The 113,317-nt window shown below is 72.2% G+C and carries 100 protein-coding genes and 1 pseudogene (1 of these 101 running past the window's edge); 43 read left to right on the top strand and 58 right to left on the bottom strand.

Annotated features, from left to right (window positions below; translation table 11 throughout):
• The 4 genes from JK364_RS16150 to JK364_RS16135 form a co-directional block, all read left to right on the top strand.
• On the top strand, nucleotides 1-830 hold the 3' portion of the coding sequence (locus JK364_RS16150) for a tetratricopeptide repeat protein (RefSeq protein WP_201851762.1). It extends 1,606 nt beyond the left edge of the window; 830 of the gene's 2,436 nt are visible here — the last part of the coding sequence; the start codon falls outside the window, past its left edge; its stop codon occupies nucleotides 828-830.
• A gap of 150 nt (nucleotides 831-980) precedes the next feature.
• Nucleotides 981-3,914, top strand: a complete 2,934-nt coding sequence (afsR, locus tag JK364_RS16145; RefSeq protein WP_201851761.1) for an SARP-family global regulator AfsR — start codon at nucleotides 981-983, stop codon at nucleotides 3,912-3,914.
• Between the two features lie 382 nt (nucleotides 3,915-4,296).
• On the top strand, nucleotides 4,297-4,551 hold the full coding sequence (locus tag JK364_RS16140) for a hypothetical protein (protein WP_230992001.1): 255 nt from the start codon (nucleotides 4,297-4,299) through the stop codon (nucleotides 4,549-4,551).
• 237 nt (nucleotides 4,552-4,788) lie between these two features.
• Nucleotides 4,789-4,965, top strand: coding sequence for a hypothetical protein (locus JK364_RS16135; RefSeq protein WP_201851760.1), 177 nt, complete (start codon nucleotides 4,789-4,791; stop codon nucleotides 4,963-4,965).
• Between the two features lie 177 nt (nucleotides 4,966-5,142).
• On the opposite strand, the gene JK364_RS16130 is transcribed toward JK364_RS16135, so the two are convergent.
• Nucleotides 5,143-6,753: a FadD3 family acyl-CoA ligase gene (locus JK364_RS16130; RefSeq protein ID WP_201851759.1), complete on the bottom strand. Its 1,611-nt coding sequence runs from the start codon at nucleotides 6,751-6,753 to the stop codon at nucleotides 5,143-5,145.
• Nucleotides 6,754-6,869: 116 nt separating this feature from the next.
• Here JK364_RS16130 and JK364_RS16125 point away from each other — a divergent pair, with 116 nt between their 5' ends.
• Genes JK364_RS16125 through JK364_RS16115 form a run of 3 tightly spaced genes read left to right on the top strand, consistent with a single transcriptional unit; the run spans nucleotide 6,870 to nucleotide 9,294 of the window.
• Nucleotides 6,870-8,036, top strand: a complete 1,167-nt coding sequence (locus JK364_RS16125) for a lipid-transfer protein (protein WP_201851758.1) — start codon at nucleotides 6,870-6,872, stop codon at nucleotides 8,034-8,036.
• Between the two features lie 8 nt (nucleotides 8,037-8,044).
• Nucleotides 8,045-8,530, top strand: coding sequence for a Zn-ribbon domain-containing OB-fold protein (locus JK364_RS16120; protein ID WP_201851757.1), 486 nt, complete (start codon nucleotides 8,045-8,047; stop codon nucleotides 8,528-8,530).
• Entirely contained in the window at nucleotides 8,527-9,294 is a 768-nt protein-coding gene (locus JK364_RS16115; protein WP_201851756.1) for an enoyl-CoA hydratase/isomerase family protein, read from the top strand. Before JK364_RS16120 ends, JK364_RS16115 begins: the two co-directional genes overlap by 4 nt.
• Before the next feature lie 33 nt (nucleotides 9,295-9,327).
• Here the strand turns inward: JK364_RS16115 and JK364_RS16110 are convergent, their stop codons facing one another.
• The 4 genes from JK364_RS16110 to JK364_RS16095 form a co-directional block, all read right to left on the bottom strand.
• Entirely contained in the window at nucleotides 9,328-9,888 is a 561-nt protein-coding gene (locus tag JK364_RS16110; RefSeq protein WP_230992000.1) for a PT domain-containing protein, read from the bottom strand.
• Nucleotides 9,889-10,022: 134 nt separating this feature from the next.
• The gene (locus JK364_RS16105) at nucleotides 10,023-10,592 is read right to left on the bottom strand and encodes a hypothetical protein (protein ID WP_201851754.1); all 570 of its coding nucleotides are present in this window, start codon (nucleotides 10,590-10,592) and stop codon (nucleotides 10,023-10,025) included.
• Between the two features lie 238 nt (nucleotides 10,593-10,830).
• Nucleotides 10,831-13,533: an outer membrane protein assembly factor BamB family protein gene (locus JK364_RS16100; protein ID WP_201851753.1), complete on the bottom strand. Its 2,703-nt coding sequence runs from the start codon at nucleotides 13,531-13,533 to the stop codon at nucleotides 10,831-10,833.
• A gap of 230 nt (nucleotides 13,534-13,763) precedes the next feature.
• Nucleotides 13,764-14,693: a VOC family protein gene (locus tag JK364_RS16095; RefSeq protein ID WP_201851752.1), complete on the bottom strand. Its 930-nt coding sequence runs from the start codon at nucleotides 14,691-14,693 to the stop codon at nucleotides 13,764-13,766.
• Nucleotides 14,694-15,106: 413 nt separating this feature from the next.
• Here JK364_RS16095 and JK364_RS16090 point away from each other — a divergent pair, with 413 nt between their 5' ends.
• Nucleotides 15,107-15,754: a TetR family transcriptional regulator gene (locus JK364_RS16090; RefSeq protein WP_201851751.1), complete on the top strand. Its 648-nt coding sequence runs from the start codon at nucleotides 15,107-15,109 to the stop codon at nucleotides 15,752-15,754.
• A 276-nt stretch (nucleotides 15,755-16,030) separates the two neighbouring features.
• Here JK364_RS16090 and JK364_RS16085 read toward each other — a convergent pair whose 3' ends face one another.
• Entirely contained in the window at nucleotides 16,031-16,513 is a 483-nt protein-coding gene (locus JK364_RS16085) for a nitroreductase family deazaflavin-dependent oxidoreductase (protein WP_201851750.1), read from the bottom strand.
• Nucleotides 16,513-17,901, bottom strand: a complete 1,389-nt coding sequence (locus JK364_RS16080) for an acyl-CoA dehydrogenase family protein (protein WP_201851749.1) — start codon at nucleotides 17,899-17,901, stop codon at nucleotides 16,513-16,515. Before JK364_RS16080 ends, JK364_RS16085 begins: the two co-directional genes overlap by 1 nt.
• A gap of 191 nt (nucleotides 17,902-18,092) precedes the next feature.
• On the opposite strand from JK364_RS16080, the gene JK364_RS57000 reads away from it, so the two are divergent.
• The 3 genes from JK364_RS57000 to JK364_RS16070 all read left to right on the top strand — a co-directional run bounded on the left by JK364_RS57000 (nucleotide 18,093) and on the right by JK364_RS16070 (nucleotide 20,354).
• The gene (locus tag JK364_RS57000) at nucleotides 18,093-18,221 is read left to right on the top strand and encodes a hypothetical protein (protein WP_269146248.1); all 129 of its coding nucleotides are present in this window, start codon (nucleotides 18,093-18,095) and stop codon (nucleotides 18,219-18,221) included.
• Between the two features lie 198 nt (nucleotides 18,222-18,419).
• On the top strand, nucleotides 18,420-19,598 hold the full coding sequence (locus tag JK364_RS16075; RefSeq protein ID WP_201851748.1) for a thiolase C-terminal domain-containing protein: 1,179 nt from the start codon (nucleotides 18,420-18,422) through the stop codon (nucleotides 19,596-19,598).
• A gap of 69 nt (nucleotides 19,599-19,667) precedes the next feature.
• Nucleotides 19,668-20,354 (top strand): pyridoxine/pyridoxamine 5'-phosphate oxidase, encoded by a 687-nt coding sequence (locus tag JK364_RS16070; protein ID WP_201851747.1) that lies wholly within the window; start codon nucleotides 19,668-19,670, stop codon nucleotides 20,352-20,354.
• Between the two features lie 188 nt (nucleotides 20,355-20,542).
• Here the strand turns inward: JK364_RS16070 and JK364_RS16065 are convergent, their stop codons facing one another.
• Together JK364_RS16065 and JK364_RS16060 are read right to left on the bottom strand one after the other, a co-directional pair.
• Nucleotides 20,543-21,013, bottom strand: a complete 471-nt coding sequence (locus tag JK364_RS16065; protein WP_201851746.1) for a Zn-ribbon domain-containing OB-fold protein — start codon at nucleotides 21,011-21,013, stop codon at nucleotides 20,543-20,545.
• Complete coding sequence (locus tag JK364_RS16060) at nucleotides 20,995-21,447, bottom strand: DoxX family membrane protein (protein WP_201851745.1); 453 nt, start codon at nucleotides 21,445-21,447, stop codon at nucleotides 20,995-20,997. The genes JK364_RS16065 and JK364_RS16060 overlap by 19 nt, the downstream gene beginning before the upstream one ends.
• 241 nt (nucleotides 21,448-21,688) lie before the next feature.
• On the opposite strand from JK364_RS16060, the gene JK364_RS16055 reads away from it, so the two are divergent.
• From JK364_RS16055 to JK364_RS16040, 4 genes are all read left to right on the top strand, one after another.
• Complete coding sequence (locus tag JK364_RS16055; protein ID WP_201851744.1) at nucleotides 21,689-22,843, top strand: flavin-containing monooxygenase; 1,155 nt, start codon at nucleotides 21,689-21,691, stop codon at nucleotides 22,841-22,843.
• Between the two features lie 230 nt (nucleotides 22,844-23,073).
• Entirely contained in the window at nucleotides 23,074-25,323 is a 2,250-nt protein-coding gene (locus tag JK364_RS16050; RefSeq protein WP_201851743.1) for an acetate--CoA ligase family protein, read from the top strand.
• 16 nt (nucleotides 25,324-25,339) lie between these two features.
• Nucleotides 25,340-26,155, top strand: coding sequence for an enoyl-CoA hydratase/isomerase family protein (locus tag JK364_RS16045; RefSeq protein WP_201851742.1), 816 nt, complete (start codon nucleotides 25,340-25,342; stop codon nucleotides 26,153-26,155).
• Nucleotides 26,156-26,296: 141 nt separating this feature from the next.
• Nucleotides 26,297-26,932, top strand: a complete 636-nt coding sequence (locus tag JK364_RS16040; RefSeq protein ID WP_230991998.1) for a flavin reductase family protein — start codon at nucleotides 26,297-26,299, stop codon at nucleotides 26,930-26,932.
• Between the two features lie 212 nt (nucleotides 26,933-27,144).
• Here the strand turns inward: JK364_RS16040 and JK364_RS16035 are convergent, their stop codons facing one another.
• Nucleotides 27,145-28,533 carry an MFS transporter gene (locus JK364_RS16035; RefSeq protein ID WP_201851741.1) on the bottom strand — a complete coding sequence of 463 codons (1,389 nt, stop codon included), beginning with the start codon at nucleotides 28,531-28,533 and terminating at the stop codon, nucleotides 27,145-27,147.
• Between the two features lie 117 nt (nucleotides 28,534-28,650).
• Here JK364_RS16035 and JK364_RS16030 point away from each other — a divergent pair, with 117 nt between their 5' ends.
• The gene (locus tag JK364_RS16030; protein ID WP_201851895.1) at nucleotides 28,651-29,670 is read left to right on the top strand and encodes a GlxA family transcriptional regulator; all 1,020 of its coding nucleotides are present in this window, start codon (nucleotides 28,651-28,653) and stop codon (nucleotides 29,668-29,670) included.
• A 56-nt stretch (nucleotides 29,671-29,726) separates the two neighbouring features.
• On the opposite strand, the gene JK364_RS16025 is transcribed toward JK364_RS16030, so the two are convergent.
• The 11 genes from JK364_RS16025 to JK364_RS15975 form a co-directional block, all read right to left on the bottom strand.
• Nucleotides 29,727-30,362, bottom strand: a complete 636-nt coding sequence (locus JK364_RS16025) for a 2'-5' RNA ligase family protein (RefSeq protein WP_201851740.1) — start codon at nucleotides 30,360-30,362, stop codon at nucleotides 29,727-29,729.
• A complete protein-coding gene (locus JK364_RS16020) occupies nucleotides 30,362-31,744 on the bottom strand; it encodes an ABC transporter substrate-binding protein (RefSeq protein ID WP_201851739.1) in 1,383 nt (460 codons plus the stop codon). Before JK364_RS16020 ends, JK364_RS16025 begins: the two co-directional genes overlap by 1 nt.
• A 61-nt stretch (nucleotides 31,745-31,805) precedes the next feature.
• Nucleotides 31,806-32,696, bottom strand: coding sequence for a carbohydrate ABC transporter permease (locus JK364_RS16015; protein WP_201851738.1), 891 nt, complete (start codon nucleotides 32,694-32,696; stop codon nucleotides 31,806-31,808).
• Entirely contained in the window at nucleotides 32,693-33,601 is a 909-nt protein-coding gene (locus JK364_RS16010; protein WP_201851737.1) for a carbohydrate ABC transporter permease, read from the bottom strand. Before JK364_RS16010 ends, JK364_RS16015 begins: the two co-directional genes overlap by 4 nt.
• A gap of 169 nt (nucleotides 33,602-33,770) precedes the next feature.
• Complete coding sequence (locus JK364_RS16005) at nucleotides 33,771-34,430, bottom strand: 2'-5' RNA ligase family protein (protein ID WP_201851736.1); 660 nt, start codon at nucleotides 34,428-34,430, stop codon at nucleotides 33,771-33,773.
• Between the two features lie 55 nt (nucleotides 34,431-34,485).
• Nucleotides 34,486-35,523, bottom strand: a complete 1,038-nt coding sequence (locus JK364_RS16000; protein WP_201851735.1) for a LacI family DNA-binding transcriptional regulator — start codon at nucleotides 35,521-35,523, stop codon at nucleotides 34,486-34,488.
• Nucleotides 35,520-36,182: an HAD family hydrolase gene (locus JK364_RS15995; protein WP_201851734.1), complete on the bottom strand. Its 663-nt coding sequence runs from the start codon at nucleotides 36,180-36,182 to the stop codon at nucleotides 35,520-35,522. Before JK364_RS15995 ends, JK364_RS16000 begins: the two co-directional genes overlap by 4 nt.
• A 187-nt stretch (nucleotides 36,183-36,369) precedes the next feature.
• Complete coding sequence (locus JK364_RS15990) at nucleotides 36,370-37,419, bottom strand: Zn-dependent alcohol dehydrogenase (protein WP_201851733.1); 1,050 nt, start codon at nucleotides 37,417-37,419, stop codon at nucleotides 36,370-36,372.
• A gap of 21 nt (nucleotides 37,420-37,440) precedes the next feature.
• On the bottom strand, nucleotides 37,441-38,907 hold the full coding sequence (locus tag JK364_RS15985) for an aldehyde dehydrogenase family protein (RefSeq protein WP_201851732.1): 1,467 nt from the start codon (nucleotides 38,905-38,907) through the stop codon (nucleotides 37,441-37,443).
• Entirely contained in the window at nucleotides 38,904-40,313 is a 1,410-nt protein-coding gene (locus JK364_RS15980; RefSeq protein ID WP_201851731.1) for an acyl-CoA dehydrogenase family protein, read from the bottom strand. Before JK364_RS15980 ends, JK364_RS15985 begins: the two co-directional genes overlap by 4 nt.
• A gap of 58 nt (nucleotides 40,314-40,371) precedes the next feature.
• Nucleotides 40,372-41,283, bottom strand: coding sequence for an SDR family NAD(P)-dependent oxidoreductase (locus tag JK364_RS15975; protein WP_201851730.1), 912 nt, complete (start codon nucleotides 41,281-41,283; stop codon nucleotides 40,372-40,374).
• 110 nt (nucleotides 41,284-41,393) lie between these two features.
• Between JK364_RS15975 and JK364_RS15970 the strand changes: the two genes are divergently transcribed.
• A complete protein-coding gene (locus JK364_RS15970) occupies nucleotides 41,394-42,320 on the top strand; it encodes a cyclase family protein (RefSeq protein ID WP_201851729.1) in 927 nt (308 codons plus the stop codon).
• A 272-nt stretch (nucleotides 42,321-42,592) separates the two neighbouring features.
• On the opposite strand, the gene JK364_RS15965 is transcribed toward JK364_RS15970, so the two are convergent.
• From JK364_RS15965 to JK364_RS15955, 3 genes are all read right to left on the bottom strand, one after another.
• Nucleotides 42,593-43,153 (bottom strand): ATP-binding protein, encoded by a 561-nt coding sequence (locus JK364_RS15965; protein ID WP_201851728.1) that lies wholly within the window; start codon nucleotides 43,151-43,153, stop codon nucleotides 42,593-42,595.
• 471 nt (nucleotides 43,154-43,624) lie between these two features.
• Nucleotides 43,625-44,677 carry an acyl-CoA dehydrogenase family protein gene (locus JK364_RS15960; protein ID WP_201851727.1) on the bottom strand — a complete coding sequence of 351 codons (1,053 nt, stop codon included), beginning with the start codon at nucleotides 44,675-44,677 and terminating at the stop codon, nucleotides 43,625-43,627.
• Between the two features lie 7 nt (nucleotides 44,678-44,684).
• The gene (locus JK364_RS15955) at nucleotides 44,685-45,848 is read right to left on the bottom strand and encodes an acyl-CoA dehydrogenase family protein (protein ID WP_201851726.1); all 1,164 of its coding nucleotides are present in this window, start codon (nucleotides 45,846-45,848) and stop codon (nucleotides 44,685-44,687) included.
• Between the two features lie 147 nt (nucleotides 45,849-45,995).
• Here JK364_RS15955 and JK364_RS15950 point away from each other — a divergent pair, with 147 nt between their 5' ends.
• Nucleotides 45,996-47,543 (top strand): AMP-binding protein, encoded by a 1,548-nt coding sequence (locus JK364_RS15950; RefSeq protein WP_201851725.1) that lies wholly within the window; start codon nucleotides 45,996-45,998, stop codon nucleotides 47,541-47,543.
• A 156-nt stretch (nucleotides 47,544-47,699) separates the two neighbouring features.
• On the opposite strand, the gene JK364_RS15945 is transcribed toward JK364_RS15950, so the two are convergent.
• Together JK364_RS15945 and JK364_RS15940 are read right to left on the bottom strand one after the other, a co-directional pair.
• Nucleotides 47,700-50,744, bottom strand: coding sequence for a serine/threonine kinase C-terminal domain-containing protein (locus JK364_RS15945; RefSeq protein WP_201851724.1), 3,045 nt, complete (start codon nucleotides 50,742-50,744; stop codon nucleotides 47,700-47,702).
• 157 nt (nucleotides 50,745-50,901) lie between these two features.
• Nucleotides 50,902-52,929 (bottom strand): serine/threonine-protein kinase, encoded by a 2,028-nt coding sequence (locus tag JK364_RS15940; RefSeq protein WP_201851723.1) that lies wholly within the window; start codon nucleotides 52,927-52,929, stop codon nucleotides 50,902-50,904.
• Between the two features lie 200 nt (nucleotides 52,930-53,129).
• On the opposite strand from JK364_RS15940, the gene JK364_RS15935 reads away from it, so the two are divergent.
• A complete protein-coding gene (locus tag JK364_RS15935; RefSeq protein WP_230991997.1) occupies nucleotides 53,130-54,293 on the top strand; it encodes a serine hydrolase domain-containing protein in 1,164 nt (387 codons plus the stop codon).
• Between the two features lie 35 nt (nucleotides 54,294-54,328).
• Here JK364_RS15935 and JK364_RS15930 read toward each other — a convergent pair whose 3' ends face one another.
• Nucleotides 54,329-56,035, bottom strand: coding sequence for a glycerol-3-phosphate dehydrogenase/oxidase (locus JK364_RS15930; protein WP_201851721.1), 1,707 nt, complete (start codon nucleotides 56,033-56,035; stop codon nucleotides 54,329-54,331).
• 197 nt (nucleotides 56,036-56,232) lie between these two features.
• On the opposite strand from JK364_RS15930, the gene JK364_RS15925 reads away from it, so the two are divergent.
• Nucleotides 56,233-57,504 (top strand): nucleotide sugar dehydrogenase, encoded by a 1,272-nt coding sequence (locus tag JK364_RS15925; protein WP_201851720.1) that lies wholly within the window; start codon nucleotides 56,233-56,235, stop codon nucleotides 57,502-57,504.
• Between the two features lie 137 nt (nucleotides 57,505-57,641).
• On the opposite strand, the gene JK364_RS15920 is transcribed toward JK364_RS15925, so the two are convergent.
• The gene (locus JK364_RS15920) at nucleotides 57,642-60,125 is read right to left on the bottom strand and encodes a DUF6049 family protein (RefSeq protein WP_230992047.1); all 2,484 of its coding nucleotides are present in this window, start codon (nucleotides 60,123-60,125) and stop codon (nucleotides 57,642-57,644) included.
• A 363-nt stretch (nucleotides 60,126-60,488) separates the two neighbouring features.
• Nucleotides 60,489-61,646 carry a rod shape-determining protein gene (locus JK364_RS15915; RefSeq protein WP_201851718.1) on the bottom strand — a complete coding sequence of 386 codons (1,158 nt, stop codon included), beginning with the start codon at nucleotides 61,644-61,646 and terminating at the stop codon, nucleotides 60,489-60,491.
• An 89-nt stretch (nucleotides 61,647-61,735) separates the two neighbouring features.
• Here JK364_RS15915 and JK364_RS15910 point away from each other — a divergent pair, with 89 nt between their 5' ends.
• Nucleotides 61,736-62,179, top strand: coding sequence for a hypothetical protein (locus JK364_RS15910; RefSeq protein WP_201851717.1), 444 nt, complete (start codon nucleotides 61,736-61,738; stop codon nucleotides 62,177-62,179).
• 210 nt (nucleotides 62,180-62,389) lie between these two features.
• Nucleotides 62,390-63,079, top strand: coding sequence for a hypothetical protein (locus tag JK364_RS15905; protein WP_138914359.1), 690 nt, complete (start codon nucleotides 62,390-62,392; stop codon nucleotides 63,077-63,079).
• Nucleotides 63,080-63,211: 132 nt separating this feature from the next.
• On the opposite strand, the gene JK364_RS15900 is transcribed toward JK364_RS15905, so the two are convergent.
• The 4 genes from JK364_RS15900 to JK364_RS15885 form a co-directional block, all read right to left on the bottom strand.
• A complete protein-coding gene (locus JK364_RS15900; protein ID WP_037953000.1) occupies nucleotides 63,212-64,339 on the bottom strand; it encodes a GuaB3 family IMP dehydrogenase-related protein in 1,128 nt (375 codons plus the stop codon).
• Between the two features lie 125 nt (nucleotides 64,340-64,464).
• Entirely contained in the window at nucleotides 64,465-65,967 is a 1,503-nt protein-coding gene (guaB, locus tag JK364_RS15895) for an IMP dehydrogenase (protein ID WP_201851716.1), read from the bottom strand.
• A gap of 184 nt (nucleotides 65,968-66,151) precedes the next feature.
• Complete coding sequence (locus JK364_RS15890) at nucleotides 66,152-66,763, bottom strand: sigma-70 family RNA polymerase sigma factor (protein ID WP_201851715.1); 612 nt, start codon at nucleotides 66,761-66,763, stop codon at nucleotides 66,152-66,154.
• Nucleotides 66,764-67,053: 290 nt separating this feature from the next.
• Nucleotides 67,054-67,665, bottom strand: a complete 612-nt coding sequence (locus tag JK364_RS15885; RefSeq protein ID WP_003948568.1) for a response regulator transcription factor — start codon at nucleotides 67,663-67,665, stop codon at nucleotides 67,054-67,056.
• Between the two features lie 408 nt (nucleotides 67,666-68,073).
• Here JK364_RS15885 and JK364_RS15880 point away from each other — a divergent pair, with 408 nt between their 5' ends.
• Nucleotides 68,074-68,388 carry a WhiB family transcriptional regulator gene (locus tag JK364_RS15880; protein WP_037952995.1) on the top strand — a complete coding sequence of 105 codons (315 nt, stop codon included), beginning with the start codon at nucleotides 68,074-68,076 and terminating at the stop codon, nucleotides 68,386-68,388.
• 119 nt (nucleotides 68,389-68,507) lie between these two features.
• On the opposite strand, the gene JK364_RS15875 is transcribed toward JK364_RS15880, so the two are convergent.
• Nucleotides 68,508-69,428 (bottom strand): LysR family transcriptional regulator, encoded by a 921-nt coding sequence (locus tag JK364_RS15875; RefSeq protein WP_201851714.1) that lies wholly within the window; start codon nucleotides 69,426-69,428, stop codon nucleotides 68,508-68,510.
• 79 nt (nucleotides 69,429-69,507) lie between these two features.
• Here JK364_RS15875 and JK364_RS15870 point away from each other — a divergent pair, with 79 nt between their 5' ends.
• Both JK364_RS15870 and JK364_RS15865 read left to right on the top strand, forming a co-directional pair.
• Nucleotides 69,508-70,194 carry an MOSC domain-containing protein gene (locus tag JK364_RS15870; protein ID WP_201851713.1) on the top strand — a complete coding sequence of 229 codons (687 nt, stop codon included), beginning with the start codon at nucleotides 69,508-69,510 and terminating at the stop codon, nucleotides 70,192-70,194.
• 97 nt (nucleotides 70,195-70,291) lie between these two features.
• The gene (locus tag JK364_RS15865; RefSeq protein WP_201851712.1) at nucleotides 70,292-71,065 is read left to right on the top strand and encodes an SDR family NAD(P)-dependent oxidoreductase; all 774 of its coding nucleotides are present in this window, start codon (nucleotides 70,292-70,294) and stop codon (nucleotides 71,063-71,065) included.
• Between the two features lie 93 nt (nucleotides 71,066-71,158).
• Here the strand turns inward: JK364_RS15865 and groL are convergent, their stop codons facing one another.
• From groL to JK364_RS15850, 3 genes are all read right to left on the bottom strand, one after another.
• Nucleotides 71,159-72,784 carry a chaperonin GroEL gene (groL, locus tag JK364_RS15860; protein ID WP_201851711.1) on the bottom strand — a complete coding sequence of 542 codons (1,626 nt, stop codon included), beginning with the start codon at nucleotides 72,782-72,784 and terminating at the stop codon, nucleotides 71,159-71,161.
• A 94-nt stretch (nucleotides 72,785-72,878) separates the two neighbouring features.
• Complete coding sequence (gene groES, locus JK364_RS15855; protein ID WP_014054228.1) at nucleotides 72,879-73,187, bottom strand: co-chaperone GroES; 309 nt, start codon at nucleotides 73,185-73,187, stop codon at nucleotides 72,879-72,881.
• Nucleotides 73,188-73,464: 277 nt separating this feature from the next.
• Entirely contained in the window at nucleotides 73,465-74,544 is a 1,080-nt protein-coding gene (locus JK364_RS15850) for a polysaccharide deacetylase family protein (protein ID WP_230991996.1), read from the bottom strand.
• A 77-nt stretch (nucleotides 74,545-74,621) separates the two neighbouring features.
• On the opposite strand from JK364_RS15850, the gene JK364_RS15845 reads away from it, so the two are divergent.
• Both JK364_RS15845 and JK364_RS15840 read left to right on the top strand, forming a co-directional pair.
• Nucleotides 74,622-75,824: a class I SAM-dependent methyltransferase gene (locus JK364_RS15845; protein ID WP_201851709.1), complete on the top strand. Its 1,203-nt coding sequence runs from the start codon at nucleotides 74,622-74,624 to the stop codon at nucleotides 75,822-75,824.
• Nucleotides 75,825-75,954: 130 nt separating this feature from the next.
• A complete protein-coding gene (locus tag JK364_RS15840) occupies nucleotides 75,955-77,583 on the top strand; it encodes an acyltransferase (protein WP_201851708.1) in 1,629 nt (542 codons plus the stop codon).
• Between the two features lie 43 nt (nucleotides 77,584-77,626).
• Here the strand turns inward: JK364_RS15840 and JK364_RS15835 are convergent, their stop codons facing one another.
• Entirely contained in the window at nucleotides 77,627-78,094 is a 468-nt protein-coding gene (locus JK364_RS15835; RefSeq protein WP_201851707.1) for an ATP-binding protein, read from the bottom strand.
• Between the two features lie 158 nt (nucleotides 78,095-78,252).
• Here JK364_RS15835 and JK364_RS15830 point away from each other — a divergent pair, with 158 nt between their 5' ends.
• From JK364_RS15830 to JK364_RS15815, 4 genes are all read left to right on the top strand, one after another.
• Complete coding sequence (locus JK364_RS15830) at nucleotides 78,253-79,104, top strand: helix-turn-helix domain-containing protein (protein WP_201851706.1); 852 nt, start codon at nucleotides 78,253-78,255, stop codon at nucleotides 79,102-79,104.
• A gap of 10 nt (nucleotides 79,105-79,114) precedes the next feature.
• A complete protein-coding gene (locus JK364_RS15825; protein ID WP_201851705.1) occupies nucleotides 79,115-79,327 on the top strand; it encodes a DUF397 domain-containing protein in 213 nt (70 codons plus the stop codon).
• A 109-nt stretch (nucleotides 79,328-79,436) separates the two neighbouring features.
• Nucleotides 79,437-80,258 carry an arylamine N-acetyltransferase family protein gene (locus JK364_RS15820; protein WP_201851894.1) on the top strand — a complete coding sequence of 274 codons (822 nt, stop codon included), beginning with the start codon at nucleotides 79,437-79,439 and terminating at the stop codon, nucleotides 80,256-80,258.
• A gap of 100 nt (nucleotides 80,259-80,358) precedes the next feature.
• Complete coding sequence (locus JK364_RS15815; RefSeq protein WP_201851704.1) at nucleotides 80,359-80,691, top strand: hypothetical protein; 333 nt, start codon at nucleotides 80,359-80,361, stop codon at nucleotides 80,689-80,691.
• On the opposite strand, the gene JK364_RS15810 is transcribed toward JK364_RS15815, so the two are convergent.
• Nucleotides 80,649-81,407, bottom strand: coding sequence for a hypothetical protein (locus JK364_RS15810; RefSeq protein WP_230991994.1), 759 nt, complete (start codon nucleotides 81,405-81,407; stop codon nucleotides 80,649-80,651). The two genes, JK364_RS15815 and JK364_RS15810, sit on opposite strands and share 43 nt — an antisense overlap.
• 206 nt (nucleotides 81,408-81,613) lie before the next feature.
• Between JK364_RS15810 and JK364_RS15805 the strand changes: the two genes are divergently transcribed.
• Nucleotides 81,614-82,471, top strand: coding sequence for a polysaccharide deacetylase family protein (locus tag JK364_RS15805; protein WP_201851703.1), 858 nt, complete (start codon nucleotides 81,614-81,616; stop codon nucleotides 82,469-82,471).
• 2 nt (nucleotides 82,472-82,473) lie between these two features.
• Here JK364_RS15805 and JK364_RS15800 read toward each other — a convergent pair whose 3' ends face one another.
• Both JK364_RS15800 and JK364_RS15795 read right to left on the bottom strand, forming a co-directional pair.
• Nucleotides 82,474-83,661 carry a sensor histidine kinase gene (locus tag JK364_RS15800; RefSeq protein ID WP_201851702.1) on the bottom strand — a complete coding sequence of 396 codons (1,188 nt, stop codon included), beginning with the start codon at nucleotides 83,659-83,661 and terminating at the stop codon, nucleotides 82,474-82,476.
• A 17-nt stretch (nucleotides 83,662-83,678) separates the two neighbouring features.
• Entirely contained in the window at nucleotides 83,679-84,467 is a 789-nt protein-coding gene (locus tag JK364_RS15795) for a response regulator transcription factor (protein WP_201851701.1), read from the bottom strand.
• A 207-nt stretch (nucleotides 84,468-84,674) separates the two neighbouring features.
• Between JK364_RS15795 and JK364_RS15790 the strand changes: the two genes are divergently transcribed.
• The 4 genes from JK364_RS15790 (at nucleotide 84,675) to JK364_RS15775 (ending at nucleotide 88,352) form a co-directional block, all read left to right on the top strand.
• A complete protein-coding gene (locus tag JK364_RS15790; protein ID WP_201851700.1) occupies nucleotides 84,675-85,229 on the top strand; it encodes a hypothetical protein in 555 nt (184 codons plus the stop codon).
• A complete protein-coding gene (locus tag JK364_RS15785; RefSeq protein ID WP_201851699.1) occupies nucleotides 85,226-86,290 on the top strand; it encodes a peptidoglycan-binding protein in 1,065 nt (354 codons plus the stop codon). Before JK364_RS15790 ends, JK364_RS15785 begins: the two co-directional genes overlap by 4 nt.
• A gap of 98 nt (nucleotides 86,291-86,388) precedes the next feature.
• Nucleotides 86,389-87,150 carry an ABC transporter ATP-binding protein gene (locus JK364_RS15780; protein ID WP_201851891.1) on the top strand — a complete coding sequence of 254 codons (762 nt, stop codon included), beginning with the start codon at nucleotides 86,389-86,391 and terminating at the stop codon, nucleotides 87,148-87,150.
• A gap of 62 nt (nucleotides 87,151-87,212) precedes the next feature.
• Nucleotides 87,213-88,352 carry an ABC transporter permease gene (locus JK364_RS15775; RefSeq protein ID WP_201851892.1) on the top strand — a complete coding sequence of 380 codons (1,140 nt, stop codon included), beginning with the start codon at nucleotides 87,213-87,215 and terminating at the stop codon, nucleotides 88,350-88,352.
• A gap of 32 nt (nucleotides 88,353-88,384) precedes the next feature.
• On the opposite strand, the gene JK364_RS15770 is transcribed toward JK364_RS15775, so the two are convergent.
• Nucleotides 88,385-89,272, bottom strand: coding sequence for an alpha/beta fold hydrolase (locus tag JK364_RS15770; RefSeq protein WP_201851698.1), 888 nt, complete (start codon nucleotides 89,270-89,272; stop codon nucleotides 88,385-88,387).
• 123 nt (nucleotides 89,273-89,395) lie between these two features.
• On the opposite strand from JK364_RS15770, the gene JK364_RS15765 reads away from it, so the two are divergent.
• Nucleotides 89,396-91,588, top strand: a complete 2,193-nt coding sequence (locus tag JK364_RS15765; protein ID WP_201851697.1) for an AfsR/SARP family transcriptional regulator — start codon at nucleotides 89,396-89,398, stop codon at nucleotides 91,586-91,588.
• A gap of 465 nt (nucleotides 91,589-92,053) precedes the next feature.
• On the opposite strand, the gene JK364_RS15760 is transcribed toward JK364_RS15765, so the two are convergent.
• From JK364_RS15760 to tsaB, 4 genes and pseudogenes are all read right to left on the bottom strand, one after another.
• Complete coding sequence (locus tag JK364_RS15760) at nucleotides 92,054-92,317, bottom strand: hypothetical protein (protein ID WP_201851696.1); 264 nt, start codon at nucleotides 92,315-92,317, stop codon at nucleotides 92,054-92,056.
• Complete coding sequence (tsaD, locus tag JK364_RS15755; protein WP_201851695.1) at nucleotides 92,314-93,414, bottom strand: tRNA (adenosine(37)-N6)-threonylcarbamoyltransferase complex transferase subunit TsaD; 1,101 nt, start codon at nucleotides 93,412-93,414, stop codon at nucleotides 92,314-92,316. The genes JK364_RS15760 and tsaD overlap by 4 nt, the downstream gene beginning before the upstream one ends.
• 202 nt (nucleotides 93,415-93,616) lie before the next feature.
• A pseudogene (gene rimI, locus JK364_RS15750) lies at nucleotides 93,617-94,063 on the bottom strand (ribosomal protein S18-alanine N-acetyltransferase); the annotation flags it as partial.
• Between the two features lie 38 nt (nucleotides 94,064-94,101).
• Nucleotides 94,102-94,770: a tRNA (adenosine(37)-N6)-threonylcarbamoyltransferase complex dimerization subunit type 1 TsaB gene (tsaB, locus tag JK364_RS15745; protein WP_201851694.1), complete on the bottom strand. Its 669-nt coding sequence runs from the start codon at nucleotides 94,768-94,770 to the stop codon at nucleotides 94,102-94,104.
• A 193-nt stretch (nucleotides 94,771-94,963) separates the two neighbouring features.
• On the opposite strand from tsaB, the gene JK364_RS15740 reads away from it, so the two are divergent.
• Nucleotides 94,964-95,503 (top strand): hypothetical protein, encoded by a 540-nt coding sequence (locus JK364_RS15740; protein WP_307841296.1) that lies wholly within the window; start codon nucleotides 94,964-94,966, stop codon nucleotides 95,501-95,503.
• A gap of 92 nt (nucleotides 95,504-95,595) precedes the next feature.
• On the opposite strand, the gene JK364_RS15735 is transcribed toward JK364_RS15740, so the two are convergent.
• From JK364_RS15735 to alr, 4 genes are all read right to left on the bottom strand, one after another.
• On the bottom strand, nucleotides 95,596-95,796 hold the full coding sequence (locus JK364_RS15735; RefSeq protein WP_201851692.1) for a hypothetical protein: 201 nt from the start codon (nucleotides 95,794-95,796) through the stop codon (nucleotides 95,596-95,598).
• A gap of 245 nt (nucleotides 95,797-96,041) precedes the next feature.
• Complete coding sequence (tsaE, locus tag JK364_RS15730; protein WP_201851691.1) at nucleotides 96,042-96,560, bottom strand: tRNA (adenosine(37)-N6)-threonylcarbamoyltransferase complex ATPase subunit type 1 TsaE; 519 nt, start codon at nucleotides 96,558-96,560, stop codon at nucleotides 96,042-96,044.
• Between the two features lie 103 nt (nucleotides 96,561-96,663).
• Complete coding sequence (locus JK364_RS15725; protein ID WP_201851690.1) at nucleotides 96,664-97,887, bottom strand: alpha/beta fold hydrolase; 1,224 nt, start codon at nucleotides 97,885-97,887, stop codon at nucleotides 96,664-96,666.
• A 2-nt stretch (nucleotides 97,888-97,889) separates the two neighbouring features.
• Nucleotides 97,890-99,044, bottom strand: a complete 1,155-nt coding sequence (gene alr / locus JK364_RS15720) for an alanine racemase (RefSeq protein ID WP_201851689.1) — start codon at nucleotides 99,042-99,044, stop codon at nucleotides 97,890-97,892.
• A gap of 106 nt (nucleotides 99,045-99,150) precedes the next feature.
• On the opposite strand from alr, the gene JK364_RS15715 reads away from it, so the two are divergent.
• Entirely contained in the window at nucleotides 99,151-100,719 is a 1,569-nt protein-coding gene (locus JK364_RS15715) for an NAD(P)H-hydrate dehydratase (RefSeq protein ID WP_201851688.1), read from the top strand.
• 235 nt (nucleotides 100,720-100,954) lie between these two features.
• Nucleotides 100,955-101,320 carry a hypothetical protein gene (locus JK364_RS15710; protein WP_201851687.1) on the top strand — a complete coding sequence of 122 codons (366 nt, stop codon included), beginning with the start codon at nucleotides 100,955-100,957 and terminating at the stop codon, nucleotides 101,318-101,320.
• Nucleotides 101,321-101,540: 220 nt separating this feature from the next.
• Here JK364_RS15710 and JK364_RS15705 read toward each other — a convergent pair whose 3' ends face one another.
• The 4 genes from JK364_RS15705 to glmS form a co-directional block, all read right to left on the bottom strand.
• Nucleotides 101,541-102,437 carry an MBL fold metallo-hydrolase gene (locus tag JK364_RS15705; protein WP_201851890.1) on the bottom strand — a complete coding sequence of 299 codons (897 nt, stop codon included), beginning with the start codon at nucleotides 102,435-102,437 and terminating at the stop codon, nucleotides 101,541-101,543.
• A 297-nt stretch (nucleotides 102,438-102,734) separates the two neighbouring features.
• Nucleotides 102,735-103,619: a helix-turn-helix domain-containing protein gene (locus JK364_RS15700; protein ID WP_201851686.1), complete on the bottom strand. Its 885-nt coding sequence runs from the start codon at nucleotides 103,617-103,619 to the stop codon at nucleotides 102,735-102,737.
• Nucleotides 103,620-103,938: 319 nt separating this feature from the next.
• Entirely contained in the window at nucleotides 103,939-104,307 is a 369-nt protein-coding gene (locus tag JK364_RS15695; RefSeq protein ID WP_201851685.1) for a holo-ACP synthase, read from the bottom strand.
• Nucleotides 104,308-104,341: 34 nt separating this feature from the next.
• Nucleotides 104,342-106,189, bottom strand: coding sequence for a glutamine--fructose-6-phosphate transaminase (isomerizing) (glmS, locus tag JK364_RS15690; RefSeq protein WP_201851684.1), 1,848 nt, complete (start codon nucleotides 106,187-106,189; stop codon nucleotides 104,342-104,344).
• 128 nt (nucleotides 106,190-106,317) lie between these two features.
• Here glmS and coaA point away from each other — a divergent pair, with 128 nt between their 5' ends.
• Both coaA and JK364_RS15680 read left to right on the top strand, forming a co-directional pair.
• Nucleotides 106,318-107,295: a type I pantothenate kinase gene (gene coaA / locus JK364_RS15685; protein WP_372461951.1), complete on the top strand. Its 978-nt coding sequence runs from the start codon at nucleotides 106,318-106,320 to the stop codon at nucleotides 107,293-107,295.
• A gap of 13 nt (nucleotides 107,296-107,308) precedes the next feature.
• Nucleotides 107,309-108,229, top strand: coding sequence for a DUF389 domain-containing protein (locus tag JK364_RS15680; protein ID WP_201851682.1), 921 nt, complete (start codon nucleotides 107,309-107,311; stop codon nucleotides 108,227-108,229).
• Nucleotides 108,230-108,404: 175 nt separating this feature from the next.
• Here the strand turns inward: JK364_RS15680 and glmM are convergent, their stop codons facing one another.
• From glmM to rplM, 3 genes are all read right to left on the bottom strand, one after another.
• Nucleotides 108,405-109,763, bottom strand: a complete 1,359-nt coding sequence (gene glmM / locus JK364_RS15675; RefSeq protein ID WP_201851681.1) for a phosphoglucosamine mutase — start codon at nucleotides 109,761-109,763, stop codon at nucleotides 108,405-108,407.
• A gap of 140 nt (nucleotides 109,764-109,903) precedes the next feature.
• On the bottom strand, nucleotides 109,904-110,407 hold the full coding sequence (gene rpsI / locus JK364_RS15670) for a 30S ribosomal protein S9 (protein ID WP_037952927.1): 504 nt from the start codon (nucleotides 110,405-110,407) through the stop codon (nucleotides 109,904-109,906).
• Between the two features lie 41 nt (nucleotides 110,408-110,448).
• Complete coding sequence (rplM, locus tag JK364_RS15665; RefSeq protein ID WP_044571628.1) at nucleotides 110,449-110,892, bottom strand: 50S ribosomal protein L13; 444 nt, start codon at nucleotides 110,890-110,892, stop codon at nucleotides 110,449-110,451.
• A gap of 460 nt (nucleotides 110,893-111,352) precedes the next feature.
• Between rplM and JK364_RS15660 the strand changes: the two genes are divergently transcribed.
• Nucleotides 111,353-112,216 (top strand): hypothetical protein, encoded by an 864-nt coding sequence (locus JK364_RS15660; RefSeq protein ID WP_201851680.1) that lies wholly within the window; start codon nucleotides 111,353-111,355, stop codon nucleotides 112,214-112,216.
• A 16-nt stretch (nucleotides 112,217-112,232) separates the two neighbouring features.
• Here JK364_RS15660 and JK364_RS15655 read toward each other — a convergent pair whose 3' ends face one another.
• A complete protein-coding gene (locus JK364_RS15655; RefSeq protein ID WP_201851679.1) occupies nucleotides 112,233-113,024 on the bottom strand; it encodes a hypothetical protein in 792 nt (263 codons plus the stop codon).
• Nucleotides 113,025-113,317: the final 293 nt, after the last annotated feature.

The following is a 113,317-nucleotide window of genomic DNA, read 5'->3' as shown; positions in this document are numbered from 1 at the left end:
ACGTGCGCACCGAGGCCCGGGCACGGGCCACCCTCGGGAACCTGTACTACTTCACCGGCCGGTTCGAGCACGCCGAGCGGGAGCTGGAGCGGGCGCTGGACCTGGCCGCCAGGGATCCGATGCTCGCCAGCCGCGTTCCCAACCGGCTCGGCAGCATCGTCCTGGACCAGGGCCGCAAGGAGGAGGCCGAGGCGTACTTCAACCGGGCGCTCGACGCCTTCCGCGCCGACGCCAACGAGGCCGGTGAGGCCAGCGCCCTGTCCAACCTCGCCCGCGTCCACATCGACAAGGGCCGCGCCCAGGCCGGGGTGGAGCTGGCCGAGCAGGCGCTCGAGATCTACCAGCGGCTGGGCGCCTCGCTGCGCCTGGCCAACGGACAGTACACACTCGGGATAGCGCTGACCCGTACGGGCCGGCTGGACGAGGCCCTGGCCCATCTGACCCAGGCCCTGGGCATATTCCGGGACACCCGCCAGCAGCTGTGGGAGGGAATGGCCCATTTCCGGCTTGCCGAAACCCATCTGGCCGCAGGCCGTCCGGCCCGGGCCGCATGGCACGCCGAACGGTCGCTGGCCATGCAGGGCCTGTGCGGCGAATGGCGCCGCGGGTCGCTGCTGACGGTCCTGGGCAAGGCGCTGTCCGCGGTCGGCCAGACCGATCGGGCCAAGGAGTGCTGGCAGGAGGCGCTGGCCATCTACCAGCGCCTGGGGTCGCCGGAGCGCGAGGAGGTGAGCGCGCTGATGGGGGCCTCGTCGATCTCGTCGGCCGCGCCGCCCCACGGCGCCGCCCGCCTCCACTCGGACCCTCCCGGGGGTATGACGGCCCATTGACCGCCGTCCCTACTAATCTGACGGTGTGCCAGCCATATGAAGTCGGACAACTCTGGCGGGCCTTGTGGAGACCGCTGGCCCCTACTGACGTAACCGCCGCCGACAAGGCAAACTGACCCGTGCGACTGGGAAGCACAGGCAGGGGGAGACATGGCCCGCGACAAGGAGCAGGCGCAGCGGCAGCACATGCGCTTCACCGTGCTCGGACCGGTCCGGGCGTGGCGGAGCGAACAGCAGCTCAGCACCGGCTCACCGCAACAACGAGCGCTGCTGGCAGCGCTGTTGCTGCGGGGCGGAAGAACCGCGACGGCCCCGGAGCTGATCGACGCCCTCTGGGGAGACGACCCCCCGGACGCGGCGATCGCCGCGCTGCGCACGTACGCCTCCCGGCTGCGCAAGGCCTTCGGGCCCGACTCCGAGGTGCTGGCCAGCGAGTCGGGCGGGTACGCGATCCGCGTCGGTCTCGGCGCCCTGGACGTCGACGTGGTCGAGCAGCTGGCCACCGAGGCGGAGAAGGCCCAGCACTCGGGGGACCGGCTGCGGGCGCGCGAGCTGTTCGGCAAGGCGCTGGACCTGTGGGACGGCGAGCCGCTGGCCCAGGTGCCGGGGCCGTACGCCGAGACGCAGCGGGTGCGGCTGACCGAGCGGCATCTGTCCCTGGTCGAGGCGCGCCTGGACCTCGACCTGGAACTCGGCCACCACGCGGAGGCCGTCTCCGAGCTGACCGCCCTGACCGCCGCCCATCCACTGCGGGAGCGGCTGCGCGAACTGCTGATGCTGGCCCTCTACCGCAGCGGACGGCAGGCCGAGGCGCTCGCCGTCTACACCGACACCCGCCGGCTGCTCGCCGAGGAGCTGGGCGTGGACCCCTGCGCGGAGCTCTCCGAGCTCCAGCAGCGCATCCTCCAGGCCGATGCCGAGCTCGCCGCGCCGAGCGCCGCCGCGGAGCAGGCCCCGGCCGGGCCGGTCTTCGTGCGGCCCGCGCAGCTCCCGGCCTCGGTCTCGGACTTCACGGGCCGAGTGGCGTTCGTGAAGGAGCTGGGCGACCACCTGGCCACCGCCGAAGGGCATGTCATGGCCGTGTCAGCGGTCGCGGGGATCGGCGGAGTCGGCAAGACGACCCTCGCCGTCCACGTGGCGCACACCGCGCGCCACCACTTCCCGGACGGCCAGCTCTACGTGGACCTCCAGGGCGCGGGCCCGGCCCCGGCCGAGCCGGAGGCGGTCCTCGGATCCTTCCTGCGGGCCCTCGGCACACCGGACACCAGCATCCCCGACGGCGTCGAGGAGCGCGCCGCCCTCTACCGCTCCACGCTGGACGGCCGCCGCGTGCTGACGCTGCTGGACAACGCGCGGGACGCGGCCCAGGTGCGTCCCCTGCTGCCCGGTACGGAGGGCTGCGCCGCCCTGGTCACCAGCCGGATCCGGATGGTCGACCTGGAGAGCGCCCACCTGGTCGACCTGGATGTGATGAGCCCGGAGGAGGCCCTCGCCCTCTTCACGCGGATAGTGGGCGAGGAGCGGGTCGTCAGCGAGCGCGACGCGGCCATGGACGTCGTCGCGGCGTGCGGCTTCCTGCCGCTCGCCATCCGCATCGCCGCCTCCCGCCTCGCCGCCCGCCGCACCTGGACCGTGTCCGTCCTCGCCCGCAAGCTGGCCGACGAGCGGCGGCGCCTGGACGAGCTGCGCGTGGGCGATCTGGCGGTCAAGGCCACCTTCGAGCTGGGGTACGGCCAGCTCGAGCCCCAGCAGGCACGGGCGTTCCGGCTGCTGGGCCTCGCCGAGGGGCCCGACATCTCGCTGGCGGCGGCCGCGGCCGTCCTCGACCTCGATGTCGACCGCGCCGAGGACCTCCTGGAATCCCTGGTCGACACCAGCCTGCTGGAGTCCGCCGCCCCCGGCCGCTACCGCTTCCACGACCTCGTGCGCCTCTTCGCGCGCGCCTGCGCCGAGCGCGATGAGCAGCCGCCCTCCGAGCGGGACGTGGCGATGTCCCGCCTCCTGGACTTCTACCTGGCGACGGCCGCCGAGGTGTACGGGCTCGAGCGGCCCGGCGACCGGCTGGTGGACCACCTGGAGACGACGCGCTACCCCGGCCTGGCCTTCCCGGACCGCGAGGCCGCGCTGGACTGGCTCTTCGCCGAGTCCGACCCGCTGCTCGCCTGCGCCCAGCAGTCGGCCGCCCGCCCGGACACGCTGCGCCGCGCCGCGGACCTCCTGATGGCGGCGGTCGACCTGGCCGAGTCCGGGGCCAATTCGCGCCAGTACGAGATCACCGCGGTCGCCATCAGCGACGCGGCGCAGGTGCAGGACGACGCCCACGCGGAGGGCCGCGCCCGCACCTTCCTCGCCCATGTGCGCAGCCTGGCGGGCCGTTACGACCAGGCCGACGACGAGGCCCGCCGGGCCGCGGCACTGGGGCTGGCCGCCGACGACCCGGTCCCCGCCTGCCGCGCGCTGAACCAGCGCGGCATCATCGCGCTCGTCCAGCAGCGGCTCAACGAGGCGGAGACCCACCTCCTCCAGGCCATCACCGCCTTCCGCAAGGACCGCAACGCGCCGGGCGAGGCCAGCGCCCTGTGCAATCTGTCGCGCGTCCACCTGGAGCTGGCCCGGGTGGCGAGCGCCGTCGAACTGGCCCGGCAGGGCGTCAAGATCTACGAGGACCTGGGGCGCACCCTGCGCCTGGCCAACGGCAAGTACGCGCTCGGCCTGGTCCTGACCCGGGCGGGACGCCCGGACGAGGCGCTCGCGCACCTGACGGACGCGCTGTCCCTGTTCCACGAGAGCCGGCAGCCCCTGTGGGAGGGGATGACCCACCAGCGCATCGCGGAGGCCCACCTCACGGTGAACCGGCCGGCGCAGGCCGCCTCGCACGCCGAACAGGCCCTCGCCCTGCGCGGCATCGGCGGCGAATGGCGGCGGGCGATCGTGCTGACCGTGCTGGGCAAGGCGCTCATCGCGATCGGCCAGACCGGCCGCGCCGAAGCCTGCTGGCGCGAGGCGCTGTCCATCCACGAGCAGTTGGGCGCCGCCGAGGCGGACGAGGTGCGCGGGCTCCTGGAGCCCGCGGCGGCCGCGTAACGGGCCCACGGCCGCGTAAGGGCCACGGCCGCGCAAGGGCCGCAGGCGCGTAAGGCCCGCGGCCGCGCAACGGGCGGCTCGGGCGGCGGTATCGGGCCGCGCTATCGGGCGGCTCGGGCGGCGGTGTCGGGGGGCGCTGCGGCGGCCGCGCAACCGGCGGCGCGATCGCGTAAGGCCCTGCGACACCGCGTTCATCAATCGTTTATCGCCGACGGTCAGTCTTGAAGCAGTCGATCCGTCCCCGCGGGGGGCAGACGGGTCGGTTGTCGGGTCTCACCACTAGCGTGAGCAGCCCTGAGATGCCCGTCCGGCGACCCACGGGGGAGTCGCCGGGCGGGCGTCGCCACACAACCTGCCGCCCTATCCCATGGAGCTGATCCGTATGACCCAGGACAAGAAGCCAGAGTCCGACGCCTACCGGCCGCTCGACGAGCACGCGCCCGTGCCGCCGCGGCTCACCACGCAGGACGAGCACGCCCCTGTGCCGCCGCAGCTCTCCACCCAGGACGAGCACGCGCCGACACCCAAGCCCCTGACCGCCAAGGACGAGCACGCGCCCGTGCCGCCGCAGCTCTCCACCCAGGACGAGCACGCACCGGCACCCAAGCCCCTGACCGCCAAGAACAAGACGGCGTAACAGGTAGGCAGCAGGCAGGCGGGAGCAACACACAGGGCCCACGGGGCACTTCGCAGGGATCGGTCCGTCGGTGGCACGGAGGGGGTGCCATCGACGCCGATCCCTGCTGTCGCGTGGGTCGCCATGACGAGGTATTTCCTCAAGTCGAACCCATTTTCGGTGAGAATGGCTTACAAACGGGCACTTCATCATTAGATTTCTTTTTGGATAGCAATCTTGCTTCTCATGGAGAGTCATATGACCAGAACAAAGAAGATCCTCGTCGTGTTCGCCATCGCAACGGCCGCCGCCCTCAGCGCCTCGGCCCCGGCCCTCGCCGACGAGCACATGCCGGCGCCCGGCCAGTCCGTAACGGCCGAGCAGGGGGGTCTGTTGAGCGTGCAGGACGAGCACATGCCTGTCGCCCCCCGGTGAGCGGTGAGGGGCCGGGCCGGAGCGCTCGGCCCCTCGGCCTTGCCGCTCCCGGGACAGCGGGCCCTGGGGCCACCAGGTCCCCAGGTCCATAGGCCCCCAGGCCCCTAGGACACTAGGCCACCAGGGCCCTAGGCCAGCAGGGCCCTTGGACCACTAGGCCCCCAGGCCACTAGGTCCCTAGGACAGTGACCGCCCCGCCCGCAGCTTCGCCTTGAGGACCTTGCCGCTGGCGTTGCGCGGCAGTTCGGCGAGGAACTCCACCTGCCGGGGCACCTTGTAGTTGGCCATCTCGCGGCGCGACCAGGCGATCAGGTCGTCCGCCGTCAGCGTCGAGTCCGGGCGGCGGACCGCGTACGCCTTGGCCACCTCGCCCAGGCGCGGATCGGGGATGCCGATCACGGCGACGTCGGCCACATCCGGGTGGCGGGCGATGAGTTGCTCGATCTCGGCGGGATAGGCGTTGAAGCCGCCGACGATGAACATGTCCTTGATGCGGTCGGTGATGCGCAGATTGCCCTGCTCGTCCATCACCCCGACATCGCCCGTCCGCAGCCAGCCATCGGGGGTGATGGTGCGGGACGTGGCGATCGGATCCTCGAAGTAGCCGGATGTGACGTGGTAGCCGCGGACCCAGACCTCACCCGGGCGCCCCGGGGGGAGTTCACGTCCGGTGGCCGTGGCGATCTTGACTTCGGTGTCCGGGATCGCGCGGCCCGCCGTGCCCGCGATGACCTCGGGCGGGTCGCCGCGGCGGCACATCGTGACGGTGCCGGACGCCTCCGTCAGACCGTACGCCGTCAGCACGGTGGCGACCCCGAGCTCCGAGCGCAGGCGCTCCACCAGTCGCAACGGGACCACGGCGGCGCCGGTGACGACCAGGCGCAGGGTGGACAGGTCGTGGGCGGCGCGGGCGGGATGGTCGAGCAGGGACTGGTGGAGGGTGGGCGGGCCGGGGAGTACGGTGACGCGCTCGGCGGCGATATTGGCCAGGGCCGTCTCCACGCTGAACACCGGCTGCGGCACCATCGTCGCACCGCGGCTCAGACAGGCGATGATGCCCGCCTTGTAGCCGAAGGTGTGGAAGAACGGGTTCACGATGAGATAGCGATCGCCCGCCGTCAGCCCCGTGATCTCGCTCCAGGTGTTGAAGACCCGCACGGTCTGGGAGTGCGTGGTGACCACGCCCTTGGGGTGACCGGTGGTGCCGGAGGTGAAGGTGATGTCGGAGGGGTCCGCGGGGCGCACCGCCTGCGCCCGGGAGCGGACCTCCTCCGGCGGCACGGCGTCGCCCAGCGCCAGGAAGTCCTTCCAGGTGCGGAAGTCCTCCGGGCCGTTGTCCGCGAGGACGACCACCTCCCGCAGATAGGGCAGGCCGGGCAGGGGGCCGTGGCCCGGCCCCTCCCCCGCCGCCCGGCGCAGGGACGCCACATACGAGGTGCCCAGGAAGGTGCCGGTGATGAACAGATGCGTGGCCCGGGTGCGGCGCAGCACATACGCCGCCTCGCCGCCCTTGAAGCGGGTGTTGACCGGGACCAGCACCCCGCCCGCGGTGACCGCGCCGAGCGCCGCCACGATCCAGTCGGTGGTGTTGGGCGCCCAGATCGCGGCGCGGTCGCCCGGTTCGAGGCCCGAGGCGACGCACGCGGCCGCGGCGCGCTCGATCCGGGCGCCGAGCTCCGCGTACGAGATCCGGGCGCGGCCCTCGACGACGGCCTCGTCCGGGCCGTATCGCTCGACCGCCGCCCTGATCAGGGCCGGGATGGTGTGCCCCTGCTCCATCGGTTCCATTGGACCGCTCCCCTCCCCGGAACCCGGGACGGACGACCCCAGTAGCTGACTACCCGTCAGATTAGCGGTAGCCTTCCCCGCTGTCAGCACCGGTGAACGCGACCACGGAGGTGGCCATGGGGGCGACAAGGGCGACGGCGACCTTGAAGGACGCGACGGCGATAGCCGGTATCGGGCAGACCCCCTTCGCCAAACGCCTGCCAGAGTCCGAGAAGACCCTCGCCTGCCGGGCGATCCTCGCCGCGCTCGACGACGCGGGCATCGCCCCGTCCGAGGTGGACGCCTTCGCCTCGTACACCATGGAGGAGACCGACGAGGTCGAGATCGCCAAGGCCATCGGCGCCGGGGACGTGACCTTCTTCGGCAAGGTCGGCTACGGGGGCGGCGGTTCGTGTGCGACCGTCGCGCACCTGGCCGCCGCGATCGCCACCGGGCAGGCGAGCGTCGGGGTGGCCTGGCGGTCGCGCAAACGCGGCAGCGGACGGCGCCCCTGGACCAACACCCAGGTGCAGCTGCCCACCCCGGCCCAGTGGACCCGGCCGTACGGGCTGCTGCGCCCGGCCGATGAGATCGGGCTGCTGGCCCGGCGCTATATGCATGAGTACGGGGCGACCCGCGATCACTTGTTCAATGTGGCGCTGGCCTGCCGCAACCGGGCCAATCAGAACCCCGCCGCGATGATGTACGACCGCCCGCTGACCCGCGAGATGTATATGACCGCGCGCTGGATCAGCGAACCGCTCTGCCTCTTCGACAACTGCCTGGAGACCGATGGCGCCCTGGCCTGTGTGCTGGTGTCGGCCGAGCGGGCGCGTGACTGCCGGCACCGGCCCGTGTACGTCCACTCCGCCGCCCAGGGGCTGCCCGCCCAGCACCACGGGATGGTCAACTACTGGAACGACGACCCGCTGACCGGCCCCTCCTGGACCGCCGCCCGCCGGCTGTGGAAAACCGCCGACTTCGGGCCGCAGGACGTGGATGTCGCGCAGATCTACGACGCGTTCACCGCACTGATCCCGCTCTCCCTGGAGGGCTACGGCTTCTGCGCCCGCGGCGAGGGCGCCGCCTTCACCGAGGGCGGCGCGCTGGAGATCGGCGGACGGCTGCCGCTCAACACGGGCGGGGGCGGCCTCAGCGAGGCGTACGTCCATGGCTTCAACCTCATCACCGAGGGGGTCAGACAGCTGCGCGGCACCGGCACCGCCCAGGTCCCCGGCGCCACGACCTGCCTGGTCACGGCGGGTGAAGGGGTTCCCACATCGGCCCTGCTGCTGAGGAGTTGAACGACGGCATGACACAAACGGAGACGACGAGGGCCGCGAGTGGCGGGGGCGACCCGGCCGATGGGCTGCTGGCGCCCGTGCCCGACGACGACGGGGCACCCTTCTTCGCCTACGCGGCGCGCGGCGAACTGCGCGTCCAGTGCTGCGCGGGCTGCGGCGCATCGCGCTTTCCGCCCCGGCCCTGCTGCCCGCACTGCCAGTCCTTCGAGAGCCTGTGGAAAAAGATGAGCGGCCGTGGCCGGATCTGGTCGTATGTGCTGCCCCATCCCCCGCTGTTGCCCGCCTACGCGGCACAGGCGCCGTACAACGTCGTCCTCGTGGAGCTCGCGGACGCCCCGCGCATCCGGCTGGTGGGCAATCTGGTCGCCGCCGCGGACGCCGCGCTGAACTCGGTCCCGCCGGAGCGGATCCGCATCGGCGCGCCCGTGAAGGCCGCCTTCCATGAGGTAGAGGGCGGGCTCACGGTGGTGCGCTGGCTGCTGGAGCGGCCATGACGGTCCGCATACGGGTGGCGGAGGACGGCGTCGCGGTCGTCACCCTCGACCGGCCCGAGCGGCACAACGCCATCGACCTGGAGACGGTCTCGGAACTGACCGCCGCATGGCGGCGCTTCCGCCGGGACGACGCGGTCCGGGCCGTCGTCCTCACCGGCGCGGGCGGCCGGGCCTTCAGCACCGGCATCGACCGCTCGATGGAGGTCGCGCAGCCGCCGTCGCCCTACGCGATGGACGATCCGCTGCGCACCGTCGGGCCCAAGGCGAACGACCTGTGGAAGCCGGTGGTCGCGGCGGTGGCCGGGATGGCCTGCGGCGGGGCGTTCTATCTGCTGGGCGAGGCCGAGTTCATCGTCGCCGACGAGACGGCGGCCTTCTTCGATCCGCACACCAGCTATGGGATGGTCAGCGCCTATGAGGCCGTCTATATGGCGCAGCGGATGCCCATGGGCGAGGTCGCGCGGATGGCGCTGATGGGAACGGCGGAACGGCTCTCGGCCCGACGGGCGTATGAGACGGGCCTGGTCAGCGAGGTGACCCCGGCCGGTGAGGCCCTTACGGCGGCCATCCGCGCCGCGTCGGCCATCGCGTCGTACCCGACGGAGGCGGTTCAGGGCACCGTAAGGGCGCTATGGGCGGCGAAGGAGGCGGCGCTGGCCCAGGCGCTCGCGCAGGCCCCGCAGTTGATCGCGCTGGGCAATCTGCCGCCGGAGCGCCAGGCCGCGCTCTTCGCGACCCGCACGCCCGGCTTCCGTACGCGGTGAGGCCGTCCGCCTCGTACCGATCGGCTCAGGGCCTCAGGTGGAGCTCGGGTACTTGAGCGCCGAGGTGACCTTGCAGGTGAAGGACGTCTGCTGGGTGAGGGTGCGGTAGGAGGTGGCGCTGAGGGTCTGGCTGCTGCCGGACGCCACGGTGACGGACTTGTAGTCGGAGCCCAGCAGGCTGCCGCCGTTCTGGTCCTCCCACTCGATGGTGATCGAGTAGTGCATGGACTGCGTCTCGGGGTTCCTGAGGTTGAGGGTGTACTGGAACGAACGGGTCGACTCGTCGTAGTCGCAGCCGGTGGCGGTGATGTCGTTCGTGCCGTCCGAGTTGTAGGTGGGCGGCGCGGAGTAGGTGTAGGAGGGCGTGGGGGCGTCGTAGGACGGCAGATCGGAGGGCGCGCCACTGGGCAGATCGGTGGGCATGCCGCTGGGGAGGTCGGTGGGCAGATCGGTGGGGCCGGACGCCGGGTTGTCGTTGCCCCCGCTCCCGCCCGAGACAAAGCCCCCGAGGCCGCCGTCGTGGCTGCCGCCCTTCTTCTTTCCGCAGCCGGTCAGCGCGATGAGCCCGACCAGGGCGACGGCGCATATGCGCATGGAGCGGCGTTGCATGGTATTACCCCCGTTGAAAGACACATTCAAGCCAAATGCAGCCTGTTGACAAGTGCACGCCACCCTAGCAACGGGTTTTCCTACCCCAAAGTCACATGTCAGCGCGCCTGTCCCGGCTCTCAGAGGACGGAGACGACCTCGCACCGCACCACGGTTCCCACAACCGAGGGCTCGTCGAGCGGCACCCTTACGGTCCGCGACTTCCCCGCGGGTACCCGCACATCGGCGCGGCCGGAGGTGAGCGTCATGCCGTCCCGGTCCTGGAAGTTCATGTCCACGAGGTAGGTCCCGGCCGTGCCCGAGCGGTTGCGCACCTTCACGGTCGCCGCCGGACGGCCGCTCTTGTCCTTGCCCTTTTCGGCACAGGCGACGACCGTCGCCTGTGGCTCGTAGGACGACGCCGAGCCGCCCGAGGAGCCGCTGGAGGCGCTGTCGCCGTAGTCGTCATCGTCGTAGTCGCGGTAGCGCGAGCCGCCGGAGCCCGAACCGGTGGTGGAGCTCTCGTCGTCGGAGTCCGAGTAACCACCCGAGCCGGAGCCAGAATCGGAGCCCGACCCCGACGAGTGGTGCGAGGACGAACTGGAGCAGCCACCTCCGCCACCCCCGTGGCCATGGCCACGCCCCTTGAACCCGGTGAGCGCCACCAGCACCACGGTGAGCACGGCCGCCAGCCGTAGACCACGCCGCATCACAGACCCCGTTCCCCCGAAGACCGCGCAGAGTTACCCATCGACCTCCCGGCTCCCAGGAGGTCGATGAACGCCCGCAACCGTAGCAGCAGTTGTCAGGGACACGGCCTGCGACCTGCCGTCTCCGGTGCGCCGCCGCGTGGCCGCGTCACCGTCGCGTCGCAGCCTCGCCGCCCTGTCGCGCCACCGCCTCGCCGCGTGGCCGCGTCGCCGCCTTGTCGCGTCACCCGGGGATCGATCAGGCCCGGCCGCCCGACGGGCGGGACTGGCCGGTGCCCTTGACCGCGTCCAGCGCGTAGACGCAGCGGTCCTTGCTGCACGCGTACACCACGCCCCCGGCGGCCACCGGGGACCCGGTGATCTCGCCGCCGGTCGCCAGCTTCCAGCGCAGCTGCCCGCCCGCCGCGTCCACCGTGTAGAGGCAGTGGTCGGCCGAGCCGAAGTGGACCCGGCCGTCGGCGACCACCGGCGAGCCGATCACCTCGCCGCCCGCCGCGAACCGCCACTTGGGCGTGCCGGTGACCGCGTCGAGCGTGTAGAGCGCGCTGCCGCTGCCCAGATGGACCGAGCCGTCGGCCACCAGCACCGGCTCGATCGACTGCCGGGCCTCGGTGGCGATGCGCCAGCGGTCGCGGCCGTTCGCCGCGTCCAGCGCGTACACCGTGCCCAGATAGTCGGCGATGTAGATACCTCCACCGGTCACCGCGGGCCCCGGCGCGTACGCGGGGGCGCACAGGAAGACGGCGGGCGCCTCGAAACGCCACCGCACATCCCCACGGGCGATGTCGAGCGCGAGCACCCGCGTCCCCGCCGAGACGTAGACCGCCCCGTCGGGCGCCGCCAGCAGACGCAGCGGCACCCCGCCGCACGACGCCGCGTCGCCCACCGGATACGACCAGCGCTCCGCGCCGGTGCGCGCCTCCAGGGCGCGCAGCCGCGCGTCCGCCCACACATACACCGTGCCGTCGTGGACGGCCGGGCCGGACTCGGGCGTCTCGAAGTCGGTCTGGAGGCCCTGCATCTCCCACAGCAGCTCGCCGTTGGCCGCCTCCCACGCCTGGACGCCACCGCCGCGCGTGCCGGTGACGACCGTGCCGCGGTCGACCTTCAGGGAGTAGACCCAGCCATCGGTCGACAGCCGCCAGCGCTCGGCGCCGTCCTCCGCGTCCAGCGCGTACAGCGTGGGGCCGTCGGAGGCGTGGATCCGGCCGTTCGCCACGGCCATCGCCCACGCCACGTCGCGGGTCTTGAACTGGCGCCGGCCGGTGCCCACGTCCAGCGCGTGCACCTCGAACGAGGTCACGTACAGCAGCTCGCCGGCGACCGCCGGGGTACCCCATACGTCGTTGGACATGCGGAACCGCCACGGGCGCCAGCGGCCGTGCCCGGCTCCGCCGGGCGGCTCGGGCGGCTCGGCCGACGGGGAGTGGGTCGGCGGCGGGACGGCGGCCATACCGTCGCCCCCGTTCAGCCCTCCGCTCGTCACCCCGGCCGGCGGGCGCACCCAGCCGGTGGCGGGGCCGGTGCCGTGCTGCGCCTGCGGGTCCCGCGCGTCGGCGGCCCGGAGCCCCGGGCCGATCGGTACCTGCGAACCGGGCAGCCGGACCGACCCGTCGGCCCCGGCGGGCGCCGGAGCGGGCGCCGCGGCGACGGGCGGAGCAACGGGCGGGGCAACGGCGGCGGGCGGGGCAGCGGCGGACGGGGCGGCATGCCGCCCGGGTCCGATGGAGCCCAGCGCGCTGGGCGGGCTCGCGGCCTCCGGCGCGCGCAGACCGCCGCGCGGATCGCCCACGCCCACGGGCTCCCAGCCGCTCGGGCCCACGGGCCCGCTCGCGGCGGCGCCGTGCCGCCCGCCATGGCCGTCCGGGGCGGCTCCCGCGGCGGGGGCGTACGAGGGTGGCGGCGTGGGCGGACGCTCCGGCGGGAGCGGCGCGGACGGGCGGCTGCCCGCGCTCGCGGCGCTTCCGGCGTTCCCCGCGTCTCCGGCGTGCCCGCCGGGGCGGCCGCCTCCGGCCGCGGGCCGGGAGGAGCCGCGCACCTGGTTGCGGCCGCTGCGCTTGCGCTCGATGAGCGCGACGGCGCCGGGCGGCAGCCAGGCCGAGGCCGTACCGCTGTCGTCGGCGTTGGAGGCGAACAGATGCGGTGCCAGCTGGGACTGCAGATCGGCCGGGGACGGCCGCCGCTCGGGCTCCATCTGCATGCACGACTCGATCAGCGGCCGCAGCTCATCGGGCAGCCCGGCCAGGTCGGGGCCCTCACGCAGCAGCATGAACACGGTCTCCACCGGGTTGGCGCCGTGGAAGGGCGCGTGCCCGGTGGCCGCGAAGGTCAGGGTCGAGCCGAGCGAGAAGATGTCACTCGCGCCCGTCACACTGCGCGAGTCGCGCGCCTGTTCGGGCGACATGTAAGCGGGGGTGCCGACCGCGACGTTGGTCATCGTCAGCCGGGTGTTCGAGACACCGGAGGCGATACCGAAGTCGATCACGCGCGGGCCGTCCTCGACGACCAGCACATTGGACGGCTTCAGATCCCGGTGGACCAGGCCCGCGCCATGGATGGACTGCAGCGCCTCGGCGACCCCGGCCGCCAGCCAGCGCACCGCCTGGGCCGGCATCGGCCCGCACTCGTTGATGATCTCCTCGAGGGAGGGCGCGGGCACATAGGCCGTGGCCAGCCACGGCACCGCGGCGCGCGGATCGGCGTCCACGACCGCGGCCGTATAGAACCCGCTGACCGCGCGGGCCGCCTCCACCTCACGGGTGAATCGGACACGGAACAGCTGGTCCTCGGCGAGCTCGGTCCGGACCGTCTTGATCGCGACCCGTCGGCCCGATGCCGAGCGGGCCAGATAGACCAGCCCCATGCCGCCCGCGCCGAGACGGCCGAGCACCTCGAAAGGGCCGATCCGCCTCGGATCGTGCTGCGTCAGCTGCTCCACCACTTGCCTGCCACCTCCCCGTGGGGGCTTGAAAAAATACAGCCCCGTGCAGCGTCTCACCGACAAACCAACCGGCGGCACGCATCCTGCATTCTCTCTGGCGAAGGCGGCGGTTGCGAACCCGGGGGCGAATCGTCGTGTCATCGGGCGATACGGAGCCGGGGTCCGTCCGGTTCGACCGGGGACCATCCAAGTGCCCGCAGGCCCGTATCGCCCAGTTATTCGCCCCGGGTTCAGCCCGCCGTCGAGGTGTCGATGACGGCGAATGCCGCGCCCTGATTGTCCGCAAGGACCGCGAAACGCCCGTACGGCGTATCTTCGGCGGTCTTGAGAACCCGCCCGCCCAGCCTGTGGACCGTGCGCAGCGTCTGATCACAATCCGCCACCACAAAGTACGTCAGGAAGTGGGCGGGCAGAACGGCCGGGTACTCCTCACCCATCACGACGCGTCCGCCGATCACGTGACGGGGGTCCGGGGGCTCCCCGCGCAGCGTCCACAGGACCACGTCGGCCGGTGCGCCCTCGGCGGAGGGCGGCGTGGAGGGCGCGCCTGGGGGCGGCACGGAGGGCGCTGCGGACGGCTCCGTGGAGGGCACTGCGGATGGCGGCGCGGGAGGCTCTGTGGAGGGCTCTACGGACGGCGGCGCGGAGGGCGGCGCGGAGGGCGGCATGGCGGGCGTCATCCCGTAGCCGAAGACCGCCCGGTAGAAGGCGTCCACGGCGCGCGGCTGACGCGTGTGGACCTCGGTCCAGCCGTACGAACCGGGCGTGCCGCGCCGCGCGAAGCCGGTGTGGCTGCCCGCCTGCCAGATCCCGAAGACGGCGCCGCCCGGGTCGGCGGCCGTCGCCATGACGCAGAACTCGTCGATCCACACCGGCGGGGTGATCACCCGGCCACCGGCCTCGCGGATCCGCACGGCGGTCGCGGCGGCGTCCCGGGCGGCGAAGTAGATGTTCCAGACGGTGGGCATCCGTCCGTCCGGCTTGGGCACCAGCCCCGCGACGTCCTTACCGCCGAGAAGGGCCCGGGTGAACGTGCCGTAGCCGGTGGCGATCTCCTGGAAGGTCCAGCCGAAGAGCTCACCGTAGAAGCGCCGGCCCGCCGCGAGGTCGGACAGCAGTACATCCGCCCAGCAGGGCACGCCTTCCGCGAATGCCGCCATGGCCCGGATCCTCCCGCGTCCCTCGGTCCTCGGACTTGCTCGCCTCGGAGCTTGCTCACAGCCCGTTTGGAGATGGTTGGCACGTGTTTGGAACCGCTTGGTTCGTTCACCTCACTTGCCACGCTAACGGGGGATCGCCCGGTCTGCTCGCCCCGGAACTCGAAATATTTGGCCAATCCTTTTGGCTCGGAGACGGATCCGACCTCGTCATCCACCGTTGTTATCCACAGGCTGTTGATAACACGATTCACACGTGTGGGTGAGCGGTGATTGAGGGCTTGACGACTGTGGACAGGGGCCGGAATCAGCCATTCCAGCCTGCTCAGCGAGGTTCACAAACCTCCCCATCCCGCCCTAACCCCATTTGCACGCAGCCGAATCGCGCTCCGATCACCCCTCGGTAAGCTGACGGCATGACAGGACAAGTACGCACAGTCGACGGGCGGGTGGCCGGTCGTCGCGGGCAGGCGACGCGGCAGAAGCTGCTCGACTGCCTCGGCGAGATGCTCAGCACCTCCCCGTATCGAGACGTCAAGGTCATCGATGTCGCACGTAAGGCAGGGACCTCGCCTGCGACGTTCTACCAGTACTTCCCCGATGTGGAGGGCGCGGTCCTCGAGCTCGCCGAGGAGATGGCGAAGGAGGGCGCGAACCTCACCGATCTGGTCGCCGACCGCTCCTGGGCCGGCAAGTCGGGGGCGACCGCGGCGGAGGACCTGGTCGAGGGGTTCCTCTCCTTCTGGCGCAAACACGACGCCATCCTGAGAGTGGTCGATCTGGGCGCCGCCGAGGGTGACAAGCGGTTCTACAAAATCCGCATGAAGATCCTCAATTCCGTCACCAACTCCCTGACGGACGCCGTCAAGGAGCAGCAGGCCAAGGGCCGGATCGACGGGGACCTCAACCCCGGGGCCATCGCGGGCTCGCTGGTCGCCATGCTGGCGTCGGTCGCGGCGCACCAGAAGGGCTTCCAGAGCTGGGGCGTCAAGCAGACCGATCTCAGGCCGAGCCTGACCTGGCTCGTCCACCTCGGCATCACTGGTCGCAAGCCGCCGAAGTAACGAATCCGCGCCCCCTCCCCTGGCCTCCCTTCCCCCGGCCTCCCTTCCCCGGCCCCTCCCGGCCGGCTGCCCGGCCGGGCCCGCACGTCCTGTCACGCCGCGGCGGATCACTCCCCAGTGATCCGCCGCGGCCCTTTTGCGGTCACCGGTCTGTTCGGCCCTGGGCTCGACCATGGGGGAGGGATGGGGGAGGGAACGGGGACCGCGCCGGGGCGCTGGGCGCCCCCGAAACGGAGGGACCGGCTCAGCCCTCCCCCACGGCCCCGGCGGACCGGCTCAGCCCTCCTCGACGCGGTGGAGGCGGAAGAGGCGGATCTCGCGGTCCACCCGGGACTGGTAGGTCGCGTAGGGCGGCCAGAAGGCGAGGACCGCGGCCCAGGCGGCCTCGCGTTCGGCGCCCTCCAGCAGCCGTGCCCGGACGGCGATATCCCGGCCCCGCCGGCTGATCTCCGCTTCCGGGTGCTTCAGGAGGTTCGTGGTCCAGACCGGATGGCCCGGACGGCCGAAGTTGCTGCCGATCAGGATCCAGGTACCGCCGTCCTCCGGCATGCAGGCCAGCGGCGTACGGCGGGGAAGCCCGGACCTCGCGCCGCGCGCCGTAAGGATCACGCCAGGCAGCATCCGCGCGCTCGGCAGCACCTTGCCACGGGTCAGCCGGTGGACCGTTCGGTCGAACGCGGGGATGACATGGGGGGCGACCTTGGCGAAGGCGCGGGTCGAGGAGACCTTACGGACCAGCTTCACACCGTAACCGGCCATCAGACCGTCACCGCCTTACGCAGCCCATCGCGCCCGTCCGGCCCGTCTCGCCCGTCCGGCCCACCGTGCCTGCCGTCCCCGTTGGGACCGCCGCTTCCGCCGCGCCCGCCGCGCCCTTCGTGGCCACCGTAAGGAGCGCGATCAGCCGCGCCGAAGAGCCCCTCCCGTTCCGCTGCCCGGGCCCGCAGCCGGTGGACGGGACCGAAGAGCAGCTCGTCCGAGGCGGCCCGCTTGAAGTAGAGATGCGCGTCATGCTCCCAGGTGAAGCCGATACCGCCGTGCAGCTGCACCGCCTCGGCCGCCGCCGTGCGCTGCGCCTCCAGCGCCTGCGCGAGCGCCAGCCCGCCCGCGACCGCTGCTTCCGTGCCACCCGCACCGCCCTCGGCCGCGGCCCATGCCGCGTAGTACGCCGCCGAACGGGCCGCCTGCACCGCGACGTACACATCCGCCAGCCGGTGTTTGACCGCCTGGAAGGAGCCGATGGGACGGCCGAACTGCTCACGCGCCCGCACATACTCGACCGTCCGCGCGAGGGCCGCGTCCGCCGCCCCCACGGCCTCGGCGGCGAGCACGGCCGCGGCCGCCGTACCCACGGCCGCCAGCGCCCCGGCCACCGCCTCCCCGCTCCCGTTCCCGCCGTCGTCCACCCCCAGCAGCTCGGCCGAGACGTTCCGCAGCTCGATCCGGGCCTGCGGCCGGGTGGCGTCGAGCGCGGTCAGCCTGGTGCGGGCCAGCCCGTCCGCCCCCGCCCGGACGAGGAACAGCAGTGTCCGCCCACGCGTATAGCCCCCAGCGCGGGCGGCGACCAGCAGCAGTTCGGCGCTGTGCCCGCCCGGCACCTGCTCCACCTGCCCGTACAGCCGCCACCCCGTGCCGCCGTCCCGGTCCGGGCGCGCCTGGACACCCCCCGCGCGCCCCCCACCGGCCCACGCGCCTTCCCGCCCCCCACCGGCCCACGCGCCGTCCCGCGCTCCTACGAGCCCCAGCGCTTCGGGCAGCGCGCGCCCCGGCACGGCGAGGGCCGCCGTAAGGGCGCCCTCCGCGATGCGCGGCAGCAGCTCGGCGCGCTGCGCCTCCGTCCCGACCACGGCGACCAGGGGCGCGGCGAACACGGCGGTGGCCAGGAGCGGCGAGGGGAGCAGCACCCGCCCGGTCTCCTCACAGGCCAGCGCCAGCTCGGTGACGCCGCAGCCGACGCCCCCGTACGCCGCCGGAAGGGCGAGGCCCGGCAGCCCGAGCGTCCGGGCGAGCTGCCGCCACAGGGCCTCGTCATAGCCGGGCGCGGTCTGGACCGCCGCCTTGACCTCGTCCGGTCCGCACCGCTCCCGCAGCAGAGTGCGCAGCGTACGGCGGATCTCGTCCTGTTCCTCGGTGAACGCGGCGTCCATCGGCGAGCACCTCCGTTTTCTGACGGGCCGTCATACTAGGGACGAGCTCCGGACTTTCCCACCCCTCCCACCCCATCCGCGGCTAAGCTGCTGCCGCCCCACCACGTTCCTCCCCGCATCCTCCGCCGGAGCGCGACCGGACCGGCGGTGGCCCTGTCCTCCGGGGCCTGTCGGAGGAGCGAGGAGGGGTAATGGACGATCGGAGCACGCAGGAGACGAGCGACGCCCGGTGGACCGGCCCGGACAGGTGGCAGGTCGTGATCGGAGTGCTGAGCCTTCTGGTGGCGATCGCCGCTTGCGTGGGGCAGTTCCTGCAGTAGCCGGGCGCCTCACGAGTGGTCCGGACGGGGCTTGTGCTCGAGGCGCGGGCACGGCCATACGGGAGATCGTCCGGACCACCCCCTTCCCCCTGGACCTCGGCGCACTCACCCCCGGCGGCGCCCTGGTGCCCGCGGGCGCCCACCGCGGGGCACCTGCGCCCCCTTCCGCTCCAGCGAATCTGATGTACCGTCAGATTCATGCCGTCCGCAGCGCAGCGCAACCGTAAGGTCGCCGTCGTCGGCGTCTCCCTCTCCGACTGCGGCCGCGTCGACACGGCCACCCCCTACGCCCTCCACGCCCAGGCCGCCCGCCGGGCCCTCGCCGACTCCGGTCTCGACCGGTCGGTCGTCGACGGCCTCGCCTCGGCGGGGCTCGGCACCCTCGCGCCGGTCGAGGTGGCCGAGTATCTGGGGCTGCGGCCGACCTGGGCCGACTCGACGGCCGTCGGCGGCTCCACCTGGGAGGTCATGGCGGCGCACGCGGCGGACGCGATCGCCGCCGGGCACGCCCGCGCCGTTCTGCTCGTCTACGGGTCCACCGCCCGCGCCGATATCCGGGCGGGCCGCCGCACCGCGAATCTCTCCTTCGGGGCGCGCGGACCGCTTCAGTTCGAGGTCCCGTACGGGCATACGCTGGTCGCCAAGTACGCGATGGCCGCGCGCCGCCATATGCATGCGTACGGCACCACACTCGAACAGCTGGCGGACATCGCCGTTCAGGCGCGTATCAACGCCGGGCACAATCCGGATGCGATGTTTCGCGAACCGATCACGGTCGATGACGTCCTGAGCGGCCCGATGATCGCCGACCCCTTCACCAAACTGCACTGCTGCATCCGCTCGGACGGCGGCTGCGCGGTGCTGCTCGCGGCCGAGGAGTACGTACCGGACACGGCGAAGGCCCCGGTATGGGTGCTGGGTTCGGGCACGGCCGTCTCGCACACCACCATGTCCGAATGGGAGGACTTCACGGTCTCCCCGGCCGCGGCCTCCGGGCGGGCGGCCTTCGCGCGGGCGGGCGTCCGGCCGTCGGACATCGATGTGGCCGAGCTCTATGACGCCTTCACCTATATGACCCTGGTGACGCTGGAGGACCTCGGCTTCTGCGCCAAGGGCGAGGGCGGGGCGTTCGTGGAGAAGGGGCGGCTGACGCGGGACGGCGAGCTGCCGACCAACACCGACGGCGGCGGCCTCTCCGCCTGCCACCCGGGGATGCGCGGACTGTTCCTGCTGGTCGAGGCGGTACGACAGCTGCGCGGCGAGGCCGGGGAGCGACAGGTGCGCAAGGCGGGCGGGCGGCTGCCGGAGCTGGCCGTGGCGTCGGGCACGGGGGGCTGGTTCTGCTCGGCGGGCACGGTGGTCCTGGGCCGCGGCTGACGAGCCTGCGCCGGCCGTACGTACGCCCCGCTTGCCCCGGCCCCTCACGGGTGGTCGGATGGGGAGCCGATGAGCGAGAACGAGGATGAGGCATTCCGCGCCCTGCTACGCGGCCTGCGCGTACCCCATGCGGGCGAACTGCCCGCCTTCGACCCGGCCACCGCCCCGGACGCACCGCTTCCGCTCTTCCGGCGGTGGCTGCGGGAGGCCGCCGAGGCGGGCGAACCCGGGCCGCACACCATGACCCTGGCCACCGCGGGCGCCGACTGCCGCCCGTCCCAGCGCACGGTGATGCTGCACGACGCCGATGAGCGCGGCTGGCACTTCGGCACCCACCGCGGCAGCCGTAAGGGCCGAGAGCTGGCCGAGCAGCCGTACGCCTCGCTCGCGTTCCACTGGATGCGGTCGGGCCGTCAGGTGCGCGTCAGCGGGCGGGTCGGCGAGACCGGACCGGAGGAGAGCGCGGCCGATCTGCGCGGCCGCTCCCCCGCGGCGCTCGCGGCGGCGCTGGCCGGGAGCGGACGGCAGAGCGAGGTGCTCGGCTCCTACGAGGAGCTGCTACGGGCCTTCGAGACGGCCTACGAACGAGCCGAACGCGAACCGGACGCGACCGCTCCCACCTGGACCCTGTACGTCCTGGAAGCCGATGAGGTCGAGTTCTACCAGGAGGAGGCGCGGCGGCGGCACGTGCGGGTCCGCTACCGCCGCGACCCCGGGGAGCCCGGCGGCTGGCGGCGAGAGCTGCTGTGGCCATAACGGCGGCACGGCCGTACGGCCACGACCGTAAGGCGTACGACGAGAAGGCGACGCGACCGTAAGGCGGCGGGCAGCGCCCCGAAGGGGCGCGGGGCCGTGTCGATGTGCGGCTCCGCCGCGCGGGCGCGACCAGCCGCGACGGCGCCGAGCCTGACCGACGCCCCATCGCGACACTTCCAGCGGAGCCCTTAGGCAGGCACCGGCCGGAAGACAGGAACGACCGGCCCGTCCCCCTCCGCCGCCTCCCCGGCCCCCGCCGCCCGGAACGCCGCCTGAAGCCGCATCCCCACCCTCGGCCCGCTCTCCGGGACCTCGATGAGCTCGGTCATCATCCGCGGCCCCTCGGCGAGGTCGACGACGGCGGCGGTGTACGGGAGGCGGGCGCCGAACGGCGGCAGGTCATTGCGGTGCACCACGGACCACGTATAGAGCGACGCGGCGCCGCTCGCCGCCTCCCAGACGACGTTCTCGCTCCAGCAGTACGGGCAGAACTCGCGCGGGTAGTGATGCGCCCGGCCGCACCCGTCGCAGCGCCGGATCAGCAGCCGGCCCTCGGCGGCGGCGTCCCAGTAGGGGCGGCTGAAGGCGTCGATCTCCGGCAGGTCGAAGCGCGGAGCGCCCGCGGGCGGGGGCGTCGGACTCACAGGAACAGTCCCCATGCCTCGTCGAGCGACCAGGTCTGCCAGCTCATGCCGAAGAGTCCGACCACGGAGATCAGCACCATCATCGAGTTCTGCCCCTGCTCCGCCCAGTCGTGGATCATGAGCAGGAAATAGAGCAGATTGAGCACGATCGCGCCGATCAGGGCGATGGGGGTCAGAAAGCCGAGCGTCAGCCCGAGGCCCAGGGCGAGTTCGGCGTAGACGACGACATACGCCATGACCTTGGGACGGGGTGTGACCACCGCGTCGAAGCCGCCGCGGACGAACGACCAGCGGTGCTTGGCGGCCACGCCCACCGCCCAGCCGATACCGGTGCCGCGCTCGAACCAGTCCTTCTTGTCCTTGTGCCGCCAGCTCTCGAGCCACCACAGGCCGAGTCCAATGCGCAGTACGGCAAGCCATTCGGCCCCGTCGAGCCCGATCGTCCGCATCGTCCCCCACCCTCCCGTCCCGGTGAATCTGACGGTACGTCAGTTTCATGGGACGGGTGCGCCCCGCGCAAGGGGTCGCGCCAGCGGAACAAAAGTCGTCGCACCAACGGAACAAAAACCGACGGGACACCGCCGCGACGGTCCGGCGTCTACCGACCGTGACCTCTCCGCAACCCATCCGGAATCACTTTGACCGGTTGTTTGACCGAAACCCGTCAAATACCCGACTACGCTCACCCGCATGGCCGACCGCTCCCCCGAGAAGTCCTCACCCGTCTATGTGATCGGCGGTGGACCGGGCGGACTCGCCGCCGCTGCCGCGCTCAGCCACCGCGGGATCCACGCCGTCATCCTGGAGAAGTCCGACGCGGTCGCCGCGTCCTGGCGGAACCACTACGACCGGCTGCATCTGCACACCACGCGCAGACTCTCCGCGCTCCCCGGGATGCCGATCCCCCGGTCCTACGGGCGGTGGGTCGGGCGCGACGACGTGGTGCGCTATCTGGAGCGCTATGTCGAGCACCACCGGCTGGACATCGTCACGGGCGTCGAGGTCTCCCGCATCGACCGGTCGTCCGACGACACGGAGTGGATGCTGCGCGCCACGGGCGGCCGTGCGCTGTCCTCGCCCGTGGTCGTCGTCGCGACGGGCTTCAACCACACCCCACGGCTGCCGGACTGGCCGGGCCGCGCCGGCTACACCGGTGAGCTGTCGCACGCCGCCCACTACCGCAACGCCCGCCCCTTCGAGGGCCGTGACGTCCTGGTGGTCGGCGTCGGCAACACCGGCGCCGAGATCGCGGTCGATCTGATCGAGGGCGGCGCGGCCCGGGTGCGGCTGGCGATCCGCACCGTGCCGCACATCCTGCGCCGCTCGACGGCCGGGTGGCCCGCGCAGGCGACCGGCATCCTGGTGCGCAGGCTGCCGCGGCGCGCGGTGGACCGGGCGGCGCGGGTGATGTGCCGGGTGAGCATGCCGGATCTGACCGAGCACGGTCTGCCCTGGCCCGACACCGGGCTCTACACCCGCGTACGGGAGGGCGCGATCCCGGTCCAGGACGTGGGGCTGGTCGACGCGGTGCGGACGGGACGGGTGGAAGTGGTCTCGGCGGTCGACTCCTTCGATCTGGACAAGGTGGTTCTGGCCGACGGCTCGCGGATCAGCCCCGAGGTGGTGATCGCCGCGACCGGCTACCGGCGCGGCCTGGAGGAACTGGTCGGCCATCTGGGCGTGCTCGACGACCGCGGCCGCCCCCTCCCGCACGGCCGACTGACCCTGAAGGGCGCGCCGGGACTGCACTTCACGGGCTATACGAACCCGATCAGCGGAATGCTGCGCGAGCTGGCCATCGACGCCCGGAAGATCGCCAAGACGGTCGCCCGCACGACGGCATGACGGCGGGGCGGCGGGGCGGCATGACGGCGGGGCGGGGCGAGCCGCGATTCCACCGGCCCCGTCGTCACCCTGCGTGTTCCCCACGCCCCGAGCATTCCTGACAGGCCGTCAGTTCAGTAACCTGACTACTGGGTAATGTGACTTGGCGTCAGTTTTGCTGCGGCGACCGACGCCGAATCCCCTGGTCACCTACCCGGTTATTGGCCAACGAGCAGGAGTGGCGGATACCGATGCTTGGATCGACCTACGGCACCCTGACCACCAACTCCCGTCATGCCCGCGCCGTCGCCTGCGGTCAGGCCCCCGGCCCCGCCGTGCATGTCCACAGCAGGCCCGCGGCGGACGGGACCGCCGAAGGCGTGGACGACGTGGACGTCAGCGGGCGCCCACTGACGTCCACCGTCCCCGATCTGGACCGCTTCTTCCATCCCGAGTCGGTGGCCCTCATCGGCGCCTCCGACGCTGACGGCCGCCCCAACACCGGTATCACCCGCCAGCTCCTGGCCTGGGCCGAACGCGTCGGTGCCCGGCTGCACCCCGTGCATCCCTCCCGTCCCGCCGTCTTCGGCATTCCATGCGTACCCTCCGTGGCCGCGCTGCCCGAACCCGTCGACCTCGCCGTCCTCCTCGTCCGCGACCCGCTCCCGGTGATCGAGGAACTCGACGGGAGCAAGGTGAGGTTCGCCGTCGTCTTCGCCTCCGGCTTCGCCGAGACCGGGCCCGAGGGCGCCGCCGCGCAGGCCCGGCTGGCCGCCGCGGCCCGTGGCGCCGGGCTGCGGCTGCTCGGCCCCAACACCAACCTCAACGCCTTCGAGAAGTTCCGCGACGACCTCGACGGGCCCGCCATCGCCCTCATCACCCAGTCAGGCCACCAGGGCCGCCCGGTATTCACCCTCCAGGAGCTCGGCATCCGGCTCAGCCACTGGGCCCCGACCGGCAACGAGGCCGATCTGGAGACCTCCGACTTCATCTCCTACTTCGCCACCCGGCCCGAGGTCGGCGCCATCGCCCTGTACGCGGAGGGGCTGAAGGACGGCCGCGGCTTCCTCCTCGCCGCCGACCGGGCCGCCCGCGCCAAGGTGCCCGTCGTCGCCGTGAAGGTCGGCCGCACCGAGGCCGGCGCCCGCACGGCCGCCTCCCACACCGGCAAGCTGACCGGCTCGGACGAGGTGGTGGACGCGGCCATGCGGCAGTTCGGCGTGATCCGCGTGGACGGCCTGGACGAGCTTCAGGACACGGCGGCGCTGCTCGCCCGCGCCCGCCCACCGCTCGCCGAGGGCGTCGTGGTGTATTCGATCTCCGGGGGCACCGGGGCCCACTTCTCCGACCTCGCCACCGCGGCGGGCCTCACCCTGCCCACCCTCTCCCCCGAGAAGCAGACCGAGCTCCACCAGTGGATCCCCGGCGATCTCAGCGTCGCCAACCCGGTGGACAACGGCGGCCACCCGGTCGGCGACTGGCGCGGCCGCAAGATCATCGACGCGATCCTCGCCGATCCCTCCGTGGGCGTGCTGATCTGCCCGATCACCGGCCCCTTCCCGCCCATGAGCGACAAGCTGGCGCAGGACCTGGTCGACGCGGCGGAGCAGACGGACAAGCTGGTGTGCGTGGTGTGGGGCTCGCCGGTCGGCACCGAGGACGCCTACCGCACCACCCTGCTGGGCTCCTCCCGCGTGGCCACCTTCCGGACGTTCGCCAACTGCATCACCGCCGTGCGCGCCTATCTGGGGCACCACCGCTTCACCGCCTCCTACAACTCCCCGTTCGAGGACGCCCCGCGCACCCCGTCCCCCTCGCTTCGCAAGGTGCGCGACCTGCTGCGCCCAGGAGACCAACTGAGCGAGCACGCGGCGAAACAGCTGCTGCGGGCGTACGGCATCCGGGTGCCGCGTGAGCAGCTCGTGACCAGCGCGGCCGCGGCCGTCCGCGCCGCCGGTCTGGTGGGCTACCCCGTCGTCATGAAGGCGTCCGCGCCGCAGCTCGCCCACAAGACCGAGCTGGGGCTGGTCCGGCTGGGGCTGACCTCGGCCAGCCAGGTCCGCGACACCTATCGGGAGCTCACCGACATCGCCCGCTACGAGGGCGTCGAACTGGACGGGGTGCTGGTCTGTCAGATGGTCGAGCGCGGAGTGGAGATGGTGGTCGGCATGAGCCAGGACCCCCTCTTCGGCCCGACCGTGACCGTCGGTATAGGGGGCGTGCTCGTCGATGTCCTCCGTGACGCTGCCGTACGCGTCCCCCCGTTCGGCGAGGACCAGGCGCGCGCGATGCTCTCCGAACTGCGCGGCCGCGCCCTCCTCGACGGTGTGCGCGGTGCTCCCCCCGCCGATGTGGACGCTCTCGTCGAGGTCGTGCTGCGGGTCCAGCGCATGGCCCTGGAGCTCGGGGACCACCTCGCCGAACTGGACGTCAATCCGTTGATGGTGCTGGAACGTGGCCAAGGTGCCGTGGCACTGGACGCCCTGGCGATCTGCCGCTGACGCATGGAGCGTTACCATGACCTCTTCCCCCCTTGAAGATTCACGTGACTCCGTTCTACGGCACACCACTGACAACGGCGTCTCGTGGATCACGCTCAACCGCCCCGCGGCGATGAACGCCATCACCCCCGACCAGCGAGAACACCTGATTTCGCTGCTGGACCACGCCTCCGCGGACCCGTCCGTCCGGGCCGTCGTGCTGACCGCCACCGGCAAGGGTTTCTGCGCGGGAGCGGACCTGCGCGGCGCATCCGACGGGGCGGAACGCGTCGCGGGCGATGTCGCCCGGCTGATCCGCGGCGGAGCGCAGCGGCTCATCGCCGCCGTCCTCGACTGCGAGAAGCCGGTGATCGCCGCCGTCAACGGCACGGCGGCCGGGCTCGGCGCCCATCTCGCCCTCGCCTGCGATCTGGTGCTGGCCGCCGAATCGGCCGTCTTCATCGAGGTGTTCATGCGCCGCGGTCTGGTCCCCGACGGGGGCGGTGCGTATCTCCTCCCCCGGCTGATCGGCCCGCAGCGCGCGAAGGAGCTGATGTTCTTCGGCGACGCGCTGCCCGCCGCCGAGGCCGAGCGGCTGGGCCTGGTCAACCGGGTCGTCCCGGACGACGACCTGCCCAAGACCGCCCGCACCTGGGCCGAGCGCCTCGCCGCGGGGCCCACCCGCGCCCTGGCCCTCACCAAGGCGCTGGTGAACGCCTCCCTGGAGGCCGACCGCCCGACCGCGTTCGCCGCCGAGGCGGCGGCGCAGGAGATCAACATGACCACGGCCGACGCTCAGGAGGGCGTCCGCGCGTTCATCGAGCGCCGGCCGCCCGGGTACCGGGGCCGCTGAGGCCGCTGAGGCCGCTATGGCCGCTATGGCTGCTATGGCCGCTATGGCCGCTGAGGAACCGCGCCGTCGGGGAACCCGAGACAGCGAGACAGAACCCGAGTAAGCGAGAAACCCGAGCAAGCGAGAAAGGGGGACGGGGCCATGATGGGACACGCCGGTATGGCCGCCACCGCCGTCCGCTACCTCCGGGCGGTCGGCTCGCCGACCGCCTCCGTACGACCGGTCGACCCGCTGCCCCCGCCGGAGCTGCGCTGTGTGCGCGACGATGAGCGGCCTCCGGTCGACCCGGCCGAATTCCGCCGCGTCCTGGGCCACTTCGCCAGCGGGGTCACCGTGATCGCCACCGTCGACGAGAACGGACCGGCCGGTTTCGCCTGCCAGTCCTTCGCCTCGCTGTCGCTGGACCCGCCGCTGGTCGCCTTCATGGTGGCCCGCACCTCCACGACCTGGCCGCGCATCGCCCGCGCGGGCGTCTTCTGTGTCAATGTCCTGGGCGCGCACCAGGGCGAGCTGTGCCGCTCCTTCGCGGTCAGCGGCTCCCGGCGCCCCGACAAGTTCGCGGGCGTCCGCTACGAGGCGTCCCCGGTCACCGGCTCACCGCGGCTGGCGGACGTCCCGGCGTGGATCGACTGCGCGATCCATGCCGTGCACACGGGCGGTGACCATCTGGTCGTGGTGGGTCGTGTCCGGGCCCTGGGCACGGACGAGCCCGCGGCGCGATCCGGGCCGCTGCTCTTCCACCGCGGCTCCTTCGGGGAGTTCACGGCGTCTCCGTAAGGCCGCCCTTTCGCGTAAGCCTCCGCGGTCCGCGTCCCCAAGCCCGCGCGGCCCTACGGGGGTGTCCGGCGAACCACGCGGCGGAGCCGCACTCGATGGACCTCGGGGTCTGGGGCGGAGCCCCCACGCGGCGGAGCCGCACATCGACGCTGCGTGGGAAGGGGCGGGGAGGGGAACAGCCCACCGCAGGCGTCAAGCTCCGCCGGACACCTCTAGACCGTCGCCGACGCGGCCTTCGCCCCCGGGCCGCGCTGGATGACCAGCGACATCAGCGCGGCGATCGCGCACAGCGCCCCCGCGCCGTACCAGACCAGGTCGTACGAGCCGAAGGCGTCCCGCGCCACGCCGCCCACGAAGGCCACGACCCCGGCCCCCACCTGGTGGGAGGCGAGCACCCAGCCGAAGACGATCGCGCTGTCCTCCCCGTACTGCTCCCGGCACAGCGCCATCGTCGGCGGCACGGTGGCGACCCAGTCGAGACCGTAGAAGACGATGAAGAAGAGCATCGGCGGATGGACCGCGTCGTCCAGCAGGATCGGCAGGAACATCAGGGAGAGCCCGCGCAGCGCGTAGTACACGGCCAGCAGCCGTCGCGCGTCGAAGCGGTCGGTGAACCAGCCGGAGGCCACCGTCCCCACGATGTCGAAGACGCCGATGACGGCGAGCAGGCTCGCGGCGGCCGTCACCGGCATGCCGTGGTCATGCGCGGCGGGCACGAAGTGGGTCTTGACGAGGCCGTTCGTCGAGGCGCCGCAGATCGCGAAGGCGCCCGCGAGCAGCCAGAAGGAGCCGGTGCGCGAGGCCGACGCGAGGGCCTTGACGGCCCGCCGGGCCGCACCGCGCCGGGGCGCGGGCCGCGGGGCGGGCGGCCCGTCGGCGCCGTACGCGGCGAGGCCCACGTCCGAGGGGTAGTCGCGCAGCAGTAGCAAGACGAGGGGGACGATCGCCAGCGCGGCGACCGAGACGGTGATCGCGGCGGGCCGCCATTTGTGCCATTCGACGATCCAGGAGAGCAGCGGGAGAAAGATCAGCTGCCCGGAGGCGCCGCCCGCCGTAAGGATGCCGGTGACCAGCCCGCGCCGGGCCACGAACCACCGGTTGGTCACGGTCGCGGCGAAGGCCAGTGCCATGGAGCCGCTGCCGAGGCCGACCAGCACACCCCAGCACAGGATGAGCTGCCAGGGCTCGCTCATGAAGACCGTAAGGCCGCCACCGGCCGCGATGACGACGAGCGCGGCCGCGACGACCTTACGGATGCCGAAGCGATCCATCAGGGCGGCGGCGAAGGGAGCGGTGAGCCCGTAGAGGGCGAGGTTGACGGAGACCGCGAACCCGATCGTGCCGCGCGACCAGCCGAATTCCTCGTGGAGCGGATCGATGAGCAGACCGGGCAGGGAAGCGAATCCAGCAGCGCCGATGATCGTCACAAAGGCGATGGCGGCGACCGACCAGGCGCGGTGCGGTAGGCGTAGGAGGGCCCGCCGGGCGGGCTGGTCCGGCTGTTCGCCCTGTTCGGGGGCTTCGGAGAGCTCGGTCGTCTGCGTCACCGGACCAGCATCGGGCAGCGGGTCGGTGCGAACGAGTGGCCCGAGGGACAGCATTCGCTAGGATCGGGCCATGCCCCTTTCGGGCCGTGTCCGAACGACGGGAGGCCGGAAGTGTCCCCACCCCAGCCCCAATCCCCGCACCATTCCCCGCACCAATCTCCGCCCCATTCCCTGCCCGGGACCGCCGACGAGCGCCATCGTGTCGTCGTCCTCGCCCTCCCCGGCGTGATCCCCTTCGAGCTGGGCATTCCGTACCGGATCTTCGGCAAGGCCCGCTCCGCCGACCGCCGGCGGCTGTACGAGGTGGTCACCTGCACCCCCGAGCCCGGTCTGGTGCCCACGGACGCCGACTTCCCGATCGCCGTGGAGCTGGGCCCCGAGGCCCTCGCCGAGGCCGACACCATCGTGGTGCCCGCCTCGTACGAACTCGGCCCGGTCCACGAGGAGGGCCGGATGACCGAGCCGCTCGGCACCGCGCTGGCCCATGCCCGGCCGGGGGTGCGCTGGGTGTCCATCTGCACCGGTTCGTTCGTGCTCGCCGCCGCCGGTCTTCTCGACGGCCGCCCGGCCACCACCCATTGGTCCAGCGTCGACCGCTTCCAGCGCCTCTTCCCGACCGTCAAGGTCGATCCGAACGTGCTGTTCGTGGACGACGGCGATGTGCTCACCTCGGCCGGTGTGGCCTCGGGGATCGACCTGTGTCTGCATCTGGTGCGGCGCGACCACGGCACCGCCGTGGCCAACGACGTGGCCCGGCGCAGCCTGGTGCCGCCCCACCGCGACGGCGGCCAGGCCCAGTACATCCCGCGCCCGCTGCCCGAGGCCCAACAGGCCACCACGACGGCGGCCCGCGCCTGGGCGCTCGGCCGGCTGGACCGGCCCGTCTCACTGCGGGAGCTGGCCGCCCAGGAGTCGATGAGCGTACGGACGTTCACCCGCCGCTTCCGCGAGGAGGTCGGCGTCAGCCCGGGCCAGTGGCTGACCCAGCAGCGGGTCGAGCGGGCCCGTCATCTCCTGGAGGGCACCGATCTGTCGGTGGACCAGGTGACGCGCGAGGCCGGTTTCGGCTCCCCCGCGTCCCTGCGCCAGCACTTCCAGGCGGCCGTGGGCGTCTCCCCCACCGCCTACCGCCGTACCTTCCGCGCGGGCGCCGAGGCCGGTACGGCTCCCGGCGCCGACGCCCGCGCGTAAGGCCGCTCAGCCCGTCATGGCAGCTCTCTCGCCGTCACGGGGCCGCTCCCGCGCCCTCACACGGTCGCCTCGGCGCCCTGGAGCCGCCAGCTGCGGACGTGCACCCAGGTCATGTCCCGCCACCACTGCGCGTTCCAGTCGCCGCTGTGGAAGCGGAACAGCGAGATGGTCTCGGCGGTGAACCGCTTGGGCGGGTCCGCGGCCAGAGTGTCCAGGAACTCCCCGATCTCCTCGTAGAGGTCGGGCCGCAGGGTCAGCTCATGGGAGGCCACGGACAGATGCGCCCGGAATTCCGCCGGGTCGAAGGGTTTGAAGAGAAAGTCCGGCTGAATGGACGACACCGGCGCCAGCGCGGCGTTCACCGAGACCGCCAGGTCGGCCAACTCGGGGTTGGGCGTCCCGTCCGGCAGATGGTGCACGTTGTACGCGAACCCCTTGCCGTGCCGGTCGATACCGGAGTTGTACGTGGTGAACGACGTGGCCTCGGACAGCAGCGGGTCCAGCACCGCGATCAGCTCCTCCTCGGCGACCGTGGCGTGCACATTGCCCGCGAGGGTCGCGTGGGGCGGGAACGCCGCGCACGAGACGAGGCCGTACTGCTGCTTCATGAGCAGATGCAGCCGGGCGAGCACGGCGCAGGTGTGCGGATCGGGGCGGAGGAAGACTCCGTAGCGATGGGGGTTGTCTCGCATCACTGACCTGCCTGTTCCCGGTAGCGATCGATGTCGCGGTTGGCGGCGGATTCGGCGTTCTTCAGCGCGGTGTCCAGCGGCGTCTTACCGGCGAAGGCGGACTGGATCGGACCGAGCACATCGGCGCGCACGGTGGGCATCGCACCGGTGAGGCATCCCGCCGCGGCCGTGGTGGCGGGCGTCTTGTTGAACTGGTCGATGACGGCCTTGAGATCGGGCCGGGCGGCGAGGGTCTTCTGCTGGCCGGGCAGGGCCTCCACCTTCTTGTTGATGGGCGCGTAGCCGGTCGCGCGGCTGAACTCCTCCTGCGACGCGGGCGAGGCGAGGAAGGCGGCCACCTGCCAGGAGGCGGCCTGCTCGGCGGCGCCGTGGCCGGGGCCGTTGACCCAGAGGGCCGCGCCGCCGACGACGGGCCCGGAGGTCGCGGCCGGACCGGACAGCGGATAGGGCAGGGCCCGGTAGGGGAAGTCGGCGCCCTCCTTGATCTTCCCGGCGGCTCCGCTGCTGTTGAACATCATCGCGACCTTGCCCTGCTGGAAGGCGGTCACGGCGTTGGAGCCGTCCTCGCCCGTGTCCAGTCCGGCGCCGCTGGTGTAGAGATCGCTCACGGCGCCGATGGCCTTGCGCTGCTGCGGGCTGGTGAGCTTCACACTGGACGCGGTGCTGCCCTTACGGCCGTTGTCGGGCCCGCAGTAGGGCACTCCGGCGGCGGCGGTCAGCTGCTCGATCCACCAGGTGTCGAAGGGCTGGACCAGGCCCCCGGCCTTCGGCACCTTACGGTGGACGGTCTTCGCGGCGGCGACCACCTGGTCCAGGGTGTTCAGGGGCGTGTTGGCGGGCAGCCCGGCCTTCTTCAGCAGGTCGTCGTTGACGTAGAGCATCGGCATCGACGTGTTGAAGGGGACGGCCATCAGCTTGCCCTGGGCGCTGTAGTAGTTGCGCGCGGCGGGCCGGATGTCGTCCAGGGACAGCGTGCCGGGGTTGGCCTCGGCCAGGTCCTGGGCGGGCACGGTCTGGCCCGCGTCGTGCAGGAAGCCGGTGCTGATGTCGTAGGAGAGCAGCAGGCTCGGGGTGCTCTTGTCGCGGATGGCGGCGGTGTACTTGGCGAGCACGTCGGGGTACTGGCCCTGGTAGACGGCCTTGACCTCGATCTTGCCGCGGTGCTGGGCGTTGAACCGGTCAACGAGCTTCTGGAGCGCGACGGCGTTGGTGTCACCGAGGCCGTGCCACAGGGTGACGGTGACGGGCCCCTTGGCGGCCTTGAGGGCCTCGGGTCCGGGGGCCCGGCCGGAATTGCCGGTGTCGTTCTTACCGTTGTCGCCGCAGCCGCTGAGGGCGGTCAGCGCCACGACGGCGGCGAGGACGGACGCGCTTCTGCGCATGGTGATGTTCCTCCGGGAAGGGGGCTTGAGAAGGGGGTGCGGGAAGGCGGGGAGAGCGGCGTCAGCGCGGGGAGGTGCGGGCGAGCCCGTGGAGCAGGAAGCGCTGGCCCACGATGACGAGCAGAAGGGTGGGAAGGAGGACGAGGGTGGTACCGGCGTAGATCACGCCGGGGCTGGTCGACTCGGCGTTGACCAGCTGGGAGATGCCCACCTGGACGGTGCGCCGGTCCGGGGAGTCGGTGATGAGCAGCGGCCAGAAGTAGCCGTTCCAGGCGGCGAGCGCGCTCCACAGGGTGGCCGCGGTCACCTGGGGCCTGGCCATCGGGAGGACGACGAGGAAGAGACAGCGCAGATCGCCGCAGCCGTCCAGCCGCGCCGCCTCCCACACCTCCCGGGGGAGGGTGAGGAACGCCTGCCGCAGCAGGAAGACCGGGTACCCGGCGGCGAGGAACGGCAAGGTGATCCCGAGGAGGGAGTCGCGCAGCCCGAGGCCGGTGACGAGCTCGTAGTTCGGGATGACCAGGCTCTCACCGGGGATCGCCAGGGTGGCGACGATCACGGCGAACGCCACCGCGCGCCCCCGCCAGCGCGGGAACACCAGTGCGTACGCGGCCAGTGATGACGTCAGCAGCTGGCCGCCCGTCTGCAGGGCGGTGACGAGCACGCTGACGACGTACTGCTGCCCGAAGGGCACATTGCGCAGCGCCTCACGGAAGTTGTCCAGGGTCAGCCGGGTGGGCAGCAGCGTTCCGTGGGCCACTTCCTGCGGCGGCAGCAGCCCGGTCAGCAGCGTGACATAGACCGGGAAGCCGACGACGACCGTAAGGACGACGAGCCACAGCCAGCGCACCATGCCGCGTGCGCGCAGCGCCGGGCCCGGCCTGCGCGGCCTTCGGACCGCCGCGGTGGCCTCGGTGACCGTGGGGCGCGTGGGCGTCGTGGTGACGGTCATGAGGTGGTCACCCGGCGGTTGAGGACGAGGAACTGCACGGCGGTGACGAACAGGACGAGCGCCAGCAGTACGACCGCGATGGCCGAGGCCCGGCCGTAGTCGGGCACCCCGCCGCCGAAGGCCCGCTGATACAACTCCACGACCAGGGTGGTCGTCGCGTCGGAGGGGCCGCCCCGGGTGAGCACCTGGACCTGCGTGAAGATCTGCAGTCCGCTGATCGTCTGGGTGACGGCGAGGAAGAACAGGCTGGGCGAGATCAACGGCACGATCACGCTGCGCACCAGGCGCAGACCGCTCGCCCCGTCCAGCTCCGCGGCCTCCAGCACCTCCGAGGGCAGATTCCGGACAGCGGCCGTCAGGACGAGAACGGCGAACCCGAACTCGTACCAGGCGGTCGCCAGGGCCACGCACAGCATCGCCCACCCCGGGGACTGCAACCACGGCGGACCCTCGTACCCCAGCTTCGCCAGCACGTGGTTGAGCGTGCCGACCGACGGGGCGAACAGCCCGGCGAAGCAGGCCGAGGCCGAGGCGGCGGAGTAGGCGAAGGGAAGGGAGAAGGCGAGCTGGAAGAGGCGGCGTCCGACGATGCGGCGGCGCAGCGGCAGCACGGCCGCCAGCGCCCCCGCCGTGGCCACGGCCACGCTGGCGACCGTAAGGATGATCGTGGTGAGCAGCACGCGGCGGCTCGCCGGGTCGGTCAGCAGCTGGGTGTAGTTGTCGAACCCGACCGAACGGGTCGGATTGCCGAGCAGGTCGGTCCCCCGGGTGCTCAGCCAAATGCCGCGCCCCAGGGGCCAGTAGAGGAAGACAGCGATCAACAGCAGGGTCGGCACGGTCAGCCAGGGACCGAGCCGGGGGCGACGAGGGCCCGCGCGCTTCAGTGGTGGAACGTTCCCGCACATGGCTGAAAAGCTATGCGGCACCGACGTCTTGGGGGCGGCCGAAAGGTTACGACCCGGCGAACGTCCTCAGTGACGACACGCGCCCTCGGGCACGGCCCCGCCGCCGGAGCGACGCCTCAGGGGCGCAACGCCCCCGGCGCGGGGAGGCCGCGGGGACATCGCGGGGACGTCACGCGGCATCGAGGGTCACCGTCGCGGCCGGCTCCAGGCGCCAGCTGCGGACGTGGTCCCAGGTCATATGGCGCCACCACTGCGCATGCCAGTCCGGGCTCCGGAAGCGGTACAGCGAGACCGTGTCGGCCGTGAAACTGCGCGGCGGCTCCCATCCCAGGCCCTCGACGAAATCGACGATTTCCGGCCGGAGTTCGGGGCGCATCAGCAGCTCATGGGAGGCGATGGACAGATGCGCGCGGAAGCGGCCGGGGTCCAGCGGGTTGGCGCGGTAGTGGTCCATTGGCTCAGCCACTGGCGCCATCGCCCGGCGCACCGTGTCGAGCAGGGCGGTGATCCCGGGGTTCGGGGAGCCATCGGGCAGGTCGTGGAGATTGAATCCGATGCCTCCTCCGCCCTTCTCGACGCCCAAGTTGTACGTGGTGAAGGAGGTGGTGCCCGCCAGTGCCGTACCGATCCGATCGGTCAGCTCGCCCTCGGGCGCATCGGTGGGCATGTTGCCCATAAGGGTGGCATGGGGCGGATAGGCGGCACAGGAGACCAGCCCGTACTGCTGCCTGAGCAGCAGATGGAGTTCGGTCAGCAGGGCGCAGGTGCCGGGGTCGGGGCGGAGGAAGACGCCGTAGCGGAAGGACGAGACGGCCGAGGGCGCGGACATGGTTTCTCCGGTACGTCAGCGACGCGGCTCCGGGCTCCGGCGGGCGGCCCCGGATTCAGCGCCGCGCGGGATGGGGTGGAGGCGGGGCGGTGGTGGTTCCGGCCACCAGCGCCCCGCGCAGGGGTATGTGGCGGGTGGGCATGGAGCGGTCCTCGCGGAGCTCCAGCAGCAGGTCGATGGCGCGTCGGCCGACCTCGTCCAACGGCTGGCGCAGCGTGGTCAGTCCGAGGAGCGGGGTGGTGAGGGGCCCGATGCCGTCGAAGCCGGTGACCGACATGTCACCGGGCACCCGCACCCCGGCTCGACGGAGCCGTTCCAGGACGCTGACCATGGCGTCGTCCTGGGGGCACATGATCGCTGTGATCTCACGGTCCTCGAGGAGCGCGGGCACCGTGTCGGCGGGGGCCTCCGGGCCGTCGGTCAGTTCGGTGACGACGGTGTCGACGCCGCGTTCCCGCAGGCCGCTCACCATCGCGGCGGTACGGGCGTACTGAGTGATGGACAGCGCCTCCGGCACCAGCAGCACGGCCACCCGGCGGTGCCCGAGTGACACCAGGTGGTCCACGAGCTGCTCCGCGCCGTCCTCCTCGTCGCAGTAGACGCTGCTGATCGCCGGATGCGGCTCCGGCCGTCCGGCGACGACCGTGGGGACCCGTTCGACGAAGGGGGCGATGTCCCGCGCCGGAAGCAGACCGCTGCACACCACCAGCCCCTCGACTCTCAGGGAGAGGAGCGTCTGCAGGGCACGGCGCTCCTCGGCGAGGGCGAAGTCCCGTACGCCGGTGGCGGTGACGACCCGGTAGCCGCCTTCGATGGCGCGCCCCTGGAGCGCCGCGTGGAGTTGTCCGTAGAAGGGGCGGACGGCGTCGCGGACGAGCACCCCCAGGGTGTGCGTCCGCTGCGCGACCAGCCCCTGCGCCATGGCGTTCTTGACGTAGCCGAGCCGCTGAGCGACGTCGAGGATGCGCGAGCGGGCCTCCTCGCTGATGCGTCCCTGCCCCAGCAGGGCCCGGGAGACCGCGGACTTCGACACCCCCGCTTCCCGCGCGATGTCGATGATCGTGGGCGCCTTATTGGCCTTTTCCTCCGTCACCGGCTACCAGTACCACAGCTGATGGAACCGTCCGGGGTCGGCCCGTGGGGCAGCAGGCCGCGGTCGGCGAGGACCGCGCGGGCAGCCGTGGCCCCGGTCCACAACTGGGCGTCCCAGCCGTGCTCCCTGGCCGCGTCGATGTTCTTACGGCGGTCATCGAAGAAGAGGACACGCTCCGGCGGTGTGCCGAGAAGTTCGGTCATCCGCCGGTAGACGGCGGGGTCGGGCTTGGCGAGGCCGTGGTCCGCCGAGAACATCAGGCGGTCGAAGTGCGCGGACCAGTCGCTGCGCTCGGCGGTCCGGGCCAGCGCATGGGGGGCGTTCGACAGCAGCGCGAGCCGGGTGCCCTGCCGCCGCAGGTCCTCCACCAGGGCATGGGAGGGCCCGTCGAGCCGTGTCCAGATGTCGACTTCGGCGCTCACCAGCGCGTCGACGGCGCCGGGGCGCAGCGGGGCGCCGAGCGCGCCGGCCACGGCCGACCAGTAGGCGGTGTCGGAGCTGCCGAGGTCGTAGGCGTCGCGATGCGCCCAGTACGCCTCGGCGAACGCCGCTTCCCCGACGCCGAGCAGCCCGGCCAGCCGCCCCTCGAGACCGGACAGCCCGCGCGGCCGCGTCAGCACCTCGCCGAGGTCGAAGACCACGGCGAGAGGGGTGTCCACTCCAGCTGCCGTATCGGCTGTCATACCGGCCGTCACGTCGGCTGTCACTTCGGCTGTCGTCTCGGCTGCGCCATCCAGGCGGGAACGTTCCACCAGGGCAACGTAACCGGCGGAACCCACGAGCGGGGCAACGGCGATGGGAAGGCAGGGTGAACAGCCCTCGTCGCCAGACGCATCGAGCCCCCGTTCAGAAGGTGAGCACGGCGCGCGCCACCCGGCCGTGGTGGGCGTCGTCGGCGGCCTTGGCGAAGTCCTCCAAGGGGTAGGTCCGGCTGACGAGTTCGTCCAGCAGCAGCCGACCCTGCCGGTAGAGGTCGGCGTACAGCGCGATGTCGGCCTGTGGCCGTGAGGAGCCGTAGCGGCAGCCCAGGATGGACTTGTCCAGATACATGGAGGAGACGAGGAAAGCCGCCTCGGCGTCGGCGGGCGGCACCCCGAGCAGCACCGCCTGGCCGTGCCGGTCGAGCAGATCGACGGCCTGGCGGATGAGCCGGGTCGAGCCGACACATTCGAAGGCGTGGTCCGCGCCGGTCGGCAGGATCTCCCGTACGGCGTCGGCGGAGGGGACGAAGTGGGTCGCGCCGAACCGCCGGGCCATCGGCTCCTTGGCGGGGTTGGAGTCCACGGCGACGATGGGCGACGCCCCGGCGATCCGGGCCCCTTGCAGCACATTGAGCCCGATGCCGCCGCTGCCGATGACGACGACCGACTCACCGCGGTCCACTTTGGCGCGGTTGAGCACGGCGCCGACGCCGGTGAGAACGGCACAGCCGATGAGGGCCGCGGGGACGAGCGGAATGTCCTCGGGGATCGGCACCACCTGGACGGCGGTGACGAGGGTGCGCTCGGCGAAGGCGGAGTTCGAGGCGAAGTTGTACAGCCGCTCGTCGCCGCGGCGGAACGGCCGGGTCGGCCGGCCGATGGCCGCGCGGCACATGGTGGGGCGGCCCCGGGCGCAGTCGGCGCAAGTACCGCAGTTGGCGAGGGTGGAGAGCGCCACATGATCACCGGGTGCGACATGGGTGACGCCCGGCCCGACCTCCTCGACCACGCCCGCGCCCTCGTGGCCGAGGACCACGGGGAGAGGGAACGGAATGGTGCCGTCCACAACCGACAGATCACTGTGGCACAGCCCGGCGGCGGCGATGCGCACCAGCACCTCGCCGGGGCCGGGGTCGCGCACCGCCAAGTCCTCGACCACGCGCGGCGCGGTGCCGTCGAAGATGACGCCTCTCATCCTCATCACCCTTCCGGTGCCTCAGGCGACCCAGACCAGCGACTGGAGTTCGCTGTACGCGTGCAGGCCGAACGAGCCGCCGTCGCGGCCGACTCCGCTTTCCTTGAAACCGCCGAACGGTGTCTCGGGGTGGCGCTGGGCGGTGTTGATACCGACGTTTCCGCTGCGCAGACGGGCGGCGAGGGCCCAGGCGCGGCCCGCGTCGGCGCTGAAGACGTAGTCGTAGAGGCCGTAGGGGGTGGCGTCGGCGATCCGCACCGCCTCGTCCTCGTCGTCGAAGGGCAGGGCCACGACGACCGGGCCGAACAGCTCCTCGCGGGCGACGGTCATCGCGGGGTCGACGTCGGCGATCAAGGTGGGGGCCACGTAGAAGCCGGGCTTGAGCGTGGGGCGCTCGCCGCCCACGACGATCCGGGCGCCCTGCTCACGGGCGCCGGAGACATACGCCTCGACGCGATCGCGCTGCGCGGCGGAGATCAACGGGCCGACGACCGTGGAGTTATCCACAGGGTCCCCGATCTTCAGTGACTCTGCGTAGTGTGTGAGTGCGGCGATGACCTTCTCGTACAGCGATCGATGTACGAGCACACGGGTCGGCGCCGTGCAGATCTGCCCGCTGTGAAAGGAGAAGGTCGAACCGACCGCCCCGACCGCCGACGCGATCACTCGCTCGTCGGCGTCCCCCAGGACGATGGCCGCGCCCTTGCCCCCCAGTTCCATCAGGGTGCGCTTCATCGACCGCCCCGCGGATTCGGCGATCTTCTTCCCCACGGCGGTGGATCCGGTGAAGCTGACCATGTCGACACCGGGGTGCGCGACCAGCGCCTCGCCGGCGGCCGCGCGCGAGCCGGTGACGACATTGAAGGCACCGTCCGGGAGCCCGGCCTCCTTCAGCAGAGGGCCGAGCTCGAGACAGCACAGCGGATCTTGCGGCGCGGGTTTGGCCACGACCGTATTGCCCATGGCCAGGGCCGGGGCCACCTTGCCCGCGAGATTCGTGAGAGGGAAGTTGTAGGAGGTGATGCAGCAGACGACACCCAGGGGACGGCGGACCGCTGCCGCCCCGATCAGCCCGCCGGGCGCCAGCGGGGTGGCGGCCAGGGGCAGCGGGGCCAGTGGCACGGTGTCCGGTTCAAGGGCGCCGCGCGCATAGCGGCGGAAGCGGTCGATCGCCGGGGGCACCTGGAGGGACGAGGTGACGCGCAGCGTCGCCCCGGTCTCCGCCTGGACGAGGGGCACCAGGTCCGGGGCGTGCTCGGCGAGCAGATCGGCGGCCCGGTCGAGTACGGCGGCGCGCTCCTTTGGGGCGGTGCGCGACCAGCCGTCGTACGCGGCCCGGGCGGCCCGGACCGCGGCGTCCACATCGGCCGGGTCGGCCTCGGGGGCATGGCCGACGGTTTCCTCGGTGGCGGGGTTGATGACGGGGTAATGCCCGTTCCCGGGAGCCCGCCACGAGCCGCCGATCCAGTGCGCGTAGGTCTTCGTCATCGGCGTGATTCCTTGGGGAGGTGAAGTACGCGCTCGGCGATGATGGTGCGCTGAATCTCGTCCGAGCCGCCGTAGATGGTGTCGGCGCGGGAGAAGAGGAAGAGACGCTGGAAGGCGTCGAGTTCGTACGGCCGGCCGGCGGTCCAGCGCGCCGGGCCGAGTGCGGCCGCGGCGCCTCTCACCTGCACGGCCAGCTCACCGAGCCGCTGATGCCAGCCGCCCCACAGCAGCTTGGCGACGCTGGGCGCGCCGGGGTCCTGCGGTCCGGAGTACTGCGGGCCGGAGTACTGGGGGCCGGAGTACTGGGGGCCGGAGTACTGGGGGCCGGGGGTAGGTGAGCCGGGGTCGGGTGAGCCGGGGGCCTGGGGGTCCGCGCTCCTCGGAGGGAGGTCATGGGGGGCGGCCTTCCGCGGAGCGGGGTCCCGGGTCGGCCGGGCGGAGTTCGAGGCGGGGCTCTGTGCGCTGCCCAGGGTGCGCAGGGCGTTCCAGCGCATCGCCTTGAGCTCGGCCCACTGCCGTATGAGCCGGTCACGCAGGACGGGCTCCTCCGCGGCGCCAGTCTCCAGCGCCAGCCGCACCACCCGGCTCAGCTCATGGGCGAAGCCGATCTGCTGGACCAGGGTGGAGACCCCGCGCTCCACCGCCAGCAGGCTCATGGCCACGCGCCAGCCGTGGCCCGCGCCGCCGACGAGGTGTTCGGCGCGGGCCACGGCCCCGTCGAAGAACACCTCGTTGAACTCCGCGGTCCCGGTCAGCTGCCGGATCGGCCGCACCTCGATCCGCCCCGGCTGGTCCATCGGCACCAGCAGAAAGGAGAGTCCATGATGACGCTGTGAGCCCTCCTCGGTGCGCGCCAGCACAAAGCACCAGTCGGCCTCATGGGCGAGGGAGGTCCAGATCTTCTGCCCGGTGATGCGATAGGTGCCCTCGCCCGGGTCGCGGACGGCGCGGGTCCGCAGCCCGGCGAGGTCCGAACCGGCGTCGGGTTCGCTGTAGCCCTGGCACCACACCTCCTCGCCATGGGCGATGGGCGGCAGAAAGCGGGTGCGTTGGGCGGAGTCGCCATGGGCGAGCAGAGTGGGCCCGAGGAGGTTCTCGCCGATATGGCCCAGCCGGCCGGGCGCCCCGGCGCGGGCGTACTCCTCGGCCCAGACGACCTGTTCGGTCAGCGTCGCGGCGCGGTTGCCGTACGCCCCGTCCGTACGGTCCCAGCCCAGGCCGATCCAGCCGCCCGTGCCGAGCTCGCGCTCCCAGGCGCGGCGGACGGCCACGTCGCCGTGCGCCTCACCGGCGTGGCCGCCGGTCTGCTGCTTGAGAGCGGCGAACGGTCCGGTGAAGTGCTCGGCCAGCCAGTCGCGCGCCTCGGCGCGGAACCGCTCGTCATCCGGCCCGAAAGCGAAGTCCACAACTTCTCCCCTCGTCGGCCCTGGTGGGTGTTTCCGGTGCGCCCCGCCGGTGCCGGGGTCAGGCGTTGGGGCGTTGGCCGTCGGCGGCGGCCTGGGCCATGGCCTCCAGCTGGGCCAGCATCGGCATGGGGTCGGTGCCGACCGTGCCCGGGAGGAAGTCGGCGATCTTCTCCGGGGTCCAGGCGCCCTCGGCGTATCCGGCGCGCAGTTCACGGGGCTGGGCCCAGACCGCGATCTTGGGACCAGCGATCGTGTAGACCTGCCCGGTGATCCGCTCCGCGCGGGCGCGTTCGCTCAGCAGATAGACGACCAGGGCCGCCACATCCTCCGGCTCGCCGATCTCCTTGAGCTCCATCGGTACGTTGGCGGACATCCGGGTGCGGGCGACCGGGGCGACACAGTTCGCCGTGACGCCGTACTTGTGCAGTCCCAGCGCGGCGCTGCGCATCAGGGAGATGATCCCGCCCTTGGCGGAGGCGTAGTTGGCCTGGGCGACGCTGCCCTGGTGGTTGCCGCTGGTGAAGCCGATCAGGGTGCCGGAGCGCTGGCGGCGCATCACCGCCGACGCCGCCCGGAAGACCGTGAAGGTGCCCTTGAGATGGGTGGCGACCACCGGGTCCCACTCCTCCTCGGACATATTGAAGAGCATCCGCTCGCGCAGGATCCCGGCGACGCAGACAACCCCGTCCAGCCGTCCGTACCGCTCCAGAGCGGTGTCCACGATCCGCTGGCCACCGGCCATGGTCGAGACGTCGTCGGCGACCGCGACCGCCTCGCCGCCCGCCGCCGCGATCTCCTTGACCACGGCCTCGGCGACCTCGCTGCTCGGTTCGCCGCCCTCGATCGAGACCCCGTAGTCGTTGACGACGACCTGTGCTCCCTCAGCCGCGCAGGCGAGGGCCACCGCTCGTCCGATACCGCGTCCGGCCCCGGTGACGGCGACCACCTTGCCGTCCAAGAAGTTGCCCACGTCGCGTCCCCTCCCGGAGTTTCTGACGGTCCGTTAGATTTTTGAGCAGACGCGGCCCGAGTACAAGCCCTCGCGCACAAACGTCGGCCGGGAACACCGAAGGAGACGCCATGCCGCTGCCAGCCGAGTTCCACGAGATCGCCAAGCGGGTCAACAACTGGGGCCGCTGGGGGACGGCGGACGAGATCGGCACGCTCAACCTGATCACCGATGCCGTGGTACGGGAGGCCGCCGCGACGATACGGACCGGCCGTCGCGTACCGCTCGCGGTGCCGCTGCGGCAGGACGGCATCCAGACCGGCATGATCCCCGGGCGGGTCAACCCGCTGCATACGATGATCGCGGTCAACTTCGAGATATTCGGCCCGGGCACGGTGGCGACCAGCGACGACGCCGTGACGATGGGACTCCAGGCCGGTACCCACTGGGACGGGCTGACCCATGTCTCGCACTCCGGCAGGATCTACAACGGCCGCCCCGCCGACTCCATCACCCCCCATGGCCGCGCCACCTTCAGCGGTATCGACAAGGCGGGCCCCCTCGCCTCACGCGGGGTGCTCCTCGACGTGGCCCGGGCCCGGGGCGCCGAGCGGCTGCCCGAGGGGCATGTGGTCACCCCCGAAGACCTCGACGCCGCCGAGGAGCTGGCCGGGACGAGGGTGCGCTCCGGCGATATCGCGCTCGTCCGCACCGGGCAGATCCAGCGCTACCTGGCGGGCGAGAAGGAGGCCTACGCGTTCCCCTCACCGGGCCTGTCCCTGCGCACGCCCGAGTGGTTCCACGCCCGTGATGTGGCGGCGGTCGCCAATGACACCCTGACCTTCGAGGCCTTCCCACCGGAGATCGAGGACCTCTGGATGCCGGTCCACGCTCTCGACCTGGTCGAGATGGGCATGCTCCAGGGCCAGAACTGGAATCTGGAGGAACTCTCCGAAGCCTGCGCCGAAGAGGGGCGCTACGCCTTTCTGCTGTCGGCCCCGCCCGAGCCGTTCGTCGGCGGCACGGGCTCGCCCGTCGCACCCGTCGCGATCCTCTGAAGGCTTGACGCCGCTGACGCCTTGACGTCTCCGATGCCCGTGGATGGGACGGCGGGCCGGTCTTTTTCGGGTGGCGGTGCGCTCATGCGCGCCCCGAGCACGGCACCGCGCACCGCCACCCGGCTCCCGACGCTGAGCCCTGTTTCAGCAGCGGGGGCGCGACCCGCACTCGCCAAGGAACGTCCCCGTGAACACAGGATCCACAGAGACACCACAGCCCTCGGCGTCCCCTCGCGACGAATCGCTGATCCTAGAGTGATCAACCGAACACGTCACGTCAACACCTGGTCTGGACTTTGCCTGATTCGCCCCATGTGTGACGGCGCATGAGCGGCCGCTCGCTTCGTGGAGAGCGGCTCCTCGCCCTTCGCACGGTCGATCTCACACCAGATCCGCTTCCCGGACCCCTCCGGCTGCCAGCCCCAGCGGTCGGCGAGACCGTCGACCAGTTCCAGACCGCGCCCATGAGTGTCCGCCTCATCGGCGCAACGCTGGCGCGGAGCGCGGTCACTGGCGTCGGCGACCTCGACCCGGACCGTTCCCACCCCGGCACCCCGGCTCGTGAACGGCCCCGGCGTCCCGCCCCCGGCACCGCCACCGCTCCCGCCGCCGCCCATCGACTGGGCGGGGAACAGCATCCGCAGCACGGCCGGACAGCCGGTGTGCACCACGGCGTTGGTGACGAGTTCGGAAATGAGCAGAATCAACGTCTCAGCGAGTGGCTCATCTGCTCCGATACCGGATCCGACAAGCCGCGAACGGGCCCATCGACGGGCACGACTCACCTCCGCCGGGTCGGGCCTGACCTCCATCTGCGCCTGAAGCACCTGCACCGCTCACACCATCCGAACCGGCAGACACATCGCCTTGTACCTCCAAGAGGTCACGGACCGTGACACTCCCCCAGCTGCCGCTGGGAGGTACCCCCGTGCGCGACAGCATGGTTGACGTACAGTCACCCCAACAAGCGCTTCCGTCATATTCCAGCGCCAAGGAGTATGCGTGGGGCATACTGTGCGACACGCGTCCTGAGGACTCGAACATCGAGGCCGGGGCGTCGCATACCCCGGGCGAGCGGGGCACGCCGTCATGCCCGGAATCGCCCCATGGGCAACGCCGGGCTTCTCGCACCCCATAAGCGCTCGCACCCCACGGAGAGTACCCGAGCCCGGCCTCGACTCCACCCTGTGACGAGTCACGCCTAGGAAACAACCTGGTATCAACGCTCGGTCACCTCAGAAGCTCTGGGGATATCCCCAGAGAATGCGACATCCCAACAATTCAGGCGTATCCATCGAGCCCGGCTACAAACATGTTTCAACGGTCGACACGAGTCCGGCCGCCAGTTCCTCCTCCGCCGCCGCCGCGGACTGCCACTGACCTGCCCGCACCCAGGCCCGCTTGAGATGGAGATGGACATCCGCCTCCCAGGTGAAGCCCATCCCGCCATGGACTTGCAGACAATCGCGGGCATTGTGGACAGCGGCCTCATCGGCGAGCAACTTGGCGGCCGCGATGTCACCCGGGTCTTCTGTGACCGCCGCGGCATACACCACACTTCTGGCTGATTCGGCACGAACCAGCATCTGGGCGCACAGATGCTGTACGGCCTGGAAGGCGCCGATCGGCCGGCCGAACTGGGTGCGGTGCTTGGCATGGTTCACCGCGAGCTCGACCGTACGGGAGGCGCTGCCCAGCTGTTGGGCCGCGGTCAGCAGCGCCGCCTCGCGGCGCAGCCGGGCGGCGAGCCCCGAACGCCCCGGCCCCGCCTGACCCGTCCGGTCGGCCTGACCCGTCCGGTCGGCCTGACCCGTCCGGTCGGCCTGGTCCAGCCGGGTCCGGCCCGGGGTCGTCCGGTGCAGCGGGGTGGCCGGGTCGACGGAGCGTATCGGCTCCGCCGAACGTGCCACCTCCTCCGCCGGAATCACCTCGACCGCCGTCGGCCCCAGAGCCAGCACCACATCGGCGGAGGCCAGATACTCGACCGGCGCACCGCCCTCGTCCAGCGCCGTCACCACCGTCTCGCCCTGGGCCGCACCCGCCGCCAAAGATCCCGAAAGCCCCGCCGCCAACTCCGTCGCGACCAGCGGTCCCGGCAGCAGCGCACGGCCCGCCTCCTCGAAGGCCAGCACCACCTCCGGCAGCCCCAGCCCCACCCCGCCCGCCGACTCCGCCACCCGCAGCGCGAAGAGGCCCGCCGCGCCCAGCTCCCGCCACAGCGCCCGGTCCAGCCCTCCGCCCCGCACCGCGCCCCCGTCCACCACCGCCCGCAGCCGGGTGCGCGGAAAGCGCCGTTCCAGCAGCTCGCGCATCCCGGTCCGCAGCGCCCGCTGGTCGTCCGTGAGCTGGAAGTCCACGCCCCGCTCACCGTCCCTTCGGCAGGCCGAGGATCCGCTCGGCCACGATGTTCCGCTGGATCTGCGAGGTCCCCGCCGCGATGGTGTACGAGAGCGAGGAGAGCCGGTCGGCGACCCACTCCTGACCGGCGTCCAGCGCGTCCGGCCCCAGCACCTCGGCGGCCGCGTCGTACAGCTCCTGCCGCACCTGCGAGAAGCGCAGTTTGAAGACCGAGCCGCCGACGCCCGGCACCCCGCCGGTGCGCTGCGCCTCGCTCACATTCCACTGGGTGAGCCGCCACAGCGCCGCGCACTCCGCCGCGAGCCGCCCCAGCCGGCGCCGCAGCACCGCGTCGTCCCAGCGCCCGTTGGCCCGCGCCGTCCTGGCCAGCGCCTCCAGCACCCGCCTGCAGGCGACCACCTCGCCCACGAAGGCCGTACCGCGCTCGAAGGAGAGGGTCACCATGGTCACCCGCCAGCCGTCGTTCTCCTCCCCGACCCGGTGGCCGACCGGCACCCGCACCTCGTCCAGGAACACCTCGGCGAACTCCGCCGTCCCGGCGAGGGTCCGCAGCGGCCGCACGGTCACCCCGGGCGCGTCCATCGGCATCGCGAGCCAGGTGATGCCCCGGTGCTTCGGCGTGTCGGCGTTTACCGGCGCGGTGCGCACCAATAGTTCGCACCAGTCGGCGATCTCGGCGTGCGAGGTCCAGATCTTGCTTCCGCTGATGACGTACTCATCGCCGTCCCGTACCGCCCGGGTGCGCAGCGACGCCAGGTCGGAGCCGGCGTCCGGTTCGGAGAACCCCTGGCACCAGACCTCGTCCCCGCGCAGGATCGGCGGCAGCCAGCGCGCCCGCTGTTCGGGGGTGCCCTCGGCGGCGATGGTGGGGCCCGCGTGCAGCAGTCCGACGAACCCCGCGCCCACATAGGGCGCACCGGCCCGCTCGGTCTCCTCCAGGAAGATCAGATGCTGGGTGGGCGTCGCGCCCCGGCCGCCCGCATCCTCGGGCCAGTGCAGCCCGGCGTAGCCCGCGTCGTGGAGCATGCGCTGCCAGCCGCAGTCATAGGCGCGGCGGCCGGGCCAGTCGGCCGGGTGCGGGCGGTCCGGCAGCTTGGGCAGGACCTCGGCGAGCCAGGCGCGCAGCCGGTGCCGGAAGTCCTCCTCGTCCTCCGTGCAGGTGAGATCCATCAGTCGCCGACCTCCCTTTCTGATGATCCGTCAGACAAGGTGGGCTTCCGCAGGCTAGTCCGCACCCCCTGGACCGACAAGGCACACGCCCTTACGCTTCGAGCACTATCTGATGGGTCGTCAGCTACCGCCCCATGGGAGGCCGGGATGACCGACATCGCGCATGAGCTCGGCGGCTCGGCGACGCTGTGGGAACTGCTCGAGCACCGCGCCGCCCTCACCCCCGACGCCCCCGTCCTGCTCCAGGCCGCCGCCTCCGCCCGCCATGACCGGCGGCTGACCTTCGGCGCCCTGCGCACCCGCGCCGAGCGGACCGCCGCCGGGCTGTACCGGCTGGGGATACGCCCCGGCAGCCGGGTCGCCTGGCAGCTGCCCACCCGGATCGAGACGGTCGTGCTGACCATGGCGCTCGCCCGCCTCGGCGCCGTGCAGACGCCGCTCATCCCGTACTACCGCGACCGCGAGGTGCGGTTCGCGCTCCGCGCGTCCGGGGCGCGGTTCTTCGCCGTACCCGGCCGGTGGCGCGGCTTCGACCACACCGCGATGGCGCGCCGTCTGGCCGCCGAACTGCCGGAGCCGCCGATGGTCTTCGAGGCGTACGACACGCTGCCGGTGGCCGACCCCAAGGCGGCGCGGCTGCCGCCACCGCCCACCGACGGACGGGCCGTCCGCTGGATCTACTGGACCTCGGGCACCACCTCCGACCCCAAGGGCGTGCTGCACACCGACCGCAGCCTCATCGCCGCCGGTGCCTGCCTCGCCCACGCGCTGCGGCTCGGCCCGGACGACGTCGGATCCATGGCCTTCCCGTACGCCCATGTCGCGGGGCCCGACTACACCGTGATGCTGCTGCTGTACGGCTTCCCGGCCGTGCTGCTCGAGCACTTCTCGCTGCCGGAGTCGCTGCCCGCCTACCGGCGGCACGGGGTGACGGTCGCGGGCGGCAGCACCGCCTTCTACTCGATGTTCCTGGCCGAGCAGCGCAAGGACCCCTCGCGCCGGCTCATCCCCACCCTGCGGCTCCTCGCGGGCGGCGGCGCGCCCAAGCCGCCCGAGCTCTACTACGAGGTCGTACGGGAGCTGGGCTGCACCCTCACCCACGGCTACGGGATGACCGAAGTCCCCATGATCACCATGGGGGCGCCGGACGACACGGACGACAACCTCGCCACCACCGAGGGCCGGCCGCCCGAGGAGATGGAGATCCGGGTGGTGGACGGTCAGGTGCGGCTGCGCGGCGAGGCGGTCTGCGCCGGATACCTGGACGAGGCCGAGACCCGTAAGGCGTTCGACGCGGACGGCTTCTTCCTTACCGGCGATCTCGGCCACCTTACGGAGAGCGGCCATCTGGTGCTGACCGGCCGCGTCAAGGACATCATCATCCGCAAGGGCGAGAACATCTCGGCCAAGGAGATCGAGCAGCTGCTGTACCAGCACCCGGACGTGGCCGATGTGGCGGTGATCGGCCTGCCCGACCCGGACCGGGGCGAGCTGGTGTGCGCCGTCGTGGAGCAGCCGGCCGGGGCGGAGGCACTGACGCTCGGCCGGGCCGTGTCGTATCTGCGGGAGGCCGGTCTTTCGGTGCACAAGTTGCCGGAGCGGCTGGAGGTGGTGGACGCTCTGCCCCGGAACGAGACGCTGCGGAAGGTGCTGAAGTACCAGTTGCGGGAGCGGTTCGCGGGCGGGGCCGTCTAGGGGGTCGGCGGTACGCGTACGCCTGCGGCGGGCTGTTCCCCTCCCCGCCCCTTCCCGAAACTGGGGCTCCGCCCCAGACCCCGCTCCTCAATCGCCGGAGGGGCTGGAAGGCCAAACTCCCGAGGGGCTGGAAGGCGGCGGAGACCCCGTGGAGCCCTAGCCGTTGGTGGTGCTGTACGTGGCCGTGGCCTGGTCGAAGTACTGGTTGACCGCCCGGCGCTCATCGGACGGGCCGATGACCAGGACCACGTGGTAGCGGCCGTCGATCAGCATCGCGAGGTTGCGCGCGTACACATTCCGCCCGCTGCTGTCGCGCCAGGTGAACGCGCCCTCCGCCATCGCCGTACGGCCGACGTCGATCCGCCGCAGCCCGGAGGACGAGGCCCAGGAGGAGCCGCGGAAGGCGGACAGTTCGGCCTCGCGGTCCTGCTGGTACGCCATCGGGTCGCCGCCGAACTCGGACATCTTGTCCCGCCCGGCCACGACCACCAGCTCGAAGTCGCCCCCGATGTAGCGGATCTGGCCGCGGCCGTTCTCGCCCCGGCGGGTCCAGTCCTCGTGGACGGCGACCTTGAAGCCCTTGGGGTCCTTACGGACCGCGAAGCCCTTCGCCAGCCCGGCCGGGTCGGTCGACTGCGGCTCCTGGTCACCGGGGTTGCCGGGGTCGGCGGGCTTTCCGGCCTCCCCCTCGTCGCCGTCGCCCTTGTCGCCATCGCCCTTGTCGCCGCCCGCGGGGTCGTGCGGCGCCGCGCTGGGCGTACCGGCCGAGCCCGTACGCTCCTGGCCGCCGTCGTCCTTGGAGCGCGGCATGAACATCATCGCGTAGAGCACCGCGGCGGCCAGCCCCAGGAGGATCAGGAGGAGCAGCATCCGCCCCAGTTTGCGCGGCTTGCGCTGGGTGGGGGGCGCCGGAGGAGCCTGCCGGGTCTCCCGGGGCTCGCTCCTCTCCCGCTTCTCGCGCTTGTCCCGCCGGTGCCGTGCGTGGCCCACCGGCGCGTCGGCCGCCGCGGCCGGGCGGCGGCCCCGGCCCCTGCGCACCAGCCAGCCCCGTCTGCGGACGATCGGCAGCCGCCGGGGGTCGGAGGCACCACCGGAGCCGAGCGAGGGCACCGTGACCGTGCTGATGCCGACGTCCGGCTCGGGCGCCGACCGGATCAGGGACCGCAGCCAGCCGCGCAGCTCCTCGAAGTCCGGGCGCTCGGTGGGGTCCTGGCGCATCAGCGACTCGACGACGGGGCGCAGCGGACCGCACTCCTCCGCGTATGCGGGCGCCTCCCCGCAGACCATCTGCACCAGCTCGGCGGCGCTCTCCTCCGGGTACGGGGCATGGCCCTGCACCGCGCGGAACATGAGCACGCCGAGCGCCCACAGATCGGCGGCGGGGCCGACCGGGGGCGCCAGCCGCCAGTTCTCATGGACCGGGCCCGCCTGCTCGGGCGCCCATCGCTCGGTGACGGCGCCGACCACGACGATACGGGCCTGGCGGGCGCGTTCGGCGGCGAGCGCGGTGGCGGGGCCGCCGCCGGTGGCTCCGCCAGAGTCCCAGGAGCCGCCTTCGGAGGCGGACGGGCCTTCGGAGGCGGTCGGTTGGGCGTTCTCCGCGGCCTCCGGCCGGCCGGACCAGCGGGCGCCGCCGGTCACCGGCTCCGGGTCGGGCTCGGGGGCGAGGGCGGGCGTCGGGGCGGGCTCGGGGGCGTGTGGGGAACGGGTGGCCGCGTCGACATTGGCCCGCGCGGCGGCTCGCGCGCCCGCCGCGTAGGCTGCGATGGCGCTGGCCCGCGCCGCCCGCGCGGCCGCGTTCGGCGCATCGGCACCGGCGCCGCCCCGTTCGCCCTCCCGGTCCTCCGGCTGTCCCGGCTGCCCCGCCCGCCGAGGCCCGGGGAGTCCACCGGCGGCCGCCTGGTCCCGATAGGGCGCCATGGGCCCACCGGCCCCCGAACCGAACGTCATCTGATCCCGGTACACCGGACCACCGGGGCGGGACCTCACCGGACCACCGACGCCCGCACTCGCACTCGCACTCGCACCCGCGCCCGCACCCGCCGGACCGTCTGCCCCGGGCCCCGCCGAGCCACCCGCACCCGGACCCGCCGAACCGCCCGCACCGGGCCCCGAACTCGCCTCGATCGCCCCGTGCTCGCCGTACGGCGACCGTGGCTCGGGGAGGCCCGGCGATGTGCCCTGGCCGCCGTGTTCCCGGCCGTCGGCGCCGGGCCAGGCCGCGCCCGCGGGTTCGTCGGGCCGTGCCTCGCCCGCCGGTTCATGGCCACCGTAAGGGCGGCCCGGCGGCCGGAAGCCTCCCGCGGCGCCCTGGTCGTGGTAGCGCGGGCCGCCGTGCGGCCGCGCCTCGCCGCCCTCGGCCGTACGGGCTCCGGGGATGGCGGCGCGCCCTTCGCCCCCTCGCTCGGCCGGGCCCTGAACTCGATCGGCCGGGCCCTGGGCGGCCGAACCCTGGGCGGCCGGACCCTGCGTGGCCGGATCCGGGTGGTCGCCGGAGGCCGCCGGGCCCGGCGGCAGGGAGGCCGGGGCGTCGGCCGACGGTCCGTCCTCAAAGGCGGACACGGCGTCCGGGGAGGGCGAGGACGCGGGCGCCGGAACGGGGTCGTAGCCGCACAGCGCCTCCTCCGCGGCACCCGCCGCCAGCCCCGTGAGCATCGCGCGCCCGTCGTCGCACAACAGCACCGTACGGGCGGTGATGTTGCGGTGGACCCAGCCGTGGGCGTGCAGGGCGCGCAGCGCCGTAAGGATGTCGTTGGTGATCTCGGCGGCGCGGTGCGGGGACAGCGTGCCCTCCGCGAGCAGCGCGGCCAGCGGCCGGCCGGAGACCAGTTCGCTGACGATCCACAGGCTTCCGGCCTCCGCGAAGACGTGGAAGACCTGGCCGAGGCGGGGATGGTCGGGGATCTGCGCGGCGGATGTCGCCGCGGCGATGGCGCGCCGGACGGCCGGGTCACCGCCGCCCCGGGCCGTACGCCCGGCACCGGCGAACGTGCCGTTCCGCCCCGACGGACCGCCGCCCCACCGTGCGTCGTCGCCCACGACTTCGGCGTCGACGACCTCCGGCAGCGGTATCTGCCGCAGATGGACTTCCTGTCCGCTGTAGGTGTCGAAGGCGCGGGTCTCGACGAGTTCGTACTCGTCGGCGGGCGGCAGGGGCAGGCGATAGCGGTCGGCCAGCACCCGGCCCGCGTACTCCTCCACGACGCCTCCCCAAGCGCGCGACCAACGCCGCCCTCATCAGCGGTCAGCGCAGCCTGAAACCCTTCAAATATGGTCGTTTTGGCGGGTTCCTGCGGCTGCGCACAGTCTAGGGCCTCTCACGATACGTGCCCGAACGACGCTTCGCCGACAGGAGTGTTCAGTCCGTAATCTTGAACGTGTCGAAGGCGGTCTGCCGCAGGGTGGCGCACTCCTTGTCGTCCCACTTGCTCGCCTCGCAGGTGATCAGTATGGCGAAGCCATGGCTGCCGTCCGCCTTGAAGCCGCGGTTGAGCGCCCGGACCCGCTTGCCGTCCTGGTCCCGCTCGAACTCCCAGTCCGCGACGGTCGGATAGCCGTGCCAGTCCACCGACTTGATGCCGAGGCCCTTGTAGCCGGACATGGTGCGGCGGGCGTTCTCCTCGCCCTTGCGCCAGTCCGCCTCCGCGTCAGACTTGGGCGCGTTGGTGAAATCGATCTGAATACGCGGAATGCTGGACCCGCCGTAATACTTACGGCTTCCGGAATAGCTCCCGGGGTGGACCGACCAGCCCTCCGGCATGGCCATGCTGAACGGGAAGTCGGCGCTCTTGACGGTCTTGTAGCCGTCGGGCAGGCCGCCCTTACCGCCGCCGCCCTTGCCCTTACCGCTGTTGTCGCCGCTTCCGCCGCCCTTGCCCGAGTTGTCGTCCGAACCCTTGGAGGCATCCGGCTGACCGCTCTGCTTGCCCCCGGAGTCCCCCTCCTTCGGCGACTCGCCCGCCGACTGGCCGGTCTTGTCGGTGTCCTTGCCCTGGTCCTCCTTGGAGTCGCCCGAGGCCCCGGCGGAGGCGGACTTGTCGCCGGAGGAGCCCTTGGCGTTGTCGCCGCCGTCCCCGCCGCCGTTCAGGACGACGGCGAGCACGGTGGCCACGATGGCGAGCACCACGACCACCGCGATGATGATCAGCGTGCGCTTGGGGACCACATCGGTGATCGAGGCGCGCGGTGGCAGGGAAGGCCGCGGGGCGGGCGCGGCCTCGGGCGTCGCGGCGTCCGACGCGGAGCCCGCCGACCCGGTGCCCGCCGACCCGGTGCCCGCGGCCCCGGACTTCGCGCCCGACGCCGGCTTCGGCTCCGACGCCGACTCCGCCTCGCTCTCGTCCCCCGCCTTCTTCACGGACGTCTTCTTCGCCGCCGTCTTCTTCGCGGTCGCGGCGGCAGCCGCGTTGCGCACCGACTTCAGCGCGCCGCGCCTGCGCTCCGCGACGCCCGTCTCCTTGGCCTCGGCGGCGGCCTCGTCCTCCTTCGACGGGGCGGGCGGCAGGCTCATCGTGCGGGTCGCGTCGGCGGGGGCCTTGGTCACCTCGGGCCCGTTCACCACGTGCTCCAGCAGCGCCCGCGCCCCGGCGTCGTCGAGCCGCCGGTCCGGGTCCTTCATGAGCAGGCCGTAGATGACCTCCTCCAGCGGGCCCGCGTTCTTCGGCGGCTCCACCGGCTCGGTCATCACGGCCGTCAGGGTCGCTATGGCCGTGCTCTTGTCGTACGGCGGCACGCCCTCCACCGCCGCGTACAGCAGCCCGCCCAGCGACCACAGGTCGGCCGGTGGGCCCGGCTTGTGGCCGCGGGCCCGCTCCGGGGAGATGTAGGAGGGCGCGCCGACGAGCATGCCGGTCGAGGTCACCGACGGGTCGCCCTCGACCTGGGCGATGCCGAAGTCGGTGAGGACGACCCGGCCGTCGTCCGAGATCAGCACGTTGGAGGGCTTCACATCGCGGTGCAGGATGCCCGCCTGGTGGGCGGCGCGCAGCACATCGAGGACGGCGAGCCCGACCTCGGCGGCGCGCTTGGGGGTCAGCGGGCCGTCGTCGCGGACGGCGTCGGCGAGGGAGCGGCCCTCGATGAGCTCCATGACGATCCACGGGCGGTCGTCCTCGTCGACCACGTCGTAGACGGTGACGGCGCCGTTGCTGCGGATCCGGGCGATCGCCTTCGCCTCGCGCAGCGTACGGGTGATGAGCCGTCTCTTCTCGTCCTCCTCCACGCTGGACGGGAAGCGCAGCTCCTTGACCGCGACCGTACGGCCGAGGGTCTGGTCACTCGCACGCCAGACCGTGCCCATGCCGCCCTGACCGAGAATCTCCCCGAGCCGGTACCTCCCGGCGAGGAGGCGCCCAGTCGAACCCTGCGTCTTCTCAGCCTCCGACATGCGACCCCTCTGCAAATCTACCCACCCTGAACCCACCCTGGGAGAGCGTCCATTGTCTCTCATCCGCGGACCCGGAACCGCCCCGGGTCCGGGGCGCGGCGTGGCGGCCACCGCGGTACCTGCGACCATCTGGAAGTACGCAGGAAACGGAGGTCCGTGTCATGCCCATCTCCGCCATACGATGGCACAGGCGGAGCCGTATGCCGACCGCCGTGGCGCTCGCGACCGCCCTCGCCCTCATCCTGTCCGGCTGCGGCGCGGCGGCCACGGAACCGGGCCGGGACGCGGACCCGCGGGCGAGCGCGAGCCAGGGCGCCGAGGGCGGTCGTGACGGCGCCCTGCGCGCCGCCGTACGGCGGTTGGCGGCACAGGGCGACGCGCCGGGGGCCGCGGTGCTCATCCGCCGGGAGCGCGGCGGCACGCGGTATCTCGCCTCGGGGGTCGCGGACGTCCGCACCGGACGCCGGATCCACCGGAGCGACCACTTCCGGGCGGGCAGCCTCACCAAGACCGTCATCGCGGCGGTGACGCTGCGCCTCGCCGCCCAGGGCCGGCTCGGCCTCGGCGACACGGTGGAGGAGCACCTCCCGGGGCTGGTACGCGGCCAGGGAAACGACGGCCGGACCATCACGATCCGTCAGCTTCTGAACCAGACCAGCGGGCTGTTCGACTACACCGCCGACCCGGTCCTGGCGCGTCAGCTGTCCGCCGCGGCCGACCGCACCCGCACCCCCGCCTCCCTGGTGCGGACCGCCGTCGCGCACCGCCCGTACTTCGCGCCCGGCGCCGCCTGGCGCTACTCCAACACCAACTACGTGCTGCTGGGCATGGTCGTCCAGCGGGTCACCGGCCGCTCCTACGCGACCGAGGCCCGGCGCGACGTACTCGCCCCCCTCCGGCTGCACGGCACCTCCTTCCCCGGCGCCCGCACCGCCCTCCCGGACCCGCACGGCCGCGCGTACACACGGGACGGCGGGGCCGGGGACGGCGGCGCCCGACGCGATGTCACCGACCTCAACCCCTCCTCGGCCGGGGCCGCGGGGGAGCTGATCTCCACGCTCGGCGATCTGACCCGCCTCCTCCCCGGTCTGCTGCGCGGCAACGTCGTGCCCCGGGCCGAGCTGCGGCAGATGCGGAACACCTCCGCCTCCGACGGCCGGTACGGCATGGGGCTGTTCCCGGTGCGGCTGACCTGCGGAGTGACGCTGTGGGGCCACAACGGCGAGATCAACGGCTCGTACGCGCTGGCCGTGACCGCCCCCGACGGCCGCCACAGCCTCGCCTACCGGCTCAACAGCACCGCCGCCTCGGGTCTGACCGCCGAAACGTCCCTGCTCGAGACCGAGTTCTGTCCTCGCCGATAAGGCACGCGACCTCCTCCAGGACACGCGACCTCCTCCTACAGCGGGATGATGTCCGGCGCGCCCAGCCGGGCCGCGTCCGCCGTCAGATCGTCCGGCTGACGCTGCGACTCGCGCTCCGCCTCCACCCGCTTCTCGTAGTGCTGGACCTCCCGGTCGAGCTGGTCCTCGGTCCAGCCCAGCGCCGGCCCCATCAGCTCGGCCACCTCGCGGGCGCAGCGCGTACCGCGGTCGAAGGTCTCGATCGAGATGCGGGTGCGGCGGGTGAGGACGTCGTCCAGATGGCGGGCCCCCTCGTGCGAGGCGGCGTAAGAGACCTCAGCCCGCAGATAGTCCTCCGCCCCGGCCAGCGGCTTCCCCAGCGAGGCGTCGCCCGCGATCAGGTCCAGCACCTCCTGCGCCGCCGAGCCGTAGCGGTTGAGCAGATGCTCGACCCGCGCCGCGTGCAGCCCGTGCTGCCGGCCGATCCGCTCCCGGGCGTTCCACAGCGCCTTGTAGCCGACGGCGCCGACCAGCGGGATCTCCTCGGTGACACAGGGCCCGACCCGGCGGTCGAGGCCGTGCACCGCCTCGTCCACGGCGTCCTTGGCCATCACCCGGTACGTGGTGTACTTGCCGCCCGCGACCACCACCAGGCCCGGCACCGGATGGGCGACGGTGTGCTCGCGGGAGAGCTTGCTGGTGGCGTCCGACTCCCCGGCCAGCAGCGGGCGCAGCCCGGCGTAGACGCCCTCCACGTCGTCGCGGGTCAGCGGCACCGCGAGGACCTCGTTGACATGCTCCAGCAGATAGTCGATATCGGCGCTGGAGGCGGCCGGATGGGCCTTGTCCAGGTCCCAGTCGGTGTCCGTGGTGCCGATGATCCAGTGCCTGCCCCAGGGGATCACGAACAGCACGCTCTTCTCGGTGCGCAGGATCAGCCCGGTCGTGGAGTGGATGCGGTCCTTGGGGACCACCAGGTGGATGCCCTTGGAGGCCCGGACGTGGAACTGGCCGCGCTCCCCGATCAGCGCCTGGGTCTCGTCGGTCCACACCCCGGTGGCGTTGACCACCTGCCGGGCGCGGACCTCGAACTCGCCGCCCTGCTCCAGGTCGTGCACCCGGGCGCCGACCACGCGCTCGCCCTCCCGCAGGAAGCCGACCACCCGCGCACGGTTGGCCACATGGGCGCCGTACTGCGCCGCCGTGCGCACGAGCGTGGCGACATAGCGGGCGTCGTCCATCTGGGCGTCGTAGTACTGCAACGCCCCGACCAGCGCGTCCTTCTTGAGGCAGGGGGCGACGCGCAGCGCTCGCCCGCGGCTCAGATGGCGGTGGGCGGGCAGTCCGCGGCCGTGCCCGGAGGAGATCGACATGGTGTCGTAGAGGGCGACGCCCGAGCCCGCGTAGAACCGCTCCCAGCCCCGGTGCTTCAGCGGATACAGGAACGGCACGGGCTTGACCAGGTGCGGTGCGATCCGCTCCAGCAGCAGCCCGCGCTCCTTCAGCGCCTCGCGCACCAGTGCGAAGTCCAGCATCTCCAGATAGCGCAGTCCGCCGTGGATCAGCTTGCTGGACCGGCTGGAGGTGCCGGAGGCCCAGTCCCGCGACTCGACCAGACCGGTCTCCAGGCCCCGTGTCGCGGCGTCCAGCGCGGTGCCCGCGCCGACCACTCCGCCGCCCACGACCAGCACATCGAGCTCACGGTCCGCCATCCGGGCCAGCGCCTCGCCGCGCTCGGCCGGTCCCAGTGCCGGTGTTTTCACCGCTGCCTCCCGTTGTGATCGACGCCACGCCGCCCTGCCGATTTTCCTGGCTTTCTCCCCTCCATGCCATGCCGCTGCTCCGACCATCGACGCGACACCGTGTCAACACCCCTCACCAATACTGAATACGAGTCATATTTCCGCTTAGTCTGCCTTTGCGCCATCCGACATCGTCCCGGGAAGGACGACACGACGTCATGCCCGCAGATCTCGCCGTCATCGGACTCGGTCATCTCGGTATTCCTCTCGCCCGGGCGGCCACCGCCGCCGGCATCCGCACCGTCGGCTACGACCCCGATCCGCGCGCGGCCCACGACCTCCGGGCCGGACGGCTGCCCGCCGGCTCGGGCGAGGGCCTGCTCTCCGCCGCCGAGCTGCGCCGGATGGCCTCCCAGGGCTTCCGGATCACCGCCGACCCCGCCGAGCTCGGCCGCGTCCGCACCGCTGTGATCTGCGCCCCGACCCCGCGCGGGGACGACCGCAGACTGGATCTGTCGGCGGTCGGCGAGGCGGCCCGTACGCTCGCGGCGAGGCTGCGCCCGCACACCACCGTTCTGCTGGAATCGACCGTGTACCCCGGCACCACCGAGGAATTCCTCCGTCCACTTCTCGAGGAGGGATCCGGACTGCGGGCCGGGCGCGACTTCCACCTCGCCTACTCCCCCTGCCGCCACGACCCGGGCAACCGCGCCCACGGCCCCGCCAACACCCCCAAGGTCATCGGCGGCCTCACCCCCGCCTGCACCGAGGCCGCCGCCGCCTTCTACGGGCGCTTCACCGAGAAGGTCGTGCGGGCCCGCGGCACGCGCGAGGCCGAGACGGTCAAGGTCCTGGAGACCAATTACCGGTACGTCAACATCGCCCTGGTCAACGAGATGGCGGTGTACTGCCATGACCTCGGCGTCGATGTGTGGGACGTGGTCCGCTGCGCCGAGACCAAGCCGTTCGGCTTCCAGTCCTTCCGCCCCGGCCCCGGCGTCGGCGGCCACGGCGTGCCGGTCGACCACGGCCATATGGCCGACCCGCAGCGCGGCCTCGGCATCCCGCTGCGCATGGTGGAGCTCGCGCAGCAGGTCAACGGGCGGATGCCGGGCTATGTCACGCGCCGCTGCACGGCCCTGCTGAACGAGTACGGGAAGTCGGCGCGCGGTGCGCACGTACTGCTGCTGGGCGTCGGCTACAAGGCCGATGTCGCCGACGCCGAGGGCTCGCCCGCGCGGGAGATCGCCTCCCGGCTGATCGAGCTGGGCGCCCGGCTCAGCTACCACGATCCGTACGTCACACGCTGGCGGGTGCTCGGGCGCGAGGTGGAGCGCGCGGACTCGGTGTACGAGGCGGCGGCCGACGCCGACCTGACCGTCCTGCTGCAGCCGCACCGCACCTACGACCTGCAAGGGCTGTCGGTGAAGGCCCAGCTGCTGCTGGACACCCGGGGGGCGGGACCGGCGGGGACGGCGCACCGGCTGTGAGGCGCGGGGCCCCGTTCCGGGCCCCGCCGTCACCTGGCCCGTCTCGGGCCCAGCCGTCACCGGTGCCGTTTCGGGCCTCGCCGTCACCGGCCCCGTTTCGGGTCCCGCCGTCACCGGCCCCGTCTCGGGCCCCGCCGTCACCGGCTCCGCGTACGCCGCAGCCGGAACGCGACCGCCAGCACGATCAGCGCCGTTCCGCCCAGTACGAAGATCACCGCTCCCGACGGCACCGACCGCACATCCGCCGTGAACATCATCGGCGCGCCCCAGGGCCGGCCGTCGGTGGTGGTGTAGAGCTGGGCGGTCAGCCGCACCGGGCCGTTCGCGTACGCCTCCACCCGGATCCGCACCGTACGGCTCACCGCCCGCGACGCCTGGACCGGCAGCGCGCGGTCCCGGGCGGTCAGCCGCTCGGGGCGGCTGGAGAGGACCCGCAGCTCCACCCCGGTGAGGTCCTGCTGAAGGCCGTTGTCGACGGTGACCGGGATGGTCGCCGAGCCCCCGGTCACCACCACCGTGGACTTCGGCACCAGCCGCACCGACGCGATCGAGGCGGTCAGATAGCGGGACACCCCACGCTGGTACGAGGCCGCGCCCGCCGGGTCGGCACGCCAGGCGGTCGCCACGGAGCGGGCCAGCGCGGCCCGTACGGACGCGGCGGTGGCCCGCGCGTCCGACAGCACCTTGGCCAGGGCCCGCATCCGCAGCCGGTCCCGGACCACCGCCGTGAGCCGGGAGGGCGGCAGCTCGGCGGCGTGGCGCGCGAGCGGATAGCCGTCGAAGCCGCGCAGCCGCCCCGCCGTGGGCTTGCGCAGCGCGGCCGCGAACCCGGCCGGCTCCAGCCAGCCCGCCTTACGGCCCTCGGCCACCACCGTGAGCAGCACCCGGGCGACCGCGAGCGGCATCCGGCGCGGCGGCACCATGACCAGCTCGCGGCGGGCGTACGGCAGCTCCCGCGCGGCCGTAAGGGTCTCGGCGAGCAGCCGCTGGCGCAGCAGCAGCCGGGCGGGCGCACCGGAGGCGCCCGCGGCCGGGTGGCTCGCGAAGAGCTGAGACGCGATCGCCGCATCATAGCGCAGCGCGGTCGTGCCGCCCTCGAGCGAGACGGCGCCGTCGTCGGTGGCCCCTTCCGAGACCAGCTCGCCGGCGGAGGCCACCCCGGCGCCCGAGGCGAGCACCGTGTCCAGGCCGAGCCCCTTGGCGTACCGGGCGATCCCGTCGTCCAGCTCACCGCCCGCGGGCCAGCCCACACCGGCGCGGGCGTGGACGCCCAGCGCCCGGTCCACCACGCTCCGGCCGGTGCGCGAGGCCCGGCGCAGCAGCCCGGCGAGCGGGGCGCCGCCGCCGCGCGCGAGCGAGGCCAGATCCGGGTCCGCGTACGGCAGCGCGATCACCTCCCGGCCCCGGACCGCCGCCCGGAGCGCGGCCAGCCAGCCGGCCGCCGCCTCGCCGCCCGTCCCCTCGGTGGCCCGCTGCGGATCGGTGTCACCGGGCGTACGGGCCACCCGGTACCCGGCGACCATGGCCCGCGCCTGGACGATCAGATCCGGATCGAGCACCCAGGTGACCGGCTGCCCCCTGCCCATCTCCACCAGCCGCCGCAGCCGCCCGCCCGGCCCGAAGGCGGCGGTCAGCTGATCGTCCCGGAAGACCGGCAACACGCTGTCCTGGGTCCGCAGGGCCAGCGCCTCCATCCGCGGGGTGTCCAGCACCGGCCACAGCACGGTGGTGCGCAGCGGCTCCAGCCGGGTGGCGTCGGGATACGCGGACAGATGGGTGCGGGTCAGCCCGAGCACGGTCCCGGCACCGGCGCCGTCCGCGCGGACGACATGCACGGTGAGCGCGTACGCCCCGGCACCGTCCAGCTCCAGGTCGGGGACGGGCACGGTGAGCCGGAAGCCGCGCTCGGCGCCGGTCGGCAACGAGGCGAGACGGGCCGTGCGGTCGGCCACCTCGGGGCCGTCGGCCCGGGTCAGGGGCGTACGACGGGCCACGGTGGCGAGCCCGCCCCGGGTGTCGATCGCCCCCGAGGCCCCGATCCGCACCCCGACCCGCGCGACCCCGACCCGCCGCCCGGAGGTATTGGTCACCCGCCCACTGATCCTCAGCTCGCCACCCTGACGAATCACGGCAGGGGTGAGGGAGGCCAACTCGACGGACACGGGGTACCGGCGGGAGCGCGCGTGGGCCGCGCGGCCGCCGCCAGGCCCACGGCCGTGCGGCGCGGCGACGCGAGCCTCTCGGCCGTCCGCCGTGGCACCACCATGAGCCCCACGGCCATCCGCCGGGGCGGCGCTGTGAGCCCCGCGGCCCTGCGCCGTCGTGACGCCCTGAGCCCCACGGCCCTGCGGCGTGGCCCCATGAGCCCTACGGCCGTCCGCCGGGGCGGCGCTGTGAGCCACGCGGCCCTGCGCCGTCGTGACGCCCTGAGCCCCGCGGCCGTTCGCCGGAACAGCACCGCCGTAAGGCCCACGGCCCCCGGGTGTACCGCCGCGAGTCTCTCGGCCGTCCGCCGGAGCGGGGCGGTGAGCCTCTCGGCCGTCCGCCGTCGTACCGCCGCGAGCCCCGCGGCCCTGCACCGTAGCGCCCCCGTAAGGCACGCGGCCCTGCGCCGCCGCCATGGCCGCGCCATGACGCCCGCCGCCGTCCGCCAGGACCATCGCCGCCGCCCCGGCGGGCGTCGGCAGCACGGAAGTGATCGCGACCAGGATCGTGGTGGCGGTCGTGACGACCGCCCGCCGGTACGTCCTGCCGCGCCCCACGACCACCACCTCGACGCCCGCGCCTGTCGTCCGCCCGCGCCGCACGGGACCGACGCGGTGTCACCAGCCCACCACGCCGGGGACGATGCCGCACGCTCAGGGCCGCCGCCCCGGGGAGCACCGCCGGGCCACCCCGAGGCGTCTCGTGGGCGCGACCGGCCACGACGGCGCCGCAAGACGATCGACGGCAGGTCAGGGCATTCCCAGCGGAACGCTCAGGCGTCACACCCGCACGGCGTCCGGCCGACGAGGTCGTGCGTCCATCGCGGTGCGCAGGGACGCGAAGTCCTCCACGCAGCGGCCGGTGCCGATGGCCACGCAGTCCAGCGGGTCGTCGGCCACCAGCACCGGGATGTTCAGCTCGCGCCCCAGCCGTACGTCCAGGCCGCGCAGCAGGGCCCCGCCGCCGGTCAGCACGATGCCGCGGTCCATGATGTCGCCCGCCAGCTCCGGCGGGGTCTCGTCGAGCGTGGCCCGTACGGCCGCGACGATGCTGTCCACCGGCTCGGCGAGGGCGTGCCGCACCTCGTCCGAGGTCAGTTCGAGCACCCTGGGCAGCCCGGTCGCCTGGTCCCGGCCGCGGATGGTGCAGCGGTCCGGCGGCAGCAGCGCCTGGGTGTCCTCGTTGTCCTCGCTCTGGCCCGGGATGAACACCTCGACATTCCGCTCGGGCCGCCGGACGGACTCCGAGACCCGCGGTACGGACAGCGGCCCGGTGGGCGAGGCGGAGCCGATGGAGACCTTGATCTCCTCGGCGGACCGCTCACCGATCGCCAGCGCGTACTGCTTCTTCACATAGGAGGTGATCGCGACATCCATCGCATCGCCCGCGGTGCGCACCGACCGCGCGGTGACGATGCCGCCGAGCGAGACCACGGCGACCTCCGTCGTACCGCCGCCGATGTCGACGACCATGCAGCCGGTCGGCTCGCTCACCGGCAGCCCCGCGCCGATCGCCGCCGCGATGGGCTCCTCGACCAGATGCACCTGACGCGCCCCGGCCTGGGTGGCGGCCTCCATCACCGCGCGCCGCTCGACGCCGGTGATCCCGGAGGGCACACAGACCACCACACGGGGGCGGGCCAGCCGGCGGCTGCCCATGACCTTCTTGATGAAGTACCGCAGCATGCGCTCGGCGATCTCGAAATCGGCGATCACGCCATCGCGCAGCGGCCGCACGGCGACGATGTTCGTCGGTGTCCGCCCCATGGTCTCCTTGGCCGCCGAACCCACCGACAGCACACTGCCGTCGACTGTGTTCACGGCCACAACCGACGGCTCATTGAGCACGATGCCCCTGCCCCGTACGTACACCAGTGTGTTGGCGGTGCCGAGGTCGATACCCATGTCCCGCCCATTGAACGACTTGTTCTGCGCCATAAGTTGACATTATTGCTTATGCCGGATTCTGTCCCGGCACTGATGTCATTCGCACCACCGTGCGGCCATGCCACTGCTACCTTGCGGTCATGATCGCGTCCGCTTCCTCCGCAGCTCAGGCCCCACGACCGACCCGTGGCCTCGCGGCGGGCATCGCGGCGGCCCTGCTCGGAGCCCTGATTTTCGGCTTCATCCAGGGCAAAATCGGCCACCGTGGCCAGGAGGTCGGCTACTGGGCGCTGTGCATCGGGCTGTTGACCGGCGCCGCGCTGGGCAAGCTGGGCGGCCGGGCGCCGCTGCTGGCGCTCGTCGGGATACCGCTGGCCGTGGTCAGCGTTTCGCTGGCGCAACTGATCGGCGCCGCGGTGCTGATGGGGGACGAGAGCTCCTGGCCCACCGCGGACACCCTGATCAAGCACTTCGGGCTGGTGGCGGACTACTGGCGCGATCACATCCTGGGGCGCAACGACATCACCTTCTACGCCGTGGCGGGGGCGGAGAGTTACCTCGTCGCGAAGCGGGTCACCGAATAGCGGCGACGAATCCGCATATGCCGGGCCAGCGTGTCTCCGTCCGGTCCCAGCCATGTCACGGACGTCAGACACGACTTGTCTGATTGTCATGCATGCCTGTTACTTTTATGGCTCGAAAGTTTCCTTCCGCGTTCCCAGCCCGCAGCCGCTCATCAGCCGAGCTGTCCCCGGAACGCGGTCTCAACACCTTCACATCCCCGGGGGAATTCCATGAGCCAGAACTGGCAGCAGCCACAGCAGCCAGGCGGGTATCCGCAGCAGCCGGGCGGCTATCCGCAGCAGCCCGCCCCGCCCCAGCAGGCCGGTGGGTACGGCTCCGCGCAGCAGCCCGGCTACGGCTACCCGCAGGGCCAGCCGCAGCAGCCCCAGCAGCCTCAGCCGCAGTACGGCGGCGGCTTCCCGCCGCCCGCGCCGCCGGCCGGGCGTCCGGGCAACCCGCTGCTGGCGGTGGGCGCGGCCCTCGTGGCCACGGTCGTCGGCGCGTTCCTCTACGCGTTCCTGCTGAGCGCGATGGCGGACACGGACAAGACCCCGCCGGAGGTCACGCAGTTCGCGTACGCCGGTGTGGTCGTCGGCGCGCTCATCGGTCTGGCGGTCGCCAAGCTGGGCGGCCGCAACACGGGGCTGTGGGTGGTCGGGGCGGTGCTGGCCCTGGCCGCGGTGTTCCTCGGCGAGCTCTACGGCTACGCCATGATCCTGCACGATGTGATGAGCAACTACGCCGACAAGATCGGCGGCGGCGCCAGCAGCCAGGTGCTCTCCTCGAACGAGATCTTCTTCGACCACTTCAGCGACCTGTGGAAGTCGTGGAAGGAAGACTCCGACGCGCTGACCTACATCTTCATGGCGCTCGCGCCGGTCGCCGCGGTCAGCACCGCCTACCGGATCAGCAACCGCTGATCCCACGGGCAACACGCCCACAGGCAACACAGCGAGGGGAAGGCCCCGACCGCCTCGCGGTCGGGGCCTTCCCCTCGCTGAATCGCTGAACCGGTTGCCGAACCGATTGCCGAACCGGCTTGTGAAGGACGCTCAGCGCTTGTCGCGGGCCGACGGCGCGACCGTGACCTCGACCCGCTGGAACTCCTTGAGCTCCGAGTAGCCGGTCGTGGCCATCGCGCGGCGCAGCGCGCCGAAGAAGTTCATCGAGCCGTCGGTGGTGTGCGAGGGGCCGAGGAGGATCTCCTCGGTGGAGCCCACCGTGCCCAGGTTCATCCGCTTGCCGCGCGGCACCTCGTCGTGCACGGCCTCCATGCCCCAGTGGTGACCGCGGCCCGGTGCGTCCGTGGCGCGGGCCAGCGGGGAGCCCATCATCACCGCGTCCGCGCCGCAGGCGACAGCCTTCGGCAGATCGCCGCTCCAGCCGACGCCGCCGTCGGCGATCACATGCACATAGCGGCCGCCGGACTCGTCCATGTAGTCCCGGCGGGCGGCGGCGACATCGGCGACCGCCGTGGCCATCGGCACCTGGATGCCCAGCACATTGCGGGTGGTGTGCGCGGCGCCGCCGCCGAAGCCCACCAGCACACCGGCCGCGCCGGTGCGCATCAGGTGCAGCGCGGCCGTGTAGGTGGCGCAGCCGCCCACGATCACCGGGACGTCCAGCTCATAGATGAACTGCTTGAGGTTGAGCGGCTCGGCGGCACCGGAGACATGCTCGGCGGAGACCGTGGTCCCGCGGATCACGAAGATGTCGACCCCCGCGTCCACCACGGCCTTGGAGAACTGCGCCGTGCGCTGCGGGGACAGGGCGGCGGCGGTCACCACGCCCGCGTCCCGCACCTCCTTCAGGCGCTGGCCGATCAGCTCCTCCTTGATCGGCTCGGCGTAGATCTCCTGCATCCGGGTGGTCGCGGTGCGCTCGTCCAGCTCGGCGATCTCCGCCAGCAGCGGCTCCGGGTCCTCGTAACGGGTCCAGAGCCCCTCGAGGTTGAGCACCCCGAGGCCGCCGAGCTCACCGATGCGGATCGCGGTGCGGGGCGAGACCACCGAGTCCATCGGCGCGGCCAGGAACGGCAGCTCGAAGCGGTAGGCGTCGATCTGCCAGGCGATCGAGACCTCCTTCGGGTCCCGGGTGCGACGACTCGGCACAACGGCGATGTCGTCGAACGCGTACGCCCTGCGGCCGCGCTTGCCGCGCCCGATCTCGATCTCAGTCACGTGGGTGCCTTTCCCTGTTCACGAACAGCCGTCCCAGTATCCCTGCCCGCACCGTCGCAAGGTCGCCCGGGTGAACGGCGCGGACACAGACGGCGCGGGCAGCGCGGATCAGCGGACGGCGCGGATCAACGGCCGGAGTAGTTCGGCGCCTCGGTGGTCATCTGGATGTCATGCGGGTGGCTCTCCTTGAGGCCCGCCGCGGTGATCCGCACAAAGCGGCCCTTCTCCTTCAGCTCCGCCACATTGGCCGAGCCGACATAGCCCATCGACGCCCGCAGACCGCCCACCAGCTGGTGCGCGACCGAGGCCAGCGGGCCGCGGTAGGGCACCTGGCCCTCGATGCCCTCGGGGACCAGCTTGTCCTCGGACAGGACGTTGTCCTGGAAGTAGCGGTCCTTGGAGTACGAGCGGGCCTGGCCACGCGTCTGCATCGCGGCCAGGGAGCCCATGCCCCGGTAGGACTTGAACTGCTTGCCGTTGATGAAGACCATCTCGCCCGGCGACTCCTCGCAGCCGGCCAGCAGGCTGCCCAGCATCACGGTGTCCGCACCGGCCGCGATCGCCTTGGCGATGTCGCCCGAGAACTGCAGACCGCCGTCGCCGATCAGCGGCACCCCGGCCGCGTGGCAGGCGCGGGCGGCCTCGTAGATCGCCGTCACCTGCGGCACGCCGATGCCCGCGACCACGCGCGTGGTGCAGATCGAGCCCGGGCCGACGCCGACCTTGACCCCGTCCACCCCCGCGTCGATCAGCGCCTGGGCACCGTCCTTGGTGGCGACATTTCCGCCCACCACATCGACCGCGATATTGGACTTGATCTTGGCGATCATGTCGAGGATGCCCCGGCTGTGGCCGTGCGCGCTGTCCACGACCAGGAAGTCGGCCCCGGCCTCGACCAGCGCCTGCGCCCGCTCGTACGACTCGTCGCCGACGCCGACGGCGGCACCGACGACCAGCCGGCCGCCCGCGTCCTTCGCCGCGTGGGGGTACTTCTCGGCCTTCACGAAGTCCTTGACCGTGATCAGGCCCTTGAGCACGCCCGCGTCATCGACCAGCGGCAGCTTCTCGATCTTGTGGCGGCGCAGCAGCTGCATCGCGTCCTCGCCGGAGATCCCCACCTTGCCGGTGACCAGCGGCATCGGGGTCATGACCTCGCGGACCTGACGGCCCCGGTCGACCTCGAAGGCCATGTCACGGTTGGTGACGATGCCGAGCAGCTTGCCCACGGCGTCCGTGACCGGCACACCGCTGATGCGGAACTTCGCGCACAGCGCGTCCGCCTCGTGCAGCGTGGCGTCCGGCCGGACCGTGATCGGGTCGGTGACCATGCCGGACTCCGACCGCTTGACCAGGTCGACCTGGTTGGCCTGGTCCTCGATGGACAGATTGCGGTGCAGCACGCCCACGCCGCCCTGCCGGGCCATGGCGATGGCCATCCGGGACTCGGTGACCTTGTCCATGGCGGCGGACAGCAGCGGCACATTCACCCGGACGTTCCGGGAGACCCTGGACGAGGTGTCGACCGCGTTCGGCAGCACCTCGGAGGCGCCCGGCAGCAGCAGCACGTCGTCGTACGTCAGCCCGAGCATGGCGAACTTCTCAGGCACTCCGTCGACGTTGTCAGTCATGACACCCTTCCAATGGTCTTGCCCCAGCGCGGACTCCCATGCTAACGGGCTCCCCGAGTGCCTCATTCCGCCCTGTGGATAACTTCTCAGCGAGCTGCTAAATGCGGAAGGCACAACAAGGTAACGAGCCGACCGGAACTCCGGTGGGCCCCGGGCTCACTGCAAACTCCGGTGGGCCCCCGGCTCACTGCTCGGCGAGCGCGCGCAGCCTGCTCAGCGCCCGGTGCTGGGCGACCCGCACCGCGCCGGGGGACATCCCGAGCATCTGCCCGGTCTCCTCCGCAGTCAGCCCGACCGCGACCCGCAGCAGCACCAGCTCGCGCTGGTTCTCCGGAAGGTTGGCCAGCAGCTTCTTGGCCCACTCCGCGTCGCTGCTGAGCAGCGCCCGCTCCTCGGGCCCCAGCGAATTGTCCGGCTGCTCCGGCATCTCGTCCGAGGGGACGGCCGTGGAGCCCGGGTGGCGCATGGCGGCCCGCTGCAGATCGGCGACCTTGTGGGAGGCGATGGCCACGACGAACGCCTCGAAGGGCTTTCCGGTGTCGCGGTAGCGCGGCAGCGCGCACAGCACCGCGAGACAGACCTCCTGCGCCAGGTCGTCCACGAAGTGGCGGGCATCACCCGGCAGTCGGGACAGTCTCGTACGGCAGTAGCGCAGGGCCAGCGGGTGGACCAGGGCCAGCAGATCGTGGGTGGCCTGCTCGTCCCCCTCGGTTGCGCGCCCGACGAGGGCGCCGATCGCCCCCGTACTCCCGGGAGCTCCCTTGGGGGCCCCTGGGCTTTCGTCGTCGCGCGGCATCCATCCATGGTGCCTCGGGCCCGGGGGGTCCGTGGCATCGCGTCCGTAGTTGTGCGCTGAAGCGTTATGAGCAGGTGCGCCGGCTGTCGTCATGTCCTGCGCTCTCCCCTCACGCCCGACCGACTCGTCCCCGAGGAACTCCACACCTTCAAGGATGCGGCATAGCGCGGGGAACTGATACAGGCCACCACCACAGCGCTCGCCGCGCACGCTTTCGCCCCGCCCGCCACCCGGCGGGCGGGGACCGTCGCGCCCCCGCTGCGCAGCACGTCAGAACGGTCGTGGCCGGATCAGCGGACCAGACCCCAGCGGAACCCGAGGGCCACCGCATGCGCCCGGTCGGACGCGCCGAGCTTCTTGAACAACCGGCGTGCGTGCGTCTTGACCGTGTCCTCGGACAGGAACAGCTCGCGGCCGATCTCCGCGTTGGACCGGCCGTGGCTCATGCCCTCGAGCACCTGGATCTCACGCGCGGTGAGCGTGGGCGCGGCGCCCATCTCGGCCGAACGCAGCCGGCGCGGGGCCAGCCGCCAGGTGGGGTCGGCGAGCGCCTGGGTCACGGTGGCGCGCAGCTCGGCGCGCGAGGCGTCCTTGTGCAGATAGCCACGGGCACCGGCGGCCACGGCCAGCGCCACTCCGTCCAGGTCCTCGGCGACCGTGAGCATGATGATCCGGGCGCCGGGGTCGGCGGAGAGCAGCCGCCGCACGGTCTCGACCCCGCCGAGACCGGGCATCCGTACGTCCATCAGAATCAGATCCGAGCGGTCGGCACCCCAGCGGCGGAGGACTTCCTCGCCGTTGGCCGCCGTCGTCACACGCTCGACGCCGGGCACGGTCGCCACCGCGCGGCGCAGCGCCTCTCGGGCAAGCGGGGAGTCGTCGCAGACGAGGACGGATGTCATGGCCGTCCTCCGCAGCTGATGCGCGTCACCTTGAGCCTCCAGGCTGGTACATATCGTCACCTGAGCGATTGACAGCCCCGGATATCTGTCCGAGAGCTTTACCCATCAACCGCCTCCGCACTCTCAACGACGGTCACCCGAAAGAGTTACGGGGTTCGGCGGCCACCTTCGACACTCTACGTGAGGGCTCGGACACGGAGCAGCTTCGTCGCGCCGGTCGCGTCCTTCGCGCCTCCCCCATAGGGCAGCCCCCGAGGCAGTCCCTTCGGTGGCATTTGGCGACCTTGCTTCCAATTTGGCGGTCTGTGTGGCTAGATTCGCAATGAGTCATATTTACATCTACTTACACCGTAGGTGTACGACCCAGGACACAGCGTCCGCAGCCGATCGCTTCGAGGAGATAAGGCAATGGCAGATTTCTCCCGTCTTCCCGGCCCGAATGCCGATCTCTGGGACTGGCAGCTCCTGGCCGCGTGTCGCGGGGTCGACAGCTCGCTCTTCTTCCACCCGGAGGGGGAGCGCGGCGCTGCCCGGAGCGCACGCGAGATGTCGGCGAAAGAGGTGTGCATGCGCTGCCCGGTACGGGCGCAGTGCGCGGCCCACGCCCTTGCCGTACGCGAGCCCTACGGAGTGTGGGGCGGGCTGACCGAGGACGAGCGCGAGGAGCTCATGGGGCGGGCGCGGCATCGCGCGGTCGCCAGTACGGGCGCCCCGGGATCCTGATCCCGGTCTGACCCCGGCCAACTGAAGAAACGTTCCTTCTGTCGCCGTCCTTCTGCCGCCGCCCTTCTATCGCCACCCGGCGCCTGCGCGGACGGCCCGCGGGGTGGTGCGCGCGCCGCTCATCTGCGGGCGGCCCGCTCCAGCCGGTCCAGCGTCGCCGCCACCGCCGGGACACGGGCGAGGTCGGGCAGGGTCAGCGCCACCACTTCCCGCCGCACCGCCGGTTCCACCTCCAGCGTCGTGGCGCCCTTGGTCCGCACCGACTCCAGCGCCAGCTCGGGCAGCACCGCGACCCCCAGCCCGGCCCCGACCAGGCCGACGACCGTCGGATAGTCGTCCGTCGCGAAGTCGATGCGCGGGGTGAAGCCCTCGGACTCGCACACCTCCACCAGATGCCCCCGGCAGCGCGGGCAGCCCGCGATCCACGGCTCACCGGCCAGCTCGGCGATCCCCACCGCCCCGGCGCCCGCCAGCTTGTGCCCCTCCGGCACCACGCCCACCAGCCGATCGCTCAGCAGTGGCCGCAGCACCAGGTCGTCCCATTCGCCGCCGCCTCCCGAAGCCGCCTCCACCTCCGCGCTCACCTGCGGATACCGGAAGGCCAGCGCGATCTCGCAGTCGCCCGAGCGCAGCATCTCCACCGAGCCCGGAGGTTCGGCCTCCACGAGCGAGACCCGCGTCCCGGGGTGCGCCGCACGCATCTCGGCGAGCGCCATGGGCACCAGGGTCGAGCTGCCGCTGGGGAAGGACACCAGCCGCACCCGGCCCGAGCGCAGCCCGGCGATCGCCGCGACCTCCTCCTCGGCGGCGGTCAGCCCGGCCAGGATCCCGCCGGCGTGCCGCACCAGCGCCCGGCCCGCCTCGGTCAGCCGCATCTCGCGCCCGCTGCGGATCAGCAGCGGGGTGCCCGCGGCGCCCTCCAGGGCCTTCATCTGCTGGCTGACGGCGGGCTGGGTGCAGCCGAGCTCACGGGCGGCGGCGGAGAAGGAGCCGGTGGCGGCCACCGCGCGCAGCACCCTGAGATGGCGGGCCTCGATCATGTCTTGAGCATAAGGGGCCCTTGGGTACGGGCCGGGATATTACGTCGACGCTTTCACCTCGCTGTTCTACGGTGCGGTCATGGAGCACACTCCACGCCCCCCAGCCGTCCTCACCGTGAACGTCGGCCGTGCGATGCCGAGCGCCCACACCGACTGTCCCGGCGGCACCGGTATCGACAAGCGGCCCGTCGACCATCCGGTGGCGGTCGCGGCCCCCGGGCCGAAGGGCCGGGCCGGAAGCGGTCTGGCCGGTGACTCGGTCTGCGACCTCCGCCACCACGGCGGCGACGACCAGGCCGTCTACGCCTACGCCCGGGAGGACCTCGACGTCTGGGAGCGGGAGCTGGGCCGCGAGCTGGCCAACGGCGCCTTCGGCGAGAACCTCACCACCAGCGGTATCGACGTCAGCGGCGCCCTCGTCGGCGAGCGCTGGCGGGTGGGGAGCGAGCTGCTGCTGGAGGTGACCTCACCGCGGATCCCGTGCCGTACGTTCGCCGGGTGGCTGGGCGAGCGGGGGTGGCTCAAGCGGTTCACCCGGGCCGCCGTGCCGGGTGCGTATCTGCGGGTGCTCGAGCCCGGCGAGATCCGCTCGGGCGACTCCGTCGAGATCGTGCACCGGCCCGACCACGAGGTGACGGTCGCGTTCCTCTTCCGCGCCGAGACCACGGAGCGGGAGCTGCTGCCGAGGGTGCTGGCGGCCGGTGACGCGCTGCATCCGGAGGCGCGGAAGGCCGCCCTGAAGTACCGGTCCGCAAAGGCGATCTGACGGAAGCCGGCGGGCGGAAGCTCTCATTCCGGCGCAGATCGCTCGCGGTGCCGCTCGGCGGTCCGCCGGGACCTGTCATGGCCGATAACGTGCGCGTATGACGACTGCATTGATTACCGGAACCACCGCGGGCATCGGCGCCGCCTTCGCGGGCCGGCTCGCCGCCGACGGGCACAATCTGGTGCTCGTCGCACGCGACGAGAAGCGGCTGCGGGAGCAGGCCGCCGATCTGCACGACCGGCACGGCGTGGAGGCGGACGTGCTGGTGGCGGACCTCTCCGAGGATGACGGGATCGCTGCGGTCGAGGCCCGGCTGAAGGACCGTACCCACCCGGTCGATCTGCTCGTCAACAACGCCGGTTTCGGCAACCGCGCCCGCTATCTGGAGGTGCCGATCGCCGATGAGCTGCGGATGCTGAAGCTGCACTGCGAGGCGGTGCTGCGGCTGACCAGCGCGGGGGCCGGGACGATGCGCGACCGGGGGCGCGGCGGGGTGATCAATGTGGCGTCGGTCGCGGCCTTCTTCCCGCGCGGGACGTACGGGGCGAGCAAGGCGTGGGTCGTGCAGTTCACGCAGGGCGCGGCGAAGGACCTGGCCAGCTCGGGGGTGCGGCTGATGGCGCTGTGCCCGGGGTTCGTCCGTACGGAGTTCCACGCGCGGGCGGGGATCAAGGACACCAGCGTGCCGAGCTGGATGTGGCTGGACCCGGACCGGCTGGTCACGGTGGCGCTGAAGGATTTCGCCCGGGGCAAGTCGCTGTCCATCCCGGACCCGCGCTACAAGGCGATGTCGAGCCTGGCGAAGCTGGCCCCGCGCTCGGCCCTCTCCTCCCTCTCCTCCAAGGTCGGCCGCCCCCCGGCGAAGGGGTAGCCGTCCGGCGGAACCGGAACCGGAACACACGAAGGCGCGGCCGCCCGCCGGGCGGCCGCGCCTTCGCGCTGCTTGTGGCAGAACGCCGGAGCGTCAGTGCGCGTGACCGTGGCCGTGGCCCCCGGCCTCGGCCTCTTCCTCGGCCGGCTTCTCGACCACCAGGGTCTCGGTGGTGAGCAGCAGCGAGGCGATCGACGCCGCGTTCTCCAGCGCGGAGCGGGTGACCTTGACCGGGTCGATGACGCCGGCCTTCACCAGGTCGCCGTACTCCTCGGTGGCCGCGTTGTAGCCGTGGCCCTTCTCGAGCTCGGCGACCTTCGAGGTGATCACGTAGCCCTCGAGACCGGCGTTCTCGGCGATCCAGCGCAGCGGCTCGACCGCGGCGCGGCGGACCACGGCGACACCGGTGGCCTCGTCGCCCTGCAGGCCCAGGCCGTTCTCCAGCACCTTCGCGGCGTGGACCAGCGCGGAGCCACCACCGGAGACGATGCCCTCCTCGACCGCGGCGCGGGTCGCGGAGATGGCGTCCTCAAGGCGGTGCTTCTTCTCCTTGAGCTCGACCTCGGTGGCCGCGCCCACACGGATCACGCACACGCCGCCGGCCAGCTTGGCGAGCCGCTCCTGGAGCTTCTCGCGGTCCCAGTCGGAGTCCGTGGACTCGATCTCGGCCTTGATCTGGTTGACGCGGCCGGTGACCTCGTCGCTCTTGCCGCCACCGTCGACGATCGTGGTGTCGTCCTTGGTGACGGTCACGCGGCGGGCGGTGCCCAGCACGTCCAGACCGACCTGGTCGAGCTTGAGGCCGACCTCCTCGGCGATGACGGTGCCGCCGGTAAGGGTGGCGATGTCGCCGAGCATGGCCTTACGGCGGTCGCCGAAGCCGGGGGCCTTCACCGCGACGGCGTTGAAGGTGCCGCGGATCTTGTTGACGACGAGGGTGGAGAGGGCCTCGCCCTCCACGTCCTCGGCGATGATCAGCAGCGGCTTGCTGGCGTTGGCCTGGATGATCTTCTCCAGGAGCGGCAGCAGGTCCTGGATGGAGGAGATCTTGCCCTGGTGGATCAGGATGTACGGGTCGTCGAGGACGGCCTCCATCCGCTCCTGGTCGGTGACCATGTACGGCGAGAGGTAGCCCTTGTCGAAGGCCATGCCCTCGGTGAAGTCGAGCTCCAGGCCGAAGGTGTTGGACTCCTCGACGGTGATGACACCGTCCTTGCCGACCTTGTCCATCGCCTCGGCGATCAGCTCGCCGACCTGCTTGTCCTGCGCGGACAGCCCGGCCACGGCGGCGATGTCGGACTTCTCGTCGATCGGGCGGGCGGTGGCCAGCAGGTCGTCCGAGACGGCCTTGACCGCCGCGTCGATGCCCTTCTTCAGGGCGGCCGGGGAGGCACCGGCGGCCACGTTCTTCAGGCCCTCGCGGACCAGCGCCTGGGCCAGCACGGTGGCGGTGGTGGTGCCGTCACCCGCGATGTCGTTGGTCTTGGTCGCCACCTCCTTGACGAGCTGCGCGCCAAGGTTCTCGTACGGGTCCTCGACCTCGACCTCTCGGGCGATCGTGACACCGTCGTTGGTGATGGTGGGGGCACCGAACTTCTTGTCGATGACGACATTGCGGCCACGGGGGCCGATGGTCACCTTGACGGTGTCCGCGAGCTTGTTGACGCCGCGCTCGAGGGCGCGACGGGCGTCCTCGTCGAACTTCAGGATCTTCGCCATGAGTTGCGTATGTCCTCTCAAACAAGCCGTGCCCCGACCCCGGTTTCAGATGACACGGGCACCGGGGCACGGCTCATAGGCAAAACTTCGGTGATTACTTCTCGACGATCGCGAGAACGTCGCGAGCCGAGAGGACGAGGTACTCCTCGCCGCTGTACTTCACCTCGGTGCCGCCGTACTTGCTGTAGAGCACGACGTCACCGACGGAGACGTCGAGCGGAAGGCGCTTGCCGTCCTCGAAACGGCCCGGGCCCACAGCCAGGACGACGCCCTCCTGGGGCTTTTCCTTGGCGGTGTCCGGAATGACCAGGCCTGAAGCCGTGGTCTGCTCGGCGTCGAGCGGCTGGACCACAATGCGGTCCTCGAGCGGCTTGATGGCAACCTTGGAGCTGGTGGTCGTCACGATCCGACCTCCCCCTTCGGAGATCTCACGGGGTCAACTGTCTGAGGTGGCGACCAGGTGGATCCGTCGTCGCGGGTGCCGGACCTGCCCGTCGCTGTATTCCTGGCACTCATCGGTCCCGAGTGCCAGCCTCGACATTATGACGCGGTTAGCACTCAGTCAACTAGAGTGCCAAGCGACGTGGTGGCGGCCTCCGGGCGGCACTCGGGGCGGCACTCCGGGCGGCACTCCGTGGCCGTTCCGCGGAGAGCCCTCGGGCGAGCCGCCAGGAGAGCCGTCATACGTAGTCCTCCAGCCGCCCGATCGTGAAGCCCTGGGCCTGGATCGCCCGCACCAGCCCCGTGATCCACTCGGTCATCGACTGGCCCTCGAGCTGCTCCGGCCCCCGGAAGTGCGCGAGCACGATGTCCCCCGGCAGCAGATGGCCGCCGGAGCGGTAGGCCAGACCGTGGGTCTCCATCTCGGCGCGCCACAGCACCACCGTCCGCACCCCGCAGAAGGCCGCCGCGCGCAGGGTCGTGTCGTCGTACTCCCCGAAAGGGGGACGGAAGAGCCTCGGCTGTTGACCGAAGCGGTGCCACAGGTTGTCGCGCTGGCCGCAGATCTCCCGCACCTGGTCGTCGTAGGCCATACCGGCCAGGCTGGGGTGGGTGAGGGTGTGGTTCTCCATGGGGTTGCCGAGCCGGCGCAGCCGGTCGAAGTAGTCGTAGTGGGTCCCGATCACGTTGTCGGTCAGGAACCCGGTGAACGGCAGCCCGAGCTCGCGGGCCTGCTCCACGAAGCGCGGGTCCTTCTCGATCCCGTCGTCGATCGTCACGAAGACCACCCGCTGGTCGGTCGGCACCCGCCGCACGGTCGGCGGCAGCCCCCACTGCTGCGGTCCCGACCGCCCGAGCGCGGGCTTGACGTCGGGCGGGGCGGGAGGCCGCGCCAGCGGCCGGTCCAGCCCCCAGCGGCGGTAGGCGTCGGACGCGCCCGCCGGGGCCGAGCCGGGCGGCCCGGGGGCCGGGCCGGACGCCGAGGGGTCACCGGAGGGCGGCGTGTCCGGGACCCGGCCGCCCCCGGCCCCTCCGTCGTGCCCCTCGTATCCCTCGCCTCCCTCACCCCCCTCGTGCCCCTCGTGCCCCGGCCCGGACGACGCCGGTGGCCGCTGCTCCGGCTTCCGTCCGTACGGCGGCCGCGACGACGCCGAGGGCGGGTCGTCCAGCCGCGGGGCGAGGGAGGCCGGTGGCATGGGAGCGCCATGGCGGGAGCCGGTGTGCGGCTCGGGGGCGGCGGCGAGGGATCCGCAGGCCGTGAGCACGGCCGCCGCGCCGACGAGAACCAGACAGCGAGGAAATCCAGTCTTGATCATCATCACATAAGTGATCTTCGGGCCGAGGGCTCGCATATGCGCGCCGGGCGGGGGCGAATGCGCTCGCGGGAGCGGGGAGAATGGGCCATGTGGACGTTGACGCCTTCGATTCACTGCTCGGCGACGAGGGGCAGGCGCTGCTCACCGCGCTCCGCGACTACGACCCGGCGAAGGAGCTCGCCACCGCGACGCGGCTGCGCCGCGACCATCCCCCGGCGCTGGTCTCGGCGGCCCTGACCCAGGCCGCGCTGCGGCAGCGGGCAGTGGCCAAATTCGGCCCCGAGGACGCGCACCGCATGTACTTCACGCCGAACGGCGTCGAGCAGTCCACCCGCACCTCCGTGGCCGCGTACCGCGCCTCCCGTTTCGCGGAGTTCGGCGTCCGCCGCATGGCCGACCTGTGCTGCGGCATCGGCGGCGACGCGATCGCGATCGCCCGCGCCGGGATCTCCGTCCTCGCCGTCGATCGCGACCCGCTGACCTGCGCCGTCACCCGCGCCAACGCCGAGGCGCTCGGCCTGGCCGACCTCATCGAAGTCCGCTGCGCCGATGTCACCGACGTCGGCACCCGGGACTTCGACGCGGTCTTCGTCGACCCGGCCCGGCGCGGCGGCCGGGGCCGCGTCTTCGACCCCGAGGCCTACTCCCCGCCCCTCTCCTGGGCCATCGAGGCCGCCCGCACCACTCCGCGCGCCGCCCTCAAGATCGCCCCCGGCGTGCCGCACGAGGCGGTCCCCGAGGACGCGGAGGCCGAGTGGATCTCGGACCACGGCCATGTGAAGGAGGCCGTCCTGTGGTTCGGCACCGCCCGCCCCGGGCTGCGCCGCGCCACGCTGCTGCCCACCGGCCACTCCCTCATCGGCACCCCGCTCCTCCCCGACCCCGAGCCCGGCCCGGTCGGCCGCTGGCTCTACGAACCGGACGGCGCCGTCATCCGCTCGCATCTCGTGGCCGATGTGGCGGCCCGCGTCGGCGGCCGGCTGATCGACCCGACGATCGCCTACATCACGACGGACGAGCTGCGCCCGACGCCGTTCGCCACCGCGTACGAGATCACGGATGTGCTGCCGTTCAACCTGAAGAAGCTCAAGGCGCTGCTGCGGGAGCGGGAGGTCGGCATCGCGACCATCAAGAAGCGCGGTTCGGCGGTCGAGCCGGAGCAGCTCCGCAAGAAGCTGCGGCTCGAGGGCGGGAACACCTGCACCATCGTGCTGACGCGCTCGGCGGGCTCCCCCACGATGCTGCTGGGGCACCCGGCCCAGGCCCTGTCCGAGGGGTCGTGACGCCTGCGGCGGGCGGTTCCCCTTCCCGCAGCATCGGCATGCGGCTCCGCCACGTGGTGGGGCTCCGCCCCGGACCCCAGCCGGACAACCCCGGGCCTGCGCGGGCGCGCCGACCGCGACCAGCCCACCGGTGCAGGTGTTCACGGCGGCCGCGGTCGGCCCATCGCTCCCGGGGGCCAGGGGCGGAGCCTCCGCCGCGTGGTCCGCCGGACGCGTTGGGGAATTCCCTAAACTCGGCTCCACTTCATGCGGCCGCTCGCGCCCCGCGGGTTACGGTCAACGCCTCGAGGGTTACGGTCAACGCGTCGACGTGACAGCGCGTTTGGGCCCAACGAAAGAGCGTGTGAGTATGACGGCATCCGCCACCGAGAGCGGCGCCAAGCGATCGTTCACCGTGTGCGCCGGAGAGGCGAGCGGTGACCGCATACGGCTGAGCGTCTACGACATGCTCATCGGCCCGATGTATACCCCCCGTGCCTTTTTCTACCGGGAGACGCTCGACGGCGAGGCGCTCCGCGCCTCCCTCGGCCGGACATTGCGTAACTTCCCGATCCTTTCCGGCCGCATGAAGAGGGATCCTGACGGCGGCCTCAGTGTGCTCTGCGACGACTCCGGAGTGCGCTTCGTCGAGGCACATGCATCCGGGCCGATGCCGGACTACGGACCCCGCCACACGGCGAAAAAGGGGCTGGAGAGCCATCTCAGCCACGCCATGCCGTTCTGGGTGGTTGATCGCGATACGCCGCTTTTCACGGTGAAGCTCACCCATATGAAAGGCGGCGGCTCCATCCTGGGCCTCACGATGAACCACGCCGTGGGTGACGGGTCCAGCTACATGAATTTCCTGGAGAGCTGGGTGCATGAGCACCGGGGCCTCGGATACGCCAAACCCAGTCACGACCGCGGCGTCATCGACGCGCTCGCCGCATCGACCGAGGGTGACAGCCGTAAGGGCGGCGCCCATTTCACGATCGTCGGGCGAGGCCGGAAGTCCGCCTTCATCGGCCGCGCCCTGCTGGGCAGCCTCGGCGGCACGACGACGGTGACCACCCGCTTCACGGCCGCCGAAATGGCCACCATGAAGGACACCGCGATGGCCGACCTCGCGGGCACGGAGCGGTGGGTGTCGACCAATGACGCACTGACCGCCCATCTCTGGAAAGTCCTCGGCGAATTGCGTGACCGCCCCGGCACGAGCGAGGAAAGGCTCGGTCTCATCGCCGACTTCCGTTCGCTCGCCGGCGGGACCGTACCGAAGGACTACTGGGGCAACGCCGTCACCAACACCCGGCCCGGAATGACCGCGGCCGAACTGCGCTCCCGCCCGCTCGGCGAGGTCGCCGCGGCGGTCCGCTCGGGCCATGCCGAGAACACGGAGGAGAAAATCCGCGAAGAGGCGGCGTACCTCTGTGCCGAACGCGATGCGGGACGCTTGAAGCGCGTCATGAACACCATGGCCCTGGACGCGTTCGACACCACCATCGCGATCAACAACTGGTCGAAGCTCCCCTTCTACCGCATCGACTTCGGGCAGGGCGCCCCCTTCTGGTACGACTTCACGTCGATCCCCATTCCCTGGACCGTGCACATAGCGCCGACCCCGGCCGACCAGGACGGCGGCAGCGATGTCCATATAGCACTGCCCCGTGCCCAGGCTCGGACCCTTCAGGAGCCGTCCTGGGCCGGCCGGTTCCACCGGTACGCGGATTCCGGCGAGGTATTTCCGCTGACGTTCATGGCGGCCAAAGCCGAGCGGTGAGGAAGAGCGGTGAGGAAGGCCGTAGCACCATGAAAGGCCGGGGCTAGGCGTCGCTCTCCGCCTTGCCCGCGAGTTCGAACCAGACCCCCTTGGCGTACGCGCCCACCGCGTCCCCCTCCGCCGTCCCCCACGCGTCGGCCAGGGCCGCCACCAGCCCGAGGCCGCGGCCATGGAGGCGGTCCCCCTCGGGGAGGCGGGCGGCGGTGGGGAGCTCGGCGGAGGCGTCGTAGACCAGGACGCGGAAACGGGGCGGCTCGATCACCACGCGCAGCATCACGGAGTCGCCCTCGGCGTGCAGAAAGGCGTTGGTGGCCAGCTCCGAGGTGCACAGCGTCGCCGTGTCGACCAGCTCCTCCTGCCCCACGGAGTTCAGGACGCAGGCGACGAAGTCCCGGCAGACCTTGGCGGAGGTCGCGTGCCGGCTGCTCTGCAGGGTGTAGACGTACGGATCCCTGGAGGGAACGGGTGGGCGGCGTGGGGGACGGTCGTCGGACTCGTGATCGGAATCCATGGGGCAACTCCCTGTGAGGGGGCCGACAGCGCGCGTACCGTTACGGCGATCAACGCGCAGTAGCGGCAACGACACCAACGGTAGGGCAGCGGTGCAAACAACTGCTACGGTCCCGTTGAATTTCCCCGACGATTACTCCTTGAGGGTTACGGAGGACCATGCCACCCAGGAGCGTCCCGACCGCGCGTCAAGTCAGGCTCGGCACAGAACTCAGGAGGATGCGCGAAGGCGCGGGGCTCAGCATTCAGGAGGCCGCCGACCGGCTGGGCATCAACCGCACCCACATCACCAACCTGGAGCTCGCGCGGTTCGGCGTGAGCGAGGAGCGGGTCCGGGCCCTCGCCGCCATCTACGCCTGCCCGGACAGCGCGTACGTCGACGCGCTCGTCGCCATGGCCCGGGAGCGCAAGGGCGGCTGGTGGGAGGAGTACCGGGGCTATATCGCCACCGGCGGGCTCGACCTGGCCGAGTTGGAGTACTTCGCCACCAGCCTGCGTGTGCTGGAAATCATGCACATGCCCGGCCTGTTGCAGACGGAGGAGTACGCGCGGGCGGTGCTCGGCTCCACCGTTCCGCAGTGGTCCGCCACGGACCTCAGGCGCAGGCTCTCCCACCGCATGAAGCGCCGCGACATCCTGGACCGGGACGACCCGCCGCGCTGCACCTTCATCATCCACGAGGCGGCGCTGCGCATGCGGTTCGGGACCGACCGCGTCCTGCGGGCGCAGCTGGACAGCCTGCTGGAGTCCTCCGAACGGAAGAATGTCACCGTGCGCGTGCTGACCTTCGAGGCCGGAGGGTTCCATGTGCCCGGACTCTCGGTCACCTACGCCCTGGGGTCAGTGCCCCAGCTGGACACCGCACAGCTCGACGCCGCCCACGGCCCGGTCTTCCTGGACGCGCAGTCCCAGCTCGTCAACCATCGTGGAGTCCTGGACCGCACCACCGAGGCGGCCCTCTCCGAGAAGGAGTCACGTGATTTCATTCGTGCCATCGCTCAACAGACCTGAAGGCGTGGAGATGACCGAGGTCAACTGGCAGAAATCCTCCTATTCCAGTGCGGGGGACGGGAACTCCTGCATAGAGCTCGCCTTCATAGGCACCACGGTCGCCCTCCGCGAGAGCGACGACCCCCGTACGGTCCTCACCACGAGCCCCGCGAGGCTGGGAGCCCTGCTCCAGTCGATCAAGGTGGGCGCGCTCGATCACCTCGCGGCGGTGCCGGAGACGTAACGAACGGCGTAACGGACCTACGTCCAGAGGACCAGGCGAGGCCCCCACCATGAGCGGAGGCCGGTACCGGGGATCCGGCGTTACGGTCGGCAGTATGGAACCGGCCCGTATCGCCCTTGACCTCGACGCCTATCTGACGCGTATCGGCTGGACGGGCGACCGTCGCCCCGCGCCCACCGTGGAGACGCTGCGGGCGGTGCACCGGGCGCACCTCACGTCCATACCGTTCGAGAACCTCGACCCCCTCCTCGGCTCGGCCCCCTCCCTCGCCGTCCCCGACCTCGAGGCCAAGCTGGTCCGCGACCGGCGCGGCGGTTACTGCTACGAGCACAACACGCTGCTGACCGCCGCCCTCACCGCCCTCGGCTTCCGTGTCACCGGCCTCACCGCCCGCGTCCGGGTCGGAGCGGCGCCCGGGACGGTCCGCCCGCGCACCCACATGCTGCTGCTGGTCGGGATCCCGGGTGAGGAGCGGCGGTACGTGGCCGATGTGGGCTTCGGCAGCGTCGGCGGCCTTCTGGAGGCCGTGCCGCTCGTCGCCGACACCGAGTTCCACGACGGCACCCGCCGCCATCGCTACGTCCGCGAGCCGTACCCGGAGGGGCTGGAGGACCTGTGGGTGTTCCAGGCGTTCCTCGACGGCTCCTGGCAGGACCAGTACGCCTTCACCCGCGAGCCTTTCGAGGCGTCCGACTACGGGGTCATCAACTGGCACGTCGCCACCAACCCGCGCTCGCCCTTCCAGCACACCCTCCACGTCCAGCGCACCGCCCTGGACCACCATCTCCTCCTGTCCGGGCGGACTCTCGTCGAGACCCACTCCAACGGCAACCGTAAGGAGCGCGAACTCGCCCACAACGACGAGGTGCTGCGCGTTCTCGCCGCCGACTTCGGAATCGAGCTGCCCCCGGGCACGGTCCTGCCGGACTGACGGCAGAGGAGTTACCCAGGTGGCTCTCCACACCGGCCCCGGTCATGGCACGATCATCCCGCTAATGGGCCGATGGGAGGGTGGCAGGGACGGATGAAACATGAGTAAAGACAAACTGTCCGTATCGGACCAGGATCTGTCGGATCTCATCAAAGACCTTGAGGGGATGCTCAGTTACCTTGAGGAACAGATCGAGCGTCTCGGCCATCTGAGGCAGTCGGTGGACCCCGACGATCACAAGGCCCCGGCCGCCGCCGCGTACAAGAAGCTGGAGCGCGACGCCTATACGGACGCCGTGCGGGTCAGGCAGCTGCTGGCCCGGATCGAGGAGGTGGCCAAGGAGCGCGGGGAGACCCCGGGTGAGCGGTACGAGGAGCTGCGGACCCGCTTTCAGTCGCTGCAGAAGCCGTCGTCGGACAAGCCGTCGTCATAGCCGGAGTCCGGACGGCGGGCGTCCGGACGGCGGGCGTCCGGAGCGCCGGTACCGGGGCCGCCGGTGCCGGGGCCGCCGGTGTCGGGACGGAGGGGGCGGAGTTCGCGTCTGACCAGGCGGTAGTAGTCGATCGCCTTGGCCATGCCGAGCGCTCCGGCGGCCGCGAAGACCAGGCCGATACCGGCGACCGTGCCGACGCTCTCCGTGCCGACGTCCGAGACGACGGCGAACCCGCCCAGCGCCAGCCCCAGGCAGGTCAGCACGATGGACGGGCCCAGCCACAGGAGAGCGCCGCCGGAGACCCGCCAGTGCGGCAGCGACTGGGGATCGCGCTCCAGCTCCGCCCAGTCGCGGAGGCACGCGCCCACGAAGACATCGCGCCGGATGCCGGAGACCACCCCGAGGCTGGAGGGGACCGTGGCGCCCAGGGCGAGACCCAGGAAGATCACGCCCAGTACGTGCTCGATGATCTCGCCCTTCACCAGGAACTGGAACCCCGAGACCGCGAGGCTCCACCCCAGCGCGAAGACGAGCGCGGACAGCCACAGCAGCAGCGCCCGGTGCGGCGCCAGGTACCACCGCGCCAGCGCCCCCATCGCCCGCGCCCGCTCATCGAGCAACCCGGCGCGGTCCTTCCACGGCCGCTCGTCCGGAGCGGGCGGCGGTGGCGGAAGCTCGTTGGGCGGCGTCATGGCGTCCTTCCTCATGGCACTCATGGCACTCATCGCACTTATCGCACGCATCGCACGCACGGCACTCGTGGCACTCGTGGCACGCACAGCACTGCGGTGTACGCCGACGCAGTCTCTCAGCTCGCGAGGGCAGGCCACTTGACCTTCTCACTTGTGTGAGGGTTTCACGATGTCCATCGAGCGGCGCCGAACCGCCGCACAGATGAGCCGCACAGATGAGGTGAGCCCTGATGGACAACGAGCTCTTCGACTACAGCCCCATCGTCGAACGCGCCCCGATCCACTGGCCCGGCGGCGCCCGGGTGGCCTTCTACGTGGGGCTGAACGTCGAGCACTACGCGGTTGACCGCCCCTCCACCAGTATCTTCCCCGACACCAGGGCACTGGCGCCCGATCCGCTGAACTACGGGTGGCGGGACTACGGGCCCCGGGTCGGGATCTGGCGGCTGATCGAGAGCCTGGACCGGCACCGGGTGCGGGCGAGCGTGATGCTCAACTCCGATGTCGCCGAGCGCTATCCCCAGATCATCCGGGCCGGGCGGGAGCGGAACTGGGTGTGGGCGGCGCACGGCAAGAACAACTCGATCCTCCAGGCGGACATGTCCCCCGAGGAGGAGCGCGCCTACCTCACCGACGTGATCGGCACCATCGAGCAGGCCACCGGCCGCAGGCCGCGCGGCTGGCTGGGGCCGGCGCTGACCGAGACCTTCCGCACCCCGGAGCTCCTGGCCGAGCTGGGGCTGCGGTACGTACTGGACTGGGCCAACGACGACCAGCCGCACCGGCTGAACGTGCCCGGGATGCTCAGCGTGCCGTACTCGATCGAGGTCAACGACATCCAGCTCTTCGTCGGCAAGAGCCTCAGCGGGCCCGACTTCGTCCGGATCGTCAAGGACCAGCTCGACCAGCTCTACGCGGACTCGGCCGACAGCGGGCGGGTGATGTCGCTGGTGCTGCATCCGTTCGTGATCAATCAGCCCTTCCGGCACAGGTACGTGGACCAGGCGCTGGAGTACGTGGTGAACCACCCCGGGGTGTGGGTGACGACCAGCGACGAGATCGCCGACCACTACGCCCGGACGGCGTGACGTCATGGGAAGCGGACCCTGACCGAGAGGCCGCCGCCCGGGTTGGCGTCCGCGGTGGCCTCGGCGCCGTGGGCCCGCGCGATGGACGCGACGATGGACAGGCCGAGTCCGGCGCCTTCCCCGGGGGTGTGCGCGCGCTCGTTCAGACGGCGGAACGGTTCGAAGAGCCGGTGGACGGTGTCCGCGGGGATCTCCGGGCCCGTGTTGGAAACCCGCAGCACCCGGTCGGCGAGGTGGACGCGGATGCTGCCGCCCTGGTGGTTGTACGCCACCGCGTTGGCGACGAGATTGCGGACCAGATGGGCGAGCAGGACCGGGTCGCCCGGGACCGTCAGCGGCTCCACGGTGGTCGTGACAGTGATCGCCTTTTCGCGGGCCTCGTCGGAGAATCCGGCGGTGACGACCGCGACCGTCTCGTCCATCTCGACGTCCTCGCGGCGCTGGATGCCCTGGTCGGTGGCGGCGAGCAGAAGAAGCGACTCGATGAGTCTTTCGCTGGTGTCCGCGGCCTTGATCAGCTCGGCCCGGATCCACGCCACGCGTTCGGGGTCGGCGTCGGCCAGGCCGATCTCGGCGGCGGCCCGCTGGACGGCCAGCGGTGTGCGCAGCTCATGCGCGGCGTTCGCCGCGAACCGCTGCTGTGCCGTCACCAGTTGTTCCAGCCTGCCCAGCATCTGGTCGAAGGTGTCGGCCAGTGCCTTGAGCTCCCCGGGCGGTCCCTTGAGATCGATGCGCTGGTGGAGGTTCTCCCCGGAGAGCTTGCGGGCGGTGGCGGTGATAACGCCGACCGGGCGCAGCACCCGGCCCGCCATCCACCAGGCCAGGAAGAGCGAGAGCACCGCGAAGACGACGAGCGCGATGCCCGAGACGGTCAGCAGGCGGCTGAGGGTGGTGGCGGTGAGGGCCGCCACCGTCCGTGTCTTGGCGGCCTCGCCCACCTTGTTCGCCGGGACGACGGTGTACTCGTCCCCCTGGACGGCGCCGGGAGGGGTGTCCTCGTCGGGGGTCATCCGCGGCCCGCGCGGCACGGGGGTGACCGCCTTGCCGAGACGTGCGTCCAGGTCGTCCTGGAGCAGTGCGTAGATGACGCCGGCCAGGACGCCTCCGGCCAGGAGCAGGAGCCCGCCGTACAGGGCGGTGAGGCGGGCCCGCTCCGTGGTGGGACGCAGTCGGCGCAACGTCGCGGTCATGGGAAGCAGTCGGCGCGTCATCGCCCGGCCCGCCTGGAACCGCTGGAACCGCTGGATCCGGATGTGTCCGGGGAGCGGGGGGTATCCGGGGAGCGGGGGGTGTCCGGGGAGCGGGGGGTGTCCGGGGAGCGGGGGGTGTCCGGGGAGGAGGGGGCGATCCGGTATCCGGCGCCGGGGACGGTCTCGATCACCGGCGGGCTCCCGAGTTTGGTGCGCAGGCGGCTCAGGGCGACGCGCACGGGGTTGGTGTCGTACCCGGCGTTCTCCTCCCACACCTTCTCGATGAGGTCCTCGCCGCTGACGACGGCGCCGTTCGCGCGCATCAGCGTTTCGAGGACGGCGAACTCCTTGCGGGTGAGGGAGAGCGCCGCGCCGTCGCGGTCGGCCTGACGGCGGGCGGTGTCCAGGGTGATCCCGGCACGCTCGATCACCGGGGGCAGCGCGGGCTGGACGCGGCGGCCGAGCGCGAGCACGCGGGCGAGCAACTCCTCGTAGGCGAACGGCTTGGTGAGGTAGTCGTCGGCGCCGAGACTCAGGCCCGCCACCCGCTCGGGAACGGTCACCGAGGCGGTGAGCATCAGCACCCGGGTGAGCAGGCCCTCGGCGACCAGACGGCGGCACACCTCGTCGCCGTGCATACCGGGAAGGTCGCGATCGAGTACGAGGACGTCGTAGTCGCCGAACTGGAGCTTGCGCAGAGCGCTGACTCCGTCGAGGGCGACATCGACCGTGATCGCGTCGCGGCGCATGCCGTCGGCGATCATCTCGGCGAGGAACGCGTTGTCTTCCACCACCAGAACACGCATGGCCCCTGTCTACCTGACGGGCGCCTTTCGCCGTTGTTACACGTGTCCGCGGTGCCGGGCTGGGCGGCCAGACCCGTGCGTCTGTAAGAGAAACGAAACAGTCCCATCGGTCACTCTCCGATCTGTCCGCAACCCACGCGGTCGCCGCACGGCGCGCAACACGGCGCGCAACACGGTGCGGCGGCCCGTACGCGAGGAGAGAGAACCGTGAGGAACCACAGGCTCACCCTGGCCCTGGCGGCCACCACGGCCGGTCTGGCCCTGTTCGTGACCGGCTGCTCCGGCTCGTCCGACTCCGACGGGGCCAAGGATTCGTCCTCGTCCGAGAGTTCGGCCGCTTCGGGCGGGTCCGGCGGCTCGGGCGACTCGGGCGACTCGGGCGACTCGGGCTCGGCCGCTTTCGACAAGGCCCAGAAGCTGCGCACGTGTCTGCGGGGCAAGGGCATCGACGTTCCCGACCTCAAGCCGGGCGAGGACCCGCACTCGGCGACGCTCGGGCAGCCGGAGGGCACATCCGCGGACAAGTGGTCCAAGGCGCTCAAGGACTGCGGCTCCAACATGGCCGGGGGCGGCTCCGGCGGCGCCGCCGACCAGCAGGACTCGCTCGACCAGCAGGTCAAGATCGCCGAGTGCGTGCGGGGCAAGGGCTTCGACATGCCCGACCCGAAGCCCGGCCCCGACGGGGCCAACACCGGCTTCCGGGTCCCGAAGGGAGCCGACCCCGACAAGTTCCTCAAGGCCCTCAACGAGTGCGCGGCATGAGGCGGGCAGCCATCGTCGTCCCGCTGGTCGTGGTCGCGGCCGTCATCGGCGGCGGCGTCGCGGTGACGGGACTGGCCCAGCCGCAGAAGGACGAATCCGGGCCGCGGCGGTCCCAACTGCCCGCGGCGACAGAACGCGTCGAGCGCGGCGACCTGACCAGCAGCACCAGCGTCGACGGCACGCTCGGCTACTCCCGGGAGCGCAAGCTGAACGCCGGGGCGTCCGGCACCCTCACCTGGGTGACCCGCAGCGGCTCCACCGTCAAGCGGGACGGCCGTCTGTACGCCCTCGGCGGCAAGGACGTACGCCTGATGTACGGAAGCGAGCCGATGTACCGGACGCTGCGGAAGGGCGACACGGGCACCGACGTCAAGCAACTGAAGGAGAATCTGGTCGAGCTCGGGTACGGCGGCGCCCTCGTCGCCGACGACAAGTTCACCGCGGGCACGGCCGCGGCCGTCGAGCGCTGGCAGGAGCACCACGGGCTGGCGGAGACCGGCCGGATCGGGGCCGACCAGATCGCCTTCGCGTCCGGCCCGCTGCGGGTGCAGAGCGTGAACGCGTCGGCCGGCGACGTGGCGGCGCCGGGCCAGAAGATCATGACCACCACCGGTTCCGACCGGGTCGTGCGCCTCGAGGTCAAGGTCTCCGAGGCCGCGCTGGCCAAACCGGACCACAAGGTGCGGGTGGAGTTGCCCGACGGAACCGTCGCCGACGGGACGGTCTCCTCCGTGGGCGAGGTCGCCACGACGGGGGACGACCCGGACGACAAGGCCCCGAAGGTCGACGTCACTGTCACCTTCGACGATCCCGGTGCGGTGGAGGGCGTCGACAAATCCCCCGCCACCGTCGTGTTCACCGGCCGGATCCGCAAGGACGTGCTCAGCGTTCCGGTCAGCGCTCTGCTCGCTCTGGAGGACGGCTCGTTCGGCGTCCAGGTCGTCGCGGGCGGCAAGGCACGCGAGGTCAAGGTGCGGCTCGGCATGTTCGCTCAAGGCCGGGTCGAGGTCTCCGGCGCCGGAGTGCGGGACGGTATGCGCGTCGGGGTGCCCACGACATGACCACCCCTGACCTCCCAGTCCCTGACGCGACCGCCGACGCCATGCCCGCAGCTGACATGACCGACGCCATACCCGCCGCTGACATGACCGCCGCCGACATGACCGCGGCCGACATGACCGTCGGCGATGCCGCCCGGACCGGACCCGTGGTGCGGCTGACGGGTGTGACCAAGGAGTACCCGGGCGGGGTCGTGGCCCTGCGCGGTGTGGATCTGACCATCGGCCGGGGCGAACTGGTGGCCATCGTCGGCCCGTCGGGGTCGGGCAAGTCGACCCTGCTGCACATCGTGGGCACCCTCGACCAGCCCACGGCCGGTTCGGTCACCATCGCGGGCCATGACGCGGCCGGGCTCGGCGACCGCGGCCTGTCCGCGCTGCGCGCCCAGCACATCGGCTTCGTCTTCCAGGCGTTCCACCTCGTACCGGGCATGAGCGCGCAGGCCAACGTCGCCGAGGGCCTGCTCTACTCCGGTCTGCCGCGCGCCGAACGCCGCAGGCGCGCGGTGGAGACCCTGGAACGGGTCGGCCTCGGCGACCGGCTGAACCACCGGCCACATGAGTTGTCCGGCGGTCAGAAGCAGCGAGTCGCCATCGCCCGCGCGGTCGTGGGCGAGCCCGATCTGCTCCTCGCCGACGAGCCGACCGGCGCGCTGGACTCCGCCTCCGGCGAGGCCGTCGTGGAACTCATCCACGAACTCAACAAGGAGGGCGCGACCATCGCGGTCATCACCCACGACGCCGAGATCGCCGGCCGGCTGCCCCGGCAGGTGCGGATCCGCGACGGCAACATCGTCCAGGACACCGCTCACGACCAGGGGCACGCGGGTGCCCCCGGCCACGTACCGAGCGGGGCCCGGTGAGGCGGCGGGGGTCGGTGCTCAAACCGGCCCGTCTGACACCGCTGGACATCCTGCACACCGGGATGGCCGGGATGCGCAACCGCCCGATGCGCGTCGTGCTGTCCGCTCTCGGTATCGCCATCGGCATCGCGACGATGATCTCGGTGGTGGGCATCTCCGCCTCCAGCAAGGAGGAGCTCCTGCGGGAACTCGACAAGCTCGGCACGAACATGCTGGTCGTCACCCCCGGCACGGATCTGGTCACCCAGAAGAAGGTGCCGATGGCCGAGGACGCGGCGGGCAGGGTGGCCCGGATCGACGGCGTCGAGCACGTCGGCGCCACCGGCCTGCTGGATCACACCGTCCGCCGGTCGGAGAAGATCGACGACATGATCACCGGGGGTATCTCGGTCCAGAGTGCCACCGAGGACCTGCTGACCACCCTGCGGGGCGGCATGCGCAGCGGCACCTGGCTCAACGCGGCCACCGGCAAGTACCCCTCGGTGGTGCTCGGCGACGTCGCGGCTCAGCGCCTCGGTATCACCGAGCCCGGCCAGCGGGTCTATATCGACGATGAGTACTTCACCGTCCTCGGCATCCTCGACGAACTGCCGTTGGCCCCCGAGATCGCCCGCTCCGCCCTGGTCGGCTGGGAGGTCGGACGGACGCGACTCGGCTTCGACGGCCGGCCGACCACGGTCTACGAACGCTCCGCCGACAGCAGGGTGGAGCCGGTCCACAGCCTGATCCCGCGCACGGTCGACCCCCAGACGCCCCACAACGTCGAGGTCACCGACCCGTCCTCCGGGCTCCAGGCCAAGGCCGCCACCGAGGGCGCCTTCAGCAACCTGCTGCTCGGACTCGGTGGAGTGGCCCTCCTGGTCGGCGGAGTCGGCGTCGCCAACACCATGATCATCTCAGTGCTGGAGCGCCGCTACGAGATCGGCCTGCGCCGCTCCATCGGCGCGACCCGGGGTCAGATCCGGGGCCAGTTCGTCACCGAGTCGCTGCTGCTGTCCGGACTCGGCGGTCTCGCCGGCATCCTCCTGGGCGCCGCCGCCACCGGCGGCTACGCGATCAGCAACGGCATTCCGTGGGTGATCCCGCCGTGGACGATCGGCGGCGGTTTCGGCGCCACCCTCGTCATCGGCACCGTCGCGGGCCTCTACCCAGCGGTCCGCGCTTCCCATCTGTCCCCGACCCTCGCTCTCCACGCGACCTGATCCAGACCTGATCCGGACCTGATCCAGAGCTCCTAGCGGGAGAGCAGCTCCCGCAGCTCTTTGGCGATGTCGGCGGGCGCCTCCTCGGCCATGAAGTGGCCGTAGCCGACGGTGTGGTGCTCCAGGTCGTCGGCCCAGGCGCGCCACAGCTCCGCCGCGTCATAGCCGAGGGCGGCGCCCCAGTCCTGCTGAATGACGGTGAGCGGCATCGTCAGCCGGCGTCCGCCATCCCGGTCGGCCCGGTCGTGGTCGACATCGACACCGGCGGAGGCCCGGTAGTCGGCCACGATCGACGGCACCGCGGCGCGGCAGGCGTCCAGATAGGCGGCGCGGACCTCGGCGGGGATGGCCCGCGGGTCGCCCGCCCACAGGTCGAGGAAGTGGCCGAAAAAGTCGTCGGGGCAGGCGGCGATCATCCGCTCGGGCAGCCCCGGGGGCTGGGCCATCAGAAAGAGGTGGAAGCCGACGGCGGCGGTGGTGCCGTGCAGCACGTCCCACATGTCGAGGGTCGGCAGCACGTCAAGGCAGGCGAGATGGGTGATCGTCGCGGGGTGGTCGAGGCCCGCCCGGAAGGCGACCAGGGCACCGCGGTCGTGACCGGCGAGCGCGAAGCGGTCATGCCCGAGGGCGTGAGCCAGGGCGACGATGTCGGCGGCCATGGTGCGCTTGGCGTAGGCGGCGGGGTCGGCGACTGCATCAGTTGCAGGTTTGTCGCTGGCGCCGTAGCCGCGCAGGTCGGGGCAGATCACGGTGTGATCGGCCGCGAGGTCGGCGGCCACGTGCCGCCACATGAGGTGGGTCTGCGGGAAGCCGTGCAGCAGGACGACGGGGCTGCCGGAGCCCGCGACGGCCACGTTCAGGGACACGCCGTCGGCGACGGGGACACGGCGGTAGTCGAAGCCGGGAATGACAGGGGCCATGAGTCAGCGCGCTTTCTGTGGAGGGCCGGGCGGCCGGATGACGTAGGCGACCAGTAGGTGACCAGGTGGCTGCCAGCCTGCCGGGGGCGGATGAGCATCCGATCAGCGCGCTACGGTGGCCGCATGCGGGTCGGTTTCGGGGTGCTGGGGCCGGTGGTGGCCTGGGACGCGGACGCGGACGCCGACGGGCGCGCTGTCGCGCTCAAGGGGCCACGGCACCGCGCGGTGCTGGCCCGGCTGATCGTCGCTCGCCGCCGCGTCGTACCCGTCTCCCGGCTGGTCGAGGACCTGTGGACGGAGCCGCCGCCGGGCGCGGTGGGCGCGGTGCGTACGTTCGTGGCCGCGCTGCGCCGGGCGCTGGAGCCGCAGCGCCCGCCGCGCACCCCGGCCCGGCTGCTGGTCACCGAGGGCCCCGGGTACGCGCTGCGGGCCGATCCGGACGCGGTGGACGCCTGGCGCTTCGAACGGGACGTGGCCGCCGCCGCGACCCTGCCGCCGGACGGCGCGCTGCCCCGGCTGGAGGAGGCGCTGAGCCGGTGGCGCGGGCCCGCGTACGCGGAGTTCGCCGACGAGGGCTGGGCCCGGGGCGAGCGCTCCCGGCTGGCGGAGCTGCGGCTGCACGCCGTCGAACGGCAGGCGGAGGCCCTGCTGGCGCTGGGCCGGGCCGCCGAGGCGGTGCCGGACCTGGAGGCGCATCTGGCCGAGCACCCCTGGCGCGAGGACGCCTGGCGGACGCTGGCCCTCGCGCTGTACCGCACCGGCCGCCAGGGCGACGCGCTGGCGGTACTGCGCCGGGCCCGCGCGCTGCTGATCGAGCAGCTGGGCGTGGACCCCGGCCCGGAGCTGCGCCGCCTGCAGACGGACATCCTCGGCCAGGCGCCCCACCTCGACCCCGCCGCGGCGGGGGGCGGCACGGCGGGAGGCGGCGCGGTGCGGGGCGGCACGGTGCGGGGCGGCACGGCGGGAGGCGGCGCGGCGGCCCAGGTGTGGGCGGACGCGACCGCCGCGTACGACCGCACCGTGGCCTCCGGCGCCCGGACCCGCCTGGAGTCGACGGCCGCCCTGCTCCGCGACCTCTCGATGACCGGTGGCGGCGGTCTGCTGACGGCCCGGCAACAACGCGTGGCGGCCGTCGCGGCGGCGGAAGAACTGGGCGACCCGGAACTGACCGCCCGAGTCATCGGCGCCTACGACGTCCCCGCGATCTGGACCCGCCTGGACGACCCGGAACAGGCGGCATCGATCGTGGCCGCGGCCGAACGCACGCTGGCCGCGCTCGCGGCCGACTTCCCGGCCGACCCCGGTGCGCCCGATCACGAGCCCCCTGGCAGCGGGGCAACGGGCTCCGGCCCGCCCAGCCACGGCGCCCCCGCGCACGAGGCGCCCGGCCATGAGCCGACCGGTCATGACGCGATTCGCGCCCGGTTGTTGGCGACGATCGCCGTCGAGTCGCGGGGTGGGCGGTCCGAGCGGGGGCGGCAGGCGGCTCGGCAGGCTGAGGAGATCGCTCGGCAGCTGGACGATCCCGGGCTGCTGGCGTTCGCACTGAACGGCGTCTTCATGCAGAGCTTCGAGCGCGCGGGGCTGGCGCCGCGCCGGGACGCCACCGGAGCCGAGTTGATCGCCCTCGCTGCGCGGCACGGGCTGGTCGCCTTCGAGGTGCTCGGCCATCTCATCCGGCTCCAGGCCCGCAGCGCGCTCGGCGACTTCGCGGCGGCCGACCGGCACGCGGCCGCCGCCGAGCGTCTGGGCGAGCGCCATGAGCGGCCGCTGGTGGGGGTGTTCACCGCGTGGTACCGGGCGCTGCGGCTGGCCGCGACGGGACGGGCGGACAAGGACAAGGACAAGGGCGAGGACGAGGACGAGGACGAGGTCGCCGCGGTCGAGGCGGCCTACCGAGACGCCGCCGCGCGGCTGGACGGCGCCGGGATGCCCGGCCTGGAGCGCGGTCTGCTGCCGCTCGCGCTGCTCTGTCTGCGCGTGGAGCGGGGGCGCCCTGCCCCGACCGACACGGACCTCGACTGGGGGCCCTACGCGCCCTGGGCCCGCCCGCTGGTGCTGCTGGCGCAGAACCGCCGTGCCGAGGCCGCGGCGGCGCTGCGCGAGGTCCCGGAGCCGCCCCGCGATCTGCTGCTGGAGGCACTGTGGTGTCTCACCGGGCGGGCGGCCATCGCCGTCGGCGACCGGGAGACGATCGCGCGCGCCCGCGCCGCACTGGCCCCCGCGGAGGCCGAGCTGGCCGGCGCGGGCAGCGGCCTGCTCACCGTCGGCCCGGTCTCCCGGCACCTGGCCGACCTGGCCCAGGCCCTGCGGTAACGGCGCGGCCCCACGCCGTTACCGCTACGGGCTGTCCGGCGGACCACGCGGCGGAGCCGCATATCGATGCTTTCCCCTCCCCGCCCCTTCCCGATACCAGGGGCTCCGCCCCTGGACCCCAGGGTCTGGGGCGGAGCCCCGGCCCAGGTGCTGGGGCGGAGCCCCGGACCAGGGGCTGAGGCAGAGCCCCGGCCCAGAGTCTCTGGAGCGGAGCCCCGGACCAGGGGCTCTGGGACGAAGTCCCGGCCCAGGGGCTGAGGCCGAGCCCCGGCCCAGAGTCTCTGGGACGAAGTCCCGGACCAGGGGCTGAGGCCGAGCCCCGGCCCGGGGTCTCTGGGGCGGAGTCCCGGACCAGGATCTCTGGGGCGGAGCCCCTGCCACGCGGCGGAGCCGCGTATCGATACTGCGGGAAGGGGCGGGGAGGGGAGCAGCCCGCCGCAGGCGTCAAGATCCGCCGGACGCCCCCTAGCCCCCGTCCGCTGCCACCTCAAAGCGCCAGCGGTGCACCGCACGCCGCGCCAAGTCCTCCCCCGGCTCGGGGAGTTCCGGCAGGCCCTGGGTGTCGTAGGCGCCGTCCCACCAGGTGATGACGAGGACCCGGTCCTCGGGTGCGCGGAAGGTTTCGCGGCGGAGCGGGGACGGATCGAGGGGCTGGTGGGTGGCCCAGGTCAGCAGTTCCTCACCCTTTCCGGCCACGGCCCGTGCTTCCCACATCAACGCGACCGTCATGCGTACAGGTTCTTCCGGCTCAGCTCGTGCACATGGTCGTGGGTGTGCCCGGCGGGCGCCGGGACATGCGGGTCCGTCACCGGGAGGGACGAGTCGGCCGACAGGTCCCACGCCGAGGCCGACCGTCCCCGCGCCACCATCTCCGCGCCGAGCGCCGCGACCATCGCCCCGTTGTCCGTGCACAGTTTCGGCCGCGGCACCCGCAGGGTGAGGCCCGCGTCCTCGCAGCGGCGTTCGGCCATCGCCCGCAGCCGGGAGTTGGCGGCGACGCCGCCGCCGATCATCAGGTGCTCCACGCCCTCGTCCTTGCAGGCGCGGACGGCCTTGCGGGTCAGCACGTCCACGACCGCCTCCTGGAAGGAGGCCGAGACATCGGCGATCGGGACCTCCTCGCCCGCCGCCCGCTTCGCCTCGATCCAGCGGGCGACGGCGGTCTTCAGCCCGGAGAAGGAGAAGTCGTACGCGGCGTCCCGCGGACCGGTCAGTCCGCGCGGGAAGGCGATCGCGGCCGGGTCGCCCTCGCGGGCGATGCGGTCGATGACGGGGCCGCCGGGGAAGCCCAGGTTCAGCACCCGGGCGATCTTGTCGAACGCCTCGCCCGCCGCGTCGTCGATGGTCGAACCGAGCGGGCGGACGTCGGCGGTGATGTCGGGCGCGAGGAGCAGCGACGAGTGGCCGCCGCTCACCAGCAGCGCCATCGTCGGCTCGGGCAGCGGGCCGTGCTCGAGCTGGTCGACGCAGATGTGGGAGGCGAGGTGGTTGACGCCGTAGAGCGGCTTGCCGAGGGCGTAGGCGTACGCCTTGGCGGCCGAGACGCCGACCAGCAGCGCGCCCGCGAGCCCGGGGCCCGCGGTGACGGCGATGCCGTCGAGGTCGGAGGCGGCGACCCCGGCCTCCTTGAGCGCCCGCTGGATCGTGGGGACCATCGCCTCCAGATGGGCGCGGCTGGCGACCTCGGGGACGACCCCGCCGAAGCGGGCGTGCTCGTCCACGCTGGAGGCGACGGCGTCGGCGAGGAGGGTGTGGCCGCGGACGATGCCGACGCCGGTCTCGTCGCAGGAGGTCTCGATGCCGAGGACGAGGGGTTCGTCAGCCATGGGTCTCGGTTCCTTGTACTGAGGTCGCGGGGTTCGCGGGGTTCGCGGGGTTGGCTGTGTGCGCGGGGTTGGCTGTGTGCGCGGTGGACGCCGTGTTCGCCGTGGACGCCGTGTTCGCCGTGGACGCCTTGTTCGCCGTGGACGCCGTGGGTTCGCCGGGCTCGCCGTTCGCGGTCGTGACGGCGCCCGCCGTCACCGCGCCCGCCGTCGCCGGGTCGGCCAGCCGCATGACCAGGGCGTCCACATTGCCGGGCTGGTAGTAGCCCTTGCGTATGCCGATGGGCTCGAAGCCGAAGCGCTCGTACAGCCGCTGGGCGCGGGCGTTGTCCACCCGCACCTCCAGCAGCACCTCATGGCACTCGAAGGCCGTGGCGGCCGTAAGGAGGTCGGTGAGGAGGCGGGCGCCGAGGCCGGTGCCCCACTGGTCACGGGCGGCGGCGATGGTCTGGACGTCGCCGGTGCGGTCGACGGCCGCGAGCCCGGCGTACCCGACCAGCCGGGGCCCGTCCTCCGCCACCACATAGTGACGGGTGGCGTCCCGGCCCCGGGCATGGGCGAGCTCGGACCAGAACATCCCGCGCGACCAGGCGTCCTCGGGGAACAGCTCCTCCTCGAGCGCCATCACCCGCTCCAGGTCCCACCAGCGCATCTCGCGCAGGGTCACGGTCGTGCCGGTACCGGTGCCGGTCACTTCGGGGTGACCACCTTGTAGTTGGCGGGCACCTTGGCGTCGGGGCGGCGCAGATACAGCGGGCGGGGCGGCGGCAGTTCCTCGCCGCGCGCCAGCTTCTCGGCGGCGAGCGAGGCGAGCGCCCCGGCCGACTGGTACTCCGGCATCCCGGGCGGTACGTCGGCGAAGGCCGCCGGGTAGAGCAGCGCGCCCGCGCCGACCGCGGGCAGCCCGGCCACCCGCTCGGCGAGATCGGCGGGGTGGTCGACCGCGGGCTCGGTGACGCGGGTGCGGGCGTCGTCGTAGCGCGCCCAGTAGACCTCCTTGCGCCGCGCGTCCGTGGCCACGACGAAGGGGCCTTCCAGACCGGCCTGCCCGGCGGCGTACGCGATCCCGTCCAGCGTGCACAGCCCGTGGACGGGGACGCCGAGGGCCGATCCGAAGGTGGCCGCGGTCACCAGGCCCACGCGCAGTCCGGTGTACGGGCCGGGGCCCGCGCCGACGACGATCTCCGTCACCGCGCCCAGCTCGGTGCCCGCGGCTTTCAGCGTCCGGTGGACGGCGGGCAGCAGGAGCTCGCCGTGGCGCCGGGCGTCCACGTCGGAGGACTCGGCGATCACTGCGGAGCCGTCGTGCAGGGCGACGGTCACGGCGGGGGTGGCGGTATCAAGAGCGAGCAGCAGCACGAGAACAGCCTACGGCGCGCCGGGAGGTCGTTCTTTCGTACCGACGGTGGAACGGCTCGGTCACCGGACGCCCGGAGCGCGGCCGGGCGGCGGGCGCCGGTGCTACCGTCGCCGTAAGTGTGTACGGGCCGTCAGCACGTACTGACCGCAGGAGAGGGAAGCCGCCGTGCCAAGGAGCAGTACCGGGCCAGCTGTGGCCGTACTCACCGCCGCCGCGCTGGGCGTCGTCGGGTTCCTCGGCTACCAGGCCGCCGCGACCGCGCCCGACCATCCGACCCAGGCCCGGCCGGGGTCGCACTCCGCCGAGTCCAAGAAGAAGGACAAGGCCGACGCGGGGTCGAAGAAGAAGTCCACCGCCCTCCCGGCCCGCTCCGGGACCGGCGTACGGGTCGTCTACGCCCTCGGCGACAAGCGGGTCTGGCTGGTCGGCGCCGACGGCAAGGCCGGCCGCACCTTCGAGGTGGGCCCCAGCCCAGCCAGCCCCGACCCGGGGACCTACACGGTGACCTCGCGCAACAAGGGCGGGGTCGGGTCGGACGGGGTCCAGGTCGAGCACGTCGTCGTCTTCCACTCGGAAGGGGGGGTCGTGTTCGGTTTCAGCGCGGCGGTGGACGGGTCGATGCCGGACCCGAACGCGCGCAAGCGGACCGGGGCCGTCCGGGAGAGCCGGGCGGACGGTACGGCGATGTGGGAGTTCGCGCAGCCGGACATGAAGGTGGTCGTCGTCCCCTAGCGGACCTGGATGACGAGCCGGATGACGTAGCCGGATGACGTAGCCAGCTGATGTAGTCGGCTGATGTAGTCGGCTGACGTAGCCATGCGCCGCTACGCCGCGTGCCGCTCCTCGTCATCCGCCTCGGGCTCGACGGACGCCGGCCCCACGGACACCGGGGTCTCCTCCTCGGCCGGCCGCGGGGGCGTCGAGACCGCGGCCGCCGCCGCACACGCCGCCAGGAGCTCCGACATCGACGGTGACCGGTCGTCGCGCGCGGCGCCGGTCCCGGCCACAGGGTCGTGGGCCGACATGGATGCCTCCTGAGGGTCCTGGGGCAGTCGAGCGGAGTCAGGCAGGAGTTAGGTAAACCTAACCCACGCTTTCTCCCACCATGTGACCACGGGTGATGCCCGGAATGCAACAGCATGCCGACGGCTTGTCGGAAACTACGCGGCATCTGCACGCGAGCTCTACCAGCAGCTTGACCGTTTGACCGGGTGGCGCCGCCCGGCAGCACAGCCCCGCGGCACAGCCCGGCGGCACACCCCCAAAAGCGCTACCCCGCGAGCGACGCCAGGTCCTCCCCCGCCCAGCGGGTACCCACGCCCGTCACCACCACGTCCCGGACGTCCTCCACGTCGGCGGCCATCGTGTCCGTGACGGCCGTGTCGCTGCCCACCGTCCGCTGGATCACCACATGCAGCCGGTCCTCCGCCAGCTCCTCGACCTTGCCCTCGCCCCACTCCACGGCCACCACCGAATCGGGCAGGGAGACATCGAGATCCAGGTCCTCCATCTCGTCGAGGCCGCCGTTCAGCCGGTAGGCGTCGACATGGACCAGCGGCGGGCCGTCGCCCAGTGAGGGGTGCACCCGGGCGATCACGAAGGTGGGCGAGGTGACGGCGCCCCGGACGCCGAGGCCCTCGCCGAGGCCCCGCGTCAGGGTCGTCTTGCCCGCGCCGAGTTCACCGGTGAGCAGCACCAGATCGCCGGGGCGCAGCAGCTTGGCGAGTCTGCGGCCCAGGTCCCGCATCTGGTCGGGAGAGGTGACGGTGATGCGCGTGCCTACGTCCATACTCGCCGATGGTACGGGCCCGAAAAGCCCGCCGCGGACCAGCGTGCGGCCCCCCGAACGCCCCGGCCGGACCGCCGGAACGGCCGGGCGGGGGTACCGCTCGTCAGCCCGTCACGCCCCGCCGCGGCCGGTCGCCGACCCCGTCCACCGACCGCGAGAGCAGCTCCGTGAGGTGGCCGTTGACCACCTCCGGGTGCTCGAGGATCACCAGGTGCCCGGCCTCCTCGAGGATCACCAGCTCCGCGCCCGGCAGCAGCTCCGCGATCGCCTCGCTGTGTTCCATCGGGGTGATGAGGTCCTTGTCGCCCGCGAGGACCAGCACCGGCACACCGTCGAAGTGCGGCAGCGCCGCCGCCTTGTCGTGGGCGATGAACGCCGGGTAGAACTCCGCGACCACATCGATCGGCGTGGCCTCGATCAGCCGCTCGGCGAACCGCGCGACCCCCGGGTCCACGTCCTTCGAGCCGAACGAATAGCGCTTGATCAGCCCCGCGAACAAGTCCGCGGTCGCCCGCCGCCCGCGCTCGACCAGGTCGGCCTGCCAGCCCAGCGCCTTGAGCAGTCCGGGCAGCACCCGCCGCACCGCGTTCACCCCGACCACCGGGAGGCCGAAGCTGACCTCGCCGAGACGGCCCGCCGAGGTGCTGATGAAGGCCGCGCCGATCACGCGCTCGCGGATCAGGTCGGGGTACTGCGCGGCCAGCGCCATCAGCGTCATGCCGCCCATGGAGTGGCCGACGAGCACCAGCGGCCCCTCGGGCGCCGTCGCGTCGATCACCGCCTTCAGGTCGCGGCCGAGCTGGTCGATGCTGATCGCCTCGCCGTCCGCCTGGGCGCAGCCGCGCGCCGAGCGGCCGTGGCAGCGCTGGTCCCAGTAGACGGTGCGGGCCACCTCGCGCAGCGCCGAGCGCTGGAAGTGCCAGGAGTCCTGGGCGAGGCAGTAGCCATGGCTGAAGATCATGGTGACGGGGGCGGGGGCGCGGCGCCCGAACCGCCGCTTGCGCCGGGGCGAGGGCGCGGCGGCGTTCTCCCGCATCTCCTCGACCTCGTAGTAGAGCTCGGTGCCGTCGTCGGCGACCGCCGTCCCCGGAGTGCCGCGCAGCGTGCCGTACGGGCCCTCGGCGTCCAGGGCGAGCCGGGCCTTGCGCCGTACGCCGCGGCCGACCGTCAGCCGCTCGAGCGCGACACCCGCCGCCGCCCCCGCCGCCAACACGCCGATCGCGGCACCCGCGAATCCGGCACCCCGGCGCCAACTCACGGCTGTGGCCCCCGCCGCGACTCGCGTCGCCATCTCTGCCGTGCTGACGGCCGTGGTCTCGTCGCCCATGGTCAGTTCCCTGTGCCCCCGTCCTCACCTACATAAACGCGGGGAATACGGGCCGAGATCCTGGTCACGATCTCGTAGCCGATCGTGCCCACGGCCCGCGCCCAGTCCTCGACGGTCGGCTCGCCCCGGTCCCCCGGACCGAACAGCACCGCCTCGTCCCCCGGGGCGGCGGTGTCGCCGCCCAGATCCACAACGAACTGGTCCATGGCGACCGTGCCCGCGATGGTCCGCCACTTTCCCGCGACCAGTACCGGGCCGGTGCCCGAGGCATGGCGCGGAATGCCGTCCCCGTAGCCGACGGGCACCAGCGCGAGGGTCGTCTCGCCGGGGGTCACATAGCGGTGCCCGTAGGAGACGCCGTGCCCGCCCGGCACCCGCTTGACCGAGGCGAGCGCGGCGGACAGCGTCATCACCGGGCGCAGCCCGAAGTCGGCGGCCGTGCCGAGTTCGGGGCTCGGGGAGATGCCGTACGTGGAGATGCCGGTCCGGACGAGGTCGAAGTGCGACTCGGGCACGGTCAGGGTCGCCGGTGAGTTGGCGATGTGGCGCACCTCCGGCCGCAGCCCCGCCCGTTCGGCGTGCGCGATCATCTCGCGGAAGACCGACAGCTGGGCGGCGATGGACGGATGGCCCGGCTCGTCCGCGCACGCGAAGTGGGACCACAGCCCCGCCACCCGGATGGCCCCTTCCGCCTCGGCGGCTCGGGCCTCGGCGACCAGGGCGGGCCAGTCGGCGGGCTGGCAGCCGTTGCGGCCGAGCCCGGTGTCCGCCTTCAGGTGCAGCCGCGCGGTAAGGCCGCACGCGCGGGCCGCGGCGACGGCCTCGCGCAGCGCCCACAGCCCGCTGGCCGAGACGTCGATGTCCGCCTCGATCGCCTGCCGCCAGGGGCCGCCGGGCGTCCACAGCCAGCACATCAGCCGGCCCGTGTCCCCCGCCGCCCGTAGCCCGAACGCCTCCTCGGGCGTGGCCGCGCCCAGCCAGTCCGCGCCCGCCGCGCGGGCGGCGCGCGCGCAGGGGATCATGCCGTGGCCATAGGCGTCCGACTTGACCACGGTCATCAGCTCGGCCGTGGGTGCCGCGGCGCGCAGCGCCCTCACGTTGGCCCGTAGGGCGGCCAGATCGACCACGGCACGGGCGCGCATCGGTGTCTCGTCCATCTCCGTCAGTCTCTCAGGCCGATCCCCCGACCGGAGTGTGTGCTTCTCCGCACGCAGTGCCTCGCCTTCCACCCAAGGAGTGCCCTCGGTTAGGGAGACTATGGGCATGAGGATTGCCTACAGCGTCGAGACCGTACGGGCCGCCGAGCGCGAACTGATGGCACGGCTGCCCGAAGGAGCGCTCATGCAGCGCGCGGCGGCGGGACTCGCGGCCGCGTGCGCCGATCTGCTGGGCCGGGTGTACGGCTCCCGGGTGGCCCTGCTCGTCGGCAGCGGCGACAACGGCGGCGACGCGCTCTACGCGGGCGCCCGCCTGGCCCGCCGCGGCGCGGGCGTCACGGCGGTACTGCTGAACCCCGACCGGGCGCACGGGGGCGGCCTCGCCGCCTTGCGAGCGGCGGGCGGGCGGGTGGTGGCCGCTGGGGCCGCCGGGGGCGGCGGGGCGGCGGCAGGCGGTGGCCCGGTGGCGGGCAGCGGTGGGGCGGCGGCAGGCGGCAGCGCGGTGGCGGATCGCGAGCTGACGGGCCTCGGCGGCGAGGGGGCGGACGGCCGCGCCGAGGCGGCCGTCGCGCGTGCCGATCTCGTCGTCGACGGGATCGTCGGGATCGGCGGCAAGGGCGGGCTGCGGCCCGACGCGGAGCGGCTGGTCCGGGCGGTGCGCGGGATCGTCGTCGCCGTGGACCTGCCCAGCGGGGTCGACGCCGACACGGGCGAGGTGCGCGGCTCCGCCGTGCGCGCGGACGCCACGATCACCTTCGGCGCGTACAAGCCGGGGCTGCTCATCGACCCCGCCCGCACCCACTCGGGCGCCCTGCGGCTGGTCGACATCGGGCTGGACGCCCACCTTCCGGCCGACCCCGACGTGGAGGCGCTGCAGCACGAGGACGTGGCGGCGATGCTGCCCCGGCCGTCGGCGGAGAGCGATAAGTACCGGCGCGGCGTGGTGGGCGTCGTCGCGGGCTCCGCCCGCTACCCGGGCGCGGCCGTACTGGCGGTCTCGGGGGCGCTGCGGGGCGGTGCGGGGGCGGTGCGCTACGTCGGCCCCGGGGCCGATACGGTCATCGCGCGCTTCCCCGAGACCCTCGTCCACTCCGGGCCCCCGGCCAAGGCGGGCCGGGTCCAGTCGTGGGTCGTCGGCCCCGGCCTCGGCGACGGCGCGGCGGCCCGGCACTCCCTGGAGGACGTCCTCGCCTCCGATGTCCCGGTCCTGGTCGACGCCGATGGGCTCCACCTGCTGCCCACCGGCAGTGACCTGCGCAAACGCGAGGCGGCCACGGTCCTCACCCCGCATGCGGGCGAGGCGGCGGCGCTGCTCGGTGTGAGCCGCGAGGAGGTCGAGGCGGGGCGGCTGGCCGCCGTAAGGGCGCTGTCCGAGCGCTACGGCGCGACCGTACTGCTGAAGGGGTCGACCACGCTGATCGCCGCCGAGCACCAGCCGGTACGCGTCAACCCCACCGGCGTCGGCTGGCTGGCCACGGCGGGCAGCGGCGATGTGCTGTCCGGCCTGATCGGCTCCCTGCTCGCCACGGGCCTCCCCGCCCGCGACGCGGCCTCGGTGGGCGCCTACCTCCACGGCCTGGCCGCCCGCCGCACCACGGCCCCGCATGGCGCGCCCATCGCGGCGTACGACGTGTCGACGGCGCTGACGGACACGTGGCGGGACGTGCTGGCCTGAGGGTTCCGCGGGGTCCGCTGGGTGCGGGTGCGTGGTGGTCGCTGGGGTGCGCCCGCTGTTCGTGGTGGGTGCCGGGCGCGGGGCCTCGGCGCCCCCGGCACTCACCACGAACAGCGGGCGCACCACCCACGCACCCGCGCCATCAACCCGCACAAGCAACCGCACCGCAGGACCGGCGAGGTCACCCCTCCGGGATGATCAAGGCACTGAGCGTGAACTGACGAAAGGGGCAGGGATGTCGCGGACCGAGGGTGCCCGGCTGTTCCGGGAGGCGTGGATCGCGGGGGTGCGGCGGCACTTTCCCGGGGAGCCCAAGCCGGGTTATGTGACCCCTTGGGAGGAGACCCCGGAGTGGGAGCGGGTGGCTGCCAGGGCGGTGTACGAGCAGGTGAGGCAGTTTCTGGAGGTGAGCGAGGGGCACGCCGGGCGACTTACGCGGGAGCAGAAGGGGCGCTTCGTCGCTACGTGCTGGACCGCGCAGATGTACCGGCACTTCGAGGACCCGAAGCCCGGGTACGTCGCCGACTGGCCGGATCTTCCCGGGTGGCAGCAGGAGACGGACGCGGACATCTTCGAGGCGATCGAGAAGGACGTCAGCTGACGTCTCTGTCCCCGGCGCGCTCGCGCGACGCGACTGGCGCTTGACCGGGCCAGGCACGGGGGGCGTAGGTGAGGGTCCAGTCCTGGGCGATGCGCATGGTGGCGCGCCGCTCGGTGTCGTACCCGGGTGGCGCCCTCCGCGGGCGGCGCCACCCGGGGTGGTCACGACGGGCTCGCCTGGGGCCGCACGGTCGGCCCGTGCCTTCGGTCCGAGGCGGGGGTCAGAGTCGGCTGAAGGGGGCCCACCGCTTGATGGCGAAGGCGCCGGCGTCGCGCTGGACCTCCAGTGCGCTGTGGCCGGCGAGGTGTGCGGGCAGTATCAGGGCGTTCTGGTCGGCGGCCCGGCCGAGGATCTTGTGGCGGGTGGCGCGGGAGGCGGCCGGGTCCTCGCAGAAGCAGCTGTTGTGCTCGGGCTCCATGATCTGCAGCGGGGTGTGCACCAAGTCGCCGGCGAACACCGCGCGGTCGCTGCCGGAGGCCAGGGTGATCACGCTGGAGCCGGGGGTGTGCCCGGGTGCCGCCTCCAGCCGCAGGTTGGCGTCGATGGTGTGGCTGTCCTCCCACAGCAGCACCTGACCGGCGGCGTGGACGGGGGCGACGCTGTCCTCGAAGACGTTCTCGTTGACGCCGCCGGCGATGTCCGGGTGGGTCGCCGGGTTCCAGCGCTCGAAGTCGGCCCGGGGCATCAGGTAGGTGGCGTTGGGGAAGGTCGGCACCCAGGCACCGTCGACCAGGCGGGTGTTCCAGCCGACGTGGTCGGCGTGCAGGTGGGTGTTGACCACGAGGTCGACGTCCTCGGGCCGCACACCGGCCCGGGCGAGGGTGCCGAGGTAGTCCAGCCGCAGGTGGTCCCACGCCTCGACGGCCGGGCGGGACTTGTCGTTGCCGACGCCGGTGTCGACCAGGATGGTGCGGCCCTCGCTGCGCAGCAGCCAGGTCTGCATGGCGGCGTGCACCATGGTGTCGTGCTCTCCCAGGTGATCGGGGACGAGCATGTCGCGGTGGTCCTTCCATGCCTGCTCGGGCAGGTCGGGGAAGAACTGGTCGGTGGGCATGATCGGCCCGTGCATCTCCTCGATCCGGGTGACCGTGACGTCACCCAGGGTGATCTCGTGCATGTCGCGCATGGGGTTCTCCGTAAAGTGGGGATTGGTGCCGACCGAGGCTCAGCCGTCCAGGCGGGCGAGGACGAGGTTGGGGTCCTTCGCGGTGAGGCAGGCGGCGCTCGGGACGTAGCCGGTGTCACCACGCAGCGCGATGGAGGTTGGACCCTGCGGACCGCGGCGGCCAGGACGGCAGCCAGGGCGGCGGCCAGGACGGCGCCCTTGGAGACCTCGGTGAACACGGGTTCCTTCAACTGCTTTCGGGCATGCGGAAGCGACACGCCGACGCATGAGGGTGGATGGTGTGCGGGGTCAGCCGGTGCTGAGCCCGCTGTCCGAACGGGCGGGGGTGGCCCGAGTGATGGCCTGGGCGAGGAGGTCCAGGGCGGCTCGCGAGGGTGAGCCCGCCGCGGTGGTGGCGACCACGGCACTGGGGCCCGGCCCCTGACTGAGGGTCTGCTGCAGGACGGTCAGTGGACCGACCAGCGGGTGCCGCATCTCGTAGTCGGCGACCGCGCAGGCCCTGACCCGGTGGTCGGCCCACATGGACGCGAAGTCCTCGCTCTTCGCGCTCAGCTCACCCAACAGCGTGTGCAGTGCGGCGTCCTGCGGGTACTGGCCCGCCACCAGGCGCAGATTCCCCACCACCGCCTTGGCCTTGCTCGGCCAGTCCGCGTACAGGTCGCGCGTATGGGCGTCGAGGAACACCAGTCTGGCCATGTTGGGGCGCTCCGCCGGTACGTCCGGGGCACCGGGGTCGAGGTGACCGGCGAACAGGGCGTGGCCCAGTCGATTCCACGCCAGAACGTCACTGCGCCGGCCGACCACGGCCGCGGGGACGTCCCCGAGCGCGTCCAGCAGCTGGGCGGTGGGCTCCGTCACGCGCTCCGGCGTGGGGCGCCGCCGACCGCGGGGCTTGGCCGATCGGGCCAGGTCGTGCAGGTGCCGGCACTCGGACTCGTCCAGCCGCAGGGCCCGGGCGATCGCGTCCAGCACCTCCGGCGAGGCGCCCCGCGAGTGCCCCTGTTCCAACCGGGCGTAGTAGGAGGCGCTCACCCCCGCCAGCAGCGCCAGTTCCTCACGGCGAAGACCCGGCACCCGCCGGCGCTCCCCGTAGGTGGGCACCCCGGCCTCGTCGGGTCGTAGCTGGGAGCGCCGCGTCTGCAGGAAGTCCCCGAGCTGTGATTTCCCGTTCATGGCTCCGAGTATCGGTCGACCCGCGGCGCGCAGCCTCTCCCTGCCGGGGATAGGCACCAGCGGGTCGGGCTCCCTGGCGCCCACCGGCGGGTAGCCGCCGACGAGGCGGGAGGGGGTGGGGTCGGAGGGGTGGGGTCCTGGACGCTCACGCATATTTGTGGCGCCGATCTCCGGCCCACGCAACGTCCCCGGCCAACGGCGCCGTAAATGTGCGGTCCAGGGCGCCGCCCCGGAGGCCCCGCCCCCGGCACCCCCACGAATAGCGGGAGCACCACCCACGCACCCGCACCCAGTGGACCTCGCGGACCCCGCGGACCCCTCACCCCTCCGCGATCACGACCGCCGACGCGACCCCCGCGTCATGGCTCAGGGAGACGTGCAGGCCCCGCACCCCCAGCCGCTCGGCGCACGTGGCGACCGTGCCGCGGACCGAGAGGCGGGGGCGGCCGCTCGGCTCGGTGAGGACCTCGGCGTCGGTCCAGCGCAGGCCGCCGGGGGCGCCCAGGGACTTGGCGAGCGCCTCCTTGGCCGCGAAGCGGGCGGCCAAGGAGGCCATACCGCGGCGCTCCCCGCTCGGCAGCCACAGCTCGCGCTCGACGAACAGGCGGTCCGCCATCCCGGGGGTGCGCCGCAGCGCGTCGTCGAAGCGGTCGATCTCGGCGACGTCGATACCGACGCCGATGATCACGGCGTCGCTCGACGGGGTCCGCGAGGCCTACGGGTCACTCGACCGTCACCGACTTGGCCAGGTTCCTCGGCTGATCGACCTCGTTGCCGCGCGCCGTCGCCAGCTCGCACGCGAAGACCTGCAGCGGCACGGTCGCGACCAGGGGCTGCAGCAGCGTGGGCGTGGCGGGGATCTCGATGAGGTGGTCGGCGTACGGGGCCACCGTCTCGTCGCCGCGCTCGGCGATCACGATGGTGCGGGCGCCGCGGGCCCGGATCTCCTGGATATTGGAGACGATCTTGTCGTGGAGCACCGACCGCCCGCGCGGCGACGGCACGACCACCACGACCGGCACATCCTGCTCGATCAGCGCGATCGGCCCGTGCTTGAGCTCGCCCGCCGCGAAGCCCTCGGCGTGCATGTACGCGAGCTCCTTGAGCTTGAGCGCGCCCTCCAGGGCGACCGGGTAGCCGACGTGCCGCCCGAGGAACAGCACGGTGTTCTTGTCGGCCAGGGTGCGGGCCAGCTCCCGTACCGGCTCCATGGTCTCCAGGACCTCTTCCACCTGGGTGGCGATCTCCGACAGCTCGCGGATCACGGAGAGGATCTCGTCGCCCCATTTGGTGCCGCGCACCTGGCCCAGGTAGAGGGCCACCAGGTAGCAGGCCACCAGCTGGGTGAGGAACGCCTTGGTGGAGGCGACGGCCACCTCGGGACCGGCGTGGGTGTAGAGCACCGCGTCCGACTCACGCGGAATCGTGGAGCCGTTCGTATTGCAGATGGCCAGCACCTTCGCGCCCTGCTCACGGGCGTGCCGCAGCGCCATCAGGGTGTCCATGGTCTCGCCGGACTGCGAGATGGCGATCACCAGCGTCCGCTGGTCCAGGATCGGGTCGCGGTAGCGGAACTCGCTGGCCAGCTCCGTCTCGCAGGGGATCCGGGTCCAGTGCTCGATGGCGTACTTGGCGATCATGCCCGCGTGGTACGCGGTGCCGCACGCCACGATCACGACCTTGCTGACCTCGCGCAGCACCGAGGCCGGGATGCGCACCTCGTCCAGGCAGAGGTTCCCGGCCAGGTCGATCCGGCCGAGCAGGGTGTCCGCGACGGCCTTCGGCTGCTCGGCGATCTCCTTGAGCATGAAGTAGTCGTAGCCGCCCTTCTCGGCGGCGGAGGCGTCCCAGTCCACGTGGTACGGGCGGACCTCGGCCGGCGCCCCGTCGAAGTCGGTGACGGTCACACCGTCCCGGCGGGCCTCCACGACCTGGTCCTGGCCCAGCTCGATGGCCTCGCGGGTGTGGGCGATGAAGGCGGCCACATCGGAGGCGAGGAACGCCTCCTCCTCGCCGACGCCGACGACCAGCGGCGAGTTGCGGCGCGCCCCGACCACCACATCGGGCGCGTCCGCGTGCACCGCCACCAGCGTGAAGGCCCCCTCCAGCCGACGGCAGACCTGGCGCATCGCCTCGGCGAGGTCGCCGCAGGACGAGAACGACTCGGCGAGCAGATGCGCCACGACCTCGGTGTCGGTCTCGGAGGCCAGCTCATGGCCGCGCTCGGCCAGCTCGGCGCGGAGCGCGGCGAAGTTCTCGATGATGCCGTTGTGGACGACGGAGACCCGGCCCGCGTTGTCCAGGTGCGGATGGGCGTTGGCATCGGTCGGGCCGCCGTGGGTGGCCCAACGGGTGTGACCGATACCGGTGCCCCCGGCGGGCAGCGGGCGGTCGGCCAGCTCCTTCTCCAGGTTGCCCAGCTTGCCCGCCTTCTTGGCCGCCGCCAGCCCACCGTCGGCCAGCACGGCGACACCCGCCGAGTCATAGCCGCGGTACTCCAGCCGCTTGAGCCCGGCGAGGACGACATCGAGGGCCGACTGCCCTCCCACATAACCAACGATTCCGCACATGGACGCAGGGTACGACCCCCGGCCCCGGCCCGGGGTGACCGACCCCACGCCCCGACACCGCTCACTCGGCCGGTCCCTGCCATGACAATGAGAGGGTGATCACGTCAAGCGCGCGCGCGGCGCGCACCGTGCGCGGCCCGCAGCGGCGGAGCGGCGAAGCGACCCCGTACGTCGATCTGTCCCGCTCCGAGTGGAGCGCGCTGCGGGACAAGACGCCGCTGCCACTGACCGCCGACGAGGTCGAGAAGCTGCGGGGACTCGGCGATGTCATCGACCTCGATGAGGTGCGGGATGTCTATCTGCCGCTGTCCCGGCTGCTCAACCTCTATGTGGCCGCCACCGACAATCTGCGCGGCGCGCTCAACACCTTCCTGGGCGACACCAAGCGGGGCAACGGGGCCCAGCCCGGTACGCCGTTCGTGATCGGCGTGGCGGGGAGCGTCGCGGTCGGCAAGTCGACCACCGCCCGGCTGCTCCAGGCGCTGCTGGCGCGCTGGCCCGAGCATCCGCGGGTGGAGCTGATCACCACCGACGGCTTTCTGTACCCCAACGCCGAGCTGCGCCGCCGCGGGCTGATGTCCCGCAAGGGGTTCCCGGAGAGCTACGACCGCAGGGCGCTGACCCGCTTCGTCGCGGATGTGAAGGCGGGCCGGGCGGAGGTGTCGGCGCCGGTCTACTCGCACCTGATCTACGACATCGTGCCGGACGAGCGGCTGACCGTGCACCGCCCCGACATCCTGATCGTCGAGGGGCTCAATGTGCTGCAGCCCGCACTGCCGGGGAAGGACGGGCTGACCCGGGTGGGGCTCGCGGACTTCTTCGACTTCAGCGTCTACGTGGACGCCCGGACCGAGGACATCGAGCGCTGGTATCTGGGCCGCTTCAAGAAGCTGCGGGAGACGGCCTTCCAGGACCCGTCCTCGTACTTCCGCAAGTACACCCAGGTCTCCGAGGAGGAGGCGCTGGACTACGGACGGATGATCTGGCGGACCATCAACAAGCCGAATCTGCAGCAGAACGTCCAGCCCACCCGGGGGCGGGCCACGTTGGTGCTGCGGAAGGGGCCGGACCACAAGGTGCAGCGGCTGTCCCTGCGCAAGCTGTGAGGAGCGTCAGGCCATGCTGCACTTGAGGCTGATCGTGCCCGCCGACCGCACCGAGGACGTGGTGCGCACGATCGAGAAGACGGTCGGCACCACCCATCTGGTGGTGCTGCCGGGCGCCGCCCGCGACCCCGCGGGAGACGTCGTCATGTGCGACGTGGCGCGCGAGGCCGGGGACGCCCTGCTGGGCGACCTGCGTGAGCTGGGTCTTGACGAGACCGGTTCGATCGCGGTGGAGAACATTGACCTGTCGCTGTCCAAGCGCGCCGACAAGGCGGAGGAAGACGCGCCCGGCGAGGGTGCGGACGCGGTCCTGTGGGAGCACCTGGCGGACGCCACCCACGAGGAGTCCACACTCTCGGTCACCTATCTCGCCTTCCTCGTCATCGCCACGATGATCGCGGCATGCGGTGTGGTGCTGGACAACGCGATCCTGATCGTCGGTGCGATGGCGGTCGGCCCCGAGTTCGGGCCGCTGGCGGGGCTGTGCACCGCGCTGGTGCGGCGCGCGCCGCGGCTGGCCGCCCGCTCGGCGATCGCGCTGCTGGTCGGATTCGCGGCGGCGATGGCGCTGACCACCGGCTTCAGCATCGCGATGGACGCGGTGGGTCTCTTCGGCAAGGACATGCTGGAGCGTGCCCGGCCGAACACGGACTTCATCTGGAAGCCGGACATGTTCTCGTTCGTGGTCGCCGTGCTCGCGGGGATCGCCGGAACGCTCTCGCTGACCTCGGCGAAGTCCGGTGCGCTGGTGGGCGTGGCGATCTCGGTGACCACGGTTCCGGCGGCGGCCAACGCGGCGGTGGCGCTCGGGTACGGCGAGATCGACCAGATGTGGGGCTCGACGGAGCAGCTGCTGCTGAATCTGGTGGGGATCGTGGTGGCGGGGACGCTGACGCTGCTGGCGCAGAAGGTTTTGTGGGGGCGGCGGGGTTAGCCCCCACCGGGGCTCCGCCCCTGGACCCCGCCGGGGCTCCGCCCCGGACCCCGCTCCTCAAACTCCCCCAGCTACCGCTGGGAGGTGCCCCCTGAGGGGCTGGTTTCCAGCCCCTCCGGCGCGAGGAAGCGACGGGACGACCGGCAGCGGGGCCCCTTACCCAAGCGGCGCGGGTCTAGCCGAGGGCCGACTTCACCGCGTCCGCCAGGCGGCCGGCGACCGAGCGGGCCTGTTCGATGTCGGCGGCCTCGACCATGACCCGCACCAGCGGCTCCGTGCCCGAGGGGCGGAGCAGCACCCGGCCGGTCTCGCCCAGCTCGCGCTCGGCCTCGGCGACGGCCGCGGCCACATCCGCGCTGGAGGCGACGCGGGACTTGTCCACGTCGGGGACGTTGACCAGCACCTGCGGCAGCCGCTCCATGACGCCCGCGAGGTCGGCCAGGGTGCGGCCGGTCGCGCCGACGCGGGCCGCCAGCAGCAGGCCGGTGAGGGTGCCGTCACCCGTCGTGGCGTGGTCGAGGACGATCACGTGGCCGGACTGCTCGCCGCCCAGGGCGTAGCCGTGGGACTTCATCTCCTCCAGCACATAGCGGTCCCCGACCGCCGTCTGGACCAGTTCGACGCCCTCGCGCCGCATGGCCAGCTTGAAGCCGAGGTTGGACATCACGGTGCCGACCACCGTGTCCCCGCGCAGCTCGCCCGCCTCGCGCATGGCCAGGGCCAGGACGGCGAGGATCTGGTCGCCGTCGATCTCGCGGCCCGTGGCGTCCACCGCGAGGCAGCGGTCGGCGTCCCCGTCGTGGGCGATGCCGAGGTCGGCCCGGTGCTCCACGACGGCCGCCTGGAGGCGGGCGAGGTGGGTGGAGCCGTAGCCGTCGTTGATGTTGAGCCCGTCCGGGTCGGTACCGATCGTCACGACCTCGGCCCCGGCCCGCGCGAACGCCTCCGGGGAGACCCGGGCGGCGGCGCCGTGCGCCCCGTCGATGACGACCTTGAGGCCGTCGAGCCGGTTGGGGAGGACGTTGACCAGATGGGCCACATAGGCGTCGAAGCCCTCGTCGTAGTCCCGGACCCGGCCCACTCCGGTGCCCGTCGGCCGGTCCCACGGCTCCCCGGAGGCGTGGGACCGGTAGGTGGTCTCGATGCGGTCCTCCAGCTCGTCGGCCAGTTTGTGGCCGCCGCGGGCGAAGAACTTGACGCCGTTGTCGGGCATCGGGTTGTGGCTCGCGGAGAGCATCACCCCGAGGTCCGCGTCCAGCGCGCCGGTCAGATGCGCGACGGCCGGCGTGGGCAGCACGCCGACCCGCAGTACGTCCACCCCGGCGCTGGCCAGCCCCGCCACCACGGCCGCCTCCAGGAACTCCCCGGACGCTCGCGGATCCCGCCCGACCACCGCCACCGGCCGATGGCCCTCGAAGGTTCCCGCCTCGGCGAGCACATGCGCCGCCGCTACCGACAGGCCGAGCGCCATCTCAGCCGTCAGGTCGGCGTTCGCGACGCCGCGCACACCATCCGTACCGAAGAGTCGTCCCACTGGTGTCCTCCGAAGTTACGAGCCGGGGAGCTGAAGCTTGCTTGTAGGTATACGCCCCCCAGTGGCGATAGCCGAACGCCCCGGAGGCACAGGTGGTGCCGCCGGGGCGTTCGGGTGAAGCAGCGGTGCCGCGATGGGCGTCAGCGCTTGCTGTACTGCGGCGCCTTGCGGGCCTTCTTCAGACCGGCCTTCTTACGCTCGGTGGCGCGGTCGTCACGGGTCAGGAAGCCGGCCTTCTTGAGGGGGCCGCGGTTGTTGTCCACGTCCGCCTCGTTCAGCGCCCGGGCGATGCCCAGACGCAGCGCCCCGGCCTGGCCGGAGACGCCGCCGCCCGAGATGCGGGCGATGACGTCGTAGCGGTCGTCCAGCTCGAGCACCTTGAAGGGCTCGTTGACTTCCTGCTGGTGAACCTTGTTGGGGAAGTACTCCTCGAGAGTACGCCCGTTGATCTTCCACTGCCCGCTGCCCGGCACGATGCGGACACGCGCCACGGCGTTCTTGCGGCGCCCGGTGCCGGCGGCAGGCTGCGGGTCACCGAAGCGGGAGGCGAGCGACTCGGAGGTGTACTCCGACTCGACCGTCTCGACGCTCTCGGTGGTGTACTCCTCGACATCGAGGGGGGTCTCGGCGGTGGTCTCGGCCACGATGCTCCTCAGATTCTCTTCGTCGTAAGGGGTGGCCGGGACTACTGCGCGACCTGGGTGATCTCGAACGGAACCGGCTGCTGAGCGGCGTGCGGGTGCTGGTCGCCCGAGTACACCTTCAGCTTCGAGAGCATCTGACGGCCCAGGGTGTTCTTGGGGAGCATGCCCTTGATGGCCTTCTCGACGGCCTTCTCCGGGCTCTTCTCCAGCAGCTCGTCATAGCGGATGGAGCGCAGACCACCCGGGTAGCCGGAGTGGCGGTACGCCATCTTCTGGGTCCGCTTGTTGCCGGAGAGGTGCACCTTGTCGGCGTTGATGATGATGACGAAGTCACCAGCGTCGACATGCGGCGCGTACACCGGCTTGTGCTTGCCCCGCAAAAGGGTGGCGGCCTGGGTGGCCAGACGGCCCAGAACCACGTCGGTGGCGTCGATGACATGCCACTGACGCTGAACGTCGCCGGGCTTGGGGCTGTACGTACGCACGGTCGTAGCCTTCGCTTCTTCAGTGAGTGGAGTCTCCCCGGGCCCGCGAGGGCCGGGAGGACAGGTCCGGACAAGGCCACCCGGACGATCACGACAGCCTTGGCCGCACCTCGGTGACGCATGCCGAGTGCTTGCCGCTGGTCATCGGCCCGGTGGACCGGCGTAACGGCCTCTCACGTGAGAACGAGCAAGCCAATACGCATAACGAACTGGCAGAATACCGGCCCGCCCCCACCCGGGTCAAAACGCCCCCACACGCCTCACGCCCACCTGCGGCCGACCATTCGGGGCCGGGGTCCGGGTCGAGCCCGAGCGCCTCACGCGGGCCCGGCCACCATCGGAGGTGCCTGCCCGCGGCCGGGCCGGGCGGAGGACGGCACAGGACCCCGAGGGCTCGCGCGGCGTGATGGGACCCGCCGGTGGGTCCATCCTGTCACCCGGCCGGTCTAAGATGCGCGCCATGAGCTTTGGGCAAGGGGGGCCTTATGGGCCCGGGGGTTCTCAGCCGCCTCAGCCGTCGACGCCGGACTGGGCGGCGCTCGCCGATCAGTCCGCCGCGCGCAACCGCCGCCGCAAGTTGCTCTTCATCGGGGGCGGGGCGCTGGCGACCGCCGCCGTCGCCGCGATCGTCGCCACCGCCGTGGTCAGCAGCGGCCACAAGGACAGCGGTGGGGGCGATTCGGCCGGTGGGCTGCCCACCCCGCAGGACCTGCCCAGCGAGTCGGCGTCGCCCGAGCCGACCTTCTCCGATGTGGCCCCGCCCGCACCGCCGAAGCCGCTGGACATCATCTCCAGCGCCCGGCGGGACAAGGCGCCGCTGAGCGCGGGCAGCCTCTTCCCCGACAAGCGCGCCGCGAAGGACGACCGCTCGTACACCAAGGCGGCGTCCGCCTCCACCACCAGTTGCTCGGCCGCCACCCAGGGGGCGCTCGGCCCGGTGCTGGTGAACAACGGCTGCCGCAAGCTGCTGCGGGCCACCTTCACCCGGGACGGCGTAGCGGTGACGGTCGGCGTCGCCGTCTTCGACGGCAAGGCGGCGGCAGAGAAGGCCAAGGACGGGTACAAGCCGAACATCGCCTCGCTCTCGGGCGGGGGTGTCACCTTCTGCCGCCGGACGGCCTGCCAGAGCTCGGCGAACGCGATCGGGCGGTACGCCTACTTCACGATCTCCGGCTATACGTCGGGGAAGGCGGTCACGTCGTCGGACACCGCCACCCTCCAGGCCGGCCGCGATGTGGCCGACTACACCTTCCGCCGGATCCTGGCCCGGGGCAGCGCCCAGGCCTCGGCGGAGGCCGCCTCGGCCGCCTCCGCCACCAACTGAGACCGGGCCGCCGGGCTCAGGACGCGGCGCCCTTCGTGGCCTTCGCCACCTTCGCCACCTGGGCGTCCACCAGCGCGGCCGGGATCTCGGACTTCGCCGGGTCCGCGATGTTCACCCCGAAGAACACCGTCACCTGCGGCCCGGTCCGCACGACCGTGAACTTGATGACGGCGTTCTCCTTGCCCGCGTCATGCAGGCTGAAGGACACCGCCTCGTCCCCGGCCTTCGGCGCGTCCAGCGGTGTCACCTTCTTGACGTCCGCCTTCCCGCCCGAGCCGTCCTCGGCGGGGAAGCCGCCCTGGCAGGCGGTGACGGCCTCGCGCAGGTCCTTCACCGTGCGCTCGGCGTCGCCCGGTCCGTAGGAGGAGATCCGGATCAGTCCGGTGCCGCCGACCTTCGCCTTGGTGAGGTCGGTGGCGTAGGCGCGGTGGACGCTGGCCTTGGGGGCCGGGTCGTACCGGGTCCCCATCAGCGCGGCCATCGGCTGGCACGCGGCCTTGCCGGTCTTGGCCGAGCCGCCCTCGCTGACCTCCTTGTCCGTCATCTTCTGTACTTCGAGCCCCTTGACCTCGCCGTTGGCCAGGGCGGCCCGCTCCAGGGCGGACGCGGACAGGGGCTTCGCGGCCGGGTCGGAGCTCGCGGCCTCATCCCCCTGCGAAGCGCCGTCGGTCTGCTGGGAGCTGCCCGCCTGCTTGGCGCCGTCCGCCTTGCCGTCGCCGGAGTCGCTGCCGCATCCGGTCATCAGCCCCAGGGCCGCCACCACCGCGATGGCGGCGCCCACGGTCCGTTTCGTACCGGACTCGTTCATTTCTCTGTCCACCCCTGGTCGGTATCGGGCCCGTACGGCCTCCGCACGGACACCCCGCAGACTCCCAGACCCCGGGGAGGGTTGTAATCACTTTTCCAAATGTGGTGGATCCCATATCACCACACGCATAAGCAACCTTCGCGGCCCCAGCCAGTCTTACCGACCGATCGGTCCTTACTGACTCCATACCGGCATCACACCGGCCCCATATCGGCCCAATGCAGCATGGTTCGGAGTCAGGACGAAGCACGGCCTCGGAGGGGAGGGCACGTCGCGGCAGTTCGGCCCCGCCG

Source organism: Streptomyces endocoffeicus (genome assembly GCF_016741935.1).
In the GTDB taxonomy this organism is placed as follows: Bacteria; Actinomycetota; Actinomycetes; order Streptomycetales; family Streptomycetaceae; genus Streptomyces; species Streptomyces endocoffeicus.
This window is presented reverse-complemented; position numbering and strand designations above follow the sequence as displayed.

Coding starts and splice junctions, on each gene's coding strand:
- JK364_RS15990 (WP_201851733.1), bottom strand. CDS start 37,419: ATGAGAGGCGTCATCTTCGACGGCACCGCGCCGCGCGTGGTCGAGGAC.
- JK364_RS16060 (WP_201851745.1), bottom strand. CDS start 21,447: ATGCGGACGATCGGGCTCGACGGGGCCGAATGGCTTGCCGTACTGCGC.
- JK364_RS15835 (WP_201851707.1), bottom strand. CDS start 78,094: ATGGATTCCGATCACGAGTCCGACGACCGTCCCCCACGCCGCCCACCC.
- JK364_RS16085 (WP_201851750.1), bottom strand. CDS start 16,513: ATGGCCGGTTACGGTGTGAAGCTGGTCCGTAAGGTCTCCTCGACCCGC.
- JK364_RS16105 (WP_201851754.1), bottom strand. CDS start 10,592: ATGCGGCGTGGTCTACGGCTGGCGGCCGTGCTCACCGTGGTGCTGGTG.
- JK364_RS15940 (WP_201851723.1), bottom strand. CDS start 52,929: ATGTCGGAGGCTGAGAAGACGCAGGGTTCGACTGGGCGCCTCCTCGCC.
- JK364_RS15845 (WP_201851709.1), top strand. CDS start 74,622: ATGGGCCATGTGGACGTTGACGCCTTCGATTCACTGCTCGGCGACGAG.
- JK364_RS15970 (WP_201851729.1), top strand. CDS start 41,394: ATGCCGCTGCCAGCCGAGTTCCACGAGATCGCCAAGCGGGTCAACAAC.
- JK364_RS15950 (WP_201851725.1), top strand. CDS start 45,996: ATGACCGACATCGCGCATGAGCTCGGCGGCTCGGCGACGCTGTGGGAA.
- JK364_RS15770 (WP_201851698.1), bottom strand. CDS start 89,272: ATGGCCCCTGTCATTCCCGGCTTCGACTACCGCCGTGTCCCCGTCGCC.
- JK364_RS16135 (WP_201851760.1), top strand. CDS start 4,789: ATGACCAGAACAAAGAAGATCCTCGTCGTGTTCGCCATCGCAACGGCC.
- tsaD (WP_201851695.1), bottom strand. CDS start 93,414: ATGGCTGACGAACCCCTCGTCCTCGGCATCGAGACCTCCTGCGACGAG.
- JK364_RS15810 (WP_230991994.1), bottom strand. CDS start 81,407: ATGAGTGCCATGAGGAAGGACGCCATGACGCCGCCCAACGAGCTTCCG.
- JK364_RS16140 (WP_230992001.1), top strand. CDS start 4,297: ATGACCCAGGACAAGAAGCCAGAGTCCGACGCCTACCGGCCGCTCGAC.
- JK364_RS15660 (WP_201851680.1), top strand. CDS start 111,353: ATGAGCTTTGGGCAAGGGGGGCCTTATGGGCCCGGGGGTTCTCAGCCG.
- JK364_RS15925 (WP_201851720.1), top strand. CDS start 56,233: ATGCCCGCAGATCTCGCCGTCATCGGACTCGGTCATCTCGGTATTCCT.
- JK364_RS15710 (WP_201851687.1), top strand. CDS start 100,955: ATGTCGCGGACCGAGGGTGCCCGGCTGTTCCGGGAGGCGTGGATCGCG.
- JK364_RS16065 (WP_201851746.1), bottom strand. CDS start 21,013: ATGGGGACTGTTCCTGTGAGTCCGACGCCCCCGCCCGCGGGCGCTCCG.
- JK364_RS15830 (WP_201851706.1), top strand. CDS start 78,253: ATGCCACCCAGGAGCGTCCCGACCGCGCGTCAAGTCAGGCTCGGCACA.
- JK364_RS15800 (WP_201851702.1), bottom strand. CDS start 83,661: ATGACCGCGACGTTGCGCCGACTGCGTCCCACCACGGAGCGGGCCCGC.
- JK364_RS16080 (WP_201851749.1), bottom strand. CDS start 17,901: ATGGACGCCGCGTTCACCGAGGAACAGGACGAGATCCGCCGTACGCTG.
- JK364_RS16125 (WP_201851758.1), top strand. CDS start 6,870: ATGGGGGCGACAAGGGCGACGGCGACCTTGAAGGACGCGACGGCGATA.
- JK364_RS16020 (WP_201851739.1), bottom strand. CDS start 31,744: ATGCGCAGAAGCGCGTCCGTCCTCGCCGCCGTCGTGGCGCTGACCGCC.
- JK364_RS16055 (WP_201851744.1), top strand. CDS start 21,689: ATGGCCGACCGCTCCCCCGAGAAGTCCTCACCCGTCTATGTGATCGGC.
- afsR (WP_201851761.1), top strand. CDS start 981: ATGGCCCGCGACAAGGAGCAGGCGCAGCGGCAGCACATGCGCTTCACC.
- JK364_RS16130 (WP_201851759.1), bottom strand. CDS start 6,753: ATGGAACCGATGGAGCAGGGGCACACCATCCCGGCCCTGATCAGGGCG.
- guaB (WP_201851716.1), bottom strand. CDS start 65,967: ATGACTGACAACGTCGACGGAGTGCCTGAGAAGTTCGCCATGCTCGGG.
- JK364_RS15955 (WP_201851726.1), bottom strand. CDS start 45,848: ATGGATCTCACCTGCACGGAGGACGAGGAGGACTTCCGGCACCGGCTG.
- JK364_RS15850 (WP_230991996.1), bottom strand. CDS start 74,544: ATGATGATCAAGACTGGATTTCCTCGCTGTCTGGTTCTCGTCGGCGCG.
- JK364_RS15765 (WP_201851697.1), top strand. CDS start 89,396: ATGCGGGTCGGTTTCGGGGTGCTGGGGCCGGTGGTGGCCTGGGACGCG.
- JK364_RS15815 (WP_201851704.1), top strand. CDS start 80,359: ATGAGTAAAGACAAACTGTCCGTATCGGACCAGGATCTGTCGGATCTC.
- JK364_RS16015 (WP_201851738.1), bottom strand. CDS start 32,696: ATGACCGTCACCACGACGCCCACGCGCCCCACGGTCACCGAGGCCACC.
- JK364_RS15880 (WP_037952995.1), top strand. CDS start 68,074: ATGGCAGATTTCTCCCGTCTTCCCGGCCCGAATGCCGATCTCTGGGAC.
- JK364_RS16045 (WP_201851742.1), top strand. CDS start 25,340: ATGACCTCTTCCCCCCTTGAAGATTCACGTGACTCCGTTCTACGGCAC.
- JK364_RS15805 (WP_201851703.1), top strand. CDS start 81,614: ATGGACAACGAGCTCTTCGACTACAGCCCCATCGTCGAACGCGCCCCG.
- JK364_RS15985 (WP_201851732.1), bottom strand. CDS start 38,907: ATGACGAAGACCTACGCGCACTGGATCGGCGGCTCGTGGCGGGCTCCC.
- JK364_RS16110 (WP_230992000.1), bottom strand. CDS start 9,888: ATGCGCATATGCGCCGTCGCCCTGGTCGGGCTCATCGCGCTGACCGGC.
- JK364_RS15875 (WP_201851714.1), bottom strand. CDS start 69,428: ATGATCGAGGCCCGCCATCTCAGGGTGCTGCGCGCGGTGGCCGCCACC.
- JK364_RS15915 (WP_201851718.1), bottom strand. CDS start 61,646: ATGGCGCAGAACAAGTCGTTCAATGGGCGGGACATGGGTATCGACCTC.
- JK364_RS15890 (WP_201851715.1), bottom strand. CDS start 66,763: ATGCCGCGCGACGACGAAAGCCCAGGGGCCCCCAAGGGAGCTCCCGGG.
- JK364_RS15780 (WP_201851891.1), top strand. CDS start 86,389: ATGACCGCGGCCGACATGACCGTCGGCGATGCCGCCCGGACCGGACCC.
- JK364_RS16005 (WP_201851736.1), bottom strand. CDS start 34,430: ATGTCCGCGCCCTCGGCCGTCTCGTCCTTCCGCTACGGCGTCTTCCTC.
- JK364_RS15760 (WP_201851696.1), bottom strand. CDS start 92,317: ATGACGGTCGCGTTGATGTGGGAAGCACGGGCCGTGGCCGGAAAGGGT.
- JK364_RS15885 (WP_003948568.1), bottom strand. CDS start 67,665: ATGACATCCGTCCTCGTCTGCGACGACTCCCCGCTTGCCCGAGAGGCG.
- JK364_RS15905 (WP_138914359.1), top strand. CDS start 62,390: ATGAGCCAGAACTGGCAGCAGCCACAGCAGCCAGGCGGGTATCCGCAG.
- JK364_RS15715 (WP_201851688.1), top strand. CDS start 99,151: ATGAGGATTGCCTACAGCGTCGAGACCGTACGGGCCGCCGAGCGCGAA.
- JK364_RS15680 (WP_201851682.1), top strand. CDS start 107,309: ATGCTGCACTTGAGGCTGATCGTGCCCGCCGACCGCACCGAGGACGTG.
- JK364_RS16040 (WP_230991998.1), top strand. CDS start 26,297: ATGATGGGACACGCCGGTATGGCCGCCACCGCCGTCCGCTACCTCCGG.
- JK364_RS57000 (WP_269146248.1), top strand. CDS start 18,093: ATGGACGATCGGAGCACGCAGGAGACGAGCGACGCCCGGTGGACCGGC.
- JK364_RS16070 (WP_201851747.1), top strand. CDS start 19,668: ATGAGCGAGAACGAGGATGAGGCATTCCGCGCCCTGCTACGCGGCCTG.
- JK364_RS15735 (WP_201851692.1), bottom strand. CDS start 95,796: ATGTCGGCCCACGACCCTGTGGCCGGGACCGGCGCCGCGCGCGACGAC.
- JK364_RS15825 (WP_201851705.1), top strand. CDS start 79,115: ATGACCGAGGTCAACTGGCAGAAATCCTCCTATTCCAGTGCGGGGGAC.
- JK364_RS16115 (WP_201851756.1), top strand. CDS start 8,527: ATGACGGTCCGCATACGGGTGGCGGAGGACGGCGTCGCGGTCGTCACC.
- JK364_RS15920 (WP_230992047.1), bottom strand. CDS start 60,125: ATGGCGGCGGCGCAGGGCCGCGTGCCTTACGGGGGCGCTACGGTGCAG.
- JK364_RS15700 (WP_201851686.1), bottom strand. CDS start 103,619: ATGAACGGGAAATCACAGCTCGGGGACTTCCTGCAGACGCGGCGCTCC.
- JK364_RS15705 (WP_201851890.1), bottom strand. CDS start 102,437: ATGCACGAGATCACCCTGGGTGACGTCACGGTCACCCGGATCGAGGAG.
- JK364_RS15870 (WP_201851713.1), top strand. CDS start 69,508: ATGGAGCACACTCCACGCCCCCCAGCCGTCCTCACCGTGAACGTCGGC.
- JK364_RS16025 (WP_201851740.1), bottom strand. CDS start 30,362: ATGCGAGACAACCCCCATCGCTACGGAGTCTTCCTCCGCCCCGATCCG.
- JK364_RS15795 (WP_201851701.1), bottom strand. CDS start 84,467: ATGCGTGTTCTGGTGGTGGAAGACAACGCGTTCCTCGCCGAGATGATC.
- JK364_RS16075 (WP_201851748.1), top strand. CDS start 18,420: ATGCCGTCCGCAGCGCAGCGCAACCGTAAGGTCGCCGTCGTCGGCGTC.
- JK364_RS16010 (WP_201851737.1), bottom strand. CDS start 33,601: ATGTGCGGGAACGTTCCACCACTGAAGCGCGCGGGCCCTCGTCGCCCC.
- JK364_RS16090 (WP_201851751.1), top strand. CDS start 15,107: ATGACAGGACAAGTACGCACAGTCGACGGGCGGGTGGCCGGTCGTCGC.
- JK364_RS15655 (WP_201851679.1), bottom strand. CDS start 113,024: ATGAACGAGTCCGGTACGAAACGGACCGTGGGCGCCGCCATCGCGGTG.
- JK364_RS15775 (WP_201851892.1), top strand. CDS start 87,213: ATGGCCGGGATGCGCAACCGCCCGATGCGCGTCGTGCTGTCCGCTCTC.
- JK364_RS15725 (WP_201851690.1), bottom strand. CDS start 97,887: ATGGGCGACGAGACCACGGCCGTCAGCACGGCAGAGATGGCGACGCGA.
- JK364_RS15910 (WP_201851717.1), top strand. CDS start 61,736: ATGATCGCGTCCGCTTCCTCCGCAGCTCAGGCCCCACGACCGACCCGT.
- JK364_RS16035 (WP_201851741.1), bottom strand. CDS start 28,533: ATGCTGTCCCTCGGGCCACTCGTTCGCACCGACCCGCTGCCCGATGCT.
- alr (WP_201851689.1), bottom strand. CDS start 99,044: ATGGACGAGACACCGATGCGCGCCCGTGCCGTGGTCGATCTGGCCGCC.
- JK364_RS16095 (WP_201851752.1), bottom strand. CDS start 14,693: ATGGCGGCATTCGCGGAAGGCGTGCCCTGCTGGGCGGATGTACTGCTG.
- JK364_RS15935 (WP_230991997.1), top strand. CDS start 53,130: ATGCCGACCGCCGTGGCGCTCGCGACCGCCCTCGCCCTCATCCTGTCC.
- tsaE (WP_201851691.1), bottom strand. CDS start 96,560: ATGGACGTAGGCACGCGCATCACCGTCACCTCTCCCGACCAGATGCGG.
- groL (WP_201851711.1), bottom strand. CDS start 72,784: ATGGCGAAGATCCTGAAGTTCGACGAGGACGCCCGTCGCGCCCTCGAG.
- JK364_RS15865 (WP_201851712.1), top strand. CDS start 70,292: ATGACGACTGCATTGATTACCGGAACCACCGCGGGCATCGGCGCCGCC.
- JK364_RS16050 (WP_201851743.1), top strand. CDS start 23,074: ATGCTTGGATCGACCTACGGCACCCTGACCACCAACTCCCGTCATGCC.
- JK364_RS15785 (WP_201851699.1), top strand. CDS start 85,226: ATGAGGCGGGCAGCCATCGTCGTCCCGCTGGTCGTGGTCGCGGCCGTC.
- JK364_RS16120 (WP_201851757.1), top strand. CDS start 8,045: ATGACACAAACGGAGACGACGAGGGCCGCGAGTGGCGGGGGCGACCCG.
- glmS (WP_201851684.1), bottom strand. CDS start 106,189: ATGTGCGGAATCGTTGGTTATGTGGGAGGGCAGTCGGCCCTCGATGTC.